Below are 109,458 nucleotides of genomic sequence, written 5' to 3'. Positions count from 1 at the left end.
CACCTCCAACCAACCCCCCAAGCCCCCCGAAGCCGACGCACAAAGCCCGCAGCCGGACGGCGACTCCGAGCCCCACCTCCCCGCAGCCCGCGCCCTCGTCGACACCTTCCCCGCCCTCTCCCCCGACCTGCGGCACATCCCCCGAGCCATGCGTCCCGAGCTGACGAAGCTCACCGCCCGCTGGCTGGCCGCCGGGCACCCGCCCACCGCCGTCCGCACGCACATCCTGCGCGGCCTGCCCGACGACGGCACCCCCGTCCACCGCCCCGGCGGCCTCCTGCGCCACCTGCTCAGCGACGTACCGCCGCCTCCCCCGCCGGCGTCACCCGTACCAGCCCACCGGCTCGTCACCACAACACCAGCGCACCCCGACCAGCAGCAGCAACCCCCAGGCTCGCGCCTCTCCCCCCGCCTCGCAGGCGCCCGCGAGTGCGCCGGCGACCACGTACAGCCGCTGCTCTTCAAGCCCGTGGACGACGAGACCCGCTGCCCACGCTGCCGCTGACGGCAGACGGCAGACGGCAGACGGCAGAGGTCAGCCCGCGGCCCGGGGGACGCCGCCCTTGCGACCCACGCCGAAGGCGATGCGGTAGACGTCCGGCAGGTCGATGCGGCCGTCGCGGCGGCGGCGCATCACGCCCATCCCGATCAGCTCCTCGATCAGCTGCTGCGGGCCCGCCGGGTAGCGGAGACCGGTGCGGACCTTGATGTCGTCCTCGTCCGTACTCGCTGTCGTGGTTGCCCAGGGTGTGGAAGAGCAGGCCGTAGACATGCAGGGGCGGCGCGGGCGAAGTGGTGTTCTTCTGAATTCACCGGCACGGCACGGATCTCAGGGCGCACGTCACCCGGGTGCCCCAGTTCCGGATCCTGGGCGGGGGCGTCACCCGAACGTGTGGTCTAGCCCCGTCTGCCCCTGGCGAGGTGCCGGTGCGACTTAGCGTCGGGTGGCTGCGCCCGCAGCGGGCGGGAGGTCGCAGGTTTCGGCGAGGGAGAGGGCGGCATCACGTGAACGCGGGCACTGGTGACGGAGGCGGACTGTTCGTCGACGGCGCCGACGGGGAGCGTACGGACAGGGTGAGGGCGGGCCGGGGCCTGGGAGCGGTGACCGGCGGGGGGACGGTGATGTTCTCCGATGCTCCAGGCGGTGGGAGTGGGGCTCCGTCGGCGGTATCGATCTCCGGCGGTCCCGGTGCCGTCGAAGTCGCCGAATCCGGGGCCGTCGGGGTCGCCGAATCCGGGGCCGTCTCCGTCCCGCACGCCCGGCCCGCCCCGCGTCCCGGGCCCGGTGGCGCCCCTGCCACGTCCCGGAAGGTGCGGAAGGCGGCACGAGGGGCGAAGGTAGCGCAGCGGATCGTGCCGGACGACCTCCAGCCCGAGGCGCTGCGTGTGGAGCTGACCGAGCTCGGGGACGCGTTCCGCGCCTACCAGCGGCGGCCCGAGCCGGACCTCGCCGACCTCGCTGAACTCCACGACCGCAAGGCCCGCGCCTTCGCCCTGTGGGCCGACGTCACCGGCGACGCGTCCCTGCGGGAGGAGGCGGACCGGGCCGCGACGGCGGCGCGGACGACACGCGAGATGGACGCCAACCGACGCGGCATCCTGCTGGACGGCGAGGGGCCGGTGGTCGAACGGCTGCTGACCCGGGGCCAGGGCGTCCACCTCCGCAACGTGCTCGAGCACGTCCGGGTCGGCTCGCCCCTTCCCCGGGCCGAGGCTCGGCTCGCGGTGCTGATGATCACCATGCGGGCCGCTCGCGCCGGTACCGGGAACGTCACCGGGCAGGACCTCGGCGGCTGGTTGCAGGGCGACGCCGAGCGGGTGCTCCAGGAGCTCGTCGACGTGGGCTGGCTGCTGCTGCCGGAGGACGTCACCGCCGACGACGCGCTGACGTCCCGGCCCGAGGAGCCCACCCAGGTCACGGTGCCCACGCTGATTCCCACGCAGCCCCGCCCGTTCTTCTTCGGCAAAGTCACCCGGGCGCGGCTCTCGGGATGGGCCCAGAAGGTGGTGGGCGACCGGAAACTGCGGAAGAAGAAGGCGGGCGCTGCCACGCGGCTCCTCGCCGTGTACACCGCCGCCCACTGCCGTCCCGACGGGTGTCTGGGAGACGCCGGCGAGGACGGTGGCGGGCTCGCGCTGGACACAGTGGCCTCCTTCTGCGGCCTGCGGCCCGAGGACGTCGCCGAGCACGCCGGACTGCTGATCGCCGCGGGCTGGCTCGCGGAGGAGGTCGACACCGCCGGGGAGCGGCTGCGGGGACGGCTCGCCGAGCGGGTGCTGCCGCTGAGCGGACTGCTGTGACGGTCCTCCGGTGAGACGGCGTCCTCGTGTCGCCGGAGCAGCCCGGCCGCCAACGGTCCGACCGCCCCGACAGCAGCCGGACCGACCGCTACAGGTGCTCGCCGTATGGCCGGAAGGCCTGGCCGGGCAGGCCGCCGGAGCGGGATCTCCGACGCATGACCACCCTTTCCACCGGCGTCGCCTCCTTCCCTGCCGCCGCAGCCTTCACGCTCCGTAACAGCGCCACGTCGCGCGGCGCCCGTCTGGCCCGGCGGCTCGCCTCGTACCAATTGGACCGCTGGGGGTGGCCGTACCGCACACCGGTGCATGACGCGGTGGAACTGATCGTGAGTGAGCTGGCGGGCAACGCCGTCACCCACGGCCGGGTACCGGGCACGACTCGGAGCTGCGGGCCTTCCTGACCGGGCCTTCGTGGCGAGCGGCGGTGGCGGACGCCGAGGCGGGACTCACCCTGCCCGAGGTGGCCCTCGGGCGGTCCGCGGCCTGAAGCCGAAGCTTGGCTCCCCCCGTTACGGGGAGGTTCGCCAGGGCATCGCCCCGTAACGCGAACAGACGCCTGTTCAGGTCGTCCGCACGCTCAAGGTGCGCGGCCGTGACAGCCGTCAGCCGGTTCTCCGTACCTGTTCGTGTGCGGAGAACCGGCTCACGCGTCAGGAGTCGTAGGCGATGTCGAGATCGCTTGCGTAGGCAGTGGCTTCCGCGGCGGCGGATGCCTCGCCCCGTGCCCCGACGGACTTGCTGATTCCGTCGAACAGCGAGTATCGGACCGATTCGGCTGCAGCCGACGCCCGGTCAGGAGTCGAAGTCGATGTCCAGACCGGACGCGTAGCCCGGCCCGTCCGCTTCGTCCGGACGGTGGTGCGTGGCCGTCTTCGGCCGGACCCACACGGCGCGCCAGTGATACTCGTCCTGCTCGGTCCACTCGGCCGAGAACACGACACGCTGGCCTGCGCTCAGTTCGCGAAAGCCCTCGGCATCGATCACCGAGAAGTGCGCCCAGACCCGCTCCGGAAGGGCGTCGGACGCGAGCACGCCCCAGCCCTCTTCGCTGTGCCACTCCAGCACACGGCCGGTGAACACGTCGCCGGGCGGGAGCTCTGGCATTGCTTCCCCCTTGCTCGTAACGCATCGCCGTTCGGCACACGCTGTGGTCAGTAGCGTTCCACCGAATCGATCATGACGCTAACAGATGCGTCCCCGTGTCCCGCCTACTGGCACATGCACCGGCGGAACGGGAAGGGCCCGGCATCCACCAGGATGCCGGGCCCTTCTACGAGCGAGTCGCTCAGTGGGCGTGGCCGTGGCCGTGGCCCGCGGCGGCCGGCTCTTCCTCTTCCTTCTTCTCGACGACCAGGGTCTCGGTCGTCAGCAGGAGGGAGGCGATGGAGGCGGCGTTCTCCAGGGCGGAGCGGGTGACCTTCACCGGGTCGATGACGCCGGCCTTGACCAGGTCGCCGTACTCGCCGGTGGCGGCGTTGAAGCCCTGGCCCTTGTCGAGCTCGGCGACCTTGGAGGTGATGACGTAGCCCTCCAGGCCGGCGTTCTCGGCGATCCAGCGCAGCGGCTCGACGGCGGCGCGGCGGACGACCGCGACACCGGTGGCCTCGTCGCCGGACTTGCCGAGGTTGCCCTCGAGCACCTTGACGGCGTGGACCAGCGCGGAGCCACCACCGGAGACGATGCCCTCCTCGACCGCGGCGCGGGTCGCGGAGATGGCGTCCTCCAGACGGTGCTTGCGCTCCTTCAGCTCCACCTCGGTGGCGGCGCCGACCTTGATCACGCACACGCCGCCGGCCAGCTTCGCGAGGCGCTCCTGGAGCTTCTCGCGGTCCCAGTCGGAGTCCGTGTTCTCGATCTCGGCCTTGATCTGGGCGATGCGGCCCTGGACCTCGTCGCGCTTGCCGGCACCGTCGACGATCGTGGTGTCGTCCTTGGTGACGGTGATGCGGCGGGCGGTGCCGAGCACCTCGAGGCCGACCTGGTCGAGCTTGAGGCCGACCTCCTCGGAGATGACGGTGGCGCCGGTGAGGACGGCCATGTCCTGGAGCATCGCCTTGCGGCGGTCGCCGAAGCCGGGGGCCTTGACGGCCACCGCGTTGAACGTGCCGCGGATCTTGTTGACGACGAGGGTGGAGAGCGCCTCGCCCTCCAGGTCCTCGGCGATGATCAGCAGCGGCTTGGAGGCGTTGGCCTGGATGACCTTCTCCAGCAGCGGAAGCAGGTCCGCGATGGAGGAGATCTTGCCCTGGTTGATCAGGATGTACGGGTCGTCGAGGACGGCCTCCATGCGCTCCTGGTCCGTCACGAAGTACGGCGACAGGTAGCCCTTGTCGAAGGCCATGCCCTCGGTGAAGTCCAGCTCCAGACCGAAGGTGTTGGACTCCTCGACGGTGATGACACCGTCCTTGCCGACCTTGTCCATCGCCTCGGCGATCAGCTCGCCGACCTGCTGGTCCTGGGCGGACAGCGCGGCCACGGCGGCGATGTCGGACTTCTCGTCGATCGGGCGGGCGGTGGCGAGAAGGTCTTCCGACACGGCGGCGACGGCCGCGTCGATGCCCTTCTTCAGCAGCGCCGGGGAGGCACCCGCGGCGACGTTCTTCAGGCCCTCGCGCACGAGCGCCTGGGCGAGCACGGTGGCGGTGGTGGTGCCGTCACCCGCGATGTCGTTGGTCTTGGTCGCCACCTCCTTCACCAGCTGGGCGCCGAGGTTCTCGTACGGGTCCTCGACCTCGACCTCGCGGGCGATGGTGACGCCGTCGTTGGTGATGGTGGGGGCGCCGAACTTCTTGTCGATGACGACGTTGCGGCCCTTGGGGCCGATCGTCACCTTCACGGTGTCGGCGAGCTTGTTGACGCCGCGCTCGAGGGCGCGACGGGCGTCCTCGTCGAACTTCAGGATCTTCGCCATGGGAGCGTGAGCCCTCTTCCGGAAATCTTGGGGTTATACGGCAACTGCGCCCCCGACGCCCGGCTTTTTATGGTCGCGGGAGCCAGGGGCGCAGCTGGAAAGCAAGGTGCTTCGGTGAAGTGAAGAGCTACTTGAGAGCTGCTTCTACTTCTCGACGATCGCGAGCACGTCGCGGGCCGAGAGGACGAGGTACTCCTCGCCGTTGTACTTCACCTCGGTGCCGCCGTACTTGCTGTAGAGCACGACGTCGCCGACGCTGACGTCGAGCGGAAGGCGGTTGCCGTCCTCGAAGCGGCCCGGGCCGACGGCCAGGACGACGCCCTCCTGGGGCTTCTCCTTGGCGGTGTCCGGAATGACCAGGCCCGAAGCCGTGGTCTGCTCGGCGTCGAGCGGCTGGACCACAATGCGGTCCTCGAGCGGCTTGATGGCAACCTTGGAGCTGGTGGTCGTCACGATCCGACCTCCCCCTTCGGAGATCTCACGGGGTTAACTGTCTGAGGTGGCGACCAGGTCGATCCGTCGTCGCGGGTGCCGGACCTGCCCGTCGCGTAGTTGGCACTCTCCAGTGGGGAGTGCCAGAGCCGAGACTATGACTGCGATTAGCACTCGGTCAAGCGGAGTGCCAATGCCAGCGGCGCGTCGGCGGGGTTTTCGGGTGAACGCCGGTTCGTGGAGGCACCCTGCGTGGGTGTCGGAGTCGCTGGGGGCTGCCGCCCCCAGGCCCCCGCTTCGGCCTGGACGGCCTCGTCCTCAGGCGCCGGACGGGCTGGATCGTGCCGGTCGGCATCGAGGAGTCACAGGTACTCCTCCAAGTCGCCCACCCTCAGCCCCTGCTCCTCGATCGTCTCCAGCAAACGTTCCGTGCGGGCCGTCAGGTTCGTGGCCGTCGGGTGGTCCGGGTCCACGGCGATGATGTCGCCGGGGTGGAGGCGGTGGTCGCCGCGGGTGTAGGTGAGGTCGCCCGCGGCGTCGAGGGTGGCGCGCCACAGGACCAGGGCGGTGATGCCGCAGTCGGCGGCGGCGCGCAGGGTCGTGGTGTCGTACGTGCCGTGCGGCGGGCGGAAGAGGCGGGCGCGGACGCCGAAGCGGGACCTGAGCTTGGTCTGCTGGCCGCAGATCTCGGCACGCTGGCCGGCGTAGGGCAGGCCGCGCAGGGAGCGGTGGTCGAGGGTGTGGTTCTGCAGGCTCGCGCCGAACGGGCGCAGCCCGGCAAGGTCGCCGTACGCCGGTCCGGCGACGGTGTCGGTGAGGAACAGGGTGACCGGGAGGCGGCGTTCGCGGATCAGGCCGGTGAAGGCGGGGTCGCGCTCGGCGCTGTCGTCGTAGGTGAGGAAGACGACCGGGTCGTCGGTGCGGACGTGGTCCACGACGGGCGGCAGCCGACGGCCGCGGTCGGCGTCCTGGGCCGGGTCCCCGGCCGCCGCCGCGTGCTCGGTGGGGGCGGCGGCGAGCCGGTCGCAGGCGGTGAGCGGGAGCAGCAGGAGCAGCGGGAGCAGGAGGGCGGCCGGGGCGGCGCCGGCCGGGCGGGACCGCCCTCGCCTCACAGGTAGTCCTCCAGGCGGGCCACCGCGTATCCGTCGGCGGTGATCCGGTCCAGGAAGCGGCGGACCATGTCGGTCATGGTGCCGTCCCAGTCGTTCTCGCCCCGGAAGTGGGTGAGGACGATGTCACCGGGGTGCAGGTCCTGGTCCCACTCGCGGTACTCCCAGTGGTCGACGTACACCTCCTCGCTCCAGATCGGGGCGTACTTGATCCCGCAGGACTTGGCGGCCCGCAGGGTGTCGCGGTTGTAGTTGCCGAAGGGCGGGCGGAAGAGGACGGGGCGCTTGCCGTAGCGCTTCTCCATCACGTCCTGCATGCCGCAGATCTCCCGCTTCTGGTCCTCGTAGGAGAGGCCGGGGAGGTAGGGGTGGCTCAGGGTGTGGTTGTTGAGGGTGACGCCGCGGGCCTGCATCTTCTTGAAGTAGCCGTAGTCGTCCTTGATCTCCTCGTCGGTGAGGAAGACGGTGTACGGGATCTTCAGCTCGCTCATCATCTTCAGGAACGCCGGGTCCTTCTCGGCGCCGTCGTCGATGGTGAGGAAGACGACCTTCTCCTTGGTGGGGACCGTGGTGAAGACCGGCGGGAGGCCGTCCTCCTCCTGGCCGTCGACCTCGAAGCCCTCGCGGGCCTTGATCTCCGGCTTCTTCTCGGGGGGCGCGGGGGCCGTCAGCGGGACCTTCTTCAGGTCCCAGCGCTTGGCGGCGGCGGCCAGGGCGGCCCGCGCCTCGCGCGCCTCGGCCGCGGCGTCGGCCGCGCGGGCCGCGGCGGCCTCCGGGCCCTGCCGGCCGGCGGCGCCCCCCTCCCCGTGGCCGTCGCCCCGCGCACAGCCGCCGGCGAGGGCGGCGACGGCCAGGACGGCGGTCGCGGTCACCGCGCGCCGGCGGAGTGCGGGACGAGGCGCCCGGGAGACGTGCCGCGACACCCGACTTTTGTCATTTTGTACGACTTCTCGCATGGTGCCGGATCCTCGCAGTCCCCGGCCGCCGAACCCGGCCCGACACCGCGCCGGAGGCACACCGTCCACCGACTGGCCCACAATGAGTCGGTGAACGACCTGGACTCCCTCCTCGCCCTGCTCGCCCCCGAAGGCCGCGCGCTCCTCGACGAGGTGCGCGACACCGACCCCGCCCGGGAGTTGGCGGTCGCCACCCGGCTGCGGCGCGCGCATCCCGCCGGGCTGGTGTCGGCGGCACTGGGGCAGGCCCGGCTGCGGCAGCGGGCGGTGGCGAAGTTCGGGGCCGAGGACGCCGGGCGGATGTTCTTCACTCCGAACGGGGTGGAGCAGTCGACGCGGGCGAGTGTGGCGGCGTACCGGGCGGAGAGCCTCCGGGCGCTCGGGGTGCGGTCCGTCGCCGACCTGTGCTGCGGGATCGGCGGCGACGCGATCGCGTTCGCCCGCGCCGGGATCCGGGTCCTCGCCGTCGACCACGACCCGGTCACCGCCGCGGCGGCCCGCGCCAACGCCGACGCGCTCGGGCTCGCCGGCCTGATCGAGGTGCGCGAGGCCGACGTGACGGAGGTGGACACGGCCGGGTACGACGCCGTGTTCGTCGACCCCGCCCGGCGTTCCTCCAAGCGCGGCCGGATCTTCGACCCGGAGGCGTACTCCCCGCCGCTGTCCTGGGCCGTGTCCGCCGCGCTCGGGGCGCCGCTCGGCCTGCTGAAGATCGCGCCCGGCATTCCCCACGAGGCGATCCCCCCGGAGGCGACGGCCGAGTGGGTCTCGGACGGCGGGGACGTCAAGGAGGCCGTGCTGTGGTTCGGCCCGGACGTGACGCCGGGGGCGCGGCGGGCGACGCTGCTGCCCGCCGGAGCGGGGATCTACGCCACGCCCGCGACCATGCTGCCGGACCCCGGAGCCCGCCCGGTCGGGCGGTACCTGTACGAGCCGGACGGCGCCGTCATCCGGGCCCACCTCGTCGCCGAGGTGGCCGAGGACCTGGACGGCGGGCTGATCGACCCGACCATCGCCTACGTCACCGCCGACGAAGCGCACCGCACGCCGTACGCCACCGCCTACGAGATCACCGACCAGCTCCCGTTCAACGTCAAGAAGCTGAAGGCGCTGCTGCGGGAGCGCGGGGTCGGGACGCTGACCGTGAAAAAGCGGGGCTCGGCGGTCGAGCCGGAGGAACTGCGGAGGAAGGTCAAACCGCAGGGGCCGAACGCCGCGACCGTGTTCCTGACGCGGGTCGCGGGGGCGCCGACGATGCTGATCGGGCACCCCGTCCGGTAGGACGGCTAGCGGGCCTCCGTCTCCCGCGCCCGGCGCCGCAGGAGTGCGCGTTCGCGGGCGTTGCGGGTCAGGGAGGCGGCCCGTTCGAACTCCTCGCGGGCCTCGGCCGTGCGGTCCAGGCGGAGCAGGAGGTCGCCCCGGACGCTGGGGAGCAGGTGGTAGTCGCGCAGGGCCGGCTCCGCGGCGAGGGCGTCGACGAGGGCGAGTGCGGGGGCCGGGCCCTCGGCCATCGAGACGGCGACGGCGCGGTTGAGTTCGACGACCGGAGACGGGGCGCGGGCCGCGAGCAGGCCGTAGAGCGTGGCGATGCGCGGCCAGTCGGTCTCCTCGTAGGTGAGGGCCGTCGCGTGGCAGGCGGCGATCGCGGCCTGGAGGACGTACGGGCCCGGGGCGGCGGAGCCGGTGGCGGCGTGGGCGTGGCCGAGGGCGGTGATGCCGCGGGCGATGAGCAGGCGGTTCCAGCGGTGGCGGTTCTGGTCGCGCAGCAGCACCGGCTCGCCGTCGGGGGCGGTGCGGGCGGCGGTGCGGGAGGACTGGAACTCCAGCAGCGCGGCCAGGCCGTGGACCTCGGGTTCCTTCGGCATCAGGGCGGACAGGACGCGGGCCAGGCGCAGGGCGTCCTCGCACAGGGCGGGGCGGAGCCAGTCGTCGCCGGCGGTGGCCGCGTAGCCCTCGTTGAAGATCAGGTAGATGACCTCGAGCACCGAGCCGAGGCGGGCCGCGCGGTCCGGGCCGTACGGCACCTCGAAGGCGACGTTCTTCCTGGCCAGGGTGCGTTTGGCGCGGACGATGCGCTGCGCGACCGTGGGTTCGGGTACGAGGCAGGCGCGGGCGATCTCGGGTGTGGTCAGGCCGCCGAGCAGGCGCAGGGTCAGGGCGATGCGGGCCTCGGCGGACAGCACCGGGTGGCAGGCGGTGAAGACCAGCCGCAGCAGGTCGTCGTCGATGTCCTCGGGGTCGGCGGGCTCCTCGGGCGGGGGCGCCGAGACGGGCAGGTCCCGGCCGATCTCCGCGAGCTTGCGGGCGTAGGTCTCCCGGCGCCGGATCAGGTCGACGGCGCGGCGGCGGGCGGTGGTCATGAGCCAGGCGCCCGGGTTGTCGGGCACGCCGTCCCTCGGCCACTGCTCCAGGGCGGCGACCAGGGCGTCCTGGGTGAGTTCCTCGGCGATGCCGACGTCCCGGACGAGCCGGGCGACGCCGGCGATCACACGGGGCGACTCGAGCCGGAAGACGGTTTCGAAGGCTGCGGCGGGCTGTGCTTCCACAGCCCACCATGCAACACCCTCGGGACGCCGGGACAAAGCGGGAACCGGCGCCCCGCGTCGCTCAGCCCTCCATCAGCTCGCGGACCTCGCAGGTGACCGTCCAGTGGTCCTCGTGCACCTTCAGGAACCGTTTGGTCCACTCGACCGCCTCGGCCAGGTCCTTGGCCTGGAGGAGGGAGTAGCCGCCGACGACCTCCTTGGTCTCGGTGAAGGGCCCGTCGGTGACGGAGATCCGCCCGCCCTCGTAGTGGACGCGGGTGCCCTGGGCGGTCGGGGTCAGGCCGGCCGTGTCCAGCAGGACGCCGGCCTTGGTCATCTCCTCCATCAGCTTCTCCATCCGCTGGATCAGCTCGGGACTGGGGCCGCCGGCGAGGGCGTCGGACTCCTCGATGCGGATGAGGGACAGGTAGCGGGGCATGGTGGCTCCTCGGGTGGTTCTGCCGCCGGGCTTCTCCCGGCCTTTCACCCTTGCGTCGAACGGGCCCGCCGCGGATCGACACACGCCGGGAAGATTCTCCGGGACGTCCCTCAGCGCAGCGATTCCCACAGCTCGGCGGCGTCCGGCTGGTCCGCCACGACCCGGTTGGGGTCGGCGGGGGCGGGCAGCACCGGCATCGTCAGCGTGCGTACGTCGTCCGCCTCCAGGCCGCCGAGGCTGCGGCCCAGGTTCATCAGTTCGCCCAGCGAGTCGAGGCCGGTGTCGGTGGTGAGGCTGCCGGTGAGGGCGTCGGCGACCTGGTAGAGACGCGCGGGGTCGGTGAGCAGGTCGGTGGCGGAGATCTGCTCGAGGAGCGCCTTGACGAGCTTGTGCTGGAGCCCTATCCGGGCGAGGTCGCTGCCGCCCTCCAGCCCGTACCGGGTGCGGGCCAGGCCGAGGGCCTCGGTGCCGTCGAGGTGGTGGGTGCCGGCGTCCAGGTGCAGGTGGCTCTTGTCGTCGTCGATGTCCGCGTCCGTGGTGACGGTGACTCCGCCGAGCGCGTCGACCAGGTCGGCGAAGCCGGAGAAGTCGACCTCGACGTAGTGGTCCATGCGCACGCCGGTGAGCGACTCGACGGTCTTCACGGCGCAGACCGGCCCGCCCAATTCGTAGGCCGTGTTGAACATCGCGCCGCTCGCCGCCCTGGTCGTACCGCCGGACGGCAGCGGGCAGGAGGGCCGCTCGACGAGGGTGTCGCGCGGGATGCTGACGACGGTGGCGGTGGTGCGGCCCGCGTCGAGGTGGACGACCATCGCCGTGTCCGAACGGGCTCCCCCGCTGTCGCCGCCGCCCAGCTCCTGGTTCTCCTCGCCGCTGCGCGAGTCGGAGCCGAGGACAAGGAGGTTCAGGGCGCCGGTGGGCACCGGGGACGCGGAGGGCGAGGCGGAGGGGACGGTGACGGGGCGCGCGGGACGGTCGTCGCCGAGCGCGCCGTTGATGTCGACGCTTTTGATGTTGCCGTTCAGGTGCAGGTAGGCCCAGCCCGCCGCCCCGGCGCCGAGCAGCAGGGCGCCGGTCAGGGCCAGGCCGGCCGCCCTGAGCCCCTTCCGGCGGCCGTCCCGGCCGTCCCGGCCCTCCTGCCCGCCCCGCGCCGCCATGCGTCAGCTCCCGCCCTGCCCGTCCCGTTCGCGTCCCCACCGGATGCCCCGCCGGAAGGAACATAAGTCCGAATTATTGAAACTGGAACAGGTGGGCCGGACTTCTGCGGAAATTCTCAGACTGGCGGCTTGTCACTCCCGGGGCGGCGCCGTACTGCTGCGCACCTCCAGGCTGGTGGCCAGCTCCACGCGGGTCGCGGTCGGGGAGCCGTCGTCCCGCCCGAGGTCCAGCACCAGCCGGGCCGCCGCCTCGGCCATCTCCATCAGCGGCTGCCGCACGGTCGTCAGCGGCGGCCCCACCCAGCGGGCCACCGGCAGGTCGTCGAACCCGACCACGCTCAGGTCCTGCGGGATGCGCAGCCCCAGCTCGCGCGCGGCCTCGTACAGCCCGAGCGCCTGGAGGTCGTTGCCGGCGAAGACGGCCGTCGGCCGGTCCGGGCGGCGCAGCAGTTCCAGGCCCTGCCGGTAGCCGGCCTCGTGGTGGAAGTCACCGGTCACGATCAGGCCGGGGTCGACCGGCAGCCCGGCCGTCTCCAGGGCGGCCCGGTAGCCGTCGACGCGGGCGCGGCTGCACATCATGCGCGTGGGGCCGCTGATCGCGCCGATGCGGGTGTGGCCGAGGTCGACCAGGTGCCGGGTGGCGGCGAGGCCGCCCTGCCAGTTGGTGGCGCCGATGGACGGCACGTCGGCGCCGGGGTCGCCGGCCGGGTCCATCACCACGAACGGGATGGACCGGCTGGTGAGCAGGGCCCGCTGGGACTCGTCGAGGCCGGACAGGACGAGGATCACGCCGTGCGGGCGGCGGGCGGCGACCTGGTCGGCCCAGGTCCGGCCGGGCGTGAGGCGGCCCGCGCTCTCGGAGAGCACGACGCTGAGCCCCGTGTCCCGGGCCACGTTCTCCACGCCCCGGATGACCTCCATCGCCCAGGCGCTCTCCAGCTCGTGGAAGACCAGGTCGATCAGGGGAGACCGGGTCGACTCGGCCCGCCTGCGCCGGTAGCCGTGTACGCGCAGCAGCTCCTCGACGCGGGCCCGCGTCGAGGGGGCGACGTCGGCACGGCCGTTGAGCACCTTCGAAACAGTCGGTGCGGACACACCGGCCTCGCGCGCGATCTCGGCGAGGGTCGCGGTCTGCGCGGACCGCTTTCGCGTCGGGGTTTCAGCGGGCTGCGGGGATGTCATGGCGGCGATCGTAACCCCATGGGGCCGCCTGACGAAGGGGTCGCCTCAGCAAGCTCTCCGGAACATTCGCCGGGATACCCGAATCATTCGACCGGCCGGTCTGCCTCACCGCGGGCCGACTGGTCTCCGTCACCCTCGGCCGACCGGCTCTCGTGGCCCCCGGCCGGCCGGCCCTCGCCGTCCCCGGCCGGCCGGCCCTCGCCGTCCCCGGCCGGCCGGCCGTCGTCGCCGTCGGCCGACTCGAACCGCCACCGGTGCACCGCGCGCGCCACCAGACCCTCGTCCGGTTCGGGCAGCTCCGGGAGTTCGGCGTCGTACGCGGCGTCCCACCAGGTGATGACGAGGACCCGGTCCTGCGGGGCGCGCAGGGTCTCCCGGCGGGCCGGGGTGCCGGCGAGCGGCTGCGCCCGGGCCCAGGCCAGCAGCTCCGCGCCCCGGCCGGGAAGCGCCCGCGCCTCCCACATCAGCGCGACGGTCACGAGTACAAGTTCTCCTTGCTGACCTCGTGGACGTGATCGTGGCCGTGGTGACCGTGACCGGTGCCGTGGCCGTGCGTGTGACCCTGTCCCGGCACGTGCGGTTCCGTGACCGGGAGGGAGGAGTCGGCCGACAGGTCCCAGTCGGAGGCGGCCCGGTTCCGGGCGACCATCTCGGCGCCGAGCGCGGCGACCATCGCGCCGTTGTCCGTGCACAGCTTGGGGCGAGGCACCCGCAGCCGGATCCCGGCCGCCTCGCAGCGCTCCTGGGCCAGGGCCCGCAGCCGCGAGTTGGCGGCCACGCCGCCGCCGATCATCAGGTGGTCGACGCCCTCGTCCTTGCAGGCCCGCACCGCCTTGCGGGTCAGCACGTCCACGACCGCCTCCTGGAAGGAGGCCGACACGTCGCGCACCGGCACCTCCTCCCCCGCCGCCCGCTTCGCCTCGATCCAGCGGGCCACGGCCGTCTTCAGACCGGAGAAGGAGAAGTCGTACGCCGCGTCGCGCGGTCCGGTCAGACCGCGCGGGAAGGCGATCGCGTTCGGGTCGCCCTCGCGCGCGTACCGGTCGATGACCGGGCCGCCGGGGAAGCCCAGGTTGAGCACCCGGGCGATCTTGTCGAAGGCCTCGCCGGCCGCGTCGTCGATGGTGGCGCCGAGGGGGCGGACGTCCGAGGTGATGTCCGTGGACAGCAGCAGGGAGGAGTGCCCGCCGGAGACCAGCAGGGCCATCGTCGGCTCGGGCAGCGCGCCGTGTTCCAGCTGGTCGACGCAGATGTGCGAGGCGAGGTGGTTGACGCCGTACAGCGGCTTGCCCAGCGCGTAGGCGTACGCCTTCGCCGCCGAGACGCCGACCAGCAGGGCACCCGCGAGGCCGGGTCCGGCGGTGACGGCGATGCCGTCGAGGTCGCGCGCGCTCACCCCCGCCTCCTTCAGGGCGCGGTCGATCGTCGGCACCATCGCCTCCAGGTGGGCGCGGCTGGCCACCTCCGGGACGACGCCGCCGAAGCGGGCGTGCTCGTCGACGCTGGACGCGACGGCGTCGGCCAGCAGGGTGGTGCCGCGCACGACACCGACGCCGGTCTCGTCGCAGGAGGTCTCGATCCCCAGGACGAGAGGCTCGTCGCGTGAGTCAGCCATGGTTGTCGGTTCCTCGTTCGGTTCCCGGTACGGAGGTGGAGGGGTCGGTCAGGCGCATCACCAGGGCGTCCACGTTGCCCGGCTGGTAGTAGCCGCGTCTGAAGCCGATGGGCTCGAAGCCGAAGCGCTCGTACAGCCGCTGGGCGCGGGTGTTGTCCACCCGGCACTCGAGCAGCACCTCGGCGCACTCGAAGTCGGTCGCCGCGCGCAGCAGCTCGGTCAGCAGCCGGGCACCGAGGCCGGTGCCCCAGTGGTCGCGGGCGACGGCGATGGTCTGCACGTCGGCCTGCTCGCCGGAGGCGACCAGGCCCGCGTAGCCGACGACCCGGCCGTCGTCCTCGGCGACCAGGTACCGCCGGGACGCCCCAGGACCGCGCGCGTGGGCCAGCTCGGACCAGAACATCCCCCGGGACCAGGCGTCCTCCGGGAACAGCTCGCGCTCCATGAGGAGCACGGGGTCGATGTCCCACCAGCGCATCTCGCGCAGCGCGGCGGGGGCGGACTCGGCGGTGGCTGACTCGGTCACTTGGGGGTGACCACCTTGTAGTTCTTGGGGACCTGGGCGTCGGGCCTGCGCAGGTACAGCGGCCGGGGCGCGGGCAGCTCCTCCCCCGCCGCGAGCTTCTCGGCGGCCAGCCGGGCCAGGGCGGCGGCGGACACGTGCTCCGGCTCGTGCGCCCGGGGGAAGGTGTCCGGGTAGAGCAGCGCGCCGGCGCCGACGGCGGGGAGGCCGGCCACCTGCCCGGCGATGTCGGCGGGGCGGTCGACGGCCGGGTCGGTGAGGCGGGTGCGGGAGTCGGCGTACCGCGCCCAGTAGACCTCCTTGCGGCGGGCGTCGGTCGCCACCACGAAGGGGCCCTCCAGGTCGGCGGCGAACGCGAGGCCGTCCAGCGTGCACACGCCGTGCACGGGCACGCCGAGCGCGAGCCCGAAGGCGTCCGCGGTCATCAGGCCGACGCGCAGCCCCGTGTACGGGCCGGGACCGGTGCCGGCGACGACGGCGGTGACGGCGTCGAGCCGCAGGCCTGCCTCGGCGAGCACCCGGTCGACGGCGGGCAGCAGCAGCTCACCGTGGCGGCGGGCGTCCACCTGGCTCGACGAGGCGATGACGTCCGTACCGTCGTGCAGCGCGACGGTCACGGCGGGCGTGGCGGTATCCAGAGCGAGCAAGAGCACGCAAACAGCCTACGGCGCCGCGCGGCCCGCGCCGGACGCCCTGTGGACAACTCCGGGGACGCGCGGCCGGCCCACCCCCGCCACCCCGTGTCGCACTCCGCGTCCACCCGCTCACGTACTGCTACCGTCGCCCGGTAGTACGGAGCACGGAGCACTCAGGTCGCACGGGTACGACGACGAGGTGGTCGCCAGTGGCAAGCAGCAGCGCCGGTATCGTCACCGGCCTCGTCACGGCGGCCCTCGTGACGGTCGGCGTCCTCGCCCACCAGGCGTCCGTCGGCGCCCCGGCCGACCTCGACCGCTCCCGCGCGACCGTCAGCCCCGCCCCCGGCGCCGTCAAGGCACCGCGCGACCGGCGGCACCCCGACGCCCTGCCCGCGAGGTCCGGAACGGGTGAACGGGTGGTGTACTCGGTGGACGACGACCGCGTGTGGCTGGTCGGCCCGGCGAACAAGGTCCTGCGCACCTACGAGGTCACGCCCAGTACGGTCGACCCGGCGCCGGGGACCTACCGGGTCACCTCCCGGTCCAACCGGGTCACCGGGTCCGACGGCGTCCCGGTCGAACACGTGGTGCGCTTCACCAGCGCCGAGGGCGTGGCCGTCGGGTTCAGCGCCGCGGTCGACGGCTCGACCGCGAAGCCCGACCCGGACCGGCGCACCGGCGGCATCCGCGAGTCGCGCGCGGACGGCGACGCGATGTGGACGTTCGCGACGATCGGGCGGCAGGTCGTCGTCGTCCCCTGACGGGGCGCGGGCGGCGGGCCGCCGCCTCGCCCCTCGTCGCCCCCTGACGGCACGCGGGCGTCAGGGGGTGTCAGGCGGCCTCGCGGTGGTCGCGGCCGTCACCCGCGGCACGGTGGCCGGGCCGCTCGCGGACCGGCCGGCGCGTCTCCGGCTCCGGGGCGCGGGGCGGCGTCGAGACCGCCGTCGCGGCGGCGCAGGAGGCGAGCAGGTCGCGCATCGACACCCCGGCGGACGCGGGCGACTGGGACTCCGGACGGCCCTGCGGCTGGGCCTGGGACATGGACGACATGGACGCCTCCTGAAGCTCGGGGGCGGGCGCAGTAAGGCATGCCTAACTACGAGCTGAGTACCATGTCACCACGGGCAACGCCCGGAACGCAATCTTTTGCCGACGCCTTGTCGGAAAATCCCGCACGGGAGGCGCGCGGGGGCGCGCCGAGGACGTACCGGGGCCGCGCCGAGGACGTACCGGGGCCGCGCCGGGGGCGGCTCAGCCGGCGAGGACGCTCACGTCGGCCCCGGCCCACCGCTCGCCGAGACCGGTCACCGTCACGTGCCGCACCTCGTCGGTGGTGTCGCCGACGGCCCGGTCGATCCGCAGCCGCAGCCGGTCCTCGGTCAGCTCCTCGACCTTGCCCTCGCCCCACTCGACCACGATCACCGAGTCGGACAGGGAGACGTCGAGATCGAGGTCCTCCATCTCGTCGAGCCCGCCGGACAGCCGGTAGGCGTCCACGTGGACGAGCGGCGGACCGTCACCGAGCGAGGGGTGCACACGGGCGATCACGAAGGTCGGGGAGGTGACGGCGCCGCGCACGCCGAGGCCCTCGCCGAGACCGCGGGTCAGGGTCGTCTTGCCCGCGCCCAGCTCGCCGCTGAGCATCACCAGGTCACCGGCGCGCAGCAGCTTGGCGAGCCTGCGGCCCAGTTCCCGCATCTGCTCGGGCGAGGTGACGGTGATCTCGACGTCGGGGGCCGCGATGCCGGGGGCCGCGGCGTCGGAGGACGGGCCGGAGGAGGGACCGGAGGGCTCAGCCGGGCCCTGCGCTGCTGCTGGTGCTTCCATAGCCGTCCACGGTAGCCGCTGCGGGCACGGCGCCCGCGCGGGCGAGCAGGTCGGCGAGGCGGTCCGTGACCAGCTCCGGGTGCTCCAGCATCACGAGGTGACCCGCGTCGGGGACGAGCACCAGCTCCGCGTCCGGCAGCAGGCCGGCGATCGCCTCGCTGTGCTCGCTCGGCGTCACCAGGTCCCGCACTCCGGCCAGGACGAGCACGGGCAGGTCCGCGAAGCGGGCGAGGGCCTCGGTCTTGTCGTGGTCGTTGAAGGCCGGGTAGTACTCGGCGACGACGTCGATCGGCGTTGACTCGATCATCCGCTCCGCGAACCGGGCCACGGCCGGGTCGACGTCCCGGGACGCGAACGAGTACCGCTTGATGATCCCCGCGAACAGGTCGGCCGTCGCCCGGCGCCCCTTCTCCACCAGCTCGGCCCGCTGCCCCAGTGCCTTGAGCACGCCCGGCAGGACCCGCCGCACCGCGTTGACCCCGGCCACCGGCAGCCCGAAGTTGACCTCGCCGAGCCGCCCGGACGACGTGCCGACGAGGGCGACGCCGACGACTCGCTCGCTGATCAGGTCGGGGAAGGCGTCGGCCAGGGCCATGACGGTCATGCCGCCCATGGAGTGCCCGACCAGCACGATCGGGCCCTCGGGCGCCGCCGCGTCGATGACGGCCTTCAGGTCGCGGCCCAGTTCCTCGATGCTGACCGGCCGGCCGTCCCGGGTCTGGGCCACCCCCCGGCCGGACCGGCCGTGGCTGCGCTGGTCCCAGTGGACGGTGCGGACCACGCCCCTGAGGGCCGCCCGCTGGAAGTGCCAGGAGTCCTGGTTGAGGCAGTAGCCGTGGCTGAAGACGACGGTGACGGGCGCGGGCGGCCGGCGGCCGAACAGCCGTCTGCGGCGCGGGGCGCGGTGGACCTCGGCGTCGGCCTCCGGATCGAGGTCGTCCACCTCGTAGTACAGCTCGGTGCCGTCCTCGGCGTACGCCGTGCCGGGGGTGCCGCGCAGTCCGCCGTAGGGGCCCGCCGAGTCCAGGGCGAGGCGGGCCTTCTGGCGCATCCCGCGCCCGACGGTGAGCCGTTCTATCGCCACGCCGGCCGCGGCGCCCGCCGCGACCACGCCTATCGCGACGCCGGCGATGCCGGTCGCCCGGCGCCAGCCGCCCGCGGCGACCTCGCTCGCGGCCTCCGTGGCGGAGGCGACGGCCGCCGCGACGGCCTCCCCGTTGCTCTCGCTCACGTGCACCGCTCCTCTTCACCGGACTCGCCGGGTTCGCCGGGTTCACCGGGCCGCTGTGCGCCTGCCCGCTGCCGATCGCCGTTTCACCTGACCGCGCGCCGCCGGTACGGCCGTCACTCGTTGACGTAGACGCGCGGGACGCGGCTTCCGATCCGGGTGACGATCTCGTACGCGATGGTGCCCGCCGCCTGGGCCCAGTCCTCGGCGGTGGGCTCGCCGCGGTCGCCGGGGCCGAACAGTACGGCCTCCGCGCCGGGCTCGGGCCGGTCCCCGCCCAGGTCGACGACGAACTGGTCCATCGCGATCCGCCCCGCGACCGTGCGCCACTTGCCGTCGACCAGGACCGGGCCGGTGGAGGAGGCGTGGCGCGGGACGCCGTCCGCGTAGCCGAGCGGGACGAGGCCGAGGGTGGTCTCGCCGGGGGTGGTGTAGTGGTGCCCGTAGCTGACGCCGTGACCGCCGGGGACCTGCTTGACCAGGGCCAGGGAGGCGGCCAGCGTCATCACCGGGCGCAGCCCGAAGTCGGCGGGGACGCCGATCTCGGGGCTGGGCGAGATGCCGTACATCGCGATGCCGGGCCGCACGAGGTCGAAGTGGGCGTCGGGGAGGGTGAGGGTGGCCGGCGAGTTGGCGATGTGCCGCACCTCGGGGCGCAGGCCCTGCCGCTCGGCGTGGGCCGTCATCTCCCGGAAGCGGGTGAGCTGGGCGGCGATGGAGGGGTGGCCGGGCTCGTCGGCGCAGGCGAAGTGGGACCAGAGCCCGGTGACCCGCAGCAGCCCCTCCCCCTCGGCCCGCAGCGCGGCCCCGACCAGGTCCTCCCAGTCCGCGCCGGGCTGGCAGCCGCCCCGTCCGAGCCCGGTGTCGGCCTTGAGCTGTACGCGTGCGGGCATCCCGGCCGCCCGGGCGGCCGCGACGACCTCCTCCATGGCCCACATTCCGCCGACGGACACGTCGAGACGGGCCTCGACCGCCTCCCGCCACGGTCCGCCGGGCGTCCACAGCCAGCACATGATCCGTACGTCGTCCGGCAGCCCGGCCGCCGCCGACCGCAGGGCGAGCGCCTCCTGCGGTGTGGCCGTGCCGAGCCACGTCGCGCCCGCGTCGACGGCGGCGCGGGCGCAGCGGAAGGCGCCGTGGCCGTAGGCGTCCGCCTTGACGACGGCCATGAGGGCCGCGCCGGGGGCCCGTTCGCGCAGCGCGCGGACGTTGGCCCGCAGGGCGGCCAGGTCGATCTCGGCCCGGGCACGCAGTACCGCGTCCGCCTCCGGCCGGGCAGTTGTCTCGCTCATCGTGCCCCCAGTCTCTCAGAGCACCCGGCCGCCCCCGTCGCACGCCGCCGGGGAGGGGCGGGTGCCCGGCAGTGGTTAGGGTGCCCGGCATGAGCATCATCGGGGTCGGTATCGACGTGGCCGAGGTCGAGCGGTTCGGGGCGTCGCTGGAGCGCACACCGGCCCTGGCGGGGCGGCTCTTCGTGGAGAGCGAGCTGCTGCTGCCGAGCGGTGGGCGCCGGGGCGTCGCCTCGCTCGCCGCCCGCTTCGCGGCGAAGGAGGCGCTGGCCAAGGCGCTGGGCGCACCGGCGGGGCTGCTGTGGACGGACGCCGAGGTGTACGTCGAGGACAGCGGACAGCCGCGGCTGCGGGTGACGGGGACGGTGGCGGCGCGGGCGGCGGAGCTGGGCGTGGCCTCCTGGCACGTCTCGCTGAGCCACGACGCGGGGATCGCGTCGGCGGTGGTGATCGCGGAGGGGTGACGCTCAGGGGGCGTCGTGCGTCCGGCCGGCGGCCGGCCGGACCCGGATGTGCATGCGCTCGCCCTGTGCGCCGTAGAGGGCGATCCACTCGACGGGACGGTCACCGGCGTTGGCGATGCCGTGCGGGACGCGGGTGTCGAACTCCGCGGTCTGCCCGGCCGTCAGGACGAGGTCGTGGTCGCCGAGGGCGAGGAGCAGGCGGCCGGAGAGGACGTAGAGCCACTCGTGGCCCTCGTGCGAGCCCTGCTCGGGGCGCGGCGTCGACCCGGTGCGCGGGATGGCCGGCGCGGGGAGGATCTGTTTGTAGGCGTGCAGTCCGTCGTTGGGGTTCCGGGTGAGCGGGACCCACGTCTGTCCGTGCCGGGTGAAGGGGCGGGGATGGACGCGGGGGTCGCCGGTGCTCGAGCCGACGAGTTCGTCGAGGGCGAGCCGGTGGGCCCGGGCCAGCGGCAGCAGGTGCCGCAGTCCCGGCTCGCGCCGCCCCGACTCCAGCCGGGACAGGGTGCTCACGGAGATGCCGGTGACGGCGGCGAGCTGGGCCAGGGTGAGCCCGCGGGCCTGCCGGACGGCACGCAGGCGGGTTCCGAGCGAGGCCATCACCTGTGCCGTCTCGTCGTCACCGCCGCCCACGTCGTCACCGCCGCTCATGGGACAACTGTCCCTCATCCCCGGTCCCGCGGGACGGCGGGGACGGCAGGGACGGCAGGGACGCCGGGGGCCGGCCGGCGGTGCGTGTTCCGGGCGTACGGGGAAGACTCGACGGCATGCGGACTGCGTACAGGGTGGAGACGGTCAGGAACGCCGAACGGGAGCTGATGGCCCGGCTGCCGGAGGGGGCGCTGATGCATCGGGCCGCGGCCGGACTGGCCGCCGCCTGCGCGGAGGTGCTGGGCCGGGCGGCCGGGCGGGTCTACGGCAGCCGGGTGGTGCTGCTGGTCGGCAGCGGCGACAACGGCGGCGACGCCCTGTACGCGGGCGCGCGGCTGGCCCGGCGGGGCGCGGGCGTGACGGCGGTGCTGCTGTCGCCGGAGCGGGCCCACGGCGCGGGTCTGGCGGCGCTGCGGCGCGCGGGCGGGCGGGTTGCCGGGGACGGGGCTTCCGGTTCCCCGGAGGAGCTGATCGCGCGGGCCGATCTCGTCCTCGACGGCATCGTCGGGATCGGCGGCGCGGGCGGGCTGCGGAAGGAGGCGGTGCCGCTGGCGGACGCGGCCGCCCGCTCCCGGGCCGCCGTGGTCGCCGTCGACCTGCCGAGCGGGGTCGACGCGGACTCCGGCCGGGTGCGGGGGGACGTGGTGCGCGCCGACCTGACGGTGACGTTCGGGACGCACAAGCCGGGGCTGCTGATCGACCCGGCGCGGGAGTACGCGGGGTCGGTGCGGCTGGTGGACATCGGCCTGCCCCTGCCCCGCGAGGGGGCGGAACTGGAGGCGTTGCAGCACGCGGACGTGGCCCGGCTGCTGCCGGTGCCGGCGGCGGAGAGCGACAAGTACCGGCGCGGGGTCGTGGGCGTCGCCGCCGGGTCGGCCCGCTATCCGGGCGCGGCCGTCCTGGCCGTGTCGGGTGCGCTGCGGGGCGGGGCCGGGGCGGTGCGGTACGTCGGTCCGGCGGGGGACGCGGTGATCGCCCGCTTCCCGGAGACGCTCGTGTCCGACCGGGGGCCCGAGCGGGCGGGGCGGGTCCAGGCGTGGGTGGTCGGACCGGGGGCCGGTGACGACGCGGCGACGGTGGCCCAGGTGCTGGCGGCCGAGGTGCCGGTGCTGATCGACGCGGACGGCCTGCGCCTGGCGGACCCGGAGGCGGTGCGGGCGCGCACGGCACCGACGTTGATGACCCCGCACGCCGGGGAGGCGGCGGCGCTGCTCGGGGTGGGCCGGGAGGAGGTCGAGGGAGCGCGGCTGGACTCGGTGCGGGAACTGGCGGCGCGGTACGGGGCGACGGTGCTGCTGAAGGGCTCGACGACGCTGGTGGCCGGTGCGCGGGGCGGTCCCGTCCGGGTCAACGCGACGGGGACGTCGTGGCTCGCCACGGCCGGCAGCGGGGACGTGCTGTCCGGCCTGGCGGGTTCACTCCTCGCCGCGGGCCTGTCGGCCGTGGACGCGGGGAGCGCGGGCGCCTATCTGCACGGCCTCGCGGGCCGCTTCGCGGCGCAGGGGGCACCGGCGGGGGCGCACGACGTGGCGGAGGCGATCCCGCGGGCCTGGCGGGACGTGCGGGGGGAGTGAAACCGCGGGCCTGGCGGGACGTGCGGGGGGGGGGAGAGTGAAACCGCGGTCCGGGGTGCGGGGCCTCGCCGGTACGGTGAGCACATGACCGCCGCACCGGACCCGGACCCGCACCTCCCGGACCTCGACGCACTCCCCCGGGCGGAGTTCGCGTTCCCCGGTCCGCTGCGCGACCGGCTCGTCGCCGCGATCCTCGACGGTTCGAAGACCTCGACGACGGGCCTGGTCGCCGACTACGAGCACGACGGCGATCCGCTGCCGCGGCCCGGTCACCGTGAGGTGGTCGTCGACTCGTCCGGCCGCCCGGTCGCCGTCATCGAGGTGACACAGGTGCGCGTCGTCCCGCTGGCCGAGGTGGACCTCGCCCACGCGGTCGACGAGGGCGAGGGACACACGAGCGTGGCCGAGTGGCGCGCGGACCACGAGCGGTTCTGGCACGGCGAGGAGATGCGCGCGGCGCTGGGCGACCCGGAGTTCACGGTGGACGACGCGACACCGGCGGTCCTGGAACGCTTCCGGGTCGTCACCCTGCTGCCCGGTGGCGCCGGCTGAGGGACCCTCCGGAGCTACTCCACCGTCACCGACTTCGCCAGGTTGCGCGGCTGGTCCACCTCGTTGCCCCGGGCCGTGGCCAGTTCGCAGGCGAAGACCTGCAACGGCACCGTCGCCACCAGGGGTTGGAGCAGGGTCGGGGTGGCCGGCACGCGCACGAGGTGGTCGGCGTAGGGGGCGACCGCCTCGTCGCCCTCCTCGGCGATGACGATGGTGCGGGCGCCGCGGGCCCGGATCTCCTGGATGTTGGACACGATCTTGTCGTGGAGGACCGAGCGCCCGCGCGGGGACGGCACGACGACGACGACCGGCAGGTCCTCCTCGATCAGCGCGATCGGCCCGTGCTTCAGCTCGCCCGCCGCGAAGCCCTCGGCGTGCATGTACGCCAGCTCCTTCAGCTTGAGGGCGCCTTCGAGGGCGACGGGGTGGCCGACGTGCCGGCCGAGGAAGAGCACCGTGTTCTTGTGGGCGAGGGAGCGGGCCAGTTCCCGTACGGGGTCCATGGTCCCCAGGACCTGCTCGACGGCGCCGGAGATGCCGGACAGGTCGCGGACGACGTCGCGGATCTCGTCGCCGTACTTGGTGCCGCGCACTTGGCCCAGGTAGAGGGCGACCAGGTAGCAGGCGACCAGCTGGGTGAGGAACGCCTTGGTGGAGGCGACGGCGACCTCGGGGCCCGCGTGGGTGTAGAGCACGGCGTCGGACTCGCGGGGGATCGTGGAGCCGTTGGTGTTGCAGATGGCGAGGACCCGGGCGCCCTGTTCGCGGGCGTGGCGCAGGGCCATGAGGGTGTCCATGGTCTCGCCGGACTGGGAGATCGCGACGACCAGGGTCTGCTGGTCGAGGATCGGGTCGCGGTAGCGGAACTCGCTGGCCAGCTCCACCTCGCAGGGGATCCGCGTCCAGTGCTCGATGGCGTACTTGGCGATGAGCCCGGCGTGGAAGGCCGTGCCGCAGGCGACGACGACGACCTTGTCGACCTCCCGGAGCACCCCCGGCGGGATGCGCACCTCGTCCAGGCTGAGCGTGCCGGAGCCGTCGATGCGGCCGAGCAGGGTGTCGGCGACGGCCTTCGGCTGCTCGGCGATCTCCTTGAGCATGAAGGAGGCGTACCCGGCCTTCTCGGCGGCCGAGGCGTCCCAGTCGACGTGGTACGAGCGGACGTCGGCCGGGGCGCCGTCGAAGCCGGTGACCCGCACGCCGTCCCGGCGCAGCTCCACGACCTGGTCCTGGCCCAGTTCGACGGCGTCCCGGGTGTGGGCGATGAAGGCCGCGACGTCCGAGGCGAGGAAGTACTCGCCCTCCCCCACACCCACCACGAGCGGCGAGTTGCGGCGGGCGCCCACCACGACGTCCGGCGCGTCCGCGTGCACGGCGACCAGGGTGAACGCACCCTCGAGCCGCCGGCACACCCGCCGCATCGCCTCGGCGGGGTCGGCGCAGGCGGAGTACTCCTCGGCGAGCAGGTGGGCGACGACCTCGGTGTCGGTCTCCGAACCCAGCGCGTGGCCGCGCTCCGCCAGTTCGGCACGCAGCGGCGCGAAGTTCTCGATGATGCCGTTGTGGACCACGGCGACCCGGCCCGCGTTGTCGAGGTGCGGGTGGGCGTTGGCGTCGGTGGGGCCGCCGTGGGTGGCCCAGCGGGTGTGGCCGATGCCGGTGACGGCGGCCGGCAGCGGGTGTTCGGACAGTTCCTTGTCGAGGTTGACGAGCTTGCCGGCCCGCTTGGCGGTGGCGAGGCCGCCGTCCGCGAGCACGGCGACGCCCGCCGAGTCGTATCCCCGGTACTCGAGCCGCTTCAGTCCGGCCATCACGACATCGAGTGCCGACTGAGGCCCTACGTATCCCACGATTCCGCACATACGCGGCAGCCTACGAGCAAGATCGGCGATGCAGCGATCCAGAAGGGACCGTTCTGTGCCCGAAATCGGAAATTCCCACCGGGGTACGAACGCCACCCCGCTCGGCTCCGGTGCGTCAGCCGAGCTTGGCGACCTGGGCGTCGACGACGTCCGAGGGGACCTCGAAGTCCGCGCCGGTCATCATCGCGGAGAGGTTGACTACGCTGAAGGTGGCGAGCGTGGCGCCCTTGCGGACCACGACGAGCTTCATGAGCCCGCCGCCGTCCCCACCGGTGGCCACACCGAGGCTGACGGTGAGCCCCTCGTCACCGGCCTTGAGACGGTCCACGCCGCTCACCTTGGTGACCCGCATCTTGTCGCTGCCCACGGTCGCCTCGAAGCCGCCCGCGCACTTCTCGACCGCCGTCTTCAGCCCCGCCATCGCCTGCTCGGCGCCGCCGTCCGCATAGGAGGCGACGTTCAGCAGGATCTTGTTCACGTCGATGTCGGTCATGTCCTGGCCGTCCGGGCCCTTGCTCTCGGAGGGCGACTCCGTCTGCCCCTGCCAGGAGCGCTGCACGTCCGCCGCCGGCTCGCCCTGGGCCACCGCACCCTGGACGTGGACGAGCGGCAGGCAGGCCTTGTCGTCCGTCGAGATCTCACTCTTGGCCACCTGGTCGTCCGCCGACAGCTCGGTGGCGACCTCGCCGTTCTTCACGTCGGCCTGGGCGAGGGCGACCTTCTCCAGCTCGGCGGCGGTCAGCGCCTTGCCCGCGGGGGCGGACCGGCCGGCGTCACCCGCCGGGGCGGACTGCTCCGCCTTCGCCTTGTCGTCACCGGTGGCGCCGTCGTCGTCGGAGGACCCGCCGCAGGCGGTGGCGAGCAGGGCCAGGGCGGCGGACGCCGCGAGGGCGGTACGGCGGACAGCGGTCGAACTCACGTCGGCACTCTTTCGTCGGAGGCGCGTGGGGACGTGGCCGAGTCGGGCCACGTCCGGTCGCGTCGGAGTCTGGGGAGTCGCGTCGACACCGGCGTTCGAATCCGGTCGACTTTGCCCGCACCTTACCTACGCGAATCGCACGTACGATCGAAACAGGCCACCCGAGACCCGACCGTGATCTCCCCCGGGGCGTGACGCACCCCACCTGCCGCCCCGTTCGTACTCCGTTAACAATGGACTGTGATCTCTCCGGTCCCCTCGATCCCCCGGAGCGCCCACCGGCAGCGGCCGGAGGCGACTCCCTACGTCGACCTCACCCGCCCCGAGTGGAGCGCGCTGCGCGACAAGACGCCGCTGCCGCTGACCGCCGAGGAGGTCGAGAAGCTGCGCGGCCTCGGCGACGTCATCGACCTCGACGAGGTGCGGGACATCTACCTGCCGCTCTCCCGGCTGCTCAACCTCTACGTCGGCGCCACCGACGGCCTGCGCGGCGCGCTGAACACGTTCCTCGGCGAGCAGGGCTCCCAGTCCGGCACCCCCTTCGTCATAGGGGTCGCTGGTTCGGTGGCGGTGGGCAAGTCCACCGTCGCCCGCCTGCTCCAGGCGCTGCTCTCGCGCTGGCCCGAGCACCCGCGCGTGGAGCTGGTCACCACCGACGGCTTCCTGCTGCCGACGCGGGAGCTGGAGGCGCGGGGCCTGATGTCGCGGAAAGGTTTCCCCGAGTCGTACGACCGCCGGGCGCTGACGCGGTTCGTCGCGGACATCAAGGCGGGCAAGGCGGAGGTGACCGCGCCGGTCTACTCCCACCTCATCTACGACATCGTCCCGGACCAGCGGCTCGTGGTCCGCCGCCCCGACATCCTCATCGTCGAGGGCCTCAACGTGCTCCAGCCCGCGCTGCCCGGCAAGGACGGCCGCACCAGGGTCGGACTCGCCGACTACTTCGACTTCAGCGTGTACGTCGACGCGCGCACCGAGGACATCGAGCGCTGGTACCTCAACCGCTTCCGCAAGCTGCGCGCGACCGCCTTCCAGAACCCGTCCTCGTACTTCCGCAAGTACACGCAGGTGTCGGAGGAGGAGGCCCTCGACTACGCCCGCACCACCTGGCGCACCATCAACAAGCCCAATCTGGTGGAGAACGTGGCCCCCACCCGCGGCCGGGCCACCCTGGTGCTGCGCAAGGGCCCCGACCACAAGGTCCAGCGCCTGAGCCTGCGCAAGCTGTGACCCCGGCCCGGCCGCCGGCGCCGGTCAGGGGGCCGGGCTGGGGGTGAGTTCCTTGACCGGGTCGGTGAAGGAGTCCTCCACCGCCTGCTGGAATTCCGGATCCGCCTCGGGCGTGCTCTCGGGGCGCGGGTGGGGCGTGTCGAGCGCCTCCTCGATCCTGGCCGCCATGTCGGATCCCGCCGCCGGTTCGGATCCGCCGCCCGCGCCGGAGCCCCCTGCCGCCGACGCGTCCGGGGCCGCTTCCCCGGCCGGGGCGCCGCCCCGGGCGGCCGCCGGTACGGAGTCCGTGGCCGCGCCCGCGTGCAGCGCCGCCGCCTTCCACTGCGCCGCCCGGGACACCGCTTCGCGTACGGCCTCCCGGTAGGCGGCGTCCCGCCGGGCGTCCCAGACCGCCAGTTCCTGCGCGGCCGCCTGCCGCGCCACGGCCACGGCCGACGCCGCCCGGCCCCCGTCCCACGGCAGAGCCGCACCGGTGGCGGCGACGGCCGTACCGCCCGTCGCCGCCCAGACCAGCGCCACCGACAGCGCCGTTCGCGCCCGCATACGTCTCCGGCTCATCACCGAACCCCTCTCACCTCGGCCAATGCGCCCTGAACGGTAGCGTTCGCAGATCTCCTGAAGATCACGGACCGATGGCGTTGAGGACGCTCCCTGCCGGCCGGAGCCGCGCTCCCCCGCATGGCTACGCTGCCGCCATGCTGCATCTGCGCCTGATCACCCCGGCCGATCGCACCGACGAGGTGGTCCGCCTGATCGACCGTACGGTCGGCACCACCCACCTCGTCGTCCTGCCGGGCGCCGCCCGCGAGCCCGAGGGCGACGTCGTCATGTGCGACGTGGCCCGCGAGGCCGGTGACGAACTCATCAACCGCCTGCGGTCGTTGGACCTCGAGAGCTGCGGCGCCATCACCGCCGAGAACATCGACCTGTCGCTGTCGGAACGCGCCGACCGCGCGGAGCGGGACGCGCCCGGCGAGCCCGCCGACGCCGTGCTGTGGGAGCAGTTGGAGGAGGCGACCCACGAGGAGTCGACCCTTTCCATCACCTACGTCGCCTTCATCACGCTGGCCACGATGATCGCGGCCTGCGGTGTGGTCCTCGACAACGCGATCCTGATCGTGGGCGCGATGGCGGTCGGCCCGGAGTTCGGCCCCCTCGCCGGGATCTGCACGGCGATCGTCCAGCGGGCCCCGCGCCTCGCCCTGCGCTCGGCGATCGCCCTGCTGGTGGGCTTCCTCGTGGCGATGGCGGTGACGGTGGGCTTCAGCTGGATCATGACCGAGTTCGGCCAGTTCAGCGAGGGCAAGCTGGAGGGCGACCGCCCCAACACCGGCTTCGTCTACGCCCCGGACGCCTTCTCCTTCGTGGTGGCGATCCTCGCCGGCGTCGCGGGCACGCTCTCCCTGACCTCGGCGAAGTCCGGCGCCCTGGTGGGCGTCGCCATCTCCGTCACCACGGTCCCGGCCGCCGCCAACGCGGCCGTGGCCCTGAGCTTCGGCGACACGAAGCAGACGGTGGGCTCCGCCGAACAACTCCTCCTCAACCTGGCAGGCATCGTGGTCGCCGGGACCTTGACCCTGCTGACCCAGAAGGCTTTGTGGTCGACTCAGCGCTCAAGACTGACGAAGCCGGAGAACTCCTGACGGACGGCCACCTCCGAACGCCGGGCTGGGCCAATGACCCAAGGGGCGCGCGGGGGCTGCGCGACAAGCCACAACGAACCCGCGGCCCGCATCACCCAGCACCCCGCCCCGAACCCGGCCCCAAGAACTAACCGAGCGCCGACTTCACCGAATCCGCCAGCCGCCCGGCAACAGCCCGAGCCTGCTCGATATCGGCAGCCTCCACCATCACCCGCACCAAGGGCTCCGTCCCCGAGGGACGCAACAGCACCCGCCCGGTGCTGCCGAGCTCCCGCTCGGCCTCGGACACGGCGGTCGCCAGCTCGGCAGAGCTCGTCACCCGCGACTTGTCCACGTCCGGCACATTGACCAGCACCTGCGGCAGCCGCTCCATCACGGACGCGAGGTCCCGCAGCGTACGACCGCTCTGCGCGACCCGCGCCGCCAGCATCAGGCCGGTCAGCGTCCCGTCGCCGGTGGTGGCGTGGTCGAGGATGATGACGTGGCCGGACTGCTCGCCGCCGAGGGCGTAGCCGTGCTCCTTCATCTCCTCCAGGACGTACCGGTCGCCGACCGAGGTCGCCACGAACCGGATGCCCTCGCGTTCCATGGCGAGCTTGAAGCCCAGGTTGGACATGACGGTCGCGACGACGGTGTCCGAGCGCAGCGCCTCCCGCTCCCGCATCGCGAGCGCGAGCACGGCGAGGATCTGGTCGCCGTCGACCTCCGCACCGGTGTGGTCCACGGCCAGGCAGCGGTCGGCGTCGCCGTCGTGGGCGATGCCGAGGTCGGCGCCGTGCTCGACGACGGCGGCCTTGAGCAGGTCGAGGTGGGTGGAGCCGCAGCCGTCGTTGATGTTGAGGCCGTCGGGCACCGCGCCGATGGTGACCAGTTCGGCACCGGCCCGCGCGAACGCCTCCGGCGAGACCCGGGAGGCCGCGCCGTGCGCCTCGTCGAGGACGATCTTCAGTCCGTCGAGGCGGTTCGGGAGGACGCCGACGAGGTGGGCGACGTACTGGTCGAGCCCCTCGTCGTAGTCGCGGACCCGGCCGACACCGGCGCCGGTCGGGCGGTCCCAGGGGGCGCCCGTGCGGTGGTCGGCGTAGACGGCCTCGATGCGGTCCTCCAGCTCGTCGGCGAGCTTGTGGCCGCCGCGGGCGAAGAACTTGATGCCGTTGTCGGGCATGGCGTTATGGCTGGCGGAGAGCATCACGCCGAGGTCGGCGCCGAGCGCGCCGGTGAGGTGGGCCACCGCGGGCGTCGGCAGCACGCCGACCCGCAGCACGTCCACTCCGGCGCTGGCGAGGCCCGCGACCACGGCGGCTTCCAGGAACTCCCCGGAGGCGCGCGGGTCCCGGCCGACCACCGCGGTCGCCCGGTGACCGGCGAAGGTGCCGGCCTCGGCCAGTACGTGCGCCGCGGCGACGGAGAGGCCCAGCGCCAGCTCGGCCGTCAGATCCGCGTTGGCGACACCGCGCACGCCGTCCGTGCCGAAGAGTCGTCCCACTTGTCCTCCTGAGGAAACGTCAATTCCGGAAGCGGCTGCCGATGAGTGCGGCCCACGCAGTCGGCTCCCGAAGGCCCGGGCGTACAGCGCCCGACCATCGATCACATAAGCCTTAGAACGTCTTGTGCCGTTATACGCCCAACGGCAGGGATAAACGAATGCCCCGGCAGCACAGTGGCGTGCCGCCGGGGCGTTCGGAGTACAGCCGGACCAGCCGGTACGACTTAGCGCTTGCTGTACTGCGGGGCCTTGCGGGCCTTCTTCAGACCGGCCTTCTTGCGCTCGACCGCACGGTCGTCACGCTTGAGGTAACCGGCCTTCTTGAGCGCGCCGCGGTTGTTGTCCACGTCGGCCTCGTTCAGCGCGCGGGCGACACCGAGACGGAGCGCACCGGCCTGACCGGAGACGCCGCCGCCCGAGATGCGGGCGATGACGTCGTAGCGGTTGTCCAGCTCGAGCACCTTGAAGGGCTCGTTGACTTCCTGCTGGTGGACCTTGTTCGGGAAGTAGTCCTCGAGCGTGCGCCCGTTGACCTTCCACTTGCCGGTGCCCGGGACGATCCGGACGCGGGCGATGGCGTTCTTGCGACGGCCCAGGCCGGCGGCCGGCTGCGGCTCGCCGAACGCGGAGGCCATCGACTCCGAGGTGTACTCGCCCTCGACGGGCACCTCGGACTCGGTGGTGTAGCTGTCGATGTCGATCTCTTCGAGCGGCTGCTCGGGAGTGGTCTCGGCCACGATGCTCCTCAGATTCTCTTCAGTCTTAAAGGGTGGCCGGAACTACTGCGCGACCTGGGTGATCTCGAACGGCTGCGGCTGCTGCGCGCCGTGCGGGTGCTGGTCACCCTTGTAGACCTTCAGCTTCGAGAGCATCTGACGGCCCAGGGAGTTCTTGGGGAGCATGCCCTTGATGGCCTTCTCGACGGCCTTCTCCGGGTTCTTGTCCAGCAGCTCGTCGTAGCGCACCGAGCGCAGACCGCCCGGGTAGCCGGAGTGGCGGTACGCCATCTTCTGGGTCCGCTTGTTGCCGGAGAGGTGCACCTTGTCGGCGTTGATGATGATGACGAAGTCACCGGTGTCGACGTGGGGCGCGTAGATCGGCTTGTGCTTGCCGCGCAGGATGGAGGCCGCAGTGGTGGCCAGACGACCCAGGACTACGTCCTGGGCGTCGATGACGTGCCACTGGCGCGTCACATCGCCGGGCTTGGGGCTGTACGTACGCACGGTTCGTAGCCTTCGCTTCTTCAGTGAGTGGTCCTGACATGGTCACCGAAGACGATCACGACAGCCCTGACCGCACCGCGGTGACGCATACCGCGTGCAGGTCGCTGGTCATCGGTCCCGGTGGACCGGTGTAAGGGCCCCTCACGTGAGAATGAGCAAGCCAATACACATACGACTGTGCAGAATACCCGGGCCCCGGTGGCCGGGTCAAAACGGGGCCGCGGGAGCGCGCTCCGGCTCCGGCTCCCGCCCCGGGGGCACCCGCCCGCCGGCGGCCGCCGGCCCGGCCCAGGACTGCCGGGCGACCGTCACCGCCAGCACGCAGAGCGTGAACGCGTCCCGGAAGGCCCGCCGCCGCTCCCCCTCCAGCCAGGGCCAGGTCAGCCCCGGTACCTGGGGCACCAGGGCGATCCAGAACCACGCCCCGCGGGCCGCCGACCCGGCGTACGGCAGCCCGGCGAGCAGCAGCGGCAGGGCGACCAGGAGGTAGTGGTCGTAGGACGGCCGGGAGACCAGGAACGCCGACAGCATCAGCCCCGCCCCGGTCTCCGCGAGCCGCAGCGGGCCGGGGTCGGCGCGCCGCCAGCGCCGGTACGCGCAGAGCACCCCGGCGCACGCCGCCGCCACCGCAAGCCCCTGCGCGAGCGCCGCCGGCACCCCGAGCCGGGGCAGCACGGCCGCCGGGGAGGCCTCGTAGAGCCGTACGAAGCCGTCGTCGCCGTGCAGCAGGAAGGGCAGAGTGCGGGTGAAGAAGCCCGCCGGGTCGGGCATCGCCAGCGCCGCCGCGGCGGAGGCCAGCGCGGGCACCAGCACGGCCGCGGCCAGCGCCCGCCACCGCCCGGCGAAGAGGAAAATCAGGACGACGGGCGCGAGCAGCGGCTTGAGCGCCACGGCCGCCCCGATGACGACCCCCGCACCGGTCCAGCGCCCCCGGCTCGCCAGCAGCAGCGCCAGCGGCAGCGCCACCGTCGCCGTCACGGTCCAGTTGCCGAGCCGCACCAGGTGCCCGAACGGCGCGAAGCCCATCGCCAGACCGGTCAGCCCGAGGGCCGCGAGCCGGCTGCCGAGCGGCACCCGGTGCAGGAGCAGCGCGCAGGCCCAGGCCAGCGCCAGCAGGACGGTCACCGCACCCGGCACCAGCACCCGCAGCACCGCACCGGGCAGCACCGCCTCCGGCACGGCGGCGAGGACCGCGCTCGGCAGATAGAGGAAGTGCGGGTCGTCGTACGGGGAGCCACCGGCCAGCCAGGTGCGGGCGGCCCGGACGACGATCGCGTTGTCCATCCCGCCGTCCGAGGTCGTCCGCGCCGCGTGCGCGGCGGACGCCGCCAGCACCGTCCCGAGCACCGCCCACAGATGCCCTCCCGCCGGCCGCACCAACCACCCGGAGATGTCGCTTTTGCCCGTCCGCATGCACGGAACGCTAGGCCCTGCGGGCCCCAAGTCCCGGCACCAGCACGCCCACAGGCCCGTCTAAGATGCCGCCCATGAGCTTTGGGCAGGGGGGACCTCAGTCGCAGTGGGATCCCTGGACACCGCAATCGCAGCAGCAGCCGCAGCAGCCTCAGTCGCAGCAGCCCTGGAACAGCGGGAACAGTGACAACACGCCGGACTGGGCTGCCCTCGCCGAGGCCTCCGAGGCCCGTGCCAAGCGGCGCCGGCTGTTCTTCATCGGCGGCGGCGCGCTGGCCACCGTCGCGATAGCCAGTGCCGTCGCGGTCGCCGTGGTCTCGGCGAACGGCTCGGACCAGGCCTCCGACGGCCCCTCCTCGCAGCTCCCCTCGACGGCGGACATACCCAGCGCGACGGCCACCGATCCGTCCTTCGCCCCGACCAGCGCCCCGCCGCCGCTGGACCCCAAGGACTTCGTCTCCAGCGCCAAGAAGGACAAGGCCCCGCTCGGCCCGGACCTGCTCTTCCCCGGCACCCAGCTGACCATGGGCGAGACGGTCTACAAGAAGGGCCCGACGGCCGACACCCGCACCTGCGGCTCCGCCGCCCAGGGCACCCTGCCGAAGGTCCTCGACGCCAACAAGTGCACGCGCCTGATCCGTGTCACCTACACCAAGGGCGACACCGCCGTCACCGTCGGCGTGGCCGTCTTCGACAACGAGGCGCAGGCCACGAAGGCCAAGAAGGACGCCGACAAGAAGAGCATCGTGCGCTCCCTGTCCGGCGGCGGCGTCAAGTCCTTCTGCACCGGCGCCGTCTGCCGCTCCACGACCAACTCCTACGGCCGCTACGCCTACTTCACCGTCGCCGGTTTCACGGGCGGCAAGGACGTCACGGAGAAGTCCACCGGCGTGTTCCGCGCCGGTGACGACCTGGCCGAGTTCGCCTTCCGCCAGATCCGCCGGCGCGGCGAGGCCCAGGCATCGGCGGCGGCGGAAACGGGCTGACGGCCCCGGCGCCGGTCAGCAGCAGCCGGCCCCCGGCAGCGACCGCTTGTTGCGCGCCTCCTTGTTCCGGGCCGCCAGCAGTTCGTCGGCCGGGTAACCGACCTCCTCCAGGGTCAGCCCGTGCGGCCGTACGACGTGCACCGCCGAGTCGCGTACGCCCGCGGCGAGCACCTTCGCCGGCCAGTCGGGCGTACGGTGCCCGTCGCCGACGAACAGCAGCGCCCCGATCAGGGAGCGCACCATGTTGTGGCAGAAGGCGTCGGCCCGCACGGTCGCGGTGACGATCCCGTCCTCACCCCGCACCAGGCTCAGCTCCTGAAGCGTCCGGATCGTGGTCGCCCCCTCCCGCTTCTTGCAGTAGGCGGCGAAGTCGTGCTCGCCCAGCAGTCCGCGGGCGGCCTCGTTCATGGCGTCCACGTCGAGTGGCCAGTCGTGCCACAGCACGTGTCCGCGCAGCAGCGGGTCGACGCCGCCCGGGTTGTCGGTGACCCGGTAGGCGTAGCGCCGCCAGACCGCCGAGAACCGGGCGTTGAAACCGCTGGGCGCCTCGCGCAGCGCCCAGACGCGCACGTCCCTGGGCAGCCGCCCCGCGAGCCGCTTGAGCAGCTTCACGTGGTGCTCGGCCCACACCTCACGCGGCAGATCGACGTGGGCGACCTGCCCCCGTGCGTGCACCCCGGCGTCGGTACGCCCCGCCACGGTCAGCTCGTACGTCTCCGGCGACCGCGTGACGGTCCGCAGCGCGTCCTCGATCTCCCCCTGCACGGTCCGCCGCCCCCCGGCCTGCTTGGCCCACCCGGAGAACTCCCTCCCGTCGTAGGACAGATCCAGCCGCACCCGCACCAGTCCGGCCGCTACTTCGTCACTCACCCAGAACTCCTCTCACCAACGAAAAAGCGGGCCCGCCCCTCGAAAGGAACGGACCCGCCAACACCCTCAAGGGGCGCGGGGCTGTGCTCGATATGCGGCTCCGCCGCGTGGGCGCGACAAGCCACCACGAACCCGCAGCCGCCGACGCACAGACCCCGGCAGACGCTTACGCGTCCTTCGACTCCTCGGCCGCAGCCTCGTCGTCGGCCTTGGTCGTGTCGACCTTGGCCTCAGCAGCCTCGGCGGAGCCCTCGGCGTCCTTGGCGGCACGCTTGGTCGCGGCCTCGGCCTCGCCGGTGGCCTGCTGCGCCACGGTCAGCGCCTCGACCAGCTCGATGACGGCCATGGGCGCGTTGTCGCCACGGCGGTTACCGATCTTGGTGATCCGGGTGTAGCCACCGGGACGGTTCTCGTAGCGCGGGCCGATCTCGGTGAAGAGCGTGTGGACGATGCTCTTGTCCGTGATCACCTGGAGCACCTGACGGCGGTTGTGAAGGTCGCCCTTCTTCGCCTTGGTGACCAGACGCTCGGCGTACGGACGCAGCTTGCGCGCCTTCGCCTCGGTGGTGGTGATCTTGCCGTGCTCGAAGAGGCTCTTCGCCAGGTTTGCGAGGAGCAGCTTCTCGTGCGCGGCGCTGCCGCCCAGACGGGCACCCTTGGTGGGCTTCGGCATGGTGTTTCTCCTAGGTGTCTGCCCCGGCCGTATCAGGTACCGAAGTCAGTATCCGAGCAGGCGGCCGCCTGTCGGAGATCCGGGGGCCTTCACGAGGCCCCCGGAAGTGGTGCCGATCAGTACTGCTCGGTCTCCACGAAGCCCGCGTCCGCGTCGTCGTCGGCGCCGAAGGCGTCCGCGGCGGCGGTCGGGTCGAATCCGGGAGGCGAGTCCTTCAGCGCGAGGCCCATGCCCGCGAGCTTGGCCTTGACCTCGTCGATCGACTTCGCACCGAAGTTGCGGATGTCGAGCAGGTCGGCCTCGGACCGCGCCACGAGCTCACCCACGGAGTGGATGCCCTCGCGCTTGAGGCAGTTGTACGACCGAACGGTGAGCTCCAGCTCCTCGATCGGCAGCGCCAGATCGGCGGCGAGCGCGGCGTCCGTCGGGGACGGACCCATGTCGATGCCCTCGGCGTCGATGTTCAGCTCGCGGGCGAGACCGAACAGCTCGACCAGCGTCTTGCCGGCCGACGCCATGGCGTCGCGCGGACGCATGGCCTGCTTGGTCTCGACGTCGACGATCAGCTTGTCGAAGTCGGTGCGCTGCTCGACACGCGTGGCCTCGACCTTGTACGTGACCTTGAGGACCGGCGAGTAGATCGAGTCGACCGGGATGCGCCCGATCTCCTGACCGACCTGCTTGTTCTGCACGGCGGAGACGTAGCCGCGACCGCGCTCGACGGTCAGCTCCATCTCCAGCTTGCCCTTGCCGTTGAGCGTGGCGAGGACGAGGTCGGGGTTGTGCACCTCGACACCGGCCGGGGGCGCGATGTCGGCGGCGGTGACCAGACCCGGGCCCTGCTTGCGCAGGTACATCACGACCGGCTCGTCGTGCTCCGAGGAGACGACCAGCTGCTTGATGTTGAGGATCAGGTCGGTCACGTCCTCCTTGACGCCCGGCACGGTGGTGAACTCGTGCAGGACACCGTCGATACGGATGCTGGTGACAGCAGCGCCGGGGATCGACGAGAGGAGGGTGCGGCGGAGGGAGTTGCCGAGGGTGTAGCCGAAGCCCGGCTCCAGCGGCTCGATGACGAACCGGGAGCGGAACTCGTCGACGACCTCTTCGGTCAACGAGGGACGCTGAGCGATCAGCATGTGTGTTCCTTCAGTCAGGGGCGCCCGCTATTTGACGCCCGACCAGTACTGCAAGGGTACGGGCGATACGACCCGAAAGAGCCGTACCGCCCGGAAAACCCTGGTGAAGCAGGTGAAGCGAGATCAGACGCGACGACGCTTCGGCGGACGGCAGCCGTTGTGCGGGGTGGGCGTGACGTCCTGGATGGAGCCGACCTCGAGGCCGGTCGCCTGGAGGGAGCGGATGGCGGTCTCACGACCGGAACCCGGGCCCTTGACGAAGACGTCGACCTTGCGCATGCCGTGCTCCTGCGCGCGGCGGGCAGCCGACTCGGCGGCCATCTGCGCGGCGAACGGCGTGGACTTCCGGGAGCCCTTGAAGCCGACGTGGCCGGCGGAGGCCCAGGAGATCACGTTGCCGGTCGGGTCCGTGATGGACACGATCGTGTTGTTGAACGTGCTCTTGATGTGCGCGTGGCCGTGAGCGACGTTCTTCTTTTCCTTGCGGCGCACCTTCTTGGTCGCGCCCTGACGTCCCTTGGGGGGCATGTCGTTCTCCTACGGGAGGTGGTCGGTCCTACAGCGAAGACCGCTGGACGGCGAAGTCCGCTGCGGACTACTTCTTGCCCGGCTTCTTCTTGCCGGCGATGGCGCGACGCGGGCCCTTGCGGGTGCGGGCGTTGGTGCTGGTGCGCTGACCGCGGACGGGCAGGCCGCGACGGTGGCGCAGACCCTGGTAGGTGCCGATCTCGACCTTGCGGCGGATGTCGGCCTGCACCTCGCGACGGAGGTCACCCTCGGTCTTGATGTTGTTGTCGACGTACTCGCGGATCGCGACGAGCTGCTCCTCGGAGAGGTCCCGAACACGGGTGTTCGGGTCCACGCCGGTGGCGGCGAGCGTCTGCTGCGAGAGGGTCCGGCCAATGCCGAACACGTAGGTGAGGGCGATCTCCACGCGCTTTTCGCGCGGGATGTCAACACCGGAAACGCGTGCCATTCAATGGCTCCAGTTGATTGTCGGAGGTCTTCCACAGGACCGGTCCCCGGCCGCCGTATGAGGTACGGATCGGGTCCCCGGCCTCCGAGCCGGGGGTGTCGGACGATCGCTCGCCCGGGTCCTGCGTATGAACATGTTTCAGCTCGCGTCGCGCGAAGTCATGCGAATCGCGGAGGGAACGGTCAGGCGTCAGCCCTGGCGCTGCTTGTGGCGCGGGTTGTCGCAGATGACCATGACCCGACCGTGACGGCGGATCACCCTGCACTTGTCGCAGATCTTCTTGACGCTCGGCTTGACCTTCATGGGTGTGAGGTTCTCCGGGTCAGTTGCCGACGGACCCGCGCGCGGGGCACGCGGGACGTGGGCAAGATCTACTTGTACCGGTAGACGATCCGGCCACGCGTCAGGTCGTACGGAGACAGCTCCACCACGACCCGGTCGTCAGGGAGGATGCGGATGTAGTGCATACGCATCTTGCCGCTGATGTGTGCCAGGACCTGGTGGCCGTTCTGGAGCTCGACCCTGAACATGGCGTTCGGAAGAGACTCGACGACAGTGCCCTCGATCTCGATGGCACCTTGCTTCTTGGCCACGCTTCGCCCTTCGAATCGACTACCTTGATCGACTCGTCGCACAACCCACAAGACATGGGGGTGCACGGGAGCCGACGCGTCAGTCTACGTCAGCACACCCGGAAAGGCGAAACGAGGAAGTCTGCCCCGGATGCGAGATCGTTATGCGAGGGGATCGGGGGCAGCCGTGATCCCCAGCTCCGCCAGCTTGGCCCTGCCGCCGTCGGGGGAGGTCAGGACCAGCGGGCCCTGTTCCGTCAGGGCCACCGAGTGCTCCCAGTGGGAGGACCAGGTGCCGTCGGTCGTGATGACCGTCCAGTCGTCGGACAGGACCTCGGTGCGCGGGGTGCCGAGGGAGACCATCGGCTCGATCGCGAGGCAGAAGCCGGGGACGAGCTTCGGGCCCTTGCCGCGCTTGCGCTCGACGTAGTTCAGCAGGTGCGGGTCCATGTGCATCTCGGTGCCGATGCCGTGGCCGCCGTAGTCCTCGATGATCCCGTACTTGCCGCCGCCGGGCTTGGGCTGGCGGCGGATGTAGGTCTCGATGGCGCGGGAGACGTCGACCAGGCGGTTGCCCTGCTTCATGGCCGCGATGCCCGCCCACATCGACTCCTCGGTCACCCGGGACAGCTCGACCAGCTCCGGGGAGTGACCGGAGCCGACGAAGGCCGTGTAGGCGGCGTCGCCGTGCCAGCCGTCGATGATCGCGCCGCAGTCGATGGAGATGACGTCGCCGTCCTTGAGGACCACGTCGTCGGACGGGATGCCGTGGACGACGACCTCGTTCACCGAGGTGCAGATGGTGGCGGGGAAACCGCCGTACCCGAGGAAGTTCGGCTTGGCGTCGTGCTCCGCGAGGACCTTGCGGGCGACCTGGTCCAGGTCCTTGGTCGTCGCACCGGGCACGGCGGCCTCCCGGGTGGCCGCGTGGATGGCGGCGACGACCAGCCCCGCTTCGCGCATTTTGGCGATCTGCTCGGGGTTCTTGATCTGCACCATCTGGGCTGCCGCCTCCTGCCGCGGGTTTACGTCTGACGCCACCACGATACGCGTCCGCGCGAGCCGGAGCCGGGGGTGACGGCCGCCCGGACGGGCCTCGCGCGGCCCGCCGGCGATCGGTACGCGAGGCCCGTCACGGCTGTAGTCAGAGCTGCACCCTCAGCAACAAAATCCGTTGACGAACCCAACTGTTCACCATAGCCTCACAGTTGCCACCTAGCGATCTTGGGTGCCAGACCGCAGCTCATCCGCTCCGGACCAGTTTCACGGTCCTCCAGAAACAGAGGTACAAGTGATCAAGAGAACGCTGTCTCGCCTGGCCCTGACCGGTGCCGCCGTCACCCTGCTCGGCATCACCGCGGCCTCGCCCGCGCTGGCCGGCAACGAGGGGCCCCTCTGGTACGGCGACCGGGGCACGGTGACGTTCAACGACGACGGTGACGACATCACGGTCTGCGACAAGCGGGCCGACGGCTACGGCGTCACGGGGTACCTGGAGCGACTCAACAGCACGGGCACCGGCCTGGTCTGGGTCATCAAGGAGGACGACGGCGGAGACGCCGGCTGCGACCGGTCCAACAACGGCTACGACATGATCGGCAACATCTCGCACGGTCTGGCCGTCTGCTGGCACGGCACCGGCTCCTGCGTCCGCTCGAACTGGTACTTCGACGAGTAGACAGACCCGCTCAGACGCTCCGGCCGGTGCGGACGAATCGATTCGTCCGCACCGGCCGGATCTCTTGGTACGGCCGGTCCCGGGCGCACCTCCGCGCGGGACCGTGACGACGGTCAGCGCCGGGTGAAGACCGGTGTCCAGCGGCCGGCGTAGTCCATCTCGGCCTTGCGGAAGCCCGAGAGCGGTGTCACCTCGTCGCTGTCGAGGCCGACCAGGATCAGCTGGTTGCGGAACTCTCCCTTTCCGGGCCGGCACTGGCCGGGGTCGCACCGCCAGGCGATGAGGTGGGTGTCGTCCGCCCACGCGAGAAGCTGCTGTCCGGGGACGACGCCGCTCCGCTTGCCGGTCTTCGCGTCCAGCACCGCGGAGACGATCTCGCCGTCCTCACCTCCCGCGAAGCCGCCGGTCACGAGTTCGCCGTCCGGGGACGCGACCACCGGCGGGAAGATCTGATCGGTCTTCTGCTGCGGAAGCGGCTTCAGCCCGCCGTTCACGTCGTAGTAGTTCCTGCCCGGCTGGTCGAGCCGCTGCTCCCACAGCAGCTTGCCGTCGAGGCTCCAGCTGAAGTCCTGACGTCCGGTGCCGACCATGGCCGCGAGACTGTCCTTCTTGGCCGGCCGCTCACTGAACCGCGCCCGGCCGGAGTCGACGTCGATGACGTAGAAGCCGGTACGGCTCTGCTTCGGCCCCGGCATCTCCTTGCCTTCGCCGCCGTCCGCGCCGTCCATGCGCACCGGCGCGTCCCGGAAGAGTCCGTCCGGGTTGTCGTCGTACGCCGTCGCCACCAGGCGCTCGCCGTCCGGCGAGAACTGCACCCCGCCCACGCCCTTGTCGACCTTGATCCAGCGCTCGACCTTGCCCGTCGACAGATTCAGCAGCCCGATCCGGCCGGCGGGCAGATCGCCCTCCAGCACCGCGGCCGTCTTCATCCCGGGGGCGACGTCGAGCCAGGCCCAGTCGGTCTTCTCGTACCGCTTGGCCGCGGCGTCGTACAGACTCCACTCGCGCCCGTTCACCGCGTCCCCGCCCGGCTGCTGCACGAGCTTCGTCGTGTAGTACGCCGAGAGGGCGACCTGCCCGGCGGCTATCAGCTCGCGCGGCGGGGACTGGTCCGGATGCGCCACCACGTCCGCGACCTCGGACTCGGACTCGGACCCGCCTTCCGAGTCGCCCCCCGTCAGGGCCAACGACACCCCGACGACCGCGGCGACCACGACGACCGCGGCGAGAGCGAGGCTGCGACTCCTGCGGCGGAACAGCGACGGACGCTCCCCCTCGGCGGAATCGTCGGACCGTGGCAACTGTTCGAGCTTGATGGCCGTACCTCCTCAGCTGAGCACTTCCGGGGGTCCACAAGAAGGAAGGCAGCGGCCCCCACCGGGGACCGCTGCCTTCCTTTTCAAGCTGTTACGAGCCGGTCAGCGCCGACATGGCCCGCTTCGTGACGTCCGCCACCTTCCCCATCGCGGAGACCGTGGTCACAAGGCCCTGGGCCTTGTAGTAGTCGATGATCGGCTCGGTCTGCGTGTGGTAGACCTCGAGCCGCTTGCGGACCGTCTCCTCGGAGTCGTCGTCCCGCTGGTACAGCTCGCCGCCGCAGACGTCGCAGACGCCTTCCTTCTTCGGCGGGGTGTACGTCACGTGGAAGACGTGGGCCGAGTCGTTGCGGCAGACCCGCCGGCCGGCGATCCGCTTGACGACCTCGTCCTCCGGGGCCTCCAGGTCGAGCACCGCGTCGAGCTTCATGCCCTCGGTCTCGAGCAGCTCGTCGAGCGCCTCGGCCTGGGAGACGTTGCGCGGGAAGCCGTCCAGCAGGAAGCCGCCCTCGGCGTCGGGCTGCTCCATGCGGTCCTTCGCCATGGCGATGGTGACCTCGTCCGGCACGAGATTGCCGGCGTCCATGTAGGACTTCGCGAGCTTGCCCAGTTCGGTCTGCTGGCTGATGTTCGCGCGGAACAGATCACCCGTGGAGATGTGCGGAATGTGCAGCGTCTCGGCAAGGCGGGTGGCCTGCGTTCCCTTTCCGGCGCCCGGCGGCCCGACGAGGACGATTCGCATCAGCGGAGGAACCCTTCGTAATTGCGCTGCTGGAGCTGGCTCTCGATCTGCTTCACCGTCTCGAGACCGACACCCACGATGATCAGGATGCTGGTCCCGCCGAACGGGAAGTTCTGGTTTGCCCCGAAACCGGCCAACGCCATTGTCGGTACGAGAGAGATCAGGCCCAGATACAGCGAACCCGGCCAGGTGATCCGGTTGAGTACGTAGCTCAGATACTCAGCGGTCGGTCGGCCAGCCCGGATGCCCGGGATGAACCCACCATACTTCTTCATGTTGTCCGCGACTTCCTCGGGGTTGAACGAGATGGCCACGTAGAAGAAGGCGAAGAAGACGATCAGGAAGAAGTACAGAATGATGTGCGGCGTCGCCCCGGTGTCCGCGAGGTTCTTCGTGATCCAGGTGGCCCAGCCCGACGTCGAGTTCGAGAACTGGACGACCAGCGCCGGGATGTAGAGCAGCGACGAGGCGAAGATGACGGGGATGACGCCCGCCTGGTTCACCTTCAGCGGGATGTACGTCGACGTACCCCCGTAGGAACGACGGCCGATCATGCGCTTGGCGTACTGCACCGGGATGCGGCGCTGGGCCTGCTCGACGAAGACCACCAGGCCGACCATGACGAAGCCGACCAGCATGACGGTGCCGAACTCGATCCAGCCGCCCGCCAGGGTGCCCTCCTGCTTGATGGCCCACAGGGCGGACGGGAAGGTCGCGGCGATCGAGATGAACATCAGGATCGACATGCCGTTGCCGATGCCGCGGTCGGTGATGAGCTCACCGAGCCACATGACGACGGCCGTACCGGCGGTCATGGTGACCACCATGACGACGGTGGTGAAGATCGCCTGGTCGGGCACGATCTGACCGGCGACGGTGCAGTTGGAGAAGAGCGCGCCGCTGCGGGCGGTGGCCACCAGGCCGGTGCCCTGGAGGATGGCCAGGGCGATGGTCAGGTAACGGGTGTACTGCGTGATCTTCGCCGTACCCGCCTGGCCCTCCTTCTTGAGGGCTTCCAGACGCGGGATCACGACGGTGAGCAGCTGCAGAATGATGCTCGCCGTGATGTACGGCATGATGCCGAGTGCGAAGACCGTGATCTGCAGCAGCGCGCCACCGCTGAACATGTTGACCAGGCCGAGGGGGCCCTGGTTGCCGGACGCCTGCTTCACGCACTCCTGGACGTTCTTGTAGTCGACGCCTGGAATGGGGATGTGGGTACCGAGTCGGTACACCACGATGATGCCGAGCGTGAAGAGCAGCTTCTTGCGCAGGTCGGGCGTCTTGAACGCCCGGGCGAACGCGGTGAGCACGGTGCCTCCTGCGACCCCCGCGCTACTGCGTCAAGGGTGACGGTCTTGAGGTTCGACTGACGGCTGACAAGTGGACGGCTAAGTGACTAACGCTGAACCGCCGCCCAGAGTGCCCCATGTGAGGCACCCGTGAAAGAGGGCAGCGCAGGCCACCTTACCGGCGGGACCTATGCCCTTGGAACGACCAACCGGGGATACCCCTTTTGTGGGGTATCCCCGGTCGGGATCGCTCAAGTCATCGAGGCGCCTGATGGGTTCAGACGAGCTCGGTGACGGTACCGCCGGCGGCGGTGATCTTCTCCTTGGCGGAGCCGGAGACGGCGTCGACCGTCACCTGGAGCGCCACGGAGACCTCGCCCTGGCCGAGGACCTTGACGAGGCTGTTCTTGCGAACGGCACCCTTGGCCACGAGGCCCTCGACGGTGACCTCGCCACCCTCGGGGTACAGCGCGGCCAGCTTGTCGAGGTTCACGACCTGGAACTCGGTCTTGAACGGGTTCTTGAAGCCCTTCAGCTTCGGGAGACGCATGTGGAGGGGCATCTGGCCACCCTCGAAGCGCTCCGGAACCTGGTAACGGGCCTTCGTGCCCTTGGTACCACGACCGGCCGTCTTACCCTTCGACGCCTCACCACGACCGACACGGGTCTTGGCGGTCTTGGCGCCCGGGGCGGGACGGAGGTTGTGGATCTTGAGCGGGTTGTTCTCCGCCATGATCAGTCGACCTCCTCGACCGTCACGAGGTGGCGGACGGTGTGCACCATGCCGCGGAACTCGGGGCGGTCCTCCTTGACGACCTGCGTGTTGATCCCCTTGAGACCAAGGGAACGCAGGGTGTCACGGTGGTTCTGCTTGCTGCCGATGTAGGACTTGACCTGCGTAATCTTGAGCTGCGCCATGATTACGCACCCGCCCCGGCACGCGCACGGAGAAGGGCCGCGGGGGCGACGTCCTCGAGCGGCAGACCACGGCGGGCCGCGATCTCCTCGGGACGCTGCAGGCCCTTGAGGGCCTCCACGGTCGCGTGCACGATGTTGATCTGGTTGTCGGAGCCGAGCGACTTCGACAGCACGTCGTGGATACCGGCGCACTCGAGCACGGCGCGCACCGGACCACCGGCGATAACACCGGTACCGGGGGACGCGGGCTTGAGCAGCACGACGCCGGCAGCCTTCTCACCCTGGATGGGGTGCGGGATGGTGCCCTGGATGCGGGGGACCTTGAAGAAGTGCTTCTTGGCCTCCTCAACACCCTTGGCGATGGCGGCCGGCACCTCCTTGGCCTTGCCGTATCCGACACCCACGGTGCCGTCACCGTCGCCCACCACGACCAGCGCGGTGAAGCTGAAGCGACGACCACCCTTCACAACCTTGGCGACGCGGTTGATCGCGACGACGCGCTCAACGTAAGCGGTCTTCTCGGCGGCACCTGCGCCACCGTCACGGCCCTTCCGGTCCCGCCGCTCGCCGCCACCGGCACCGCTGCCGCGGCGCTGGGGTCCAGCCATTGGAATTACCTCTCTCTGTTTCCGCTAGCGTTACGGAACCGGCTCAGAACTTCAGTCCGGCTTCGCGGGCGGCGTCCGCCAGGGCTGCGATGCGCCCGGCGTACTGGTTGCCACCACGGTCGAACACGACGGCCTCGACGCCGGCAGCCTTGGCGCGCTCGGCGACCAGGGCGCCGACCTGCTTGGCCTGCGCGGACTTGTCGGCCTCGCCACCGCGGATCGAGGTGTCCAGGGTGGACGCCGACGCCAGGGTGTGACCCTTGATGTCGTCGATCACCTGGGCCACGATGTGGCGGTTCGAGCGGGTAACGACCAGACGGGGACGCTCCGCCGTACCCGAGAGATTCTTGCGAATCCGGATGTGGCGGCGCTTGATCGCGGCGCGCTTGTAGGCGTCGCCCTTGAGGATCTTCTGTCCGTATGCCATGGCTTACTTACCCGCCTTTCCGACCTTGCGGCGGATGACTTCGCCCTCGTACTTGACGCCCTTGGCCTTGTACGGGTCGGGCTTGCGCAGCTTGCGGATGTTGGCCGCAACCTCGCCGACCTTCTGCTTGTCGATGCCCTCGACCGAGAAGTGGGTCGGGTTCTCCACCTTGAAGGTGATGCCCTCGGGGGCCTCGACCAGGATCGGGTGGCTGTAGCCGAGGGAGAACTCCAGGTTCGAACCCTTGGCGAGCACGCGGTAACCGACACCGCTGATCTCGAGCTTCTTCACGTAACCCTGGGTCACGCCGGTGATCATGTTCGCCACCAGCGTGCGGGACAGGCCGTGCAGGGCCTTGCTCTGACGCTCGTCGTTGGGGCGGGTGACGTTCAGCACGCCGTCCTCACCCTTGGCGATGTCGATCGGCGCCACGACGGTGTGGGTCAGCGAGCCCTTGGGGCCCTTGACCGAAACCGTACGGCCGTCGATGGTGACGTCCACGCCGGCGGGAACCGCGATGGGGAGCTTGCCGATGCGCGACATAGCTGTTTCCTCCGTTCCCTTCCGTTACCAGACGTAGGCGAGGACTTCTCCGCCTACGCCCTTCTTGCCGGCCTGCTTGTCGGTGAGGAGCCCGTGCGACGTGGAGATGATCGCCACGCCGAGGCCACCCAGCACCTTGGGCAGGTTGGTGGACTTCGCGTACACCCGGAGACCGGGCTTGGAGATCCGCTTGATGCCCGCGATGGAGCGCTCACGGTTCGGACCGAACTTCAGCTCGAGGGTGAGGTTCTTGCCGACCTCGGCGTCCTCGGTCTTCCAGCCGGTGATGAAGCCCTCCTGCTGGAGGATCTCCGCGATGTGAGACTTGATCTTGGACGCCGGCATCGTCACGGAGTCGTGGTACGCCGAGTTCGCGTTCCGCAGACGCGTAAGCATGTCTGCGATCGGATCAGTCATGGTCATGAATTGGCCTTCGGCCTCTCTCGCCGGGGTTTCCTGGTGCGCCATCCCTCTCCCCGATCCGAGACGGGACGGGTGCGGCGCGGTGGACCTACGGCGTAGTAAGCAAATATTTGCAGGCGTGGCCTGCGGGCGTACGGGTGGCAGACGCCCAACCCCACAAGCCTAAGGCATGCGGAGCCGGGCCTCTGCCGACCCGGTTGCTTACCGAGAGTCTGAATAACCCGGAATTACCGGATTACCAGGAGCTCTTGGTCACGCCCGGCAGCTCGCCACGGTGAGCCATCTCACGAAGGCACACGCGGCACAGGCCGAACTTGCGGTAGACGGAGTGCGGACGGCCGCAGCGCTGGCAGCGCGTGTAGCCGCGGACACCGAACTTGGGCTTGCGAGCAGCCTTGGCAATCAGAGCCTTCTTCGCCATCTCGCTCACGCCTCCTTGAAGGGGAAGCCGAGGTGACGGAGGAGCGCGCGGCCCTCAGCGTCGTTGGTCGCCGTGGTCACCACGGTGATGTCCATACCCCGGGTGCGGTCGATCTTGTCCTGGTCGATCTCGTGGAACATGACCTGCTCCGTGAGACCGAAGGTGTAGTTGCCACGGCCGTCGAACTGCTTGGGGGACAGACCGCGGAAGTCGCGGATGCGCGGCAGCGCCAGCGACAGGGTGCGGTCCAGGAACTCCCACATGCGGTCGCCACGGAGCGTGACGTGGGCACCGATCGGCTGACCCTCACGCAGCTTGAACTGCGCGATGGACTTGCGGGCCTTGGTGACGGCCGGCTTCTGACCGGTGATGGTGGTCAGGTCGCGGATCGCGCCCTCGATCAGCTTCGAGTCACGGGCGGCGTCGCCGACACCCATGTTGACCACGATCTTCACGAGGCCGGGGATCTGCATGACGTTCTCGTAGGAGAACTCCTCACGCAGCTTGCCCGCGATCTCCTCGCGGTACTTCGTCTTGAGACGCGGAGTGGTGGTGGTAGCCATCAGATGTCCTCACCCGTCCGCTTGGCAACGCGAACCTTGTTGCCCTCGTCGTCGAAGCGGTAACCGACGCGCGTGACGACCTTGTTGCCGTCCTTCTCCACGACCAGCTGGACGTTGGAGACGTGGATCGGGGCCTCGGTGGTCACGATGCCGCCGGCCTGCGAACCGCGAGCGGTCGGCCCGGCCTTGGTGTGCTTCTTGACCCGGTTGACACCCTCGACCAGGACGCGGTCCTCGCGGGGGAAGGCCGCGATGACCTTGCCCTGCTTGCCCTTGTCCTTACCGGTGATGACCTGGACCAGGTCGCCCTTCTTGATCTTCATGCTCACAGCACCTCCGGCGCGAGGGAGATGATCTTCATGAACTTCTTCTCGCGCAGCTCACGGCCCACCGGGCCGAAGATACGGGTGCCGCGAGGGTCGCCGTCGTTCTTCAGAATGACGGCGGCGTTCTCGTCGAAGCGGATGTACGAGCCGTCGGGACGGCGGCGCTCCTTGACGGTGCGAACGATGACCGCCTTGACGACGTCACCCTTCTTCACGTTGCCACCGGGGATCGCGTCCTTGACGGTGGCGACGATGACGTCACCGATACCCGCGTAGCGGCGGCCCGAGCCACCGAGCACACGGATGGTCAGGATTTCCTTCGCACCCGTGTTGTCGGCGACACGCAGCCGCGACTCCTGCTGGATCACGTCTATCTCCTGAATGTCTGCCGGTTCCCCGGGAGTCGGTCACCGTGGTGAACGACTCCCGGAGCCTGGCGGAACTGTCCTGCGAGGAATGCCCCGCAGGAGATTTCTTACTTGGCCTTCTCGAGGACCTCGACGACGCGCCAGCGCTTCGTCGCGGACAGCGGCCGGGTCTCCATGAGGAGGACACGGTCGCCGACGCCCGCGGCGTTCTGCTCGTCGTGAGCCTTGAGCTTCTCGGTACGGCGGATGACCTTGCCGTACAGCGCGTGGGTCACGCGGTCCTCGACGGCGACGACGACGGTCTTGTCCATCTTGTCGCTGACGACCAGACCCTGGCGGGTCTTGCGGAAGCCGCGCGCGGCCTTCGTCTCTTCAGTCACGTTGCTCTCGCTCATCAGGCGCTCTCCACCGTCTCGATGCCCAGCTCGCGCTCACGCATCAGGGTGTAGATCCGGGCGATGTCCTTACGGACGGCCTTGAGCCGACCGTGGTTCTCGAGCTGGCCCGTCGCCGCCTGGAAGCGGAGGTTGAACAGCTCTTCCTTGGCCTCGCGGAGCTTCGCCAGAAGCTCCTCGTTGCCCAGCTCGCGCAGCTCGGACGCCTTGGTACCGGCCGACATCACGCTTCACCTGCCTCGCGCTTGACGATCCGGCACTTCATCGGCAGCTTGTGGGCCGCACGGGTCAGCGCCTCACGGGCGATCTTCTCGTTGGGGTAGGACAGCTCGAACATGACCCGGCCCGGGTGCACGTTCGCGATCCACCACTCGGGAGAACCCTTACCGGAACCCATGCGGGTCTCGGCCGGCTTCTTCGTGAGCGGGCGGTCCGGGTAGATGTTGATCCAGACCTTGCCGCCACGCTTGATGTGGCGGGTCATCGCGATACGGGCCGCCTCGATCTGGCGGTTGGTCACGTACGCCGGCGTGAGGGCCTGGATGCCGTACTCGCCGAACGCAACCGTGGTACCGCCCTTGGCCATACCGCGGCGCTTCGGGTGGTGCTGCTTGCGGTGCTTGACCCTGCGGGGGATCAGCATGACGGTCAGGCCTCCGTTCCGGTGCTCTCGGCCGGAGCGGCAGCGGCGGGCGCCTCGGCCTTGGGGGCCTCGGCGGCCGGAGCCGACTGCTGCTGCGGCTTGCGCCCACGACGCTCGCCACCGCGGCCACCGCGGGCCGGGCGGTCGGCACCGCCACGGGCCGGGCGGTTGCCGGCACGGGCGGCGGCGTTCTCGGCGCGGACCTCGGCGATGTTCTTGACGTCGCCCTTGTAGATCCAGACCTTCACACCGATGCGGCCGAAGGTCGTCTTGGCCTCGAAGAAGCCGTAGTCCACGTTCGCGCGGAGCGTGTGCAGGGGCACACGGCCCTCGCGGTAGAACTCCGAGCGGGACATCTCGGCGCCGCCGAGGCGGCCACCGCACTGGATCTTGATGCCCTTGGCGCCGGCCTTCATCGTGCCCTGCATGCTCTTGCGCATGGCACGACGGAAGGAGACGCGGGAGGACAGCTGCTCGGCGACGGCCTGGGCGACCAGCTGAGCGTCCGTCTCGGGGTTCTTGACCTCGAGGATGTTCAGCTGGACCTGCTTGCCGGTCAGCTTCTCCAGCTTGCCGCGGATCTTGTCGGCCTCCGCACCGCGGCGGCCGATGACGATGCCCGGACGAGCCGTGTGGATGTCCACGCGGACGCGGTCACGGGTGCGCTCGATCTCGACCTTGGAGATGCCGGCGCGCTCCATGCCGGACGTCAGCATCCGACGGATGGCGACGTCTTCCTTGACGTAGTCCTTGTACAGCTTGTCGGCGTACCAACGCGACTTGAAGTCGGTCGTGACACCGAGCCGGAACCCGTGCGGGTTTACCTTCTGGCCCATTACCGGGTTCCTTCCTTGCTGCTGACGACCACGGTGATGTGGCTGGTCCGCTTGCGGATCCGGTAGGCGCGGCCCTGGGCACGCGGACGGAACCGCTTCAGGGTCGGGCCCTCGTCGACGTACGCCTCGGAAATGAAGAGGCTGTCGGCGTCGGTGTGGTCGTAGTTGTGCGCGGCGTTGGCGATGGCGCTGTCCAGCACCTTGCCGACCGGCACGCTCGCGGCCTGCGGGGCGAAACGCAGGACCGCCTGAGCCTCCGTGGCATCCATGCCACGGATGAGGTCCACCACGCGGCGGGCCTTCATGGGCGTGACGCGGATGTACCGCGCCTGGGCCCTGGCTTCCATGGTTGTCCCTTCAGTGTTTGTCATGATCTTTCACACCCCGCTGACTAGCGGCGCTTCGACTTCCGGTCGTCCTTGACGTGACCCCGGAAGGTGCGCGTCGGCGAGAACTCGCCGAGCTTGTGGCCGACCATGGACTCGGTGACAAACACCGGGATGTGGGTCTTGCCGTTGTGCACCGCGATCGTGTGGCCGAGCATCGCCGGGACGATCATCGAGCGACGGGACCAGGTCTTGATGACGTTCTTGGTACCGGCTTCGTTCTGGACGTCCACCTTCTTGATCAGGTGGTCGTCGACGAAGGGTCCCTTCTTCAAGCTACGAGGCATCTCAACCCGTCCTTAGCGCTTCTTGTTCGTCTTGCGGCGGCGGACGATGTACTTGTTCGACGCCTTCTTGGGCGAACGAGTACGGCCTTCCTTCTTGCCCCACGGGGACACCGGGTGGCGACCACCCGAGGTACGGCCTTCGCCACCACCGTGCGGGTGGTCCACCGGGTTCATGACCACACCACGCACGGTCGGGCGAACGCCCAGCCAGCGCTTACGGCCCGCCTTGCCCCAGTTGATGTTGCTCTGCTCGGCGTTGCCGACCTCGCCGACCGTGGCGCGGCAGCGCTGGTCGACCAGGCGGATCTCTCCGGACGGCATGCGCAGGTGGGCCATGGTGCCCTCCTTCGCGAGCAGCTGCACGGAGGCACCGGCGGAGCGGGCGAACTTGGCGCCGCCACCGGGACGGAGCTCGATCGCGTGGATCGTGGTACCGACCGGGATGTTGCGGAGCGCCAGGTTGTTGCCCGGCTTGATGTCGGCCCCGGGACCGTTCTCGACGCGGTCGCCCTGCTGCAGGTTGCGCGGGGCGAGGATGTAGCGCTTCTCGCCGTCGGCGTAGTGCAGCAGCGCGATGCGCGCGGTGCGGTTGGGGTCGTACTCGATGTGCGCGACCTTCGCCGGCACGCCGTCCTTGTCGTGCCGACGGAAGTCGATGACACGGTAGGCGCGCTTGTGTCCGCCACCCTGGTGGCGAACGGTCACACGACCGGCGTTGTTACGGCCGCCCTTGCTGTGCAGCGGGCGGACCAGCGACTTCTCCGGCGTGGACCGCGTGACCTCGACGAAGTCGGCGACGCTGGAGCCACGACGGCCCGGCGTAGTCGGCTTGTACTTGCGGATTCCCATTTCTCAGTCCTCGTCCGATTCCGGACGATCCGGACCTCCGTCAGGAGGTCGGACCGCCGAAGATGTCGATACGGTCGCCCTCGGCGAGGGTCACGATCGCGCGCTTGCTGTCGGCACGCTTGCCGAAGCCCGTGCGGGTCCGCTTCCGCTTGCCCTGGCGGTTGATCGTGTTGACCCCGGTGACCTTGACCGAGAAGACCGCCTGGACGGCCTCCTTGATCTGGGTCTTGTTGGAGCCCGGCGCGACGATGAACGTGTACTTGTTCTCGTCGAGGAGCGCGTAGCTCTTCTCGGACACGACCGGCTTCAGCAGCACGTCACGGGGGTCCGTGAACGCCTTGCTGGCCGGGGTGACAACGGTGTTCTTGCCCTCGGCCTCGTGGCGGCGCGCCTTGGCGACGCGCGCGGCCTTGGCGGCCTTGGCCGCCTTGGAGGCGATGCTCGGGTGACGCGTAGCCATCAGGCTTCGCTCCCTTCGGTGTCAGCAGCCTTGGGGCCGGACACGAAGGACTCGAAGGCGGCCTGGGTGAAGACCACGTCGTCCGAGACGAGAACGTCGTACGTGTTCAGCTGGCCCGGCTCCAGGATGTGGATCTGGGGCAGGTTGCGGGCGGACAGCCACGCGGCCTCGTCGGCGCGGTCGACGACCAGGAGCAGGTTCTTGCGCTCCGAGATCTTGCCGAACAGCGTCCGGGCGGCCTTCGTGGACGGGGTCTCGCCCTCGATGACGCCGGTGACGACGTGGATGCGGTCGTGGCGGGCCCGGTCGGTGAGGGCGTGGCGCAGGGCCGCGGCCTTCATCTTCTTCGGGGTCCGCTGCGAGTAGTCACGCGGCTGCGGGCCGTGGACGACGCCACCGCCGGCGAACTGCGGCGCACGGGTCGAACCCTGGCGGGCGCGGCCGGTGCCCTTCTGGCGGTACGGCTTCTTGCCGCCACCACGGACCTCGCCGCGACGCTTGGTCTTGTGCGTGCCCTGGCGGGCAGCGGCGTTCTGCGCGACGACGACCTGGTGGATCAGCGGAATGCTGATCTTCTCCACGCCGAAGATCTCCGCGGGGAGCTCGACGCTTCCGGTCTTCTCGCCGGCAGGCGAAAGGATGTCAACAGTGCTCATCGGTACCTCAGGCCCCCTTGGCCGCGGTGCGGACCAGGACGAGGCCGCCGTTCGGACCGGGAACCGCGCCCTTGATGAGCAGCAGACCCTTCTCCGCGTCAACGGCGTGGACGGTCAGGTTCTGGGTGGTGACCCGCTCGTTGCCCATGCGGCCCGCCATGCGGAGGCCCTTGAACACGCGGCCCGGAGTGGCGCAGCCACCGATGGAGCCCGGGGAGCGGTGCTTGCGCTGGGTGCCGTGTCCGGCGCCGAGGCCCTTGAAGTTGTGACGCTTCATGACACCGGCGAAGCCCTTGCCCTTGCTCTTGCCGGTGACGTCGACCTTCACGCCGGACTCGAAGACCTCGGCGCTGACTTCCTGACCGAGCGTGTACTCGGAGGCGTCGGCCGTACGGATCTCGACGAGGTGACGGCGGGGGGTGACGTCGGCCTTGGCGAAGTGGCCCTTGAGGGGCTTGTTCACCTTGCGCGGGTCGATCTCGCCGAACGCGATCTGGACGGACTCGTAGCCGTCGACGTCGTTCGTGCGGACCTGGGTGACGACATTGGGGCCGGCCTTGACGACGGTGACCGGAACAACACGGTTGTTCTCGTCCCACACCTGCGTCATGCCGAGCTTCTCGCCCAGGATGCCCTTGATCTGCTTAGCCATTCTCAGATCACCGGCCTTCAGAGCTTGATCTCGATGTCGACACCGGCCGGGAGGTCGAGTCGCATCAGAGAGTCAACGGTCTTGGGGGTCGGGTCGAGGATGTCGATCAGGCGCTTGTGCGTGCGCATCTCGAAGTGCTCGCGCGAGTCCTTGTACTTGTGCGGCGACTTGATGACGCAGTACACGTTCTTCTCAGTGGGCAGCGGCACCGGGCCCGCGACCGACGCACCAGTGCGAGTCACCGTCTCGACGATCTTCTTCGCCGAAGAGTCGATGACCTCGTGGTCGTAGGCCTTGAGCCGGATGCGGATCTTCTGTCCCGCCATGGCTACTCAGTAGTCCTGTCTCTCGTAACGCTCTGGACCCGGTGGTCCTTGTCCATTCCGCTCCCCCTCCGACCCACGCGGTCGGGCGTGTCGCACTCTCGCTGACATGAATGTCCCTCTTCGGGACTTCCCTGCCTGGGAGTGCGGGCCCTTCCGGAACCGCGGACCGGGGGCGAGAGGCCCACCGGGTGCCTGGCCTGCACCCCGCTGACGCTTCCCGGAAGATTCCCGTACGTCCGCCCCTGAGCAGGGACGACGAGTACTGTGGGACTCGCTTCCGGTCCTCCCGGCGGGAGGCGCGCAGCATCGGCACTCGACCGAGCAACCCCGCTAGTCTGCCATACGGGGCGCGGGGCTGGCCAATCGGGCCGGAGAGAATACCCCGGGGGTGGCGGAGATCAAACCCGGCGGCCTTTCGAGGTGCGCTCTCCCCTTTCGGGCGACCTCACCGGGTTGCGGCCCGCGGTGCGGTAGGAGCAGGGCAGACTGCCCCCACGATCACGAGCACGCAGGAGTCCGGTCACGGTCAGGGTGCGGTTGGAGACCAGTCGTGAACACGTGGACTGCGGACGCGTCGTCGTCACCCTGAAGCGCAACGACCTCGGCGGTGTGGATCGCGTCCGGATCCAGGACGACGGGTACGGAATGTTCGCCGAGGACTGCGAGGAGTACTTCCGGCCCATCGGCTCGCCCTGGGTGCCCAGGTCCGCTGGTCCAGCGTGAGCGAGACGCCGCTGGAGACACGACAACTCGTCATCGAGGCCGACAGGCGTTCCATGGACGAGTTCGAATCGGTGAGGCCGAGCCTACGACCGAGCACAAGCGCACCCGGCCCTACCGACCGCAGACCACCGCGCTGAAAGGCCAACCACCCGCCAGCCGCGTCCCCAACCTCACGGATCAGTACAGCTAGCCGCCACGTCGTGGCGCACTCCTTCGCCGAATTCCTGCGCTCGCCCGTCCAGCCCGCGGCGTCGAGAACGGCCGCCGCCGTCGGCCCCGTGAACGCGTCGAGCCCGACCATCTGACCCACTTCCGCGCTGACGTCAACCCTTCACTCGTGCTTCCCTGTCCACGCGAGGCCATGTCGGACCTGACGCAAACAGACTAGTCAGGTCTGTACTGAGGCAGCACCGGGCGCGCGTGCACGGTCCGTCGGCCCAAGGGGCGTGAATCGGCTTGCGCTTCCACCACTCGCCGAGCGTTTCGTCCGGGCCTGCCGCTGTCGGACGTATCCAGGGCGGAGCGAACACCCCCGAGTCAGGTAGGGTGGCTGCGCGAAAGCGTACGGTCACCCCGTCAGGACACACCGAGCAACTGATCCAGAATCTCGTCGTATGCCCGGAATCCAGCCTTCCCTATATCCGGTGCATTCGACTCGGGCCGGAGAATGCCCGGCAGGTGCGCGACACGCCACATGCGGAAGATCAGGCTGGGGGTGCTCCCGCCGTTCGGGTCCGCCAGGGCACAGGCGATCGTCAACACCTCGACAAGCTGCTCCGCGCCCCGGTGGGCCTCTGTGCCGGCCGCAACGGCCGCGGTGACGAGTGCCTGAAGCAGAAGCGTGAGCTGCAGGTCCGCTGCCATACGGCACATACGGCGAACCAGCGCCGGCTCCTCCAGCTTCTCCAGAGGCTCGGGGACCCCGGTGACACCCGCTGACCACAGGAGCAGAAAAGCCGCGGGCACTTCATGATCGCGCAGCCGTCCCAGCTCGTCGACGACGGCCATGCCCGAGTCATTGAACCGGCAGACCGACCGGACAGCGCTGAGCAGGCGCTCCACGTCCTCGGACCGGTCGTCCAGGAAACGGCCGACCGAGGCGTCCGAGACGGACCATGAACCCGTGGCGTTCACAGCCCCGACCTCCACGACACCGCCGAGCGGGCCGAAGACACCACGAGCCAGCATGCTCTCCGACATGGGAACGATCGAACCTGCCACTACCGCACTCCTCGCAAGACTCTAGAACTGGCCCATCATGTGCTGAATCACCGCGTCACGCTGTGGAAGTGCGCGCGGAGAACCGGCATTCAGGATGTCGACGCCCTCCTGAGTGTCCACGAAGTACTCCGGCTGACGCCCGGCGGGCCCGCTGTGCTCGCGGAGCACCGAATCAGCGAACGATCTCGGTACTTCGGTCCGGACCACGACTCCGTCGGGACCGGCGTACTGTGTGGCGGCCCTGTTGAAGTCATCGGTCAGGTATACGCCGGCGTCCGGTGTGTATTCGCGCTGCATTTCGTGCGAGCGACCCAATGAGAATTCCCCGCCGCTCCAGTCCCGTGATCCATGGTAAAGAACCACGCTCTCCTCGTCGCACGACATCAGGCCGAAGGGGTCGGTCTGCCGCCACGGATGGGCTACGTAGCTGTAGGGGTCCGGAGCGGGCGCCAGTCCAAGTGGGTCCAACGAGGTGTAGCGACCACTCTCCGGGTCGTAGTGACGGTGGTAGTTGTAGTGCAGTCCGGTCTCTCGGTCTTGGTACTGCCCGGGAAAGCGCAGCGGGGTGTATGCGCTGCTCTGCCGAGGCCAGGCCGTGGCACCCCATATCGTCCGGTGGGCTCGCCAGCTCACCTCGCCGTGCGGATCGACGAGTTGGGTCGGAGTTCCGACCAGATCAGTGACGATCGCGAAGAAGCGAGCGTCTACTTCTTCCTGCGTGGCCGAGTCGGTCAGGCGTTCGGTCTGGGCGATCGGCCGCAGGCCGGAGTGGTCCCAGGTGAGGGTGACCTCATTCGGCAGAGCCGGGTCGCTGGTGGTCTCCTCCACGAGAACCGGGCCGTCCCAGGTGAAATCCGTCCGCTCCACGACTGAATGGCCGTCGTCGCCGAGCCGCTCCTTGGCGATACGGCGACCGAGAGGGTCGTAGGAGTAGCGCCAGACCGTGCCGTCCGGGGTCCTGACGGAGGTCAGTCGGTCCTCGGCGTCCCAGACGTACCGCCAGACCGCGGGCTTGCGGGACAGACGTTTCTTGCAGCGCTCCACGACCCGTCCGGCGGCGTCGTGGACGTAGCGCACTCCTCCCGCACGCTCCAGGCGGCTTCCGGCGTAGGAACGGCCGCCTTGCGCCGCGTCCAGTCCCGGATAACCGGACCATGAAGCAGAAGTGATGTGTCCTGCGACGTCGTAGTCATAGCTTTCCGAGCGGCCTTCCCCATGCAGGCTCCTGACGCGTCCCATCGAGTCGGTGTTCAGAACAACGGGGCCGTCGATGGCATCGGACGCCCGGCTCGGACCGTGCTGCACTCCGTAGCTGTATTCGCGGCCCTGGACCAACCGGTCCGCAGCCGTCCACCGCTCTTCCACAGGCCGGCCGCTCGCGTCCCACGTCTGGTCGAAGCGCAGCGTGGCATCGACGAGACGGCTGATTTCCTGTCCGGCGGCATCGTGACCGAATTCGATGGCGTGGCCGGAAGTATTCAGACGGATCAGTCGACCGACGGCGTCATACCCGTACAGGGCATGCACACCGGAGGGCGTCACACGGTCGGAACGGCGGCCGGCGGTGTCGTACATCGACACTGTCGACCGGCCGTTCACCCGCTCGGCGACGACCCGTCCGGCGAGATCCCGTTCCAGCCTCAGGTCGCAGCCCGGCCCCGCGGCGCGGACCAACCGTCCCATGGCGTCATGGACGTAGTCGGTGGCCTCGGTGCCGACCACCTTGGAACGAATCCGCCCCATCGGGTCGTACGTGAACGCGACTTCCTGGCTTGTCGGGTTCACCCGCCTCGACAACCGGCCGACCGCGTCCCGCTCGTAGGTTGTCCGCTGCTCGTCGAAGTCCGTTTCTGCAACGAGCCGGCCGGCCGCGTCGTAGGTGTATGCCCAACGCAGGCCGAGGGGGTTGATCGCACACGTAAGCCTCAGCGACGCGTCGTACTCGAATTCGTACCGTCCTCCATCGGCTTCCGTCTGCGCCGTGAGCAGGTCGAAAGGACCGTATTGGAAGGTCGTCAGGGCGCCGTCCGGTTTCACGTGGGACGTGCAGTTGCCCTCAGCGTCATAGGTCCACGTCTCCTGGGTGCCGTCGGGACCGAGGACACGGGTCGGGCGGCCTTCGACGGTCCACCACAGCCTGGTCGTCTCTCCCAAGGGGCTCGTGACGGCGCTGAGCCGGCCGAAGGCGTCGTACGCGCGTGTGGCGCGCTCCCCCAGAGCGCTGATGGTCTCGCGTCGTAGGCCGGCGGCATCGCAGCGCACGGTCGTCGTGGCGCCGAGTGGGTCGGTCACCGACGCGATCGCCCCCTGGGCGTCGTAGGCGAACCGCGTGCGCGCACCGTCCGGTGCGATGGACTCGATCCGGTTGCCACGTGCGTCGTAGGTGTGCTGCCAACACGTCCCGTCCTGCAGGTTGACGTGGGTCGGCAGGTGCAGTGCGTTGTACACCACGGATACGACACCGCCGTCCGGCAGCGAGACTTGCGTCGGCCGGCCGACTGCGTCCACCTCGTAACGCGTGCTGTGCCCAAGGGGGTCGGTACGGGAGAGCAGGTGGTGGTGGTCGTCGTACTCGGTTCGAGTGCAGTGGCCGAGGGGGTCGATCTCGGCAACGACCTGGCTGTTGTCGTTGACGACGAACCGAGCGGTCGCGCCGTCGGTCGTCGTGTGACTGGTGACGCGGCATCCCGGCCAGGCGGAGAGTTCCTCGTCGTACGTGAACGTGCCGGCGACGTGTCCGGCCTGTCCGGCCTGTGAGACACATCGCCCGTGATCGTCGTAGACGTAGGTGTACCGGTGGCTGTTGCGATCGGTCCACGACGTCATACGCAGGTACTCGTCGTAGGTGAACGCGAGGGCCAGGCCGGATGAGTCGACGACCTCGGCGAGGGTGCCGTCCTCGTAGCCGTATCGCCTGACAGCGGTGTCCGAACCGCCATCCGCCTCGACCAGATGCAGGGCGGTGACACGGCCGTCGGAGGTGGTGAACGTGACGTGGTAACCGCCCGAGTGCCGGATCCCGAGCGGAACGCCGGACTCGTCGTAATCAAAGGTGAGACTGTTGGAGTTGCGGTCGGTGATGCTGGTGATACGGGCGGTGTCGTCGGGCTGTGGGGCGAAGCGGCGGCTGAGACCGGTCCAGGGGTCGTCCACTCGATATGACCCGTCGGCCTCCCGGCTGAGGGGCATACGGGGTCCCGCTTCGGGCAGCCACGGAGACCCCGCCTCGCTTTCGGCGCGGTAGACGAGGATCATCCCGTCCTCCGTGACGAAGAAGACGCCGTCCGTGTCGATCTCCAGACGCTGATCCAGAGTCGAGGACCAGCCGGGGCCGAACCACCATCCGCACCCGTAGTCGGACGCGGCGCGGCGAATGAACGTCAGGGGCAGGGTTCCGGGGAGGGACACGTCCGTCTCGGCCAGGAACGTCTCTCCAGTAGCGACGTCGACCGGGTCGCCGCAGCCCTTGATCTTGCTCCTCAGGCGGTTGTAGGCCCCCTTGGCACCGTCGGCCACCGCTGTCCTGGCGTTCTTGGCGACGCCTCGCGCGCTGAGGGCCATGCCCTTGAGCCCCAGCTTGCCCGCGGATCTCAAGCCCTTGGCGAGTCCGCCGAGGGTGGTGAGCCCCTTCATGCCGGGGATGCAGTCCAGGGCGGCGAACCCCACGTCCCACAGGGATGCTTGCCCTTTGCTGTATTTGTAGAGCGTGTCCGCGAGGACGACGAGGGCGGCGACCAGGACGATCGCGCCCAGGATCGGCCCGCCGATGACCATCGCGATGATGCCGACGATCGCGACGACGACCTTGCAGACCGCGACGATGTTGTCCCAGTTGTCCGAGAACCAGTCGCCGACGTCCTCCCACCACGACCGGTTCTGGATGCCGGCGTCGGACGCCTCGTCGATCTTGTTCTTGGCCTCCCGGGCCGCGTCGTCACGCATCTTCCGCGCGTCCGCCGCCATCTTCTTCGCCGCGTCCAGCGCATCCTGCGCGGAGTCGACCGACGACTGCGCGTTCGTCTGCGCCGTCTTGGCGTGCTGGACGTCACGGGTGGCGGCCCGGACCTTCGCCTCGTCCGGCTTGTCCGCGTCGGACTTGCTGCCCGTCGGGTCGTCCTTGTACTTGTCCGCCTCCTTCGACGCCCGCGTCACCCACGAGTCCGCCGAGGACAGCTTCGACTGCGCGGACGTGAGGTCGTCACGGGCCTCCCGGGCCTTGATGAGCGCCTTGTCCGCCAGCGCCTGCGCCCGCTCCAGCTTCGGCCAGAAGTCCGCGAGCGCGTCGCCGCACATCCCGTACGACTTCTCCAGCTTCTTCAAGTTCTTCGGCACACCCGAGAACTCGTCCTTGAAGACCGTCGCCGACTTCCCCGCCCACTCCGCGAGCGTGGACTCCCCCGCCATCCCCTTCACCAGACGCAACGCCTCCGAGACGTCGTCGGCGAAGTCGTGCAGCGTCTTCGCGAGCGTGCGCACCCGCTGCGGATCCCCCGGCGTCGGGTCCTTGTCCAGGTCCAGGACATGCCAGTCACTCGGCCTGTGGCCCGCCATTCCGTTACCCCCGTCAACTCACGCGCCGCATCAGCAACCACCCGTACGCACACGTGAACTTACAAGGCGCGGTTGTTCGAAGAAAGACGGCTCCGTCGGGCAGGGCGCGAAGTCGGTCAGTGCCATACCTCGGTGTTCAGGGCCGCCGCGACGTGTTCGGCTCCTGTGGTGACGGTCAGGTCGGGTTGGCGTACGCGGAGCGCGATGCTCTCGGGATCGAAGTCGCAGAACTCGAAGAGAAAGTGTTCGGAGAGGGCGGGGCGGCCCGTGGGGAAGCCGTCGAGGTCGACGGAGGCGTTGGCGCGGTCCGCGCCCTGGCAGAGGACCGAGACGAAGAGGGGGAAGTGGTCCGCGTCCAGGATCAGGTCCGCGTCGTGGATGACGCCCACGATCCCGACACCGCCCGTGACTTCTCCGCACAGGTCGCTAAGGCAGTCCACCAGAGCGTCCCAGTTCGCGCCGTAGTACCCGGGAAACTGGAGGACTTCCGCGAAGCAACGGTGGATTCCCCGCTCGGTCACCAGCTTGCGGGAGTCGAAGTGGTGGACACGCCCTCCGGCGGCTTCCACGCCCGCGGCTCTCGCTCGGAATCCGGGTGCGCCTGTGGGGCCGAAGACTACGAAGGGTTCCGGGCGGGGCATTGCCGTGTGCGGGTGTGGGGGACGCGGGCTCATCGTCTGCGCAACGCCTTCCATGCGTCTATCACCGCGTAGGAAGCGCTCAGTCGCCACGCGTCCAGTTTGTTCCGCACCGTTGATACGACGCGCCAGTACTTCAGCCACGTAGGCAGCCGTCGGAACGGTACGAAGGTGAGGGTGTCGTCGATGGCGTTCACCGCGATGCTCCTGCGCCCCGGCCCCTCTGCCCGCAGCACGGCGTACAGCTCCGGCGTCAACGTGCCGTTGAGGCGGGCCGCCGTTCCTGCCGCGGTGAAGGCGAATCCTCGCTGGGCGATGTCCGGGAGTTGCGTCGCCCTGACGATGCGGGGCGACGCCTCCTCCAGGGAGCAGTTGAAGGCGAGACCGATGGCCGCCGTGCCGAGGCTGCGCTCGCCGCGTTCGAAAGCGGCGTCCCATTCCACCGGGTCGTCGAGAGCCAGCAGCCGTTCGCCGGTCTGCCAATTCCAGTTCTTCGTCACGGTCGGCCGGCCCTCGTCACCCCACGAACCGGAACGTCGACGTGATCGCGTCGAAGATGTCGAAGAAGGAGTCCGCGAGGTCGAGGACCTGGCTGCTGCCCGCGACCAGGGCGACCTTGCCCTCCTGGCCGGGGACGGGGATGTAGGTCTGCATGAGCACCGCGCGGACCGTGCGGTTCAGGGCGTCGTCCGGGACCGGGATGTCCTCGACGCCCTGGGTGCGGGCCGCGGGGCCCACGCCGGGGATGTCGACCGTGGTGACCTTGCGCCAGGAGTCGCCGGGCTTCTTCGCCTCCTTGACGGCGAGTTGGGCGGCGATGGCGGCCGGGTCGGTGGGGAGAGGGGCGCCGGAGGATGTGCGGCCGCCGATCAGGGAGACGGTGATCGAGCCGGTGATCGGGGTGTCACCGCCGAAGCTCTCGGCCATGCAACCGCAGTACAGCGCGCCCGACTTCCACGCGTCGGAGGCCGCCTTCTGGAGGAAGGTGACGTAGGCGGCACGGGAGGGCTTCAGCTCCGGGTGCTGGCGTATTCGGTCGTCGACCATACGGCGGATCGAGTCGTCCCGGGACTCCGGGCGTACGTCGAACTCCCACCAGGACTCCGGGACCCTGATGCGGAAACCGCCCCTTTCGACGGTCAGTGCCTCCGTGTAACGGGCCATGTCGTGCCCGGCCTCCCCGTGCGTCGCTCGATCGGCTGGTGCGTCATCGTCCCACTGATCGGTGACCCGGGCGCCGGTGGTGTCCGGTACGACCGGTACTGGTGGCCCGGCAGGCACGGCACGCGCGCCCCCGGTACAGAAAGTCCCTCACCCGCTTGGGCGAAAACCTGTAGTGGCCGCTGTAGACATGCGGCTGTCGCTGTGGTTACTCTTCTGTTGTAGCCAGGAAGTCCGTAGGGCGAGGCAGAGACGAACTGCCCGCATGCGAACCGAGAGAAGAAGAAGGAGGAGGACGCCATCAGGATCGCCCGGGCGAGCACGTTCTCACCGGGTACCGCAGACCCCGGAACGGAAGGTGGTCTCACGGTCACGCATCCGCGATCCCGCAACAGAAGGCCGGCCGTGCAGTAGGCCGGCAGATGGTGTTACAAATCCCTCGGGGCCTTGGTGCCGTACGGCACCAAGGCCCCTCGACGCATTCCGCCAGCAGAGGTGCAGATGACCGCAGACACACCGCTCGACCCGATCGACGACGACGACTACCCCGCGTACACCATGGGGCGGGCGGCAGAGATGCTGGGCACCACGCCCGCCTTCCTGCGGGCCCTCGGCGAGGCCCGGCTGATCACGCCCCTGCGCTCGGAGGGCGGCCACCGTCGCTACTCCCGCTACCAGCTGCGCATCGCCGCTCGCGCCCGCGAGATGGTCGACCAGGGAACGTCGATCGAGGCGGCCTGCCGCATCATCATCCTGGAAGACCAGCTCGAAGAGGCTCAGCGCATCAACGAGGAGCTGCGACGCGGTGGCGCCGTGGCGTCCGGAGACAAGCCGGGGAGTGCCGCCCGTCCTGCCCGGTAGTGCCATCGGGCGACCCGCCCGGGGCGGGCCTGCGGATAAAATCCCCTCTCATGTCGAAGCCTGACGAGCTGCTCATTGACATCGCCGCCCGTGTGGAGTCCGCGCGGAGCAGTCGGATGTCCTTGACCGTGGTCACCCCCGGCGCTGTCATCACCGGTCGCCTGGCCCCCGCGTCCGTGTGGCGGCAGAGAGTGTCGGAGGTGCTGACCGACTCCACGGACCTGGGCGCTTTCTCCGCCGTGTTCGACGCTCCGGCGGAGAAGGAGGGGGGACCACCCACGCACCTGCACTTTCATGTCGCCCGGATCCTCCAGGGGACCATGGGGATCCCGGAGACGGGCGGGATGTACCGCGTGGCGATCGAGAACGTCAGCGCCTGGACCGTGGGGGACTTCAGCTACTCCGACCACTGAGGCAGGAGCGGGCGAGGACGCCCAGGGCGTTGCCGTGTTCGTCGACGACGGGCAGGGCTCCAAGCCGCCGGTCCACCATCGCCTCCTCCGCTTCGGCCACCGTGGCCGTCGGCGAGGCGAAGGGCCCGCCGCCGCCGTCGACATCGCGAAGGCGGACCCGGTCGGTGTACGCGGAGCCGTTCCGCACGTCGGTCAGCCGAGCGAGGGTGACCAGGGCGGTGCACTGACCGTCGTTCGTCGCATGGTTCGGCTTTCCGATCAGGACGGTTCCAGGCCGGCGCAAGGAAGCGCGTGTCGAGGAATTGCCGCAGCGGACGAGCGCGGGGAATCACAGAACAGGCCGAATAGCGTGCGGAATTCCGCGTACGTGAATTCACGGATTCCGCAGATGCAGCTGGGGCCCGCACCCCGAAGGATGCGGGCCCCAGCTGCGAAGCGCGCCCGTGGGCGCGCCGGCGTCAGGCGAGGACGATGTTCTCGGCCGTCGGGCCCTTCTGGCCCTGCGCGATGTCGAAGTTCACCTTCTGGCCTTCGAGCAGCTCACGGAAGCCCTGGGCGGCGATGTTCGAGTAGTGGGCGAACACGTCCGCGCCGCCACCGTCCTGCTCGATGAAGCCGAATCCCTTTTCCGCGTTGAACCACTTCACGGTGCCAGTAGCCATGTCTTGTCTCCTTCGGGGCAGTGCACCGGCGTCCGCACTGTACGGACGCCGTGTCGCCGCGATGATCACCCCGACCGGAGAAGACCGGTGTCAAAGAGCACTTCCAACGGCACACAGGCCTGCTGGAAAGAGCTTTAAATTCGGGAACCACAACTGCAACTGATAACGACAGTAGCACGCTGCGGGACCCCGCGTACGTCCAGTAATTCCACTCCGTGCGCCGCCGCAGGGAAACTGTCAGCCCGTTCCGTCAAACCCTTGTACCGCGGATACAGATTTTGGGGTGCACATTCCGCAGGGATTGTTTGGCGGAAGTGATTCCTCAGCGCTTCGCCACCGTCAGCAGGACCGCCGAGTCCTCCAGTGCCTCCAGGCTGTGGCGGGCCGGGGGGATCAGGACGAGGTCGCCGGTGCGGCCGTCCCAAGAGGTGTCGCCGCTGGTGAGGCGGACTCGGCCGCGCAGGACCTGGACCGTCGCCTCGCCGGGGTTCTCGTGTTCGGCGAGGGTGGTGCCGGCGGTCAGGGCGAGGAGGGTCTGGCGCAGGACCAGTTCGTGGCCGCCGTGGACCGTGGTGGCGCTGCGGCCGCTGGAGGAGGCGGCGGCGCGTTCGAGGTGCTCGCGGGCGAGGGCGTCGAGGGAGAGCTTCTGCATGGCGCCAGTCTCGCGGGCGGTGGCGGGGGGTGCCAGGGCCGTGTGGCCCATACGGGGCAGGTCTCCTCGTAGGACTTCGCGCGCAGGCGGGCGCCGGGGACGGAGGGGGCGGCAGCCCAAGCGTCCCCGGCGCCCCCGGGTCAGTACGGCTGGACCAGGGCGTGGGCCGCTCCCGGGATGCCGGTCTTCAGGAGTTCGTCCTCCTCGGCGGTGGTGGGTGCCCCGGTTTCCTGGCGGAGGACCGCCCGGGACATCGCCTGGACCCACATGGCCCGGGGACGCCGCCGGGCCTCCCACGCGGTGAGGGCGGCCGGGACGTCCCGCTCGGTGTCGAGCGACTCGGCGAGGACCACCGCGTCCTCGACGGCCATGGCCGCGCCCTGCGCGAGGTGCGGGGTGCAGGCGTGGGCGGCGTCGCCGGCCAGGACCACGCGGCCCACGTGCCACGGCTCTTCGACCGTCACCTGGGAGATGCGGGAGTAGACGACGGCGGACGGGTCGGTGACCGTGGCGAGGGCAGCGGCCACCGGCCCGGCGAACATCGTCAGCCGGTCCGCGAGCTGCTCGTGGGCCCGCGCCGGGTCGGGGCGGAAGTCCTCCGCCTCGGCGAACACCGCGCCCAGGTACATGGTCTCGTCGCTGATCGGCGTGAGCAGCGCCTTCGCCGACTCCCCCGCGGTACTCATGACGAATCCGCGGACCTCCGGCAGCCGGGGCACGGTGACCCGCCAGTTGGCGAAGCCGGTGTACTCGGGGGTGTACTTCTCGCCGTACAGCCGGGTGCGCAGCGCGGATCCGATGCCGTCGAAGCCCACGACCAGGTCGTGACGCCCGCCGGACCCGTCCGAAAGCGTGACGTCGACGCCGTCGCCGTCGTCGGTGAGGTCGGTGATCGTGGCGGAGAACCGGAGGGTCGCACCGGCGGCGACGGCGGCGTCCCCGAGTATCGCGGCCAGCGCGGGGCGGGGGATGCCGTTGGCGGGGGGTGCGTCGCCCATGCGGGGCTGGGGGACGGCGGCCAGGGTGTTCCCGGCCGGGTCGGCGATGGTGAGGACCTCCCACTCGTAGCCCGCCTCGAGACAGGCGTCGAGGACACCGATCTCGTCCATGACGTGCAGCGCGTTGGACGGCTGGATGATGCCGACGCCCAGCGCCTCCAGCCCGGGGCGCAGCTCGGCGACCTCGACGGTGTGCCCGCGCCGGGCCAGCGCCGCGGCGAGGGTGAGGCCGCCGATGCCGCCGCCGTGGATCAGTACGCGCAGGGGGGATGCCATGTCGGGGACTCCCGGGTGTGAAGTGGACGAAGAGGCGGGACGCGGACGGACGGGCGGCGCAGTCGCAGGGCCGCCCGACGCGTCGATCATGCCCGTCCGCCGCGTCCGGCGACAGACAAGTGCCCGCCCCGCACGCCCCGTTCGGGGTTGTCGTGCGGGACGGGCACGGTCGGCCGGGGCCGGACTGCGTCCGGTCGGGTCAGATGACGCCCTGCGCCAGCATCGCGTCGGCCACCCGCTCGAAGCCGGCGATGTTCGCGCCGGTGACGTAGTCGCCGGGGGCGTCGTAGCGCTCGGCGGTTTCGTGGCAGGTGGTGTGGATGCTGGTCATGATCGCCGCCAGCTCCTCCTCCACGCGCTCGGCCGTCCACGACGTACGGGCGTGGTTCTGCGCCATCTCCAGGGCGCTGACCGCGACGCCGCCCGCGTTGGCCGCCTTGCCGGGGCCGAAGGCGACGCCGGCCTGCTGGAGGAGGTGGACGGCCTCGGGGGTCGTCGGCATGTTCGCGCCCTCGGAGACCGCCTTCACGCCGTTGCGGATCAGCGCGGTCGCGGCGTTCTCGTCGAGTTCGTTCTGCGTGGCCGACGGGAGGGCCAGGTCGGCCGGGACGTCCCAGACGCTGCCGCCGGGGACGAAGCGGGCCGAGGCGCCCCGGCGCTCGGCGTACGCGTCGACGCGGCCGCGCTCGACCTCCTTGATCTGCTTGAGCAGGTCGAGGTCGATGCCCTTCTCGTCGACGACGTAGCCGGAGGAGTCCGAGCAGGTGACGGCGTTCGCGCCGAGCGCGGTCAGCTTCTCGATGGTGTAGATCGCGACGTTGCCGGAGCCGGAGACGACCGCGGTCTGGCCCTCCAGGTCCTCGCCGCGCTCGCGCAGCATCGCCGCCGCGAAGAGCACGTTGCCGTAGCCCGTGGCCTCCGGGCGGATCAGCGAGCCGCCCCATCCCTGGCCCTTGCCGGTGAGGACGCCGGCCTCCCAGCGGTTGGTGATGCGGCGGTACTGGCCGAAGAGGTAGCCGATCTCGCGGCCGCCGACGCCGATGTCACCGGCGGGGACGTCCGTGTGCTCGCCGATGTGGCGGTACAGCTCGGTCATGAACGACTGGCAGAACCGCATGACCTCCGCGTCGCTGCGCCCGTGCGGGTCGAAGTCGCTGCCGCCCTTGCCGCCGCCGATGCCGAGGCCGGTCAGCGCGTTCTTGAAGATCTGCTCGAAGCCCAGGAACTTGATGACGCCCAGGTTCACGGACGGGTGGAAGCGCAGGCCGCCCTTGTACGGGCCCAGCGCGCTGTTGAACTCGACGCGGAAGCCCCGGTTGACGTGGACGCGGCCCTGGTCGTCCTGCCACGGCACCCGGAAGATGACCTGGCGCTCCGGCTCGACCAGCCGCTCGACGAGGCCCGGCTCGGCGTACTCGGGTCGGGCCGCGATCACGGGGGCGAGCGTTTCCAGGACCTCGTGGGCGGCCTGGTGGAACTCGGGCTGGGCCGGGTTGCGGTGCTCGATCTCGGTGAGCAGGTGATCGAGGGTGGTCTGCGTCTCGCTTCGCGTCGTCACGGGGGCCCTTTCTGGCACGGCTGGACACCGGAGACCGGGCAGGAGCGCGGGAGTGCTGGGCGCAGGGAACGGTGCGCAGGAGGCGCGGTGCGCCTGATGCACACGCGTGTGCACGGGGGGTGGCACGCCTGTCCGGTCGGGTCCGGTGGTGGGCGCTCGGCGCCGTTGCCGCGCGCGGGACACTTAAGTGTTACGCGCATGTAAACATCCACGCCAGCACCCGGCGCAGGGGGCGACCACTATGTGAGACGCAGTTTTCGCATAACGGGTGATAGCGAGCACGGAGGGCGATGATCCGCGCGTCAGTCCCCGGGGCTCTCGCCGTTCAGCATCGCCGCGGTGAGGACGTGGCCCGCGACGCCCCAGCCGCCGTCGGGGACCTCGTCGACGAGGACGACGGTCGTGGGGCGGGCGCGCTCCCCGTAGATCTCCGCGTAGAGGTCGGTGGTGCGCTCGACGATCTTCTTCTTGTCCTCCGCCGAAAGGGTGCCTGCGGGGACCTTGAAGTGGGCGAAAGGCATCAGACCAGTCCTCCGTTCGCGCGCAGGACCTGGCCGTTCACCCAGTGCCCGGCGGGGCTGCCCAGGAAGGCGACCACGGCCGCGATGTCCTCCGGGCTGCCCAGCCGCTCCAGGGGCGGCGTCTTCGCGAGCCGGTCGATCTGTTCGGGCGTCTTGCCGTCGAGGAAGAGGTCGGTGGCCGTCGGGCCGGGGGCGACCGTGTTCACGGTGACGTCCCGGCCGCGCAGCTCCCGCGCCAGGATCATCGTCATCGCCTCCACGGCGCCCTTGCTCGCCGTGTAGGCGCCGTATGTCGGGAACTGCGTGCCGACGACGGAGGTCGAGAACCCGATGAAGGAGCCGCCCGCGCGCAGCCGCCGCGCCGCCTGCTGGGCGACGACGAAGGTGCCGCGGATGTTGGTGCGGTGCATGGCGTCGAGCGCCGCCAGGTCCAGGTCGGCGATCGGCGACAGGGTCATCCGCCCGGCCGAGTTGACGACGACGTCGATGCCGCCGAACTCCTCCTCCGCCCGGTCGAACAGCGCGGCGATCTCCTTCTCCTCCGCCACGTCCGCCTGTACGGCGACGGCCCGCCCGCCGGCCTCGGCGATCGCCTTCACCGTCTCGTCGGCGGCCGAGGCGTCGCGGGCGTAGTTCACGACGACGGCCAGGCCGTCCTCGGCGAGTTTGAGCGACACCGCCCGGCCGATGCCGCGCGATCCGCCGGTGACGATCGCCACGCGGGGGTCCGCCGGTTCGGCGGTGTTCTGGTTCGTGTTCGTGGTCATGCGTCCACGATGCGCCCGGACGGCCGGCGCAGCCAGGGGATGTCATCCCATGGGTCACCGCCCCCGCCCGGCGCACAATGGACGGCATGAGCGCTGTGAAGTACGCCGAGCTGGGAGCGTTTCTGCGGTCGCGGCGCGAGCGCATCCGACCGGGGGACGTGGGGCTCCCGGCCGGGCCGCGCCGCCGGGTGCCGGGGCTGCGCCGCGAGGAGGTCGCCCACCTCGCCGGAGCGTCCGTGGACTACTACAACGAGCTGGAGCGCGGCGCCGGGTCCCAGCCGTCCGAGCAGATGCTCGCCGCGCTGGCGCGGGCGCTGCGGCTGTCCGCCGACGAGCGGGACTACCTGTACCGGATCGCCGACCGGCCGGTGCCCGTGCAGGGCGGGGCCGCCTCGCACGTCCACCCCGGCATGCTGGACCTGCTCGGGCGGCTGACCGCCACACCCGCGCAGGTGATCACCGACCTGCACGTCACCCTCGTACAGAATCCGCTGGCGGTGGCGCTGCTCGGGGACCACTCCGGTTTCCAGGGGCCCCGGGCCAGTCTCGTCCACCGGTGGTTCACCGAACCCGACGCGCGGCGCCTGTACCCGGAGGACGATCACGAGGGCAAGTCCCGTTCCTTCGTCGCCGACCTGCGGGCGGCCGCCGGGCGCAGGGACGCGGACGACGCGGAGGTCGGCTCGTTGATCCGCACGCTGCTCCGGGTGTCCCCCGAGTTCGCCGCGCTGTGGGCCGACCACGACGTGGCCTTCCGACGGCGGGAGGACCGCAAGCGCCTCGTCCATCCCGCGCTGGGTCCGATCGAGGTCAACTGCCTCCACCTCTTCAGCGAGGACGGCCGGCAGCGGCTCCTCTGGTTCACTCCGGCCGTCGGGACGGACAGCGCGGGGCTGCTGGAGCTGCTGGCGGTCGTGGGGACTCAGGAGGTCGTGGAGCCCGCCGGCTGACGGCGGACGGGGCAGGGGGGCACGGTCGCGGGGTTCACGGAGTTCACAGGGTTCGCGGGGTTCGCGGGGTTCGCGGGGTTCGCGGGGTTCAAAGGAGCGCCAGTCCCGTGCCGCCCAGGGCCAGGCCGGCCACGAGGCAGCAGGTGCCCACCCGCAGGCAGCGGTACTTGGCGGCGAGGATGCGGCTGACGTCCATCAGCTGCACCGCGAGCCACGCCACCCGGTCCCCGGCCGCGGCCGTGACCGCCCGGACCAGGCGGTCGAGGTCGTCCGACGGGCCCAGGGCGTCGGCGAAGAAGGTCATGCCGGGCCCCGTACGAGCCGTGCCGGTGCGCGGCAGGACGACGGTGACCAGCAGGACCGTACCGGCCGCCCACAGCAGGCCCCCGGCGGCCAGCAGGGCGAGCGCGCTCCCGGAGACCGGCGCGGAGGGGCCCCAGGCCCGGCCCAGCAGCAGGGCCGGGAGCGCGAAGGCGGCCCCGGACAGCAGTACCGCGGCCTTGCTGTCGGCCCTTGCCAGGTCCTCCCGCGCGTGGGCCAGCAGCCGTTCGGCCACGTAGAGGGACGCGTCCGGCCCGGTCGCGGGCGGGGCGGAGGACGGGTCCGGGGGCGGGGACGGGGACGGGGACGGGTCAGGCATCCGGGTGCCCGCCGCCCGAGCCGTCCTTGCCCGGGCGGGTGCGGCGCCGCCCCTGTCTGACGTAGTTGATCTTTCCGTCGGCGGTCGTCGGCGATGCAGGCGGCGCGGGCCGATCCGCCGGTGCCGGTGCCGGTGCCTGGGGTGCCTGGGGTGCCTGTTGGGGTGCCTGGTGCGTTGCCTCCGGGGACTGCGGCGGTACGACCGCCGCCACCACGGTGGGCGGCGGCGCCAGCGGGAAGTCGGCCGTGGGCGGAGACGGCGGTGCGGGCGGTGCGGGCGGGAAGTCGACCGTCGGCGGTGCGGGCGGCACCGGCGGCTGAGGCGGCACCCCCGGCACCCCTGGCACCCCCGGCGCGGTCGGCGCCCCCGGCACCCCCGGATTCCACGCCGAGGCGGTCGGCTGCTGCACCGTGGGGTGCCCCGGATACGCCGCCCCGTTCGGGAGCGACGGCGGCGCGGGCGCGGGCAGCACCGGCGCGGGCTGCGGCAGCCCCCGATCGAACAGCGTGCCGCCGCTGACCTTGGCGTACTCGAGGAGCTGCTGCACGACCGCTCTGTCGATCTGGTGGCTCTGCACCACGTCGTTCTCGACCAGCCGCGACAGGAACGCCAGCGCCTCCCCCCGGTTCTCCCGCGCCTGGCTCTGCAGCTCCCGCAGGATCTCCCCGGCCTGCGACGGGTCCTGCGCGAGCAGGATGGCGTACTGCTCGGTCTCCCCCGCGGCGATGAGCCGGCGTGCCGCGGCCAGGTTGGCATCCACCCGGGCGGCGTCGGCCTGGTCCTGGGCCGACTGCCGGCCGGCGGTGTACCGCACGTCCACCAGGGCCGCCTGGTGGTCCCGGGCGGCCTGCCCCAGGTCGATGCGCACGTAGACCACGGTGCTCAGGCCGAGTTCGCTGCCGAAGTCGGCCCAGGCGCCGCCCGCCAGCTCGGCCTGGATCGCCTCGTCGGCCGCCTGGGCCGCCTCCAGCCCGTAGCGCCGGGTGAGGACCCGCAGCCGCGCCAGGAGCGGGGCGCGCAGCATCTTCTCGACGTCCCGTACCTGCTTCTCCGCCGTCAGGACGAAGTCCGCGACCTCCCAGTGGATGTCCACCGCGCACTGGAAATCGCCCTGGTCGCCGCGGCTGCGCAGGGGCATCTCGAAGGAGGCCTGGTACCGGCCGCGGGCGATCAGACAGACCGACCTGGGCTTCTTGCCGAGCATGGGCCGGTCGACGTGCTCCACGCGCTGTGCGGTGATGACGCTGTGCCCGCCGTTGCGGTAGAACACGACGGCGGCGCGCTGAAGTTCGCGGTGTTTGTACGGGCCTTCCGGGTGGATCTCCTTCAGGAACGGCCCGCGCAGGTCGTCCGGCAGCGGCGCCTCGGCCGCGCCGGGCCAACCGGACTGACCGTTCTGACTGTTCTGGCCGTTCTGGCCGTTCTGGTTCGGCGACGCCCCCTGGGGGCTGTACTGATTCATCGGGCTCCTCCCGCCTGGGACGCCTGGACCGCCTGTAGCAGACGGTGGGCATGCTCCGGTTCCAACGGTTCGTCGGGGTCCTGGCACAGCTCGCCGATCAGCCACGTCAGGCGCTGCCGGTCGTCCTCCCCCAGGATCAGCAGCGGCAGGAAGCGCAGGACGTCGCCCTCCCACGCCTTGCCGCGGCACGTGCGCAGCCACCCGGCCAGGATGTCGAGCGCGCGCCGGTAGGAACGGCTGGTGCACAGCGCGGTCCACAGCAGTCCCGCGACCTCGGCGGCCAGGTCCGGACGGGTCGCGCAGATCGCCAGGGCGAGGGGCCACCGCTCGCGTCCGCCGAGTTCCTCGGCCGGGTTCCAGACGTGCTCCACGGTCAGGTCGGCCAGCAGCAGCGTGCTGGCCAGGCCGAGATTCTGGTGTTGTTGCCTGCTGTCGTTGAGCCAGGACCTGATCCTGGTCAGCGGCTCGCGGTCGGTGGTGAATCCCGCCAGGTGGGCCACGCCCTGCGCGGCGACGAAGCGCAGGGCGCCGTCGTCCCGGGTGCCGATCCCGCCGAGCGCGGTGAGCGCCTCGCCCACGGTCCGGGCGGCCGTGCCCCAGCTGAGCGCGACCGCGGCGGTCCACCGGAGGTTGCCCCGGCCGCTCCTCGCCCACGACCTGACCAGCGCGCGGACGGCCTCCCCGGTCTGCGGGTCCTCCAGTACGACCTGCAACGCGGTGGCGACGAACAGGCCGCGGCGGGCCTGGTCGGCCTCGGCCATCGGGACGAGCAGCTCGCCCAGGGTGTGCGCGCAGTCCAGCCGGCACAGCTCGCCCGCCGCCACCGCGGCCCTGACCCACACCTCCTCGCGCCCGTCCTGGCAGAGCGAGTCCAGCCAGCGCAGCACCGGGCCGCGCATGTTGTGGTGGTGCTCCCACAGGTGGGCGAGGACGGCCGGTGCGAGGGCGGTGCCGCGAAACCGTACGGTGCGCACGGGGATGAGCCTGCCCGCGACCACCGGCTGGTGGCGGATCTCCGTCGTGGCCCGGGCCGAGGCGAGCCGGGCCTCGAGTCCGTCGCCGAGCACGGGCCGCCCGGGCATCCGCTCCGGATCGACGGTCACCGCGAGTTCCCAGGCCAGCAGTTCCGCCGCCTCGGCGGCGATGTTGACCGAGCTGCCGCCGAACACCGCGAGCGAGACCCGGAACGCCGCCTCCCGCAGCACCGACGGCGTCTCGGCCCCGGCACCGCCGCCCGCGAACCACACGCGCACCTGTTCGGCGGCGAAGCCCCGGCATTCCGCGAGCAGTTGCTCCTCGGTCAGGTCGCCGGTGACGCGCCGGGCGACGACCCCGGCGAGCCGGGCGGCCTCCGCGGGCAGCAGCGCCTCCAGGCCCAGCGCCTCCCGTACCCGGCTGTCGCGCGCCATCCGCCGGGCCGCTTCCCCGGCCCCGGTGGGCCCGCCGTCGAGTTCGGCCTCCAGATGTCCGTCGAGTACGGCGTCCTCGGCGGCCGGCCGGTGCCTGCGCTCGTACCGCGCCCGACCGCCTCCCGTGCCCCGGTCGCCGGGGTCGGGTACGGACAGCAGGACGGCGTAGGACTCGCGGTCGGCCAGCAGCCGGCGGAGGCGGTCCAGGTGCAGCTCGGCGGGCAGGCGTCCGTCGGCCGGTTCCAGGGCGTAGCCGTGGCCCTTGGCGATACGGCTGTCCTCGTCGCCCGCGTCGAGTCCGGCGAGGTCGGAGCCGGGGTCGAGGCGGGACACGTTGCCCCGGCCGAGGTCGTCGAGGAGGGAGAGGGCGGTGTACATGCGTCCGCTGCCGGGCTGGCCGCAGAGCACGATCAGGTGGTCCTCGCGCAACTGCCGCTTGAAGTCGTCGTAGTCCGGCGGGGCGATGAACCGCCGTCGCAGCCGCAGCAGTTCGTCCTCGGGCAGCGGCCCCGCGAGCAGCGCGCCCCGTACGGTCTCGCCGAAGCGGAAGTTGACCGAGTTGATGGTGCCGCCGACGTACGTACTGGTGTCGCGCAGGAAGACCGACCGGGTCTCCCGGGCGAAGTGGGCGGCGCCGGGTCCCGCAGCGAACCGGCCGCCGCCCTTGGCCGACGGGTCGGCGTCGGAGTCGGCGCCCAGGATGTCGTCCTCGTCGCTCGCGGCCCGGTCGCCGGTGTCGTCGCGCCGCCCGTGTGCCGCCGCCCTGCCGGACCGCGCCCGGCCACCGCCTTCGCCGTCCTGATCCCGCGAGCGTCCGTGCCCCTGCCCGTGGTCACCCTGGTGGTCGCGGTCGTCCTGACCGCCCTGCTGCGCGTCCGCGTCGCCGCCGCTCACGACGCCGCTCCGGGACCGGTGCCGCCGCGCCGATGGTCGATGGTGACGTCCCCGAAGTTCCCCTGGAACGCCTGCGCCTGGTCCGCGACCGTGACGTCACCGAAGCGGAAGCCGCTCGCCTCGTCCCGGTCCGTGCGCGGCGCGGAGTCCGGGCCGTCGCCGCGGTCCGGGTCCGGTACGGGTTCGCCGTCCCCGACGGCGGGCGGCGGCGCGCCCCGCCCCGGGACCGTGAACCAGGCGTACCGCTCGCCCTCCTTGATCCGCACCACGTACCGGCGGTAGTGCTCCGGCTCGATCCACCGGCCGCCGTGCCGTACGACGTCCTGGTAGAGCCGGTCGGTGACGGCCACCAGCAGCGGCGCGTCCGGCAGGCCGGAGAGCACCGCCTTGGCCTCCTCGCAGCTGCCGATCCGGCAGGCCAGGTCCACGGCGGTGCCGGACAAGCCGTGCCGGTCGGGGGTGAACGGCCCGACGTCCAGCCCGGCCCGCAGCCGCAGCGGGCGGCTCAGCTCGCGGTTGATCCGGCGCAGGTTCTGGTGGAGGTACTCCGTCCACTCCCCGACCAGCGCCTCGGGGCGGCGCGGCTCCACCACGGCGAGGATGCCGTCGCCGCGGTCCTCCTGGGCCAGCCGGGCGTCGCCGAGACCGGCCTGAGCGAAGGCGTCCTCGGCCGCGCGGTAGATCCGTTTGCGCAGGGCCGGACGGTCGGGGTCGGGGATCGAGCCCGACCCCTGCACGTCCAGGCTGATGATGAATCCGTACTGTCCATACTGCTCGTACCGCCTGTACTGAGCTCCGCCGTGCATGGTCCCCTGCCTCTCGCCCGGCCTCTACGGCACCGGCCACGACCGTCTGCCGCCACTCTCCCGGCGCACCGCGCGCCGCGCTGTAGCCGTTTACACACCCGGCCGTCGGCCGCGAGCGGACTGCGCGCCGTTGTGCGCGGTGCGCGTGCCGGTGCCGTGGGGCGCCCCGGCGCCGCCGAGCAGCCGCAGCGGCTCCAGATCCGCGACGGCGATGACCTTCGGCCCGGTGTGCACGAGCCCCTGCTCACGCAGCAGCCGCAGCGCCTTGGCCACGGCCTCGCGGGTCGCGCCTATCGCGGCGGCGATCTCGTGCTGGGAGAGGGGAAGCCGGATGACCACCGCGTCGCTCTCTTTGCGCCCGGTACGGTCCGCGAGCTCCACCAGGCAGGCGGCCAGCCGTTCCAGGACGGTGGCCGAGGCGAGGGAGCTGCGCTGGTCGTCCGCACTGCGCAGGCGTTCGGTGAGCTGCGCCATCACCAGCGAGGACACGAAGGGGCGGGCGGCCATGAAGTGCCGGAAGCGGTCACCGGGTACGGCGAGCGCCCGCACCCCGTCCAGCGCGGTCACCGTGGCGCTGCGCGGACGTCCGTCCAGCGCGGCCATCTCGCCGACCAGTTCGCCGCCTTGACGCAGGGCCAGTATCAGCCGCCCGCGCTCGGTCGACCGCCACACCGTGCACCAGCCGCCCAGGATGACGAGCACGGACGTGCCGGACTCGCCCTCCCCCAGGAGCTGCTCCTGCGGCGCGTAATCACGCCGATGCCCGAGCCCCGACAGGGCCTGGCGATCGGCGTCGCTCAACTTCTCCAGAAACGCCCGGCGTTCTCCGAACAGCCCCATGTGGCCCCCCACCGGCTCCGCGCGACACACAGAGTATTCCCTGCGTCACTCGTTTTCAGCCGAATCAGGAGGCCGAACGTTTCAACTCCCGGAGGCGTACGAAACGAAGTCCGACCATGCCTCCGGGGTGAGCGCGAGGCGGGGGCCGTCGGCGGTCTTGGAGTCACGGACGTGGATGGTGCCGGGGGTGAGGGCGAGCTCGACGCAGGAGTTGCCGTCGTTGCCGCCGCTGTAGCTGCTCTTGAACCAGACCAGTTCGGCCTCGCGGATCATGTTTCTCCCAGCAGTTGCTCGATAAACGCCAGCGACTCCCCTGGTGAGAGCGCCTGAGCCCGGATCGTGCCATACCGCAGCTCAAGGATGCGCAGGTGCTTCGGCTCGGTGATCGGTCGGTTGTTGAAGGCTCCGTCGGAGCGTCCCACCGCCGTGCCATCCGGGAACTTCAGCAACTCGATCCTCCCGTCCAGGCCGGAGTGGGTGTCACAGCCCGTCCGCATCACCTGAAGCACGACGTTGTGCAACCGCCCCACCTGCAGCAGGCGTTCAAGCTGCTCACGCCAGACCATTGTGCCGCCAATGGGGCGTCGCAGAGGGCCCTCTTCCAGGACGAAACTCAGCGCTGGGGCGGGCTCACGCTCGAAGACCGTCTGCCGGGCCAGGCGCGTGGCCACCATGCGTTCCACGTCGTCCGGTGAGTACGGCGGTTGAGCCGCCCCGATCACAGCGCGCGCGTGCTCCCGCGTCTGCAACAGACCGGGGACGATGTGGCACTCGTACAGCGCGATTTCAACCGCCTTCGCCTCCAGCTTCCCCAGCTCCCGAACCTTCTTCGGGTACCGGACCTTCTTCACGTCCTCCCAGGCCGCCGAAAGGAGCCCACCGGCCCCCAGCACCTCGTCGGCCCTGTCCAGATACTCCTGCCGGGGAATCCGCTTGCCGCCCTCGACCTTGTAGACCAGGTCCTCCCCGTACCCGACCGCCACTCCGAAGTCGCCGGCCCGCATCCCCGCCGCCTCGCGACGGAGCTTCAACTGCCGCCCCACCGTGGTGATGACCGCGACGCCCCACTCGTCGTCGGGGTCGACCTCCCACCCCGACTCGTCCGTCTCGACCGTCATCCCGCGCCCCTTCCCCGACAGCACCGACACCACTGGACAAGCGCCGGACAGTCACCGTACGTACCCGCTGAGTCACTTCTCACGGTACGCACACACCGCCACGCTGAGTGACGTGAATCAGGAATCCACCACCGAACTCGCCGCGTGCGTCCGCAATTTCAGCGTGCAGCTGTCCCCCACACCACGCGGCGCCCGCCTCGCCCGCCTGCTCGCGACCGAGCAGCTGCGTTCCTGGGGCCTGCCCCTGGACCCGGCACGCCTCCTCGTCGCCGAACTGGCCAGCAACGCGGCGGACCACGGACGCGTCCCCGGCCGCGATTTCCGGCTCACGCTCTACGTCGTCGGCGACATCCTCCGCGTCGAGGTCACCGACACCCGGGGCCAGGAACTCCCGGCCCCGCAAGAGCCGTCCCCCGACGCCGAGTCCGGCCGCGGCCTGCTCCTGGTGGAGGCGCTGGCGCACCGCTGGGGAGTGACCGAGGGCCGGTTCCCGCGCAAGACGGTCTGGGCGGAACTGCGCTGCACGCCACCGGAACCCGCGTTCTGAGGTTCCGGTGGCGTCGGTGCCCTACCAAGACCCACCAAGCCCCGCCCCTCCCGGCTCACGCCACCGTGGACACGCAGAACGGATGCCCCGCCGGATCCAGCAGCACCCTCCAGCGGTCCGGCGACGGCTGGAAGTCGGGCTTGGTGGCGCCCAGGGCGATCAGGCGGGCCTCCCCCGCGTCCAGGTCCTCGGCGCCGACGTCGATGTGGGCCTGCTTCTCCTGGTCGGTGCCCGGCCAGGTCGGCGGGCGGTAGTCGGGGAGGCGGTTGAAGCCGAGTCCGGGGGCGCCGTCCTTGCCGCCGAGGAAGTAGAAGTCGTCCGTGTTGAAGGTGACGGTGAGGCCGAGGGCCTCGCCCCAGAAGCGGGCCATTGCGGCGGGGTCGGAGCAGTCGAAGGTGACGGCCGAGTAGCGGAAGGCCGGGGCAGAGGTGTCAGCGGTGTCAGCGGTGTTCTCCGTTGTCGTCATGGGAGAGACCGTAGGACGTGACCAGGACAGGTTCGGTCCTGGTCGTCGGCGGAGGCGTGGCAGACTTCGAAACCGTGCTCAGTACTTCCGCCCGGCTGCTGCGGCTGGTCTCCCTGCTCGCCGTCCGTCCCGCCTGGACCTGCGGTGAGCTGGCCGAGCGGATGGAGGTCACCGAGCGGACCGTGCGGCGGGACGTCGCCCGGCTGCGGGAGCTGGGGTACACCGTCGACTCCGACCCGGGACCGTGGGGCGGGTACCGGCTGCGGCCGGGGACGCGCACGCCGCCGCTGATCCTGGACGACGAGGAGGCCCTCGCCGTGGCCGTCGGGCTGCGGGAGGCCGCGCTGAGCGGGGCGCTCGGCGGGGACCAGGCGGCGCTGTCGGCGTTGCTGAAGCTGCGGCAGGTGCTGCCCCGGCGGGTCGCGGAGCGGCTCGGGGACATGGACGACGCGTTCGTGCAGACGCCGAGGGCGGCAGGGGAGCCGCAGGTCGCGGCCGGGACGCTGCTGGAGCTGGCGGCCGCGTGCCGGCGGGGCGAGCGGGCGCGGCTGGCGTACCGGGACTGGGAGGGGCGGGCCAGTGTGCGGGACGTCGATCCGTACCGGCTCGTGCACACCGGGCGGCGCTGGTACTTCGTGGCACGGGATGTCGAGCGGGGCGAGTGGCGGACCTTCCGGGCCGACCGGGTCGAGCGGGTGCAGCCGACCGGGCGGGCCGTCGAGTTCACCGAGCCGCTGCCCGACCCGGCGCTCCTCGTGTCCCGCGCGAGCGCGACCGGACCGTACGCGGTGCTGGCCACCGTCCGCCTGTCGGTGCCCATGGAGCAGGCGCTGCGGTCCATTCCCGCCACGGTCGGGCTGCACCGGGCCGACGGGCCGGACGCCACGGTCGTCGAGATCGGCGGGTCGACCACGGAGGGGCTGGCCCGTTATCTGTTCAGCCTCGCCACGCCGTTGCGCGTGCTGGCGCCCGACTCCGTACGGGAGGCGCTGCTGCGCCGGACCCGGGAGCTGCTCGCCGCGAACGAGGAAGCAAGTACTTGAAGTTTCCTCCACAGGTCCGTACCAACCCCTTGCCCCCGTCCTCCGCGCGTCGCAAGCTCCCCTCATGGAGCTGGAGTTGCGGCATCTCAAGACGGTCCGGGCCATCGCCGACGCCGGGAGCCTCACCAGGGCGGCGACGGCTCTCGGTCTCGCGCAGCCCGCGTTGAGCGCACAGCTCAAGCGGATCGAACGGGCCCTGGGCGGCGCGCTGTTCGTCCGGGGACGGCACGGAGTACGGGCCACCGCGCTGGGCGAACTGGTGCTGGAACGGAGCCGGATCGTGCTGCCCGCGGTGACCGAGTTGCAGCAGGAGGCGGCCCGGTTCGCCCGCGCGCCGCGTACGACGGAGCGGCTGCGGATCGGCGGCACCCACGGGCCCTTACTGGGCGCCCTCCTCGACCGGCTCGCCGGTGTGGCACCCGACGCCCGGATGACGACCTGCACCTCCTGGTCCGAGCGGGAGCTGGCCGGCCAACTCGCCGAAGGGCGGCTGGACTACGCCCTCGTCGGGACCTGCGGCACCGCGTCGCCGCCCGCGGCCGAGGGGCTGGTGTGGCGGGAGGTCGCGGTGGACCCGGTGTTCGTCATGGTGCCCGAGGGACATCCGCTCGCCGACCGGACCGAGGTGGACCTGACCGAGCTGGCGGACGAGGAGTGGGCCTGCGTACCCGGCGACGGCTGCTTCGGCGACTGCTTCACCGCGTCCTGCGCCCGCGCCGGCTTCACCCCGCGCCGCATGTACGAGACGGACACCGCCTCCGTCGTGCACCTGGTGCAGGTGGGGCGGGCGGTCGGCCTGTGCCGGGCCACCTTTCCGACCACCCCCCGCGTCGTGACCCGGCCGCTCACCGGCACCCCGCTGACCTGGCGGCACCTGCTGGGCTGGCACGCGGCGACACAGCGGCAGGACACCGCCGCCGCCGTGCTCTCCCAGGCCCGCATGGCGCACGCGAGCGTGGCGGCGAACAGCGACAGCTACACGGAGTGGATGTCGGCGCACCGGGTTCCGTGAGGTCGCGTGCGCGGCCTTCCATAACACCGGGGAGAGGGACGACTGAGCTCTTATGGCGGCCGGGCGTCCCTCCCTACGGTTTCGGCACCTCCCCACCGAGACCGAGGAGATCCCCCATGCACCACCGACACCGACACCACAGAGCCATGGGTGCCGCCGTCGCCGCGACCGCGGCCCTGCTCGTGGCCGGGCTCAGCGGCTCCGCGAGCGCCGGAACGGCACCCGTCGACGCGGCCCCCACCGCGGCCGAGACCCTGCGCACCGACGCCGCGCCGCCCGCTCTGCTCAAGGCGATGCAGCGGGACCTCGGCCTCGACCGCCGGCAGGCGGAGCGGCGCCTCGCCAACGAGGCCGACGCGGGCGCCACGGCGGGCCGGCTGCGGGCCGCGCTCGGCGGGGACTTCGCGGGCGCCTGGGTGCGCGGTGCCGAGTCCGGCACCCTGACCGTGGCGACGACCGACGCGGCCGACGTCGCGGCGATCGAGGCCCGCGGTGCCGAGGCGAAGGTCGTACGCCACTCGCTCGCCGACCTGGACGCGGCCAAGGCCCGCATGGACAAGGCGGCGGCCGGTCTGAACACCGCCGACGCGCCCGTCTGGTACGTCGACACCCGCACCAACACCGTCGTCGTCGAGGCGATACGCCCGGCCGCGGCCCACAAGCTGCTCGCGGCGGCCGGTGTCGACGACTCCCTCTCCCGCGTCGAGAAGCGCACCGAGCGGCCCCGCACCTTCTACGACCTGCGCGGCGGCGAGGCGTACTACATCAACAACAGCAGCCGCTGCTCGATCGGCTTCCCGGTCACCAAGGGCACCCAGCAGGGCTTCGCCACCGCGGGCCACTGCGGCCGGGCCGGTTCCAGTACGACCGGCTCCAACCGGGTGGCCCAGGGCACCTTCCAGGGCTCGATCTTCCCCGGCCGCGACATGGCGTGGGTGGCCACCAACTCCAGCTGGACGGCGACCCCGTACGTGCTCGGCGCCGGTGGGCAGAACGTCCAGGTCACCGGTTCCACCGTGTCTCCGGTCGGCGCGTCCGTCTGCCGTTCCGGCTCGACGACCGGCTGGCACTGCGGCACCGTGGCGCAGCTCAACACCAGCGTCACCTATCAGGAAGGCACCATCTCCCCGGTCACCAGGACCACGGTGTGCGCCGAGCCCGGTGACTCCGGCGGGTCCTTCATCTCGGGCAGCCAGGCGCAGGGCGTCACCTCGGGCGGCTCCGGCGACTGCCGGTCCGGCGGCGAGACCTTCTTCCAGCCGATCAACGCGCTGCTCCAGAACTACGGGCTCACGCTCAAGACGACCGGCGGCGACGACGGCGGCGGTGACGACGGCGGCGAGGAGCCCGGCGGCACCTGGGCGGCCGGCACCGTCTACCAGGCGGGCGACACCGTGACGTACGGCGGCGCCACCTACCGCTGCCTCCAGGGCCACCAGGCCTACGCGGGCTGGGAGCCGCCGAACGTTCCCGCACTGTGGCAGCGAGTGTGACACCCCACTGACCCCCACAGGGGACAACGGGGGACGGGTCCGGGCGTGCGTGAGGGAGAGCGCCCGGGCCCGGTCACGTCGTCGTGCGGCCGTGGTCCTCGGGTTTCAGGGTCCTCAGGTGCGGGTGACTGTGCCGCACTCCTCCCCCTGCGTGTCCCTCATCCCGCCGCTGCGGTCGTACGGGTCGACGGAGGGGCCCGTCCCCTGCTTCCGGTCCTCGGGGAAGACGGGGTGCAGGTAGCCGTCGTACACGGCGCACGCGGTGTTGAACGTGTTGACCTTGTACTCGTGGATCGCGAGCCTGCCCGGCGTCGCGTACCAGCGGTCGGGGTCCAGGAGCAGCGTCGTGATCTGGCGGCGCACGATGGTGCGCTCGACGTGGTCGCCGCCGTCGGCCCTCACCAGCGGGTACACGAAGGTGTAGTCGGCGTGCACCTTGATCTCGCCCGGCTTCCCGCCGGCCAGCGACATCCGCCCGCGCACCTTGACCACGTCGCCCGCGAGCCGCACCTCGTCGGGGTCGAACCGGCTGAACAGCCCGACGGGGTCGTTTTCGCGCGACGGCTCGCGCAGTCCCCGCCGCTGGTCCGGGAGCAGGTCCTTCTGCGCCTGGGGGTCGAGCAGGCCGAGCGCCTTCTCGGGCCGCCCGCCCGCGATCACGTCCGGGTCCAGGTTGGCGGCGACCAGGAACTCCTTGGTGCGCCGCAGGGCCAGCTCCGCGTCGGCCTTGCTCATCCCGGCCACCGCCTCGGCCTCCGGCACCTCGATGGCGTCGGCGCCGTCGGCCCAGCGCAGGGCGGGCGAGCCGCGGAACGGGTGCTCGCGCGTGGCCTGCTCCGACCCGTCGCTCCCCCCGGGTGCGCCGGTGGGCCGCGCCGTCTCGGCGGCCAGCGGCGTCGGCGATGCGGCGGCCTCCGCGTCCCCGCCGGGAAAGTGGTCCGTGACCAGGGAGGGCCGCAGGGCGATCACCGCGACCGCCGCCAGCGCCACCACGCCGACGACCGCACCCCACCGGCGCCGACGCCTCGGGGCGGGTTGCGGGCCACGCCAGGGCGCCGGCTCCTCCTGCTCCCGCAGCCGTGCCGTCACCATCCGCGCCCGCGCCGACGGCTCCTTGGGAGCGGAACGTCCACCGTCCTCGGCGGCCTCCCGCAGGAAGGCATCCAACTGCTCGTCGGATATGGAGGGGGCCGGTTCGTCGTCGGAACGGTCGGAGGGCGGGACGGAACTCACGGGCACACTTTCCTGGTCGCGGTGCGGTCGGGGCTTTTGGCGCTCCATCGTGCCGACATATGGAGGGGCAGTGCCGTTCCGTGCGATTTTTGTGACCGAACCCGTACACCCGCCGCCGTGCATCGGCCCTCGGGCGCAGGCTGCGTCAGGCCCGCAGATACGTCAGCACCGCCAGCACCCTGCGGTGGGTCTCGGTCGCCGGGGGCAGGTCGAGCTTGGCGAGGATGCTGCCGATGTGCTTGCCCACCGCCGCCTCGGAGACGACGAGTTCGCGGGCGACGGCCGCGTTGGACCTGCCCTCCGCGATCAGGGCCAGCACTTCGCGCTCGCGCGGGCTGAGCCGCTCCAGCGGGTCCCGGCGGCGGCGCAGCAACTGGCGTACCACCTCCGGGTCGACGACCGTGCCGCCGTCCGCGACCTCGGCCAGCGCGTCGACGAACTGCTCGACCTGGCCGACGCGGTCCTTGAGCAGATAGCCGACGCCGGTGCCGTCACCGGAGTCCAGCAGCTCGGACGCGTAGGTCCGTTGCACGTACTGGCTGAGGACGAGCACGGGCAGGGCGGGCCGTTCCTCGCGCAGCCGCACCGCCGCGTGCAGGCCCTCGTCCTGGAAGCCGGGCGGCATGCGGACATCGGTGACGACGATGTCCGGGGCGTGTTCCGTGACGGCCGCGACGAGTGCCTCGGCGTCGCCGACGGCCGCCACGACCTCGTGTCCGAAGCGGGCGAGCAGGCCGGTCAGACCGTCCCGCAGCAGCACACTGTCCTCGGCCAGCACTACGCGAAGCGTTCGGTCCACTCGCAAGGAATCTCCACGCTCAGCAGGGTCGGTCCGCCCGGCGGGCTGGACAGGGAGAGTCTGCCATCCAGGACCGACACCCGGTCGGCGAGTCCGGTCAGCCCACTGCCCACCGCGGCGTCGGCCCCGCCCCGGCCGTCGTCGCGGATCCGGAGGACCAGCCGTCCGTCGCGGTGGCCGCCGGAGATCTCCGCCCGCTCGGCGCCGCTGTGCCGGCCGACGTTGGCGAGGGCCTCGCGCACCACGAAGTACGCGGCGGCCTCCACCGCCCGGGGCAGCCGTCCGGGCAGTTCCAGGGCGACGTCGACGGGGACGGCGGAGCGGTCGGCGGCGTCGGCGACGGCCGCGGGCAGGCCGTAGTCGGCGAGGACCTTGGGGTGGATGCCGTGGATCAGCTCGCGCAGTTCCTCCAGTGCCCGGCCCGCCTCGCCGTGCGCCTTGGCCAACTGGTCGGCCAGCGGTCCCGGCGGCGCGTCCAGGCGGGCCAGGCCGAGGGCCATCGTCAGGGCGACCAGGCGCTGTTGGGCGCCGTCGTGCAGGTCGCGTTCGATCCGGCGGCGCTCGGCCTCGAAGGCGTCCACCAACCGGACGCGGGAACGGGCGAGTTCGACGACCCTGGCCTCCGGGCCGCCCTCGCGCGGGGCGCCCACGAGCGCGCGGGCCAGCTCGGCCCGCGCGCCCGCCGCCAGGCCCAGCGCGTAGGTGCCGAGGGCGAGGAGCAGCAGCCCGAGCGCCCCGACGCCGAACGCGGCCGGCCAGGTGGTGACCGTCCACTGCTTGAGGACCTTCGCCTCCTCGCCGCCGCCGGCCGTGGCCATCAGCAACGGGGTGGCGGTGACGGAGAGGGGCGCGGCCAGGGCGAAGGCCACTGCCAGAGCGTCCAGTGGCCAGAGCAGGACGGCGAAGAGGAGCGCGTGGCCCAGCTCCCGCCAGGTCGCCCGCTCCACCAGCCGCGTGCTCAGCCAGGGCCACGGACCGGTGGCGGGCGGTTGCCGCACGGCCCGGGCGGGGGCGGGGACGCGGTCGATCAGGCGCAGCCGGTGCCGTTCCATGCGGGCCACCGGGATGCCGGCGAGGGCGGTGAGCACCAGCAGCGGCAGCCCCACCAGGACGACGGCGAGTACACCCCCGACGGCGAGTGCGGCCACGAGACCCACCAGGGTCACGGCGCCGGCCACCGCCCCGGTCACCAGGTAGGCGACGGCACGCCAGGGCCAGGGCGAGAGCAGGTAGCCGCGGGCGGACAGGGCCTGCCACACGGTGCGGGGGCGGGGGTGCATGCGGATCACCGTAGAACCCGTGCGCCCGTCCGGGCCATCGGTCCAGTGGGCGTCCCGGGGGTATGGCCTGCCCCACCCCTCTTCTCGGCCCTGCCGCACTGCGCCGGTGCCGCCCCGCGCGGTTTCGTGAAGGCACCGCGCCACCGACCGGAAAGTGGGGACAGATGACCAGCGACCATGCGGTCCGCATGCGCTCCGTCAGCAGACGGTACGGCCTGGGAGACAACGCCGTCACGGCGCTCGACGACGTCTCCCTCGCCTTTGCGCGCGGCACGTTCACCGCGGTGATGGGCCCGTCCGGCTCGGGCAAGTCGACCCTGCTCCAGTGCGCGGCCGGACTCGACCGGCCCACGTCGGGATCGGTCGTCGTGGGCGGCACCGAGCTGACCGGGCTGAGCGAGCGGCGGCTGACGCTGCTGCGGCGCGAACGCGTCGGCTTCGTCTTCCAGGCGTTCAACCTGCTGCCGTCCCTGACCGCCGCGCAGAACGTGGCGCTCCCGCTGCGGCTGTCCGGCCGCCGCCCGCCACGCGGCCGGGTGCGCGAGGTACTGGACCAGGTCGGTCTGGCCGACCGCGCCCGGCACCGGCCGACCGAGCTCTCCGGCGGGCAGCAGCAACGCGTCGCCCTGGCCCGCGCACTGATCACCCGCCCGGAGGTGCTGTTCGCCGACGAGCCGACGGGGGCGCTGGACTCACGCACCGGCCGCGAGGTGCTCACGCTGCTGCGCGCCATGGTCGACGACGCCCGACGGACGGTCCTCATGGTCACCCACGACCCGGTCGCCGCCTCCTACGCCGACCGCGTGCTGTTCCTGGTCGACGGCCACGTGCACGGCGAACTCGCCACCCCGACCGCAGACACGGTCGCCACCCACCTGACCCACCTGGAAAAGGCCGCAAGCTGACCCTCTTCCTCCTCCTTCCTCCCCCCGCTGCGGGCAGTCGTGCCGCTGGGGCGGCACGGGTGGGCGCTGGGGGTACCTCCCAGGCCGTTCAGGCGCTGGGGGAGGCACCCGGCAACGCCGGACACCCCACCGACGCCGCCCCACACCCCGCGCCCCACACCCCGCGCCCGCACCCCGCACCCGCGCCCCGCGCCCGCACCGTCACCATCCACCCCGACCCGGCCGGAGGCCCCCGTGCTGACCACCGCCCTACACACCCTCCGCACCCGCCGGCTCGCCTTCACCGGCAGTTTCATCGCCCTGGCGCTCGGAGCCGCGCTGCTGACCGTGATGGGGCTGGCCCTCGCCTCCTCGCTCGACGCGCCGAAGCGTGCGCCGGAGCGGTTCGCCGCCGCGCCGGTGGTGGTCCGGGGGCAGGACACCCTGCGCGTGCAAACACCCTCCGGGGAGCGCACGAAGGAACTGGCACGGCCTCGCCCCGTGCCGGACGCGCTCACGGCCCGGTTTAAGGACCTCGGCCCCGTCGTCGAGGACCGCTCCTTCCCGGTCCACGTCCGCGGCGACCGCGGCCCCGGCGATCTGGTGGGCCACCCCTGGTCCACCGCCGCCTTCGCCCCGTACCGCATCGACGCGGGCCGCGCGCCCCGCGCCTCCGACGAGGTCGTCGTCACCGGCGGCTGGGCCGCGCCGGGCGACCGGGTGCGCACGGACCGGGGCACGCTGCGGGTGGTGGGGACCGTGCCGGGCCTCGGTTTCGAGGACGCCGTCTTCTTCACCGACGAGCGGGCCACCGCGGTCGCCCCCGTCAGCGTGCAGCTCGCCGTCGACGCGGAGGTGTCCGCCGTACGGGAGGCGGTGCGGGACGCCGTACGGGACTCGGTGCCGGGCAGCGCGGGCGTCCGGGTGCTCGCCGGGGACGACCGGCGGTACGCGGACGCCGATCCCGACCGGGACCGCGAGGCGCTGACCGCCCTCAACGCCCTGTTCGGCACGGCCGGCGGCGTCAGCGCCTTCGTGTCGGTGTTCGTCGTGGCGTCCACCTTCGCCTTCGCGGTGGCGCAGCGGCGCCGGGAGTTCGGGCTGCTCCGCACGGCCGGGGCGACGCCGGGGCAGCTGCGCCGGACGGTGCTGGCCGAGGCCCTCGCGGTCGGCGTGCTCGCGTCCGCGACCGGCTGCCTGCTCGGCGCGTACGCCGCGCCGCATCTGGCGGCACAGGTGGTGGAGGAGGGCCTGGCACCGGCGTGGTTCACCATCGGTGAGCACACCTGGCCGTACCACATGGCGTTCTGGACGGGGCTCGCCGTCGCCCTGTCCGGCGCGACGGCTGCGGCGTGGCGGGCGGGCCGCACCGGCCCCGTCGAGGCCCTGCGCGAGGCCTCCGTCGACACCGGGACGATGACCCGGGGACGTTGGGTGTGCGGGGCGGGGCTGCTGCTGACCGCGCTGGTCACGCTCGTGCTCGCCCTGTCCGGCGACCCCGGCGACCTGCTGCACCGCAAGACGTACGTGACCCGCCCGATGCTGCTGATCGCCGCGGTCGCGCTGCTCGCACCGGCCGTGGTGCGCCCGTCGGTGCGGCTGCTCACCTGGCTGCCGGCCCGGCTGCCGGGCGCCACGGGCCTGCTGGCCCGGGAGAACACGGCGGCCGGTGTCCGCCGTACCTCGGCCGTCGCGGCGCCGGTGCTGGTCACGGTCGCGCTCGCGGGCTCCCTGCTCGGCGCCGTCGCGACCCTGGACGAGGCGAAGGCCGCCGAGGTCCGGGAGCGGACCGCGGCCGCCTTCGTGGTCACGGCGCCGTCCGGTACGGGCTTCGACGCGGCGACCGTGGACCGCCTGCGCGCGGTGCCCGGGGCGGAGGTCTCCCCGACCTCGTCGACCGCGGTGTACGCCCTGGAGGACGGCGTGGCCCTGATCAGGTCCGACGCGCGTGCCGTCGCCGACCCCGAGGCCCTCACCGCCACGACCCGGCTCCCGCTCGCCGCGGGCAGGGTGTCCGACCTCGACGACCGCTCGATCGTCGTGAACGAGGAGTGGGCGGAGCACACGGTCGGCCGGAGCGTACGGATCTGGCTCGGGGACGGCACGCGGAAGACCCTGCGCATCGCCGCCGTGATGCACACCGGCACCGGCGACAACGGCGTCTACGTCACCGCGGCCAACGCCGTCGGCGCCCCCGTCGACCGGGTGGACGTCGCCCTCGCCGACGGCGCCGACCCCGCCGCGGTGGCCGCCGGGCTGCGCGGGGCGGTGACGCCGGTGGGCGGACGGGTGGCGAGCGGCGACGAGTGGGCCGCGGCCGCCTCCCCCGGTGCCCGGGGCACGACGCGGGCCGGTCTCTTCCTGGTCCTGGGCATCGCCCTGCTCTACACGGGGATCTCCGTGGTCAACACGATGCTGACGGCCACGTCCGACCGGGTCCGCGACCTGACGGTCCTGCGCCTCACGGGCGCCACCGACCGACAGGTGCTGCGGCTGCTCGCCGTCGAGTCCCTGACGGTCACTGCGGTGGGCGCCCTCCTGGGCCTGCTGGTCGCCGGTCTCAACCTGGCGGGCATGGCAGCGGCCCTGCACCTGCTCGCGGTCCCCGCCGCCCCGGTCCTCCCGTGGACCGCCGTCACCACCACCGCGGCCACCTGCGCGGCCCTCACCACGGCGGCGTCCCTCACCTCCGCCACCCTGCTGCCGCGCCGCCGTCGCGCGGTCGCCCGCGAGTGACGCGGGGTGACACGACGAAAGGGCCCGTACGACCGAAGTCGTACGGGCCCTCTCAGGCATCAGCCCATGTCAGGTCGGGTCGACCGACAAGCAAGCGGAGCTTACTTGTTGATCTTGGTGACCTGGCCGGCGCCCACGGTCCGGCCACCCTCGCGGATGGCGAACTTCAGGCCCTCTTCCATGGCGACGGGCTGGATGAGCTCCACCTTCATCTCGGTGTTGTCACCCGGCATGACCATCTCGGTGCCCTCGGGGAGGGTCACGACGCCGGTCACGTCCGTCGTACGGAAGTAGAACTGCGGACGGTAGTTGTTGAAGAAGGGGGTGTGACGGCCACCCTCGTCCTTCGACAGGATGTAGGCCTGGGCCTCGAACTCGGTGTGCGGGGTGACCGAGCCCGGCTTGATGATGACCTGGCCGCGCTCGACGTCCTCGCGCTTGATGCCGCGGAGCAGCAGACCGACGTTCTCACCGGCCTGGCCCTCGTCGAGGAGCTTCCGGAACATCTCGATGCCGGTGACCGTGGTGGTGGTCTTCTCCTGCTTGATGCCGATGATGTCGACGGTCTCGTTGACCTTGAGGACACCACGCTCGATGCGGCCGGTGACGACCGTACCGCGACCGGTGATGGTGAAGACGTCCTCGATCGGCATCAGGAACGGCTTGTCGACGTCGCGCTCGGGCTCCGGGATGGCCTCGTCCACGGCCTTCATGAGCTCGAGGACCGAGTTGCCCCACTCCTTGTCGCCCTCGAGGGCCTTCAGAGCGGAGACCTTGACGACCGGAACGTCGTCGCCCGGGAACTCGTACTCAGAGAGGAGCTCACGCACCTCGAGCTCGACGAGCTCCAGGATCTCCTCGTCGTCCACCATGTCGGCCTTGTTCAGGGCGACGACGATGTACGGAACGCCGACCTGGCGGGCCAGGAGCACGTGCTCCTTGGTCTGCGGCATCGGGCCGTCGGTGGCGGCGACCACGAGGATGGCGCCGTCCATCTGCGCCGCACCCGTGATCATGTTCTTGATGTAGTCCGCGTGACCGGGGCAGTCGACGTGGGCGTAGTGACGCGCCTCGGTCTGGTACTCGACGTGCGCGATGGAGATGGTGATACCGCGCTGGCGCTCTTCGGGAGCCTTGTCGATCTGGTCGAAGGCCGAGGCCTCGTTCAGGTCCGGGTACGCGTCGTGCAGCACCTTGGTAATGGCGGCCGTGAGGGTCGTCTTACCGTGGTCGATGTGACCGATGGTGCCGATGTTGACGTGCGGCTTAGTCCGCTCGAACTTCGCCTTCGCCACTGGGGTCCTCCTGTGGAGTGGTTCTGTACGCCTTACTCATCGGCGCCAGGTGATCTTTGCTGGGAAACCCGGGCCCGGGGCATTCCGCCGGGTTGGCGACGGAATGCCCCTTGCAGGCTCCGGGGTCAAGCCTAAAGCGTGTTCACGGGGTCCGTTGAACGGAGTGGCCCGTTACTCGCCCTTGGCCTTCGCGATGATCTCCTCGGCGACGTTCCGGGGAACCTCGGCGTAGGAGTCGAACTGCATCGAGTAGCTTGCGCGACCCGACGTCTTGCTGCGGAGGTCGCCGACGTAGCCGAACATCTCCGACAGGGGCACGAGGCCCTTGACGACACGGGCGCCCGCACGCTCCTCCATGGCCTGGATCTGGCCACGGCGGGAGTTGATGTCGCCGATGACCTCACCCATGTAGTCCTCGGGCGTGGTGACCTCGACGGCCATCATCGGCTCCAGGAGCACGGGCGAAGCCTTGCGCGCGGCCTCCTTGAAGGCCTGCGAACCGGCGATCTTGAAGGCGAGCTCGGAGGAGTCGACCTCGTGGTAGCCACCGTCGATGAGCGTGACGCGGACGCCCGTCATCTCGTAGCCGGCCAGGATGCCGAACTGCATGGCCTCCTGCGCACCGGCGTCCACCGAAGGGATGTACTCCCTCGGGATGCGGCCACCCGTGACCTTGTTCACGAACTCGTACGAGGCGTCGCCGCCCTCGATCGGCTCGATCGCGATCTGCACCTTGGCGAACTGACCGGTACCACCGGTCTGCTTCTTGTGGGTGTAGTCCACGCGCTCGACGGTCTTGCGGATCGTCTCGCGGTACGCGACCTGCGGCTTGCCGACGTTGGCCTCGACCTTGAACTCGCGCTTCATCCGGTCGACCAGCACCTCGAGGTGAAGCTCGCCCATACCGCCGATGACGGTCTGGCCGGTCTCCTCGTTGGTGTGAACCTGGAAGGAGGGGTCCTCCTCCGCGAGACGCTGGATGGCGACACCCAGCTTCTCCTGGTCGCCCTTGGACTTGGGCTCGATCGCGACCTCGATGACCGGCGCCGGGAAGTCCATGGACTCCAGGATCACCGGGTTCTTGTCGTCGGACAGCGTCTCACCGGTGGTGGTCTGCTTCAGGCCCATGACGGCGACGATGTCGCCGGCGCCCACCGACTCGATCTCCTCACGCTTGTTGGCGTGCATGCGGTAGATCTTGCCGATGCGCTCCTTCTTGCCCTTGACGGAGTTCAGCACGGCGGTGCCGGACACCAGGCGGCCCGAGTAGACCCGGACGAAGGTGAGCTTGCCGAGGTGCGGGTCGCTCATGATCTTGAACGCCAGCGCGGCCAGCGGCTCGTCCTCGGACGGCTTGCGCTTGACGACGGCCTCGGGGTCCTTGACGTCGTGGCCCTCGATGGCCTCGACGTCGAGCGGGGTCGGCAGGTAGCGCACGACCGCGTCGAGCAGGGGCTGGACGCCCTTGTTCTTGAACGCGGTGCCGCAGAACACGGGGGTGACCGTGGTCTCGTCGGACTTGCCGGACGCGATGGTGATACGACGGATCGCGGCGTACAGCTGCTCCTCGGTGGGCTCCTGGCCCTCCAGGAACAGCTCCATGATCTCTTCGTCGTTCTCCGCGACGGCCTCGACCAGCTTGCCGCGCCACTCCTCGGCGGCCTCGGTGTGCGTGGCCGGGATGTCGACGGTCTCGTACATCTCGCCCTTGGCCGCGTCGGCGGACCACACGAGCGCCTTCATGCGGACGAGGTCCACGACGCCCTGGAAGTCGGCCTCGGCACCGATCGGGAGCTGCATGACGAGCGGCTGGGCGCCCAGGCGGTCCGAGATCATCTCCACGCAGCGGTGGAACTCGGCGCCGGTACGGTCCAGCTTGTTCACGAAGCAGATGCGGGGCACGCCGTAACGGTCGGCCTGACGCCACACCGTCTCGGACTGGGGCTCGACACCGGCGACACCGTCGAACACGGTCACGGCACCGTCGAGCACACGCAGGGAACGCTCCACCTCGACGGTGAAGTCGACGTGCCCCGGGGTGTCGATGATGTTGATCGTGTAGTCGTTGTCCTCGAGCGGCCAGTGACAGGTGGTCGCAGCAGACGTGATCGTGATGCCACGCTCCTGCTCCTGCTCCATCCAGTCCATCGTGGCGGCGCCGTCGTGGACCTCACCGATCTTGTACGAGACGCCGGTGTAGAACAGGATCCGCTCGGTGGTGGTCGTCTTGCCCGCGTCGATGTGGGCCATGATCCCGATGTTGCGGACCTTGGCCAGGTCAAGTGAAGTGGTAGCCATAAGGCTTCAGTCTTCTCTCGGTCTCGATGTGGGTAGCGACTACCAGCGGTAGTGCGCGAAGGCCTTGTTGGACTCGGCCATCTTGTGCGTGTCCTCGCGCTTCTTCACAGCGGCGCCGAGGCCGTTGGAGGCGTCGAGGAGCTCGTTCAGCAGACGCTCGGTCATGGTCTTCTCGCGACGGGCGCGGGAGTAACCGACGAGCCAGCGCAGGGCGAGCGTGTTCGCACGGCCCGGCTTGACCTCGATCGGGACCTGGTAGGTCGCGCCACCGACACGGCGGGACTTGACCTCGAGGGTCGGCTTGATGTTCTCGAGAGCGCGCTTGAGCGTGATGACCGGGTCGTTGCCGGTCTTCTCGCGCAGACCCTCCATGGCGCCGTAGACGATGCGCTCGGCGGTGGAGCGCTTGCCGTTCAGCAGCACCTTGTTGATCAGGGAGGTCACCAGAGGAGAACCGTAGACCGGGTCGATGATGACCGGGCGCTTCGGGGCGGGGCCCTTACGAGGCATTCTTACTTCTCCTTCTTGGCGCCGTAGCGGCTGCGGGCCTGCTTGCGGTTCTTGACACCCTGGGTGTCGAGGGAACCGCGGATGATCTTGTAACGAACACCCGGCAGGTCCTTCACACGGCCGCCGCGCACGAGCACGATGGAGTGCTCCTGCAGGTTGTGCCCCTCACCCGGAATGTAAGCGGTGACCTCGATCCCGCTGGTCAGACGCACACGCGCGACCTTACGCAGGGCCGAGTTCGGCTTCTTCGGGGTGGTCGTGAACACACGCGTGCAGACGCCACGACGCTGGGGCGAACCCTCGAGTGCGGGCGTCTTGTTCTTCTCGACCTTGTCCTGCCGGCCCTTCCGGACCAGCTGCTGGATCGTAGGCACTACTTCTCCGGTTTCTGTGTGCCGAATGGTGAAGCTAACCTGGAACGCCACCGACCCACGCGGTCGGGTGTGTCGAAACCGCGGGCTCCGCCCGCGAGGCGGTAGGAGACGCGGAATGCGGTGGCCACATACGGCCCCGGTGCGGTTGTAGGCACGCACGAGGCCAGGGCACACCCCAGGCACAAGGTCTGAGCGTACCTATCGCATTCGCTGCGGTCAAAACAAATGGGCGACACCGGCCACCGCGCCCGTTTCGCCCTGCTTCGTCCAGATCTCCTCAGGCTCCCGGCGGCACCGCCGACGGTCAGACCAGCGCCACCCCGCCGACGCAGCCCAGCACGGCACCCGTCAGGCTCAGCGCGAGGAGGGCGTTGCGCGTGCTCTCCTGCGCGGGTCCCGACGCCGGCACCGGGCCGCCGCGGTCCAGCCGCACCCCTCGCAGCAGCAGCGCGGCCCCCCAGCGGCCGAACAGCCACCGCCCGTAGAGCGCACCCGGCAGAGCCGCGAGCAGCACTCCGACGACCGCCATGACGGCCCGGCTCGCGGAGTCGTCGGCGAAGAACACGGCCGACCACAGGAAGCGCGCCCCGAGGACCACTCCCAGCACGAAGGGCACGACGGCCGCCGGCATCGGCCCACGGACGCCCTCCCGCCACAGATGTGCCAGCAGCGCCAGTGCGGCGACCAATGCCACCCAGGGCCCCGCCAGCCCGTACCCGGTGCCCTCCGGGCACGGCACACCGACCCGCGGACCGCAGTTCGAGGCCCGCCCGGCGAAATCCCACAGAAATGTCCCGAAGCCGCCTGCCCCGCCCCAGATCAGGAAATTCAGAACGAGGACTATTGCTCCGGAGACAAACACGCTGTTCGGCACCGCTTCTTCGTCGAGCACATTCCCCTCCCCCAGCCCACCCGAACTCACAGGTTCACCACACGTACGCGCCCAGCAACCCCGAGGCCCGGAAAATCAGGCTCGGCATCCACGACCCAGCGCACCTCTCGCCCTTCGGGCGTGAGCTACACGCAGACGATCCTGCGCGGCCGGGCCGTGCAGCCCTCATGGATGCGGTCCACACAAGTCGCCACACCGCTCACCCCGTTGCGCTTCTGACTTGTCTCCACGTAAAGGATTCTCAGCCCGAAAGGCATGAGAAGCACCGGCCATCGACATGTCCCTGCTCGGAATTCCATCGGCCATCAGGTCAAACGAGCAGGCCCACCACTTGTCCCACCGTCATGAAGAGCCCGAGGAGCAGCACCGGCACACCGAGCAGGACGATGCCCGCCCCTCGCCACACCAGGGTCCGGGTCGCCAAGGTACAGACGGCCCGGTCCGGTTCCGCGGGGTCGTAGACGACCTTGATGCGCTCGGGACGACCACCACCGAGCGTCGGTGTGGCGTAGTCGGCCACGATCTCGTGTTCGCCGCCCTGAAGGTCGGTGTACCGGAAGTACTTCTTCTGCCCACCGCCGTGGGAGAACCGCGCCACGACGCCGATCCCCCGCTTCCTCAGCGCGAGCCGTCGGCGCGCCGCCGAGAGCCCGATTCCGAGGAGGAGGACGCCGAGAGCGAGCGGCCCTGTACCGGTCGCCCACATGACCAACCGGAACGTCTCCCCCGCCAGCGCCAGCCCGGCGATGCCGCCCAGATAGGCGACCAGGACGACGGACACCTGAACCCGGCTGCGCCGCTTCCCGCGGGTGGCCGCCTCCGGCACACGCTCGGCCCGACGGAGCATGCCCCGTCCCCCTCCCCGAACAGGCACCACGCGGCGCCCGTTCCCCCACCCCGACGCCCCTTCGCACGGGACGGGCACAGGCTATCGGCACAGCCGAAGGGCGGTCACCCTCGTCGAGGGTGACCGCCCTTCGTTCTCAGCGCCTGGTCAGGCGACCCGCCTACTGGTTGTACGGACCGTAGTCGTAGTCCTCCAGCGGAACGGCCTGGCCGGAGCCCGTGCCGAACGGCGAGTAGTCGATGTCGTCGTAGCCGACGGCCGAGTACATCGCGGCCTTGGCCTCCTCGGTCGGCTCCACCCGGATGTTGCGGTAGCGGGACAGACCCGTACCGGCCGGGATGAGCTTACCGATGATGACGTTCTCCTTGAGGCCGATGAGGCTGTCGGACTTGGCGTTGATCGCCGCATCCGTCAGGACTCGGGTCGTCTCCTGGAAGGAGGCGGCCGACAGCCAGGATTCCGTCGCCAGCGAGGCCTTGGTGATACCCATCAGCTGCGGACGACCGGAGGCCGGGTGACCGCCCTCCTGGACCACACGACGGTTCTCGGTCTCGAACTTGGTCCGCTCGACCAGCTCGCCGGGCAGCAGCTCGGCGTCGCCGGACTCGATGATCGTCACGCGGCGCAGCATCTGCCGGATGATGATCTCGATGTGCTTGTCGTGGATCGACACGCCCTGCGAGTTGTAGACCTTCTGGACCTCGCCGACCAGGTGGACCTGGACGGCACGCTGACCCAGGATGCGCAGCACGTCGTGCGGGTTGGTGGCACCCACGGTGAGCTTCTGGCCCACCTCGACGTGGTCGCCCTCGCCCACCAGCAGACGGGCACGCTTCGAGATCGGGAACGCCGTCTCGTCGCTGCCGTCGTCGGGGGTGACGACGATCTTCTTCGTCTTCTCGGTCTCCTCGATCCGGACGCGGCCGGAGGCCTCGGAGATCGGGGCGACACCCTTCGGGGTACGGGCCTCGAAGAGCTCGACGACACGCGGCAGACCCTGCGTGATGTCGTCACCGGCCACACCACCGGTGTGGAAGGTACGCATCGTCAGCTGGGTGCCGGGCTCACCGATGGACTGGGCGGCGATGATGCCGACCGCCTCACCGATGTCGACCAGCTTGCCGGTGGCCAGCGAGCGGCCGTAGCACATGGCGCAGGTGCCGACCTGGGACTCGCAGGTCAGGATCGAGCGGGTCTTGACCTCCTCGACGCCGTGGGCGACCAGGGCGTCGATGAGCACGTCACCGAGGTCGACGTTGGCCGGCGCGATGACCTTGCCGTCGATGACGACGTCCTCGGCGAGCATGCGGGCGTAGACGCTGGTCTCGACGTCCTCCGCCTTGCGCAGCACGCCGTCGGCGCCGCGCTCGGCGATCCGCAGCCTGAGACCGCGCTCGGTGCCGCAGTCCTCCTCGCGAATGATGACGTCCTGGGAGACGTCGACCAGACGACGCGTGAGGTAACCCGAGTCGGCGGTACGCAGAGCGGTGTCCGCCAGACCCTTACGGGCACCGTGCGTGGAGATGAAGTACTCCAGCACGGACAGGCCCTCACGGAAGGACGCCTTGATGGGACGCGGGATCGTCTCGTTCTTGGCGTTCGACACCAGACCGCGCATACCGGCGATCTGACGCATCTGCATCATGTTTCCGCGAGCACCCGAGTTCACCATCATGGAGACCGGGTTGGTCTTCGGGAAGTTGTCGTTCATCGCCTCGGCGACCTCGTTGGTCGCCTTGGTCCAGATCGCGATGAGCTCCTGCGTGCGCTCTTCCTTGGTGATCAGACCGCGCTCGTACTGCTTCTGGACCTTCTCGTCCTGCGCCTCGTAGCCGCGGACGATCTCCTTCTTCGCGTCGGGGACGACGATGTCGGAGATGGCCACGGTGACGCCGGAACGGGTGGCCCAGAAGAAGCCGGCCGCCTTCAGGTTGTCGAGCGTCGCCGCCACGATGACCTTCGGGTAGCGCTCGGCGAGGTCGTTGACGATCTCGGAGAGCTGCTTCTTGCCGACCTCGTAGTCGACGAACGGGTAGTCCTCGGGCAGCAGCTCGTTGAAGAGCGCGCGGCCCAGCGTGGTCTTCAGGGTGAAGGTGTCACCCTGCTGCCACTCGGGCTCACCCTCCTCGCGGGCCGGGGGCTCGAAGCCGCGCGGCGGGATGGTGCCCACCGGGAAGCGGATGTCGACCTTCGCCTGAAGCGTCAGGTCGCCCGCGTCGAACGCCATGATCGCCTCGGCGGCGGACCCGAAGGCACGGCCCTCACCCTTGGGGCCACGCCCCTCGGAGTCGGTGGTGAGGAAGAACAGACCGAGGACCATGTCCTGGGTCGGCATCGTCACCGGACGGCCGTCGGCCGGCTTCAGGATGTTGTTCGAGGACAGCATCAGGATGCGGGCCTCGGCCTGCGCCTCCGCGGAGAGCGGCAGGTGCACGGCCATCTGGTCACCGTCGAAGTCCGCGTTGAACGCGGTGCAGACGAGCGGGTGGATCTGGATGGCCTTGCCCTCGACCAGCTGCGGCTCGAAGGCCTGGATGCCGAGGCGGTGCAGGGTGGGCGCACGGTTCAGCAGAACCGGGTGCTCCGCGATGACCTCTTCGAGCACGTCGTACACGACCGTGCGGCCGCGCTCGACCATGCGCTTGGCGCTCTTGATGTTCTGCGCGTGGTTCAGGTCGACCAGGCGCTTCATCACGAACGGCTTGAAGAGCTCCAGCGCCATGGCCTTGGGCAGACCGCACTGGTGCAGCTTCAGCTGCGGGCCGACGACGATGACGGAACGCGCCGAGTAGTCGACTCGCTTGCCGAGCAGGTTCTGACGGAAGCGGCCCTGCTTGCCCTTGAGCATGTCGGACAGCGACTTCAGCGGACGGTTGCCGGGACCCGTCACCGGGCGGCCGCGGCGGCCGTTGTCGAAGAGCGCGTCGACGGCCTCCTGGAGCATGCGCTTCTCGTTGTTCACGATGATCTCGGGCGCGCCGAGGTCGAGAAGCCGCTTCAGGCGGTTGTTGCGGTTGATGACACGGCGGTACAGGTCATTCAGGTCGGAGGTCGCGAAGCGGCCACCGTCCAGCTGCACCATCGGACGCAGGTCCGGCGGGATGACCGGCACGCAGTCCAGCACCATGCCCTTGGGGCTGTTGCTGGTCTGCAGGAACGCGGAGACGACCTTGAGGCGCTTGAGCGCACGGGTCTTCTTCTGGCCCTTGCCGGTGCGGATGATCTCGCGGAGGCGCTCGGCCTCCTCGTCGAGGTCGAAGGACTCCAGGCGCTTCTGCAGCGCGGCGGCGCCCATCGAACCGTCGAAGTAGGTACCGAAGCGGTCGCGCAGCTCGCGGTAGAGCAGCTCGTCGCCCTCGAGGTCCTGGACCTTGAGGTTCTTGAACCGGTTCCACACCTCGTCGAGGCGGTCGATCTCGCGCTGCGCACGGTCGCGCAGCTGCTTCATCTCACGCTCGGCGCCCTCGCGCACCTTGCGGCGCACGTCGGCCTTGGCGCCCTCGGCCTCCAGCTCGGCGAGGTCCGTCTCGAGCTTCTTGGCGCGGGCCTCCAGGTCGGAGTCGCGGCGCTGCTCGATCTGCTGGCGCTCGACGGAGACGTGGGCCTCCAGCGAGGGCAGGTCGCGCGTGCGGCGCTCCTCGTCCACGAAGGTGATCATGTACGCGGCAAAGTAGATGACCTTCTCGAGGTCCTTCGGCGCCAGGTCCAGCAGGTAGCCCAGGCGCGACGGGACGCCCTTGAAGTACCAGATGTGGGTGACGGGAGCGGCCAGCTCGATGTGGCCCATCCGCTCACGGCGCACCTTGGCGCGAGTGACCTCGACGCCGCAGCGCTCACAGATGATGCCCTTGAAGCGGACGCGCTTGTACTTGCCGCAGTAGCACTCCCAGTCCCGGGTCGGACCGAAGATCTTCTCGCAGAAGAGTCCGTCCTTCTCGGGCTTGAGGGTGCGGTAGTTGATGGTCTCGGGCTTCTTGACCTCGCCGTGGCTCCACTGACGGATGTCGTCAGCGGTGGCCAGACCGATCCGGAGCTCGTCGAAGAAGTTGACGTCGAGCACTATGCGTCAATCCCTCTCAGGGTTGTAAGTCTGTGGTCTGAAACGGGGGTCGCGGGATCGGCGGGGCCTGTGGATGACAGGCCCCGCCTGACTCCCGTCAGACCTCTTCGACGCTGCTCGGCTCGCGCCGCGACAGGTCGATGCCGAGCTCCTCCGCTGCGCGGAAGACGTCCTCGTCGGTGTCACGCATCTCGATGGACATGCCGTCCGAGGACAGCACCTCCACGTTGAGGCACAGGGACTGCATCTCCTTGATGAGCACCTTGAAGGACTCGGGGATGCCGGGCTCAGGGATGTTCTCGCCCTTGACGATGGCCTCGTAGACCTTCACGCGGCCGGTCACGTCGTCGGACTTGATCGTCAGCAGCTCCTGGAGGGCGTACGCGGCGCCGTATGCCTCCAGCGCCCACACCTCCATCTCACCGAAGCGCTGGCCACCGAACTGGGCCTTACCACCCAGCGGCTGCTGGGTGATCATCGAGTACGGGCCGGTCGACCGGGCGTGCAGCTTGTCGTCGACCAGGTGGTGGAGCTTGAGGATGTACATGTACCCGACCGAGATCGGGTCCGGGAACGGCTCACCGCTGCGGCCGTCGAACAGCCGCGCCTTGCCGGTCGGGAGCACCATGCGCTCGCCGTCCCGGTTCGGGATGGTGTGCTGGAGCAGGCCGGCCAGCTCGTCCTCGCGCGCACCGTCGAAGACCGGGGTGGCGACGTTGGTGCCGGGCTCGACCTTGTCGGCGCCGATGGCCTGGAGGCGCTGCGCCCACTCCTCCGCGAGGCCGGAGACGTCCCAGCCGCGGCTGGCGAGCCAGCCGAGGTGGATCTCCAGGACCTGTCCCGGGTTCATTCGGGACGGGACACCCAGCGGGTTCAGGATGATGTCGACGGGCGTGCCGTCCTCCAGGAACGGCATGTCCTCGATCGGGTTGATCTTGGAGATGACGCCCTTGTTGCCGTGCCGGCCGGCGAGCTTGTCACCGTCGGTGATCTTGCGCTTCTGCGCCACGTACACGCGCACCAGCTGGTTCACACCGGGGGGAAGCTCGTCGCCCTCCTCGCGGTCGAAGACGCGGACGCCGATGACCTTGCCGATCTCGCCGTGCGGGACCTTCAGCGAGGTGTCGCGGACCTCACGGGCCTTCTCACCGAAGATCGCGCGGAGCAGGCGCTCCTCCGGCGTCAGCTCGGTCTCGCCCTTGGGCGTGACCTTGCCGACGAGGATGTCGCCGGCGACGACCTCGGCACCGATGCGGATGATGCCGCGCTCGTCGAGGTCGGCGAGGACCTCCTCGGAGACGTTCGGGATGTCCCGGGTGATCTCCTCGGGGCCGAGCTTGGTGTCACGGGCGTCGACCTCGTGCTCCTCGATGTGGATCGAGGAGAGGACGTCGTCCTGCACGAGGCGCTGCGACAGGATGATCGCGTCCTCGTAGTTGTGACCCTCCCACGGCATGAACGCGACCAGCAGGTTCTTGCCGAGCGCCATCTCGCCGTTCTCGGTGGCCGGACCGTCGGCCAGGACCTGGCCCTCGATGATCCGGTCGCCCTCGGCGACGATGACCTTCTGGTTGACCGAGGTGCCCTGGTTGGACCGGGAGAACTTGGCCAGGCGGTACGTGATGTACGTGCCGTCGTCGTTGGTCGTGGTGATGTAGTCCGCGGAGACCTCCTGGACCACACCCGCCTTCTCGGCCTTGACCACGTCACCGGCGTCGGCGGCGGAGCGGTACTCCATGCCGGTGCCGACGAGCGGGGACTCGCTCTTGATGAGCGGCACGGCCTGACGCATCATGTTCGCGCCCATGAGGGCACGGTTGGCGTCGTCGTGCTCGAGGAACGGGATCATCGCGGTCGCGACCGACACCATCTGGCGCGGCGAGACGTCCATGTAGTCGACGTCGTCACCGGGGACGTAGTCGACCTCGCCGCCACGGCGGCGGACCAGGACGCGGGCCTCGGAGAAGCGCAGGTCGTCGTTGAGCGTGGCGTTGGCCTGCGCGATGACGAAGCGGTCCTCCTCGTCGGCGGTCAGGTAGTCCACGTCGTCCGTGACCTGGCCGTCGACGACCTTGCGGTACGGCGTCTCGATGAAGCCGAAGGGGTTGATCCGGCCGTACGAGGCGAGCGAGCCGATCAGACCGATGTTCGGGCCTTCGGGCGTCTCGATCGGGCACATGCGGCCGTAGTGCGACGGGTGCACGTCGCGGACCTCGAAGCCGGCCCGCTCACGGGAGAGACCACCCGGGCCGAGGGCGTTCAGACGACGCTTGTGCGTCAGCCCCGACAGCGGGTTGTTCTGGTCCATGAACTGGGACAGCTGGCTGGTGCCGAAGAACTCCTTGATGGAGGCGACGACCGGCCGGATGTTGATCAGAGTCTGCGGCGTGATCGCCTCGACGTCCTGGGTGGTCATGCGCTCGCGCACGACGCGCTCCATACGGGCGAGACCCGTGCGGACCTGGTTCTGGATCAGCTCGCCGACGTTGCGGATGCGGCGGTTGCCGAAGTGGTCGATGTCGTCGGTCTCGACGACGATCTCCCGGCCCGACTCGCCGACCGTCTCGGTCTCACCGGCGTGCAGCTTCACCAGGTACTTGATGGTGGCGATGACGTCGTCGGTGGTGAGCACGCCGGCGTCCAGCGGCTCCTCCGCGCCGAGCTTCTTGTTCACCTTGTAGCGGCCGACCTTGGCGAGGTCGTAGCGCTTCGGGTTGAAGTAGAGGTTCTCGAGCAGCGTCTGCGCGGCCTCACGCGTGGGGGGCTCGCCCGGACGCAGCTTGCGGTAGATGTCGAGCAGCGCGTCGTCCTGGCCCTGGGTGTGGTCCTTCTCCAGGGTGGCGCGCATGGACTCGTACTCGCCGAACTCCTCGAGGATCTGCTCGGTGGTCCAGCCGAGGGCCTTGAGGAGGACGGTCACGGACTGCTTGCGCTTGCGGTCGATGCGCACACCGACCATGTCGCGCTTGTCGATCTCCATCTCCAGCCAGGCACCCCGGGACGGGATGATCTTGGCGGAGAAGATGTCCTTGTCGGACGTCTTGTCGATGGAGGAGTCGAAGTAGACACCCGGCGAACGGACCAGCTGCGACACGACGACACGCTCGGTGCCGTTGATGACGAAGGTGCCCTTGTTGGTCATGAGCGGGAAGTCGCCCATGAAGACCGTCTGGGACTTGATCTCGCCGGTCTCGTTGTTGGTGAACTCGGCGGTGACGAAGAGCGGCGCCGCGTACGTGAAGTCGCGGTCCTTGCACTCGTCGATGCTGTTCTTCGGGGGCTCGAAACGGTGGTCGCGGAACGTCAGCGACATCGACCCGGAGAAGTCCTCGATCGGGGAGATCTCCTCGAAGATCTCCTCCAGACCGGACTTGGTGGGGACGTCCTGACCGGACTCCAGAGCCGACTCGACGCGAGCCTTCCAGGCGTCGTTGCCGAGCAGCCAGTCGAAGCTCTCGGTTTGCAGCGCGAGAAGGTTCGGAACCTCGAGGGGCTCCTTGATCTTTGCAAAGGAGATGCGCAGCGGGGCGGTGCTGGCAGCGTTGTTCGTATTCGCGGTCGAGGCATTGCGCGAGGCGGCCAAGAGGGGGTCCTTCCGAGGGCTCGGACTCACTACGCGCGTACCGGCCCCTCATCCGTGCACGGAGACAGGGGGTGCCTGATGTGGCTGAAGAGCCAGGTCAGGCATGCTCTGGTCGTCTGTGCTCGGGCGAGGGCAGACCCCTGGTGACGGGCAGGGGGCAGCTAACAGGCAGCGCAAAGGGTCAGTGTAGCCACTTGGCTCACTGATGTCCAGTGCGGTTCTCGGGGACCGTGTTCGCTCCTCGTTGTTCTCACCACCTGTGCGGCAAGGCCTCGCCCTCAACGCACCCAGATACTGCCCTCTTCGCCGTCGATCCATGCCTCGGATTCGGATCCTTTGACGACGCCCTGAGAATTGCGCGCTGCGTGCGGTTCGTCAAGGCCCCCCTTGGCCCGAACCGGTTGCCTCCAGCGGCTCTCAGGGCCCCGGAGACGGCACGACGAAGATCACCCTACTCTTCACCGTCACACGTGCAAGGCAGCCGCCGCCGGACCCCCGGTACGCCGAAGAGCGACCACCCGGATGGATGATCGCTCTTCGGTGCTACGGCGTTACAGACCCTGACGGATCCGTGGTGCCGGTGCGGTCTTACTTGACCTCGACGGAGGCGCCGGCGCCCTCGAGGGACTCCTTGGCCTTCTCGGCAGCGTCCTTGGCGACCTTCTCGAGGACGGGCTTCGGGGCGCCGTCCACGAGGTCCTTGGCCTCCTTCAGACCCAGGGAGGTCAGCTCGCGCACGACCTTGATGACCTGGATCTTCTTGTCGCCGGCACCGGTGAGGATGACGTCGAACTCGTCCTTCTCCTCCGGGGCGTCGGCAGCGGCGGCACCGGCACCACCGGCGACGACGACCGGGGCGGCCGCGGCGGCGGTGACGTCGAACTTCTCCTCGAAGGCCTTCACGAACTCGGAGAGCTCGATGAGGGTCATCTCCTCGAACTGGGCGAGCAGGTCGTCCTGGCTGAGCTTCGCCATGATGGCGGTCCTTCCACTAATTCGGCAGGTGCCGGATGTACGGGGTGTGGCGGGCGTACGTCGGCCCGCTGCGATCCGTGCCGCGCTCAGGCGGCCCGGACCAGAAAGCGAGCCGAGTTACTCGGCACCGCCCTGCTCGTCCTGCTTGGCACGGAGCGCGTCCACGGTGCGGACGAGCTTCGACGGCAGCGCCTGGAAGACAGAGGCAGCCTGGGACTGCTTGCCCTTCATGGCACCGGCCAGCTTGGAGAGCAGAACCTCGCGGGACTCGAGGTCCGCAAGCTTCTTGATCTCGTCGGCGGACATCGCCTTGCCGTCAAGGACACCGCCCTTGATGACGAGATTCGGGTTGTCCTTGGCGAAGTCGCGCAGACCCTTCGCCGACTCCACCGGGTCACCGGTGACGAAGGCGACGGCCGTCGGACCAGCGAAGAGCTGGTCGTCGAGCGTGATCCCGGCCTCGTTGGCCGCAATCTTGGTCAGCGTGTTCTTCACCACGGCGTACTGGGCGTTCTCACCGAGCGACCGGCGCAGCGTCTTGAGCTGCGCCACGGTGAGACCGCGGTACTCGGTCAGCACGGCGGCGTTGGAGCTGCGGAACTTGTCCGTCAGCTCGGCAACCGCGGCAGCCTTCTCGGGCGTCGCCATAGAGCCTCGGCCTCCTTCCGGGTGATTCGGACCGCGCGGACCCGAAGGAGGACTGGGGAAAACGAAACGCCCCGGCGCAGGCGCTCGGGGCGTGGCTCGACCGATCGTCATCCGCACGGGGCGGGGACTTCCGGGAGCTTATCCACAGTCACCTGCGCGGGTCGTCCGCAATTCAGCGGATCCTTCGGCCACCGTGCCTCTTTCGAACACACGGCAACGACCAGCGGTCTTTGGCTTCTGTGGAAGCGTACGTGAACGGGGCAGTGTCAAGCAAATCCGCCCCCGCGGCGACCGGACGGGCCGGGCGCCGGCGTCTCAGCCCTGCTGGGCCTCCTTCATCATCTCGGCCAGGTCGGCGACCTCCGCGGCGGGCGGGGCGGTGACCTTCACGGGCTCGTTGACCCCGAGGAAGGTGAAGGTCATGTCCAGCGGGCCCTTGTCCGCGTCGGCCCGCATGCGGAACTGCTTGGTCTGGTCGTCGCCGTCGACCCACATGTCCATGGTGAGCTTGTCGACGCCCATCTTCTCGTACTGCTCGAGGCTCTTCTCGCGCTTCTCCCGGGTGGCCTCGTCCTCGTCCCCGATGGACTTCTCCAGGTCGGCGAGGGCGACGGTGCCCTTGTAGTGGGTGGTCTTCACGCCGTCGACGGTCTCGGTGCCGACCTTCTCCACGTCCTTGGCCCCGGTGAGGAAGGTGGACTCGGTCGCCGGGTTCTTGTCGGCCTGGGAGGCGCTGCCCATCTGGTTCATCTGCTCGTCGACGCCCGTGCCGGACAGGTCGAACTTGATCCAGCGCTTGCCGTCCATCTCCTTGGCCGCCTCGGGGCCGCCACCGATGTACATGGCCTTGTCGACGAGCCGGATCTCCGCGGTGCCCTCGGCGCCCTGGTCGAGCGCCGTCATCTTCATGCTCATCGCGAGCGTCGGCTTGATCTGCATCTCGGCCTCGGCCTTGATGCGGCCTTCCTCGGGGGTCTTGCCGGTCAGGCGGTAGTGGAGGGAGTCGATCTCCTCCGAGTTCTTCGCCGCCTTGGCGACGGCGGCCGCGGGCGTCATCTCCGGGGACTCGGAGTCGTCCTTGGAGCAGCCCACCGCCCCGGCGGCGAGCAGCAGTGCGGCGAGACCGGCGCCGGCGGGCACGCGTACGGAAGTCTTCATCGGTATCCCCCCACGGGATTCAGGGAGCACAAGAGGCACGGTCGTCACAGGAAACGCACCGCTGCTCCACAGGAGTTCTCCACAACAAGGACGCGAGCGTAGCCGAATCGGTTCGAACGATCTTGTGAATTCCGCCCGGCGGGACGGATCTCAACCCGCCTGCGACGCGAGCAGCTCCTTGAAGTCCGCCGTGTCCGCGACCGGCGGGCGTTCGGCGGAGACCGTGACGCCGTAGTCGCTGTAGTAGGCGGTCTGGGTCAGCTCGCCGGTCTTCGTGCGTCCCCGCTCGACCTTCTTGACCAGCAGGTCCCGGTCGTCGACCCAGATGTCGACGGTCTGGGCGGTCTCCCCGCCCACCGTGCCGGACCAGTGGGTGGTGCGCCGGCCGCGCGTCGTCTCCTCCCCCACCCTGCGCACGTCCCCGGCCGTCAGCAGCAGCTTCACCGCCTGGTGGGGCGTGGTGTTGCGCATCTGCTCGGCGAACCCGGCGCCCGCCCCGCCGCCGAGGTCCTCCAGGTCCTCGTACACGTACTTGATCCAGTGCCTGCCGCCCACCCGGTCGGCGAATGCGTCGCCCATCTTGGCGTAGTAGGCGTCGGGCAGGTACCGGGCCTCCATCGCGGTGGTGCCGAGGCGGCGCATCGTCTCGGCGGTCGTGCCGCCCGTGTAAGTGATCGTCAGGGTTCCGGTGAGGCCGCCGTCGCGCCAGCCGAGGGCACCCGCGGCCTCCAGGGACAGCTCCCGGCCCATCACGGTCGTGGACTCCACCCGCGCCGATCCCGCCCGCCCGGTGGCCCGCTCGACGGACCGCAGGGCATCGGCCGAGGGGCCGGTGATCGCCGGAGGGCTTGAGGACGGCGCCGCGGAGCCCGGTGGGGCGGAGGCGGGGGGCGGGGACGCGGACGGTTCGCCGGAGGTGCACGCGGTGGCGCAGGCCAGCGCGGCCGACACCGCGACCGAGACGACCGTACGGCGTGCCCTCGTGCCCGTCATCCGCCCACCCCTTGCGCCCCGTACGGCTCCTGCGCCCCATGCGCGGGTCCGGTGCCCGCACGCTAACCCAGGGCGCCGGAAAAGGGGACGGGACGAACAGGGACGGGGCGAACAGGGACGGGGAAAGGCAAAGGGACGGGCCCCGCACCTCGGAAGGTGCGGGGCCCGTGAACCGGTGGGGCGAGCTGCTCGCTCAGACCGCGGCCGGGTCCTCCTCGACGAGGAGGTTGCGGGTGCGGTTGGAGTCGAGCGGAATGCCGGGGCCCATCGTGGTGCTGATGGCGGCCTTCTTGATGTAGCGACCCTTGGCGGCGGACGGCTTCAGACGGAGGATCTCCTCCAGCGCCGCGCCGTAGTTCTCCACCAGCTTGGTGTCGTCGAACGACGTCTTGCCGATGATGAAGTGCAGGTTCGAGTGCTTGTCGACGCGGAACTCGATCTTGCCGCCCTTGATGTCGTTGACAGCCTTGGCGACGTCCGGGGTCACGGTGCCGGTCTTGGGGTTCGGCATGAGACCACGGGGACCGAGCACGCGGCCGAGGCGGCCGACCTTGCCCATGAGGTCCGGGGTGGCGACGACGGCGTCGAAGTCCAGACGGCCCTTCGACACCTCGTCGATCAGTTCGTCGGAGCCGACGATGTCGGCGCCCGCGGCGGTCGCGGCCTCGGCACGGTCACCGGTCGCGAAGACCAGGACCCGGGCGGTCTTACCGGTGCCGTGCGGGAGGTTCACGGTGCCACGGACCATCTGGTCGGCCTTGCGCGGGTCGACACCCAGGCGGAAGGCGACCTCGACGGTGCCGTCGAACTTGCTCGTGGAGGTCTCCTTGGCGAGACGGACGGCCTCGAGCGGGGCGTAGAGCTTGTCCCGGTCGATCTTGGCGTCCGCAGCGCGGAGAGACTTGCTGCGCTTGCTCACTACTGCTCCTGTGGCTTCTTAGGAGTCGTGGTTAGGGCCGAGCAGGCCCCGCCACTTCTGCTGGCTTACGGGGGTGGAGGTCAGCCCTCGACCGTGACGCCCATGGAACGGGCGGTACCGGCGATGATCTTCTCCGCCTGGTCCAGGTCGTTGGCGTTGAGGTCGGGCATCTTGGTGGTGGCGATCTCACGGACCTGGTCACGCGTGATCTTCGCGACCTTGGTCTTGTGCGGCTCGCCGGAGCCCTTCTCCACGCCCGCGGCCTTGAGGATCATCTTGGCGGCCGGCGGCGTCTTGGTGATGAAGGTGAAGGAGCGGTCCTCGTAGACCGTGATCTCCACCGGGATGACCCAGCCGCGCTGCGACTCGGTCGCGGCGTTGTAGGCCTTGCAGAACTCCATGATGTTGACGCCGTGCTGACCCAGCGCGGGGCCGACCGGCGGAGCCGGGTTCGCGGCACCGGCCTGGATCTGGAGCTTGATGAGCCCCGTGACCTTCTTCTTCTTGGGAGGCATAGCTCTCCGGGTCCTTTCGATTCGGGTCCTGCCCGCATTCGGGAGCTACCCGGACACAGGCATACCGCACAACGATAACGGGTATAGATGCGCGGCCAAAAACCGAGCAGGTCAGACGCCGCGCGAGCGGGCGCCTGACCTGGTCGGAAGCAGTACGTCCAGAGGAGTGCGGAGTACCGGTGGGGTACTAGTTCTTCTGGATCTGGTCGAAGCTCAGCTCGACCGGGGTCTCGCGGCCGAAGATCTCGACGAGGCCCTTGACCTTCTTCGAGTCGGCGTTGATCTCGTTGATCGTGGCCTGGAGGGTGGCGAAGGGGCCGTCGGTGACGGTGACCGAGTCGCCGACCTCGAAGTCCAGCACCTGGACCTCGACCTTGCGCTGCGGCGCCGGCTTGCCCTCGGCCTCGGCGGCCTCGCGGGCGGCCTTCTCCTCGGCCTCCGGGGCGAGCATCTTGACGATCTCGTCCAGCGTCAGCGGGTACGGGTCGTAGGCGTTGCCGACGAAGCCGGTGACACCGGGGGTGTTGCGGACGACGCCCCAGGACTCGTTGGTGAGGTCCATGCGGACCAGCACGTAGCCGGGGAGCTTGTTCTGGCGGATCGTCTTGCGGTCGCCGTTCTTGATCTGGACGACCTCTTCCTGCGGCACCTCGGCCTGGAAGATGTAGTCCTCGACGTTGAGCGAGACGGCGCGCTGCTCGAGGTTGGTCTTCACGCGGTTCTCGTAACCGGCGTAGGTGTGGATGACGTACCACTCGCCGGGCAGGACGCGCAGCTCCTGGCGGAGCTTCTCGATCGGGTCGATGTCGGGCTCGTCGACCTCGGCCTCGTCCGCACCGGCTTCGGCGTCGGTCTCGGCTTCGCCGGCCGGCTCGGCGGTCTCGTCCGCTTCCGCGTCCGCCTCCGCCTCGTCCGCCCGGTCCGTCTCCGCGACGACGGTGTCGTCGGCAGCCTCGACCTCGGCGGAGGCCTCGGTGTCCTCGTTGTCGGCGCCCTCGACGGTGCCGAGCTCGTCCTTGACGGACTCGACCGGCTCGATGGCGTCGTTCACGTTCGGGTCAGACACTGTGGCTGCTTCTTCCTGGATACATAGGGGTGGAACACGCGAAAGGGGCGCCGGGTACCTCGGCGCCCTTCGCTCTCGACTCAGCCGAAGACGTACTTGGCGGCGTGAGAGAAGCCATAGTCAATCAGAGTCACCAGGCCGATCATGATGACCACGAAGATGATCACCACGGTGGTGTACGTCGTCAGCTGGTTGCGGCTGGGCCAGACGACCTTGCGCAGCTCCGCGACGATCTGGCGGTAGAAGAGCGCGAGCCGCTTCAGCGGGCCCTTCTTGCCTCGCTTGCCGCCTTTGCGGGACTTCTTCTTGGAGTCCGGCGCCTCGTCCTGGGCATCAGGCATGTCGATGGAGCCCACGGCGTCCGTCACTCGTCCTCACCTGATTCCGGGTCGTGGCCGTGCCGCGCCCGGTTGGAGCCGCACGGCGGTGCATTGCTGTACGTACATGCGCACACAATCCTGGCGATGGTGTGTGTAGCAGGGCCGGAGGGACTTGAACCCCCAACCGCTGGTTTTGGAGACCAGTGCTCTACCAATTGAGCTACGACCCTTTGTTCGTCCCCCAACGTACCGCATCCGCCCGAATGCTTGGTGTACACCGGGTGATCGCGGACCGCTGAAGGCCAACGAGGTGAGAGTGTACGTGCTCACGGGCCGGGCGTCGAACAGAAAGCACCTCCGGACTGATGTTCAGGCCGTGGAGCGGACTGGCGTTCAGGTCCTGGACCGGTCCGGTTCAGTCCGTGAAACCCCTGTGCCCGGGAGGTTTCCGGTCTGGAACGATGGGGTCATGAGCGCTGCAACCCCTCCCACCGAGCGCCGGGTCTCCGCCCGAGTCGGCGCGATCTCCGAGTCCGCGACCCTCGCCGTGGACGCCAAGGCCAAGGCCCTCAAGGCCGCCGGACGTCCCGTGATCGGCTTCGGCGCGGGTGAGCCCGACTTCCCGACGCCGGACTACATCGTCGAGGCCGCCGTCGAGGCGTGCAAGAACCCGAAGTTCCACCGCTACACGCCGGCCGGCGGGCTGCCCGAGCTGAAGGCCGCCATCGCCGCGAAGACGCTGCGCGACTCCGGCTACGAGGTCGACCCGTCGCAGATCCTCGTCACCAACGGCGGCAAGCAGGCCATCTACGAGGCGTTCGCCGCGATCCTCGACCCGGGCGACGAGGTCATCGTCCCGGCGCCGTACTGGACGACGTACCCGGAGTCGATCCGGCTGGCCGGCGGTGTCCCGG

General features: G+C 70.6%; 118 protein-coding genes, 1 tRNA gene and 2 pseudogenes (2 of these 121 cut by a window edge). 23 read left to right on the top strand and 98 right to left on the bottom strand.

Features of this window, described 5'->3' with window-relative positions; all coding sequences use genetic code 11:
• Positions 1-505: the 3' portion of a hypothetical protein gene (locus Sco07f_RS15930; RefSeq protein ID WP_108988198.1), read on the top strand. The gene continues 467 nt to the left of window position 1, outside the view; only the last 505 of its 972 coding nucleotides appear in the window; the start codon falls outside the window, past its left edge; it ends in the stop codon at positions 503-505.
• 30 nt (positions 506-535) lie between these two features.
• Here Sco07f_RS15930 and Sco07f_RS15925 read toward each other — a convergent pair whose 3' ends face one another.
• Complete coding sequence (locus Sco07f_RS15925; protein ID WP_108988197.1) at positions 536-772, bottom strand: hypothetical protein; 237 nt, start codon at positions 770-772, stop codon at positions 536-538.
• A 581-nt stretch (positions 773-1,353) separates the two neighbouring features.
• On the opposite strand from Sco07f_RS15925, the gene Sco07f_RS15920 reads away from it, so the two are divergent.
• Positions 1,354-2,301 carry a hypothetical protein gene (locus Sco07f_RS15920; RefSeq protein WP_244942061.1) on the top strand — a complete coding sequence of 316 codons (948 nt, stop codon included), beginning with the start codon at positions 1,354-1,356 and terminating at the stop codon, positions 2,299-2,301.
• Between the two features lie 155 nt (positions 2,302-2,456).
• Complete coding sequence (locus tag Sco07f_RS15915) at positions 2,457-2,702, top strand: hypothetical protein (RefSeq protein WP_369695775.1); 246 nt, start codon at positions 2,457-2,459, stop codon at positions 2,700-2,702.
• A 391-nt stretch (positions 2,703-3,093) separates the two neighbouring features.
• On the opposite strand, the gene Sco07f_RS15910 is transcribed toward Sco07f_RS15915, so the two are convergent.
• The 5 genes from Sco07f_RS15910 to Sco07f_RS15890 all read right to left on the bottom strand — a co-directional run bounded on the left by Sco07f_RS15910 (position 3,094) and on the right by Sco07f_RS15890 (position 7,709).
• Complete coding sequence (locus tag Sco07f_RS15910) at positions 3,094-3,405, bottom strand: cold-shock protein (RefSeq protein WP_108988195.1); 312 nt, start codon at positions 3,403-3,405, stop codon at positions 3,094-3,096.
• Positions 3,406-3,586: 181 nt separating this feature from the next.
• The gene (gene groL / locus Sco07f_RS15905) at positions 3,587-5,212 is read right to left on the bottom strand and encodes a chaperonin GroEL (RefSeq protein WP_007444025.1); all 1,626 of its coding nucleotides are present in this window, start codon (positions 5,210-5,212) and stop codon (positions 3,587-3,589) included.
• A gap of 144 nt (positions 5,213-5,356) precedes the next feature.
• Positions 5,357-5,665 carry a co-chaperone GroES gene (gene groES / locus Sco07f_RS15900; RefSeq protein WP_003974211.1) on the bottom strand — a complete coding sequence of 103 codons (309 nt, stop codon included), beginning with the start codon at positions 5,663-5,665 and terminating at the stop codon, positions 5,357-5,359.
• A 341-nt stretch (positions 5,666-6,006) separates the two neighbouring features.
• Positions 6,007-6,756: a polysaccharide deacetylase family protein gene (locus Sco07f_RS15895; RefSeq protein WP_108988194.1), complete on the bottom strand. Its 750-nt coding sequence runs from the start codon at positions 6,754-6,756 to the stop codon at positions 6,007-6,009.
• Positions 6,753-7,709 (bottom strand): polysaccharide deacetylase family protein, encoded by a 957-nt coding sequence (locus Sco07f_RS15890; RefSeq protein WP_167468113.1) that lies wholly within the window; start codon positions 7,707-7,709, stop codon positions 6,753-6,755. Before Sco07f_RS15890 ends, Sco07f_RS15895 begins: the two co-directional genes overlap by 4 nt.
• A gap of 90 nt (positions 7,710-7,799) precedes the next feature.
• On the opposite strand from Sco07f_RS15890, the gene Sco07f_RS15885 reads away from it, so the two are divergent.
• Complete coding sequence (locus Sco07f_RS15885) at positions 7,800-8,990, top strand: class I SAM-dependent methyltransferase (protein WP_167468112.1); 1,191 nt, start codon at positions 7,800-7,802, stop codon at positions 8,988-8,990.
• Between the two features lie 5 nt (positions 8,991-8,995).
• On the opposite strand, the gene Sco07f_RS15880 is transcribed toward Sco07f_RS15885, so the two are convergent.
• The 8 genes and pseudogenes from Sco07f_RS15880 to tsaB all read right to left on the bottom strand — a co-directional run bounded on the left by Sco07f_RS15880 (position 8,996) and on the right by tsaB (position 15,803).
• The gene (locus Sco07f_RS15880; protein WP_007443953.1) at positions 8,996-10,255 is read right to left on the bottom strand and encodes an RNA polymerase sigma factor; all 1,260 of its coding nucleotides are present in this window, start codon (positions 10,253-10,255) and stop codon (positions 8,996-8,998) included.
• A 61-nt stretch (positions 10,256-10,316) separates the two neighbouring features.
• Positions 10,317-10,673 (bottom strand): YciI family protein, encoded by a 357-nt coding sequence (locus Sco07f_RS15875; protein ID WP_007443951.1) that lies wholly within the window; start codon positions 10,671-10,673, stop codon positions 10,317-10,319.
• Between the two features lie 110 nt (positions 10,674-10,783).
• Complete coding sequence (locus Sco07f_RS15870) at positions 10,784-11,830, bottom strand: LCP family protein (protein WP_108988192.1); 1,047 nt, start codon at positions 11,828-11,830, stop codon at positions 10,784-10,786.
• Between the two features lie 132 nt (positions 11,831-11,962).
• Positions 11,963-13,012, bottom strand: a complete 1,050-nt coding sequence (locus Sco07f_RS15865; RefSeq protein ID WP_007443948.1) for a LacI family DNA-binding transcriptional regulator — start codon at positions 13,010-13,012, stop codon at positions 11,963-11,965.
• A 230-nt stretch (positions 13,013-13,242) separates the two neighbouring features.
• Positions 13,243-13,491 (bottom strand): annotated as a pseudogene (locus tag Sco07f_RS15860) (hypothetical protein); the annotation flags it as partial.
• Complete coding sequence (gene tsaD / locus Sco07f_RS15855; RefSeq protein WP_007443958.1) at positions 13,488-14,627, bottom strand: tRNA (adenosine(37)-N6)-threonylcarbamoyltransferase complex transferase subunit TsaD; 1,140 nt, start codon at positions 14,625-14,627, stop codon at positions 13,488-13,490. The gene tsaD and the pseudogene Sco07f_RS15860, both read right to left, overlap by 4 nt.
• Positions 14,620-15,153, bottom strand: a complete 534-nt coding sequence (rimI, locus tag Sco07f_RS15850; RefSeq protein WP_007443957.1) for a ribosomal protein S18-alanine N-acetyltransferase — start codon at positions 15,151-15,153, stop codon at positions 14,620-14,622. Before rimI ends, tsaD begins: the two co-directional genes overlap by 8 nt.
• On the bottom strand, positions 15,150-15,803 hold the full coding sequence (tsaB, locus tag Sco07f_RS15845; protein WP_007443956.1) for a tRNA (adenosine(37)-N6)-threonylcarbamoyltransferase complex dimerization subunit type 1 TsaB: 654 nt from the start codon (positions 15,801-15,803) through the stop codon (positions 15,150-15,152). The genes rimI and tsaB overlap by 4 nt, the downstream gene beginning before the upstream one ends.
• Positions 15,804-15,994: 191 nt before the next feature.
• Between tsaB and Sco07f_RS15840 the strand changes: the two genes are divergently transcribed.
• Positions 15,995-16,549: a hypothetical protein gene (locus tag Sco07f_RS15840; protein WP_007443955.1), complete on the top strand. Its 555-nt coding sequence runs from the start codon at positions 15,995-15,997 to the stop codon at positions 16,547-16,549.
• Positions 16,550-16,619: 70 nt separating this feature from the next.
• Here Sco07f_RS15840 and Sco07f_RS15835 read toward each other — a convergent pair whose 3' ends face one another.
• From Sco07f_RS15835 to alr, 4 genes are all read right to left on the bottom strand, one after another.
• A complete protein-coding gene (locus Sco07f_RS15835) occupies positions 16,620-16,838 on the bottom strand; it encodes a hypothetical protein (protein WP_063789569.1) in 219 nt (72 codons plus the stop codon).
• A 201-nt stretch (positions 16,839-17,039) separates the two neighbouring features.
• Complete coding sequence (gene tsaE, locus Sco07f_RS15830; protein WP_256975340.1) at positions 17,040-17,510, bottom strand: tRNA (adenosine(37)-N6)-threonylcarbamoyltransferase complex ATPase subunit type 1 TsaE; 471 nt, start codon at positions 17,508-17,510, stop codon at positions 17,040-17,042.
• 70 nt (positions 17,511-17,580) lie between these two features.
• The gene (locus Sco07f_RS15825; protein WP_167468111.1) at positions 17,581-18,846 is read right to left on the bottom strand and encodes an alpha/beta fold hydrolase; all 1,266 of its coding nucleotides are present in this window, start codon (positions 18,844-18,846) and stop codon (positions 17,581-17,583) included.
• A gap of 113 nt (positions 18,847-18,959) precedes the next feature.
• Positions 18,960-20,135, bottom strand: a complete 1,176-nt coding sequence (alr, locus tag Sco07f_RS15820) for an alanine racemase (RefSeq protein WP_108988190.1) — start codon at positions 20,133-20,135, stop codon at positions 18,960-18,962.
• An 89-nt stretch (positions 20,136-20,224) separates the two neighbouring features.
• Between alr and Sco07f_RS15815 the strand changes: the two genes are divergently transcribed.
• On the top strand, positions 20,225-20,596 hold the full coding sequence (locus Sco07f_RS15815; protein ID WP_007445727.1) for a holo-ACP synthase: 372 nt from the start codon (positions 20,225-20,227) through the stop codon (positions 20,594-20,596).
• A gap of 3 nt (positions 20,597-20,599) precedes the next feature.
• Here Sco07f_RS15815 and Sco07f_RS15810 read toward each other — a convergent pair whose 3' ends face one another.
• Positions 20,600-21,244 (bottom strand): helix-turn-helix domain-containing protein, encoded by a 645-nt coding sequence (locus Sco07f_RS15810; protein WP_108988189.1) that lies wholly within the window; start codon positions 21,242-21,244, stop codon positions 20,600-20,602.
• 116 nt (positions 21,245-21,360) lie between these two features.
• On the opposite strand from Sco07f_RS15810, the gene Sco07f_RS15805 reads away from it, so the two are divergent.
• Positions 21,361-22,818 (top strand): NAD(P)H-hydrate dehydratase, encoded by a 1,458-nt coding sequence (locus tag Sco07f_RS15805; RefSeq protein ID WP_108988188.1) that lies wholly within the window; start codon positions 21,361-21,363, stop codon positions 22,816-22,818.
• 84 nt (positions 22,819-22,902) lie between these two features.
• Positions 22,903-23,370, top strand: coding sequence for an ASCH domain-containing protein (locus tag Sco07f_RS15800; RefSeq protein ID WP_087789826.1), 468 nt, complete (start codon positions 22,903-22,905; stop codon positions 23,368-23,370).
• A 14-nt stretch (positions 23,371-23,384) separates the two neighbouring features.
• On the opposite strand, the gene glmS is transcribed toward Sco07f_RS15800, so the two are convergent.
• Positions 23,385-25,232, bottom strand: coding sequence for a glutamine--fructose-6-phosphate transaminase (isomerizing) (gene glmS, locus Sco07f_RS15795; protein ID WP_007443944.1), 1,848 nt, complete (start codon positions 25,230-25,232; stop codon positions 23,385-23,387).
• A 115-nt stretch (positions 25,233-25,347) separates the two neighbouring features.
• Positions 25,348-26,151, bottom strand: coding sequence for a hypothetical protein (locus Sco07f_RS15790; protein WP_108988187.1), 804 nt, complete (start codon positions 26,149-26,151; stop codon positions 25,348-25,350).
• Positions 26,152-26,391: 240 nt separating this feature from the next.
• Between Sco07f_RS15790 and coaA the strand changes: the two genes are divergently transcribed.
• Positions 26,392-27,381: a type I pantothenate kinase gene (gene coaA, locus Sco07f_RS15785; RefSeq protein WP_003974235.1), complete on the top strand. Its 990-nt coding sequence runs from the start codon at positions 26,392-26,394 to the stop codon at positions 27,379-27,381.
• 24 nt (positions 27,382-27,405) lie between these two features.
• Here coaA and Sco07f_RS15780 read toward each other — a convergent pair whose 3' ends face one another.
• On the bottom strand, positions 27,406-27,924 hold the full coding sequence (locus Sco07f_RS15780) for a hypothetical protein (RefSeq protein WP_108988186.1): 519 nt from the start codon (positions 27,922-27,924) through the stop codon (positions 27,406-27,408).
• A 152-nt stretch (positions 27,925-28,076) separates the two neighbouring features.
• On the opposite strand from Sco07f_RS15780, the gene Sco07f_RS15775 reads away from it, so the two are divergent.
• Positions 28,077-29,024 (top strand): DUF389 domain-containing protein, encoded by a 948-nt coding sequence (locus Sco07f_RS15775; RefSeq protein ID WP_108988185.1) that lies wholly within the window; start codon positions 28,077-28,079, stop codon positions 29,022-29,024.
• 127 nt (positions 29,025-29,151) lie between these two features.
• On the opposite strand, the gene glmM is transcribed toward Sco07f_RS15775, so the two are convergent.
• From glmM to Sco07f_RS15755, 4 genes are all read right to left on the bottom strand, one after another.
• The gene (gene glmM / locus Sco07f_RS15770) at positions 29,152-30,510 is read right to left on the bottom strand and encodes a phosphoglucosamine mutase (protein ID WP_087789830.1); all 1,359 of its coding nucleotides are present in this window, start codon (positions 30,508-30,510) and stop codon (positions 29,152-29,154) included.
• A 224-nt stretch (positions 30,511-30,734) separates the two neighbouring features.
• Complete coding sequence (gene rpsI, locus Sco07f_RS15765; RefSeq protein ID WP_003974238.1) at positions 30,735-31,247, bottom strand: 30S ribosomal protein S9; 513 nt, start codon at positions 31,245-31,247, stop codon at positions 30,735-30,737.
• A 42-nt stretch (positions 31,248-31,289) separates the two neighbouring features.
• Entirely contained in the window at positions 31,290-31,733 is a 444-nt protein-coding gene (rplM, locus tag Sco07f_RS15760; RefSeq protein ID WP_003974239.1) for a 50S ribosomal protein L13, read from the bottom strand.
• Between the two features lie 207 nt (positions 31,734-31,940).
• Positions 31,941-33,146 (bottom strand): glycosyltransferase family 87 protein, encoded by a 1,206-nt coding sequence (locus Sco07f_RS15755; protein WP_244942060.1) that lies wholly within the window; start codon positions 33,144-33,146, stop codon positions 31,941-31,943.
• A gap of 74 nt (positions 33,147-33,220) precedes the next feature.
• Between Sco07f_RS15755 and Sco07f_RS15750 the strand changes: the two genes are divergently transcribed.
• Complete coding sequence (locus tag Sco07f_RS15750) at positions 33,221-34,132, top strand: hypothetical protein (RefSeq protein WP_042824941.1); 912 nt, start codon at positions 33,221-33,223, stop codon at positions 34,130-34,132.
• 15 nt (positions 34,133-34,147) lie between these two features.
• On the opposite strand, the gene truA is transcribed toward Sco07f_RS15750, so the two are convergent.
• The 8 genes from truA to map all read right to left on the bottom strand — a co-directional run bounded on the left by truA (position 34,148) and on the right by map (position 39,361).
• Positions 34,148-35,002 carry a tRNA pseudouridine(38-40) synthase TruA gene (gene truA / locus Sco07f_RS15745; protein WP_087789832.1) on the bottom strand — a complete coding sequence of 285 codons (855 nt, stop codon included), beginning with the start codon at positions 35,000-35,002 and terminating at the stop codon, positions 34,148-34,150.
• A gap of 166 nt (positions 35,003-35,168) precedes the next feature.
• Entirely contained in the window at positions 35,169-35,675 is a 507-nt protein-coding gene (rplQ, locus tag Sco07f_RS15740; RefSeq protein WP_007443998.1) for a 50S ribosomal protein L17, read from the bottom strand.
• Positions 35,676-35,791: 116 nt separating this feature from the next.
• Positions 35,792-36,814, bottom strand: a complete 1,023-nt coding sequence (locus Sco07f_RS15735) for a DNA-directed RNA polymerase subunit alpha (protein ID WP_003966937.1) — start codon at positions 36,812-36,814, stop codon at positions 35,792-35,794.
• A 123-nt stretch (positions 36,815-36,937) separates the two neighbouring features.
• Complete coding sequence (rpsK, locus tag Sco07f_RS15730) at positions 36,938-37,342, bottom strand: 30S ribosomal protein S11 (protein ID WP_007443997.1); 405 nt, start codon at positions 37,340-37,342, stop codon at positions 36,938-36,940.
• Positions 37,343-37,409: 67 nt separating this feature from the next.
• The gene (rpsM, locus tag Sco07f_RS15725; RefSeq protein WP_003974244.1) at positions 37,410-37,790 is read right to left on the bottom strand and encodes a 30S ribosomal protein S13; all 381 of its coding nucleotides are present in this window, start codon (positions 37,788-37,790) and stop codon (positions 37,410-37,412) included.
• A 189-nt stretch (positions 37,791-37,979) separates the two neighbouring features.
• Entirely contained in the window at positions 37,980-38,093 is a 114-nt protein-coding gene (gene rpmJ / locus Sco07f_RS15720; RefSeq protein ID WP_003974245.1) for a 50S ribosomal protein L36, read from the bottom strand.
• A 68-nt stretch (positions 38,094-38,161) separates the two neighbouring features.
• Positions 38,162-38,383: a translation initiation factor IF-1 gene (gene infA, locus Sco07f_RS15715; RefSeq protein WP_004927214.1), complete on the bottom strand. Its 222-nt coding sequence runs from the start codon at positions 38,381-38,383 to the stop codon at positions 38,162-38,164.
• Positions 38,384-38,524: 141 nt separating this feature from the next.
• Entirely contained in the window at positions 38,525-39,361 is an 837-nt protein-coding gene (gene map, locus Sco07f_RS15710; protein WP_054099489.1) for a type I methionyl aminopeptidase, read from the bottom strand.
• A 292-nt stretch (positions 39,362-39,653) separates the two neighbouring features.
• Here map and Sco07f_RS15705 point away from each other — a divergent pair, with 292 nt between their 5' ends.
• Entirely contained in the window at positions 39,654-40,040 is a 387-nt protein-coding gene (locus Sco07f_RS15705) for a hypothetical protein (protein ID WP_087789833.1), read from the top strand.
• Between the two features lie 113 nt (positions 40,041-40,153).
• On the opposite strand, the gene Sco07f_RS15700 is transcribed toward Sco07f_RS15705, so the two are convergent.
• The 24 genes from Sco07f_RS15700 to rpsJ form a co-directional block, all read right to left on the bottom strand.
• A complete protein-coding gene (locus Sco07f_RS15700; protein WP_087789834.1) occupies positions 40,154-41,341 on the bottom strand; it encodes a WD40 repeat domain-containing protein in 1,188 nt (395 codons plus the stop codon).
• 106 nt (positions 41,342-41,447) lie between these two features.
• Complete coding sequence (locus Sco07f_RS15695; RefSeq protein WP_007443994.1) at positions 41,448-42,098, bottom strand: adenylate kinase; 651 nt, start codon at positions 42,096-42,098, stop codon at positions 41,448-41,450.
• A complete protein-coding gene (secY, locus tag Sco07f_RS15690) occupies positions 42,098-43,411 on the bottom strand; it encodes a preprotein translocase subunit SecY (RefSeq protein WP_007443993.1) in 1,314 nt (437 codons plus the stop codon). Before secY ends, Sco07f_RS15695 begins: the two co-directional genes overlap by 1 nt.
• Before the next feature lie 256 nt (positions 43,412-43,667).
• The gene (gene rplO / locus Sco07f_RS15685) at positions 43,668-44,123 is read right to left on the bottom strand and encodes a 50S ribosomal protein L15 (RefSeq protein ID WP_007443991.1); all 456 of its coding nucleotides are present in this window, start codon (positions 44,121-44,123) and stop codon (positions 43,668-43,670) included.
• Between the two features lie 2 nt (positions 44,124-44,125).
• Complete coding sequence (rpmD, locus tag Sco07f_RS15680) at positions 44,126-44,308, bottom strand: 50S ribosomal protein L30 (RefSeq protein ID WP_003974250.1); 183 nt, start codon at positions 44,306-44,308, stop codon at positions 44,126-44,128.
• Positions 44,309-44,310: 2 nt separating this feature from the next.
• Positions 44,311-44,916: a 30S ribosomal protein S5 gene (gene rpsE, locus Sco07f_RS15675; protein ID WP_003974251.1), complete on the bottom strand. Its 606-nt coding sequence runs from the start codon at positions 44,914-44,916 to the stop codon at positions 44,311-44,313.
• A gap of 43 nt (positions 44,917-44,959) precedes the next feature.
• Complete coding sequence (rplR, locus tag Sco07f_RS15670) at positions 44,960-45,343, bottom strand: 50S ribosomal protein L18 (RefSeq protein ID WP_003974252.1); 384 nt, start codon at positions 45,341-45,343, stop codon at positions 44,960-44,962.
• Between the two features lie 3 nt (positions 45,344-45,346).
• Positions 45,347-45,886, bottom strand: coding sequence for a 50S ribosomal protein L6 (gene rplF, locus Sco07f_RS15665; RefSeq protein WP_003974253.1), 540 nt, complete (start codon positions 45,884-45,886; stop codon positions 45,347-45,349).
• A gap of 24 nt (positions 45,887-45,910) precedes the next feature.
• Positions 45,911-46,309 carry a 30S ribosomal protein S8 gene (rpsH, locus tag Sco07f_RS15660; RefSeq protein WP_003974254.1) on the bottom strand — a complete coding sequence of 133 codons (399 nt, stop codon included), beginning with the start codon at positions 46,307-46,309 and terminating at the stop codon, positions 45,911-45,913.
• A 235-nt stretch (positions 46,310-46,544) separates the two neighbouring features.
• Positions 46,545-46,730: a type Z 30S ribosomal protein S14 gene (locus tag Sco07f_RS15650; protein ID WP_003948630.1), complete on the bottom strand. Its 186-nt coding sequence runs from the start codon at positions 46,728-46,730 to the stop codon at positions 46,545-46,547.
• A gap of 5 nt (positions 46,731-46,735) precedes the next feature.
• Positions 46,736-47,293 carry a 50S ribosomal protein L5 gene (rplE, locus tag Sco07f_RS15645; RefSeq protein ID WP_003974255.1) on the bottom strand — a complete coding sequence of 186 codons (558 nt, stop codon included), beginning with the start codon at positions 47,291-47,293 and terminating at the stop codon, positions 46,736-46,738.
• Positions 47,293-47,616, bottom strand: coding sequence for a 50S ribosomal protein L24 (rplX, locus tag Sco07f_RS15640; protein WP_003974256.1), 324 nt, complete (start codon positions 47,614-47,616; stop codon positions 47,293-47,295). Before rplX ends, rplE begins: the two co-directional genes overlap by 1 nt.
• 2 nt (positions 47,617-47,618) lie before the next feature.
• Positions 47,619-47,987 (bottom strand): 50S ribosomal protein L14, encoded by a 369-nt coding sequence (gene rplN / locus Sco07f_RS15635; RefSeq protein WP_003974257.1) that lies wholly within the window; start codon positions 47,985-47,987, stop codon positions 47,619-47,621.
• A 107-nt stretch (positions 47,988-48,094) separates the two neighbouring features.
• On the bottom strand, positions 48,095-48,382 hold the full coding sequence (gene rpsQ, locus Sco07f_RS15630) for a 30S ribosomal protein S17 (RefSeq protein WP_003974258.1): 288 nt from the start codon (positions 48,380-48,382) through the stop codon (positions 48,095-48,097).
• Positions 48,382-48,606 carry a 50S ribosomal protein L29 gene (rpmC, locus tag Sco07f_RS15625; protein ID WP_003974259.1) on the bottom strand — a complete coding sequence of 75 codons (225 nt, stop codon included), beginning with the start codon at positions 48,604-48,606 and terminating at the stop codon, positions 48,382-48,384. Before rpmC ends, rpsQ begins: the two co-directional genes overlap by 1 nt.
• Positions 48,606-49,025: a 50S ribosomal protein L16 gene (rplP, locus tag Sco07f_RS15620; protein ID WP_007443989.1), complete on the bottom strand. Its 420-nt coding sequence runs from the start codon at positions 49,023-49,025 to the stop codon at positions 48,606-48,608. Before rplP ends, rpmC begins: the two co-directional genes overlap by 1 nt.
• 5 nt (positions 49,026-49,030) lie before the next feature.
• Positions 49,031-49,861: a 30S ribosomal protein S3 gene (rpsC, locus tag Sco07f_RS15615; RefSeq protein ID WP_087789835.1), complete on the bottom strand. Its 831-nt coding sequence runs from the start codon at positions 49,859-49,861 to the stop codon at positions 49,031-49,033.
• Positions 49,861-50,208, bottom strand: a complete 348-nt coding sequence (gene rplV, locus Sco07f_RS15610) for a 50S ribosomal protein L22 (RefSeq protein ID WP_003974262.1) — start codon at positions 50,206-50,208, stop codon at positions 49,861-49,863. The genes rpsC and rplV overlap by 1 nt, the downstream gene beginning before the upstream one ends.
• 44 nt (positions 50,209-50,252) lie before the next feature.
• Positions 50,253-50,534, bottom strand: a complete 282-nt coding sequence (rpsS, locus tag Sco07f_RS15605; protein WP_003948639.1) for a 30S ribosomal protein S19 — start codon at positions 50,532-50,534, stop codon at positions 50,253-50,255.
• Between the two features lie 12 nt (positions 50,535-50,546).
• The gene (rplB, locus tag Sco07f_RS15600) at positions 50,547-51,383 is read right to left on the bottom strand and encodes a 50S ribosomal protein L2 (RefSeq protein WP_003974264.1); all 837 of its coding nucleotides are present in this window, start codon (positions 51,381-51,383) and stop codon (positions 50,547-50,549) included.
• A gap of 40 nt (positions 51,384-51,423) precedes the next feature.
• On the bottom strand, positions 51,424-51,843 hold the full coding sequence (gene rplW, locus Sco07f_RS15595; RefSeq protein ID WP_007443985.1) for a 50S ribosomal protein L23: 420 nt from the start codon (positions 51,841-51,843) through the stop codon (positions 51,424-51,426).
• On the bottom strand, positions 51,843-52,499 hold the full coding sequence (gene rplD, locus Sco07f_RS15590; RefSeq protein WP_007443984.1) for a 50S ribosomal protein L4: 657 nt from the start codon (positions 52,497-52,499) through the stop codon (positions 51,843-51,845). The genes rplW and rplD overlap by 1 nt, the downstream gene beginning before the upstream one ends.
• A 7-nt stretch (positions 52,500-52,506) precedes the next feature.
• A complete protein-coding gene (gene rplC, locus Sco07f_RS15585) occupies positions 52,507-53,151 on the bottom strand; it encodes a 50S ribosomal protein L3 (RefSeq protein ID WP_007443982.1) in 645 nt (214 codons plus the stop codon).
• Positions 53,152-53,168: 17 nt separating this feature from the next.
• Positions 53,169-53,477, bottom strand: a complete 309-nt coding sequence (gene rpsJ / locus Sco07f_RS15580; RefSeq protein ID WP_003948644.1) for a 30S ribosomal protein S10 — start codon at positions 53,475-53,477, stop codon at positions 53,169-53,171.
• Positions 53,478-54,014: 537 nt separating this feature from the next.
• Between rpsJ and Sco07f_RS40310 the strand changes: the two genes are divergently transcribed.
• Positions 54,015-54,200 carry a hypothetical protein gene (locus Sco07f_RS40310; protein ID WP_174855366.1) on the top strand — a complete coding sequence of 62 codons (186 nt, stop codon included), beginning with the start codon at positions 54,015-54,017 and terminating at the stop codon, positions 54,198-54,200.
• Positions 54,201-54,776: 576 nt separating this feature from the next.
• Here the strand turns inward: Sco07f_RS40310 and Sco07f_RS15570 are convergent.
• The 5 genes from Sco07f_RS15570 to Sco07f_RS15550 form a co-directional block, all read right to left on the bottom strand.
• On the bottom strand, positions 54,777-55,400 hold the full coding sequence (locus Sco07f_RS15570) for a hypothetical protein (RefSeq protein ID WP_108988183.1): 624 nt from the start codon (positions 55,398-55,400) through the stop codon (positions 54,777-54,779).
• A gap of 42 nt (positions 55,401-55,442) precedes the next feature.
• Positions 55,443-59,972, bottom strand: coding sequence for a DUF6531 domain-containing protein (locus tag Sco07f_RS15565; RefSeq protein ID WP_087789843.1), 4,530 nt, complete (start codon positions 59,970-59,972; stop codon positions 55,443-55,445).
• Positions 59,973-60,088: 116 nt separating this feature from the next.
• Positions 60,089-60,541: a barstar family protein gene (locus Sco07f_RS15560; RefSeq protein WP_087789844.1), complete on the bottom strand. Its 453-nt coding sequence runs from the start codon at positions 60,539-60,541 to the stop codon at positions 60,089-60,091.
• 101 nt (positions 60,542-60,642) lie between these two features.
• Positions 60,643-61,110 (bottom strand): hypothetical protein, encoded by a 468-nt coding sequence (locus Sco07f_RS15555; RefSeq protein ID WP_108988182.1) that lies wholly within the window; start codon positions 61,108-61,110, stop codon positions 60,643-60,645.
• Between the two features lie 16 nt (positions 61,111-61,126).
• The gene (locus Sco07f_RS15550; RefSeq protein ID WP_108988181.1) at positions 61,127-61,774 is read right to left on the bottom strand and encodes a hypothetical protein; all 648 of its coding nucleotides are present in this window, start codon (positions 61,772-61,774) and stop codon (positions 61,127-61,129) included.
• A gap of 498 nt (positions 61,775-62,272) precedes the next feature.
• On the opposite strand from Sco07f_RS15550, the gene Sco07f_RS15545 reads away from it, so the two are divergent.
• Both Sco07f_RS15545 and Sco07f_RS15540 read left to right on the top strand, forming a co-directional pair.
• Positions 62,273-62,632 (top strand): MerR family transcriptional regulator, encoded by a 360-nt coding sequence (locus Sco07f_RS15545; protein ID WP_054099486.1) that lies wholly within the window; start codon positions 62,273-62,275, stop codon positions 62,630-62,632.
• A 50-nt stretch (positions 62,633-62,682) separates the two neighbouring features.
• Positions 62,683-63,045 carry a hypothetical protein gene (locus Sco07f_RS15540; protein WP_007443962.1) on the top strand — a complete coding sequence of 121 codons (363 nt, stop codon included), beginning with the start codon at positions 62,683-62,685 and terminating at the stop codon, positions 63,043-63,045.
• Here Sco07f_RS15540 and Sco07f_RS15535 read toward each other — a convergent pair.
• The 7 genes and pseudogenes from Sco07f_RS15535 to Sco07f_RS15505 form a co-directional block, all read right to left on the bottom strand.
• Positions 63,026-63,277: pseudogene (locus Sco07f_RS15535) on the bottom strand (CBS domain-containing protein); the annotation flags it as partial. The gene Sco07f_RS15540 and the pseudogene Sco07f_RS15535 overlap by 20 nt on opposite strands.
• A 226-nt stretch (positions 63,278-63,503) precedes the next feature.
• Positions 63,504-63,707 carry a cold-shock protein gene (locus Sco07f_RS15530; protein ID WP_003974279.1) on the bottom strand — a complete coding sequence of 68 codons (204 nt, stop codon included), beginning with the start codon at positions 63,705-63,707 and terminating at the stop codon, positions 63,504-63,506.
• Between the two features lie 322 nt (positions 63,708-64,029).
• Positions 64,030-64,359 (bottom strand): cupin domain-containing protein, encoded by a 330-nt coding sequence (locus Sco07f_RS15525; RefSeq protein WP_054099545.1) that lies wholly within the window; start codon positions 64,357-64,359, stop codon positions 64,030-64,032.
• 140 nt (positions 64,360-64,499) lie between these two features.
• Complete coding sequence (locus Sco07f_RS15520) at positions 64,500-65,633, bottom strand: FAD-dependent monooxygenase (protein WP_108988180.1); 1,134 nt, start codon at positions 65,631-65,633, stop codon at positions 64,500-64,502.
• A gap of 199 nt (positions 65,634-65,832) precedes the next feature.
• The gene (gene gdhA / locus Sco07f_RS15515) at positions 65,833-67,191 is read right to left on the bottom strand and encodes an NADP-specific glutamate dehydrogenase (protein WP_054099484.1); all 1,359 of its coding nucleotides are present in this window, start codon (positions 67,189-67,191) and stop codon (positions 65,833-65,835) included.
• Between the two features lie 302 nt (positions 67,192-67,493).
• Positions 67,494-67,712, bottom strand: coding sequence for a 4-oxalocrotonate tautomerase family protein (locus Sco07f_RS15510; protein ID WP_007443968.1), 219 nt, complete (start codon positions 67,710-67,712; stop codon positions 67,494-67,496).
• On the bottom strand, positions 67,712-68,479 hold the full coding sequence (locus tag Sco07f_RS15505; protein ID WP_087789847.1) for an SDR family oxidoreductase: 768 nt from the start codon (positions 68,477-68,479) through the stop codon (positions 67,712-67,714). The genes Sco07f_RS15510 and Sco07f_RS15505 overlap by 1 nt, the downstream gene beginning before the upstream one ends.
• A gap of 77 nt (positions 68,480-68,556) precedes the next feature.
• Between Sco07f_RS15505 and Sco07f_RS15500 the strand changes: the two genes are divergently transcribed.
• Positions 68,557-69,429 (top strand): helix-turn-helix transcriptional regulator, encoded by an 873-nt coding sequence (locus tag Sco07f_RS15500; RefSeq protein ID WP_174855365.1) that lies wholly within the window; start codon positions 68,557-68,559, stop codon positions 69,427-69,429.
• Positions 69,430-69,517: 88 nt separating this feature from the next.
• Here the strand turns inward: Sco07f_RS15500 and Sco07f_RS15495 are convergent, their stop codons facing one another.
• From Sco07f_RS15495 to Sco07f_RS15465, 7 genes are all read right to left on the bottom strand, one after another.
• Positions 69,518-70,069 (bottom strand): Pycsar system effector family protein, encoded by a 552-nt coding sequence (locus tag Sco07f_RS15495; RefSeq protein ID WP_218030739.1) that lies wholly within the window; start codon positions 70,067-70,069, stop codon positions 69,518-69,520.
• On the bottom strand, positions 70,062-71,531 hold the full coding sequence (locus Sco07f_RS41085) for a hypothetical protein (RefSeq protein ID WP_108988179.1): 1,470 nt from the start codon (positions 71,529-71,531) through the stop codon (positions 70,062-70,064). Before Sco07f_RS41085 ends, Sco07f_RS15495 begins: the two co-directional genes overlap by 8 nt.
• A complete protein-coding gene (locus tag Sco07f_RS15485) occupies positions 71,528-73,834 on the bottom strand; it encodes a hypothetical protein (protein WP_108988178.1) in 2,307 nt (768 codons plus the stop codon). The genes Sco07f_RS41085 and Sco07f_RS15485 overlap by 4 nt, the downstream gene beginning before the upstream one ends.
• On the bottom strand, positions 73,831-74,640 hold the full coding sequence (locus tag Sco07f_RS15480) for a hypothetical protein (RefSeq protein ID WP_108988177.1): 810 nt from the start codon (positions 74,638-74,640) through the stop codon (positions 73,831-73,833). The genes Sco07f_RS15485 and Sco07f_RS15480 overlap by 4 nt, the downstream gene beginning before the upstream one ends.
• A gap of 90 nt (positions 74,641-74,730) precedes the next feature.
• On the bottom strand, positions 74,731-75,480 hold the full coding sequence (locus Sco07f_RS15475) for a Crp/Fnr family transcriptional regulator (protein WP_108988176.1): 750 nt from the start codon (positions 75,478-75,480) through the stop codon (positions 74,731-74,733).
• 81 nt (positions 75,481-75,561) lie between these two features.
• Positions 75,562-75,753 carry a DUF397 domain-containing protein gene (locus Sco07f_RS15470; protein ID WP_108988175.1) on the bottom strand — a complete coding sequence of 64 codons (192 nt, stop codon included), beginning with the start codon at positions 75,751-75,753 and terminating at the stop codon, positions 75,562-75,564.
• Complete coding sequence (locus Sco07f_RS15465) at positions 75,750-76,598, bottom strand: helix-turn-helix domain-containing protein (RefSeq protein ID WP_108988174.1); 849 nt, start codon at positions 76,596-76,598, stop codon at positions 75,750-75,752. The genes Sco07f_RS15470 and Sco07f_RS15465 overlap by 4 nt, the downstream gene beginning before the upstream one ends.
• A gap of 112 nt (positions 76,599-76,710) precedes the next feature.
• Between Sco07f_RS15465 and Sco07f_RS15460 the strand changes: the two genes are divergently transcribed.
• A complete protein-coding gene (locus Sco07f_RS15460; protein WP_007387588.1) occupies positions 76,711-77,145 on the top strand; it encodes an ATP-binding protein in 435 nt (144 codons plus the stop codon).
• A gap of 55 nt (positions 77,146-77,200) precedes the next feature.
• Here the strand turns inward: Sco07f_RS15460 and Sco07f_RS15455 are convergent, their stop codons facing one another.
• Complete coding sequence (locus Sco07f_RS15455; RefSeq protein WP_108988173.1) at positions 77,201-77,611, bottom strand: VOC family protein; 411 nt, start codon at positions 77,609-77,611, stop codon at positions 77,201-77,203.
• Positions 77,612-77,667: 56 nt separating this feature from the next.
• Here Sco07f_RS15455 and Sco07f_RS15450 point away from each other — a divergent pair, with 56 nt between their 5' ends.
• The 3 genes from Sco07f_RS15450 to Sco07f_RS15440 all read left to right on the top strand — a co-directional run bounded on the left by Sco07f_RS15450 (position 77,668) and on the right by Sco07f_RS15440 (position 81,159).
• Positions 77,668-78,654 carry a helix-turn-helix transcriptional regulator gene (locus tag Sco07f_RS15450; protein ID WP_087789857.1) on the top strand — a complete coding sequence of 329 codons (987 nt, stop codon included), beginning with the start codon at positions 77,668-77,670 and terminating at the stop codon, positions 78,652-78,654.
• Between the two features lie 64 nt (positions 78,655-78,718).
• Positions 78,719-79,666: a LysR family transcriptional regulator gene (locus Sco07f_RS15445; RefSeq protein ID WP_007387591.1), complete on the top strand. Its 948-nt coding sequence runs from the start codon at positions 78,719-78,721 to the stop codon at positions 79,664-79,666.
• Positions 79,667-79,782: 116 nt separating this feature from the next.
• The gene (locus Sco07f_RS15440) at positions 79,783-81,159 is read left to right on the top strand and encodes a carbohydrate-binding protein (protein ID WP_108988172.1); all 1,377 of its coding nucleotides are present in this window, start codon (positions 79,783-79,785) and stop codon (positions 81,157-81,159) included.
• 114 nt (positions 81,160-81,273) lie between these two features.
• Here the strand turns inward: Sco07f_RS15440 and Sco07f_RS15435 are convergent, their stop codons facing one another.
• The 3 genes from Sco07f_RS15435 to Sco07f_RS15425 form a co-directional block, all read right to left on the bottom strand.
• Positions 81,274-82,392: a hypothetical protein gene (locus tag Sco07f_RS15435; RefSeq protein ID WP_108988171.1), complete on the bottom strand. Its 1,119-nt coding sequence runs from the start codon at positions 82,390-82,392 to the stop codon at positions 81,274-81,276.
• A gap of 145 nt (positions 82,393-82,537) precedes the next feature.
• The gene (locus tag Sco07f_RS15430) at positions 82,538-83,170 is read right to left on the bottom strand and encodes a response regulator (protein WP_007442150.1); all 633 of its coding nucleotides are present in this window, start codon (positions 83,168-83,170) and stop codon (positions 82,538-82,540) included.
• A complete protein-coding gene (locus Sco07f_RS15425) occupies positions 83,170-84,471 on the bottom strand; it encodes a sensor histidine kinase (RefSeq protein WP_108988170.1) in 1,302 nt (433 codons plus the stop codon). Before Sco07f_RS15425 ends, Sco07f_RS15430 begins: the two co-directional genes overlap by 1 nt.
• A 164-nt stretch (positions 84,472-84,635) precedes the next feature.
• On the opposite strand from Sco07f_RS15425, the gene Sco07f_RS15420 reads away from it, so the two are divergent.
• Together Sco07f_RS15420 and Sco07f_RS15410 are read left to right on the top strand one after the other, a co-directional pair.
• Positions 84,636-85,376, top strand: coding sequence for an ABC transporter ATP-binding protein (locus Sco07f_RS15420; protein ID WP_108988169.1), 741 nt, complete (start codon positions 84,636-84,638; stop codon positions 85,374-85,376).
• Positions 85,377-85,610: 234 nt separating this feature from the next.
• Entirely contained in the window at positions 85,611-88,091 is a 2,481-nt protein-coding gene (locus Sco07f_RS15410; protein WP_167468110.1) for an ABC transporter permease, read from the top strand.
• Between the two features lie 101 nt (positions 88,092-88,192).
• On the opposite strand, the gene tuf is transcribed toward Sco07f_RS15410, so the two are convergent.
• From tuf to Sco07f_RS15320, 17 genes are all read right to left on the bottom strand, one after another.
• On the bottom strand, positions 88,193-89,386 hold the full coding sequence (gene tuf, locus Sco07f_RS15405) for an elongation factor Tu (RefSeq protein ID WP_007443930.1): 1,194 nt from the start codon (positions 89,384-89,386) through the stop codon (positions 88,193-88,195).
• 171 nt (positions 89,387-89,557) lie between these two features.
• Positions 89,558-91,684, bottom strand: coding sequence for an elongation factor G (fusA, locus tag Sco07f_RS15400; protein ID WP_007443929.1), 2,127 nt, complete (start codon positions 91,682-91,684; stop codon positions 89,558-89,560).
• 39 nt (positions 91,685-91,723) lie between these two features.
• On the bottom strand, positions 91,724-92,194 hold the full coding sequence (rpsG, locus tag Sco07f_RS15395) for a 30S ribosomal protein S7 (protein ID WP_003974303.1): 471 nt from the start codon (positions 92,192-92,194) through the stop codon (positions 91,724-91,726).
• Positions 92,195-92,196: 2 nt separating this feature from the next.
• Positions 92,197-92,568, bottom strand: coding sequence for a 30S ribosomal protein S12 (rpsL, locus tag Sco07f_RS15390; protein ID WP_003948652.1), 372 nt, complete (start codon positions 92,566-92,568; stop codon positions 92,197-92,199).
• 304 nt (positions 92,569-92,872) lie between these two features.
• Positions 92,873-93,262, bottom strand: a complete 390-nt coding sequence (locus Sco07f_RS15385; protein WP_244942059.1) for a hypothetical protein — start codon at positions 93,260-93,262, stop codon at positions 92,873-92,875.
• A 508-nt stretch (positions 93,263-93,770) separates the two neighbouring features.
• Positions 93,771-94,307 carry a hypothetical protein gene (locus Sco07f_RS15380; RefSeq protein ID WP_174855364.1) on the bottom strand — a complete coding sequence of 179 codons (537 nt, stop codon included), beginning with the start codon at positions 94,305-94,307 and terminating at the stop codon, positions 93,771-93,773.
• A 160-nt stretch (positions 94,308-94,467) separates the two neighbouring features.
• On the bottom strand, positions 94,468-98,367 hold the full coding sequence (locus tag Sco07f_RS15375; protein WP_007443927.1) for a DNA-directed RNA polymerase subunit beta': 3,900 nt from the start codon (positions 98,365-98,367) through the stop codon (positions 94,468-94,470).
• A 97-nt stretch (positions 98,368-98,464) separates the two neighbouring features.
• On the bottom strand, positions 98,465-101,950 hold the full coding sequence (gene rpoB, locus Sco07f_RS15370; RefSeq protein ID WP_007443926.1) for a DNA-directed RNA polymerase subunit beta: 3,486 nt from the start codon (positions 101,948-101,950) through the stop codon (positions 98,465-98,467).
• Positions 101,951-102,538: 588 nt separating this feature from the next.
• Positions 102,539-102,925, bottom strand: coding sequence for a 50S ribosomal protein L7/L12 (gene rplL, locus Sco07f_RS15360; RefSeq protein WP_007443925.1), 387 nt, complete (start codon positions 102,923-102,925; stop codon positions 102,539-102,541).
• A 117-nt stretch (positions 102,926-103,042) separates the two neighbouring features.
• Complete coding sequence (rplJ, locus tag Sco07f_RS15355; protein ID WP_007443924.1) at positions 103,043-103,573, bottom strand: 50S ribosomal protein L10; 531 nt, start codon at positions 103,571-103,573, stop codon at positions 103,043-103,045.
• Positions 103,574-103,888: 315 nt separating this feature from the next.
• Complete coding sequence (locus Sco07f_RS15350; protein ID WP_007443922.1) at positions 103,889-104,731, bottom strand: SCO4651 family lipoprotein; 843 nt, start codon at positions 104,729-104,731, stop codon at positions 103,889-103,891.
• 150 nt (positions 104,732-104,881) lie between these two features.
• On the bottom strand, positions 104,882-105,724 hold the full coding sequence (locus Sco07f_RS15345) for an SCO4651 family lipoprotein (RefSeq protein ID WP_108988167.1): 843 nt from the start codon (positions 105,722-105,724) through the stop codon (positions 104,882-104,884).
• Positions 105,725-105,917: 193 nt separating this feature from the next.
• On the bottom strand, positions 105,918-106,643 hold the full coding sequence (gene rplA, locus Sco07f_RS15340; RefSeq protein WP_007443919.1) for a 50S ribosomal protein L1: 726 nt from the start codon (positions 106,641-106,643) through the stop codon (positions 105,918-105,920).
• An 80-nt stretch (positions 106,644-106,723) separates the two neighbouring features.
• Positions 106,724-107,158 (bottom strand): 50S ribosomal protein L11, encoded by a 435-nt coding sequence (gene rplK / locus Sco07f_RS15335; protein ID WP_003974315.1) that lies wholly within the window; start codon positions 107,156-107,158, stop codon positions 106,724-106,726.
• Positions 107,159-107,345: 187 nt separating this feature from the next.
• Complete coding sequence (gene nusG, locus Sco07f_RS15330) at positions 107,346-108,224, bottom strand: transcription termination/antitermination protein NusG (protein ID WP_108988166.1); 879 nt, start codon at positions 108,222-108,224, stop codon at positions 107,346-107,348.
• An 80-nt stretch (positions 108,225-108,304) separates the two neighbouring features.
• Complete coding sequence (secE, locus tag Sco07f_RS15325) at positions 108,305-108,592, bottom strand: preprotein translocase subunit SecE (RefSeq protein WP_007443916.1); 288 nt, start codon at positions 108,590-108,592, stop codon at positions 108,305-108,307.
• Between the two features lie 109 nt (positions 108,593-108,701).
• A tRNA-Trp gene (locus Sco07f_RS15320) sits at positions 108,702-108,774 on the bottom strand.
• A 239-nt stretch (positions 108,775-109,013) separates the two neighbouring features.
• On the opposite strand from Sco07f_RS15320, the gene Sco07f_RS15315 reads away from it, so the two are divergent.
• A protein-coding gene (locus Sco07f_RS15315; RefSeq protein ID WP_087789865.1) for a pyridoxal phosphate-dependent aminotransferase crosses the window boundary here: on the top strand, positions 109,014-109,458 show its beginning. The gene runs 782 nt beyond the window's last position; 445 of the gene's 1,227 nt are visible here — the first part of the coding sequence; it begins with the start codon at positions 109,014-109,016; its stop codon lies off the right edge, out of view.

Source organism: Streptomyces coelicoflavus, from assembly GCF_003112555.1.
GTDB classification, from domain to species: domain Bacteria; phylum Actinomycetota; class Actinomycetes; order Streptomycetales; family Streptomycetaceae; genus Streptomyces; species Streptomyces coelicoflavus.
This window is presented reverse-complemented; position numbering and strand designations above follow the sequence as displayed.

What these genes read in the sequence shown, in the direction of transcription:
- Sco07f_RS15925 (WP_108988197.1), bottom strand. Translation starts at nt 772, where the DNA reads ATGTCTACGGCCTGCTCTTCCACACCCTGGGCAACCACGACAGCGAGT.
- Sco07f_RS15915 (WP_369695775.1), top strand. Translation starts at nt 2,457, where the DNA reads ATGACCACCCTTTCCACCGGCGTCGCCTCCTTCCCTGCCGCCGCAGCC.
- Sco07f_RS15910 (WP_108988195.1), bottom strand. Translation starts at nt 3,405, where the DNA reads ATGCCAGAGCTCCCGCCCGGCGACGTGTTCACCGGCCGTGTGCTGGAG.
- groL (WP_007444025.1), bottom strand. Translation starts at nt 5,212, where the DNA reads ATGGCGAAGATCCTGAAGTTCGACGAGGACGCCCGTCGCGCCCTCGAG.
- Sco07f_RS15890 (WP_167468113.1), bottom strand. Translation starts at nt 7,709, where the DNA reads ATGCGAGAAGTCGTACAAAATGACAAAAGTCGGGTGTCGCGGCACGTC.
- Sco07f_RS15875 (WP_007443951.1), bottom strand. Translation starts at nt 10,673, where the DNA reads ATGCCCCGCTACCTGTCCCTCATCCGCATCGAGGAGTCCGACGCCCTC.
- Sco07f_RS15870 (WP_108988192.1), bottom strand. Translation starts at nt 11,830, where the DNA reads ATGGCGGCGCGGGGCGGGCAGGAGGGCCGGGACGGCCGGGACGGCCGC.
- Sco07f_RS15865 (WP_007443948.1), bottom strand. Translation starts at nt 13,012, where the DNA reads ATGACATCCCCGCAGCCCGCTGAAACCCCGACGCGAAAGCGGTCCGCG.
- tsaD (WP_007443958.1), bottom strand. Translation starts at nt 14,627, where the DNA reads ATGGCTGACTCACGCGACGAGCCTCTCGTCCTGGGGATCGAGACCTCC.
- Sco07f_RS15835 (WP_063789569.1), bottom strand. Translation starts at nt 16,838, where the DNA reads ATGTCGTCCATGTCCCAGGCCCAGCCGCAGGGCCGTCCGGAGTCCCAG.
- alr (WP_108988190.1), bottom strand. Translation starts at nt 20,135, where the DNA reads ATGAGCGAGACAACTGCCCGGCCGGAGGCGGACGCGGTACTGCGTGCC.
- Sco07f_RS15815 (WP_007445727.1), top strand. Translation starts at nt 20,225, where the DNA reads ATGAGCATCATCGGGGTCGGTATCGACGTGGCCGAGGTCGAGCGGTTC.
- Sco07f_RS15810 (WP_108988189.1), bottom strand. Translation starts at nt 21,244, where the DNA reads ATGAGCGGCGGTGACGACGTGGGCGGCGGTGACGACGAGACGGCACAG.
- Sco07f_RS15805 (WP_108988188.1), top strand. Translation starts at nt 21,361, where the DNA reads ATGCGGACTGCGTACAGGGTGGAGACGGTCAGGAACGCCGAACGGGAG.
- Sco07f_RS15800 (WP_087789826.1), top strand. Translation starts at nt 22,903, where the DNA reads ATGACCGCCGCACCGGACCCGGACCCGCACCTCCCGGACCTCGACGCA.
- glmS (WP_007443944.1), bottom strand. Translation starts at nt 25,232, where the DNA reads ATGTGCGGAATCGTGGGATACGTAGGGCCTCAGTCGGCACTCGATGTC.
- Sco07f_RS15780 (WP_108988186.1), bottom strand. Translation starts at nt 27,924, where the DNA reads ATGCGGGCGCGAACGGCGCTGTCGGTGGCGCTGGTCTGGGCGGCGACG.
- Sco07f_RS15775 (WP_108988185.1), top strand. Translation starts at nt 28,077, where the DNA reads ATGCTGCATCTGCGCCTGATCACCCCGGCCGATCGCACCGACGAGGTG.
- Sco07f_RS15755 (WP_244942060.1), bottom strand. Translation starts at nt 33,146, where the DNA reads ATGCGGACGGGCAAAAGCGACATCTCCGGGTGGTTGGTGCGGCCGGCG.
- Sco07f_RS15750 (WP_042824941.1), top strand. Translation starts at nt 33,221, where the DNA reads ATGAGCTTTGGGCAGGGGGGACCTCAGTCGCAGTGGGATCCCTGGACA.
- rplQ (WP_007443998.1), bottom strand. Translation starts at nt 35,675, where the DNA reads ATGCCGAAGCCCACCAAGGGTGCCCGTCTGGGCGGCAGCGCCGCGCAC.
- Sco07f_RS15735 (WP_003966937.1), bottom strand. Translation starts at nt 36,814, where the DNA reads ATGCTGATCGCTCAGCGTCCCTCGTTGACCGAAGAGGTCGTCGACGAG.
- rpsK (WP_007443997.1), bottom strand. Translation starts at nt 37,342, where the DNA reads ATGCCCCCCAAGGGACGTCAGGGCGCGACCAAGAAGGTGCGCCGCAAG.
- rpsM (WP_003974244.1), bottom strand. Translation starts at nt 37,790, where the DNA reads ATGGCACGCGTTTCCGGTGTTGACATCCCGCGCGAAAAGCGCGTGGAG.
- rpmJ (WP_003974245.1), bottom strand. Translation starts at nt 38,093, where the DNA reads ATGAAGGTCAAGCCGAGCGTCAAGAAGATCTGCGACAAGTGCAGGGTG.
- map (WP_054099489.1), bottom strand. Translation starts at nt 39,361, where the DNA reads ATGGTGCAGATCAAGAACCCCGAGCAGATCGCCAAAATGCGCGAAGCG.
- Sco07f_RS15695 (WP_007443994.1), bottom strand. Translation starts at nt 42,098, where the DNA reads ATGCGAATCGTCCTCGTCGGGCCGCCGGGCGCCGGAAAGGGAACGCAG.
- rplO (WP_007443991.1), bottom strand. Translation starts at nt 44,123, where the DNA reads ATGGCGGAGAACAACCCGCTCAAGATCCACAACCTCCGTCCCGCCCCG.
- rpmD (WP_003974250.1), bottom strand. Translation starts at nt 44,308, where the DNA reads ATGGCGCAGCTCAAGATTACGCAGGTCAAGTCCTACATCGGCAGCAAG.
- rpsE (WP_003974251.1), bottom strand. Translation starts at nt 44,916, where the DNA reads ATGGCTGGACCCCAGCGCCGCGGCAGCGGTGCCGGTGGCGGCGAGCGG.
- rplR (WP_003974252.1), bottom strand. Translation starts at nt 45,343, where the DNA reads ATGGCATACGGACAGAAGATCCTCAAGGGCGACGCCTACAAGCGCGCC.
- rplF (WP_003974253.1), bottom strand. Translation starts at nt 45,886, where the DNA reads ATGTCGCGCATCGGCAAGCTCCCCATCGCGGTTCCCGCCGGCGTGGAC.
- rpsH (WP_003974254.1), bottom strand. Translation starts at nt 46,309, where the DNA reads ATGACCATGACTGATCCGATCGCAGACATGCTTACGCGTCTGCGGAAC.
- Sco07f_RS15650 (WP_003948630.1), bottom strand. Translation starts at nt 46,730, where the DNA reads ATGGCGAAGAAGGCTCTGATTGCCAAGGCTGCTCGCAAGCCCAAGTTC.
- rplE (WP_003974255.1), bottom strand. Translation starts at nt 47,293, where the DNA reads ATGGCTACCACCACCACTCCGCGTCTCAAGACGAAGTACCGCGAGGAG.
- rplX (WP_003974256.1), bottom strand. Translation starts at nt 47,616, where the DNA reads ATGAAGATCAAGAAGGGCGACCTGGTCCAGGTCATCACCGGTAAGGAC.
- rpsQ (WP_003974258.1), bottom strand. Translation starts at nt 48,382, where the DNA reads ATGAGCGAGAGCAACGTGACTGAAGAGACGAAGGCCGCGCGCGGCTTC.
- rpmC (WP_003974259.1), bottom strand. Translation starts at nt 48,606, where the DNA reads ATGTCGGCCGGTACCAAGGCGTCCGAGCTGCGCGAGCTGGGCAACGAG.
- rplP (WP_007443989.1), bottom strand. Translation starts at nt 49,025, where the DNA reads ATGCTGATCCCCCGCAGGGTCAAGCACCGCAAGCAGCACCACCCGAAG.
- rpsC (WP_087789835.1), bottom strand. Translation starts at nt 49,861, where the DNA reads ATGGGCCAGAAGGTAAACCCGCACGGGTTCCGGCTCGGTGTCACGACC.
- rplV (WP_003974262.1), bottom strand. Translation starts at nt 50,208, where the DNA reads ATGGAAGCCAGGGCCCAGGCGCGGTACATCCGCGTCACGCCCATGAAG.
- rpsS (WP_003948639.1), bottom strand. Translation starts at nt 50,534, where the DNA reads ATGCCTCGTAGCTTGAAGAAGGGACCCTTCGTCGACGACCACCTGATC.
- rplB (WP_003974264.1), bottom strand. Translation starts at nt 51,383, where the DNA reads ATGGGAATCCGCAAGTACAAGCCGACTACGCCGGGCCGTCGTGGCTCC.
- rplW (WP_007443985.1), bottom strand. Translation starts at nt 51,843, where the DNA reads ATGGCTACGCGTCACCCGAGCATCGCCTCCAAGGCGGCCAAGGCCGCC.
- rplD (WP_007443984.1), bottom strand. Translation starts at nt 52,499, where the DNA reads ATGAGCACTGTTGACATCCTTTCGCCTGCCGGCGAGAAGACCGGAAGC.
- rplC (WP_007443982.1), bottom strand. Translation starts at nt 53,151, where the DNA reads ATGGCTAAGCAGATCAAGGGCATCCTGGGCGAGAAGCTCGGCATGACG.
- rpsJ (WP_003948644.1), bottom strand. Translation starts at nt 53,477, where the DNA reads ATGGCGGGACAGAAGATCCGCATCCGGCTCAAGGCCTACGACCACGAG.
- Sco07f_RS15570 (WP_108988183.1), bottom strand. Translation starts at nt 55,400, where the DNA reads ATGTCGGAGAGCATGCTGGCTCGTGGTGTCTTCGGCCCGCTCGGCGGT.
- Sco07f_RS15565 (WP_087789843.1), bottom strand. Translation starts at nt 59,972, where the DNA reads ATGGCGGGCCACAGGCCGAGTGACTGGCATGTCCTGGACCTGGACAAG.
- Sco07f_RS15550 (WP_108988181.1), bottom strand. Translation starts at nt 61,774, where the DNA reads ATGGCCCGTTACACGGAGGCACTGACCGTCGAAAGGGGCGGTTTCCGC.
- Sco07f_RS15545 (WP_054099486.1), top strand. Translation starts at nt 62,273, where the DNA reads ATGACCGCAGACACACCGCTCGACCCGATCGACGACGACGACTACCCC.
- Sco07f_RS15540 (WP_007443962.1), top strand. Translation starts at nt 62,683, where the DNA reads ATGTCGAAGCCTGACGAGCTGCTCATTGACATCGCCGCCCGTGTGGAG.
- Sco07f_RS15530 (WP_003974279.1), bottom strand. Translation starts at nt 63,707, where the DNA reads ATGGCTACTGGCACCGTGAAGTGGTTCAACGCGGAAAAGGGATTCGGC.
- Sco07f_RS15525 (WP_054099545.1), bottom strand. Translation starts at nt 64,359, where the DNA reads ATGCAGAAGCTCTCCCTCGACGCCCTCGCCCGCGAGCACCTCGAACGC.
- Sco07f_RS15520 (WP_108988180.1), bottom strand. Translation starts at nt 65,633, where the DNA reads ATGGCATCCCCCCTGCGCGTACTGATCCACGGCGGCGGCATCGGCGGC.
- Sco07f_RS15510 (WP_007443968.1), bottom strand. Translation starts at nt 67,712, where the DNA reads ATGCCTTTCGCCCACTTCAAGGTCCCCGCAGGCACCCTTTCGGCGGAG.
- Sco07f_RS15505 (WP_087789847.1), bottom strand. Translation starts at nt 68,479, where the DNA reads ATGACCACGAACACGAACCAGAACACCGCCGAACCGGCGGACCCCCGC.
- Sco07f_RS15500 (WP_174855365.1), top strand. Translation starts at nt 68,557, where the DNA reads ATGGACGGCATGAGCGCTGTGAAGTACGCCGAGCTGGGAGCGTTTCTG.
- Sco07f_RS15495 (WP_218030739.1), bottom strand. Translation starts at nt 70,069, where the DNA reads ATGCCTGACCCGTCCCCGTCCCCGTCCCCGCCCCCGGACCCGTCCTCC.
- Sco07f_RS41085 (WP_108988179.1), bottom strand. Translation starts at nt 71,531, where the DNA reads ATGAATCAGTACAGCCCCCAGGGGGCGTCGCCGAACCAGAACGGCCAG.
- Sco07f_RS15480 (WP_108988177.1), bottom strand. Translation starts at nt 74,640, where the DNA reads ATGCACGGCGGAGCTCAGTACAGGCGGTACGAGCAGTATGGACAGTAC.
- Sco07f_RS15475 (WP_108988176.1), bottom strand. Translation starts at nt 75,480, where the DNA reads ATGGGGCTGTTCGGAGAACGCCGGGCGTTTCTGGAGAAGTTGAGCGAC.
- Sco07f_RS15470 (WP_108988175.1), bottom strand. Translation starts at nt 75,753, where the DNA reads ATGATCCGCGAGGCCGAACTGGTCTGGTTCAAGAGCAGCTACAGCGGC.
- Sco07f_RS15465 (WP_108988174.1), bottom strand. Translation starts at nt 76,598, where the DNA reads ATGACGGTCGAGACGGACGAGTCGGGGTGGGAGGTCGACCCCGACGAC.
- Sco07f_RS15455 (WP_108988173.1), bottom strand. Translation starts at nt 77,611, where the DNA reads ATGACGACAACGGAGAACACCGCTGACACCGCTGACACCTCTGCCCCG.
- Sco07f_RS15445 (WP_007387591.1), top strand. Translation starts at nt 78,719, where the DNA reads ATGGAGCTGGAGTTGCGGCATCTCAAGACGGTCCGGGCCATCGCCGAC.
- Sco07f_RS15440 (WP_108988172.1), top strand. Translation starts at nt 79,783, where the DNA reads ATGCACCACCGACACCGACACCACAGAGCCATGGGTGCCGCCGTCGCC.
- Sco07f_RS15425 (WP_108988170.1), bottom strand. Translation starts at nt 84,471, where the DNA reads ATGCACCCCCGCCCCCGCACCGTGTGGCAGGCCCTGTCCGCCCGCGGC.
- Sco07f_RS15420 (WP_108988169.1), top strand. Translation starts at nt 84,636, where the DNA reads ATGACCAGCGACCATGCGGTCCGCATGCGCTCCGTCAGCAGACGGTAC.
- fusA (WP_007443929.1), bottom strand. Translation starts at nt 91,684, where the DNA reads ATGGCTACCACTTCACTTGACCTGGCCAAGGTCCGCAACATCGGGATC.
- rpsG (WP_003974303.1), bottom strand. Translation starts at nt 92,194, where the DNA reads ATGCCTCGTAAGGGCCCCGCCCCGAAGCGCCCGGTCATCATCGACCCG.
- Sco07f_RS15380 (WP_174855364.1), bottom strand. Translation starts at nt 94,307, where the DNA reads ATGCTCCGTCGGGCCGAGCGTGTGCCGGAGGCGGCCACCCGCGGGAAG.
- rplL (WP_007443925.1), bottom strand. Translation starts at nt 102,925, where the DNA reads ATGGCGAAGCTCAGCCAGGACGACCTGCTCGCCCAGTTCGAGGAGATG.
- rplJ (WP_007443924.1), bottom strand. Translation starts at nt 103,573, where the DNA reads ATGGCGACGCCCGAGAAGGCTGCCGCGGTTGCCGAGCTGACGGACAAG.
- Sco07f_RS15350 (WP_007443922.1), bottom strand. Translation starts at nt 104,731, where the DNA reads ATGAAGACTTCCGTACGCGTGCCCGCCGGCGCCGGTCTCGCCGCACTG.
- Sco07f_RS15345 (WP_108988167.1), bottom strand. Translation starts at nt 105,724, where the DNA reads ATGACGGGCACGAGGGCACGCCGTACGGTCGTCTCGGTCGCGGTGTCG.
- rplK (WP_003974315.1), bottom strand. Translation starts at nt 107,158, where the DNA reads ATGCCTCCCAAGAAGAAGAAGGTCACGGGGCTCATCAAGCTCCAGATC.